Annotated in this window: 81 protein-coding genes and 1 pseudogene (1 of these 82 running past the window's edge); 49 read left to right on the forward strand and 33 right to left on the reverse strand. The window is 73.0% G+C overall.

The window, feature by feature from the left end:
- Positions 1 to 1,514, reverse strand: partial view of a BTAD domain-containing putative transcriptional regulator gene (locus tag ACFY1P_RS23770; RefSeq protein ID WP_390751809.1) — the 5' portion only. It extends 250 nt beyond the left edge of the window; the window shows 1,514 of its 1,764 coding nt (coding positions 1-1,514); the start codon lies at positions 1,512 to 1,514; its stop codon lies beyond the left edge, outside the window.
- A gap of 338 nt (positions 1,515 to 1,852) precedes the next feature.
- On the opposite strand from ACFY1P_RS23770, the gene ACFY1P_RS23775 reads away from it, so the two are divergent.
- Together ACFY1P_RS23775 and ACFY1P_RS23780 are read left to right on the forward strand one after the other, a co-directional pair.
- A complete protein-coding gene (locus tag ACFY1P_RS23775; RefSeq protein ID WP_390751810.1) occupies positions 1,853 to 2,692 on the forward strand; it encodes a helix-turn-helix transcriptional regulator in 840 nt (279 codons plus the stop codon).
- Between the two features lie 135 nt (positions 2,693 to 2,827).
- On the forward strand, positions 2,828 to 3,547 hold the full coding sequence (locus ACFY1P_RS23780; RefSeq protein WP_361524585.1) for an MBL fold metallo-hydrolase: 720 nt from the start codon (positions 2,828 to 2,830) through the stop codon (positions 3,545 to 3,547).
- Between the two features lie 18 nt (positions 3,548 to 3,565).
- Here ACFY1P_RS23780 and ACFY1P_RS23785 read toward each other — a convergent pair whose 3' ends face one another.
- Positions 3,566 to 4,825, reverse strand: coding sequence for a wax ester/triacylglycerol synthase domain-containing protein (locus ACFY1P_RS23785; protein ID WP_390751811.1), 1,260 nt, complete (start codon positions 4,823 to 4,825; stop codon positions 3,566 to 3,568).
- Positions 4,826 to 4,985: 160 nt separating this feature from the next.
- Between ACFY1P_RS23785 and ACFY1P_RS23790 the strand changes: the two genes are divergently transcribed.
- From ACFY1P_RS23790 to ACFY1P_RS23800, 3 genes are read left to right on the forward strand one after another with little or no spacing between them, the layout of a single operon-like run.
- Positions 4,986 to 5,492: a (2Fe-2S)-binding protein gene (locus tag ACFY1P_RS23790; protein WP_390751812.1), complete on the forward strand. Its 507-nt coding sequence runs from the start codon at positions 4,986 to 4,988 to the stop codon at positions 5,490 to 5,492.
- Positions 5,493 to 5,494: 2 nt separating this feature from the next.
- The gene (locus tag ACFY1P_RS23795) at positions 5,495 to 6,487 is read left to right on the forward strand and encodes an FAD binding domain-containing protein (protein WP_390751813.1); all 993 of its coding nucleotides are present in this window, start codon (positions 5,495 to 5,497) and stop codon (positions 6,485 to 6,487) included.
- The gene (locus ACFY1P_RS23800) at positions 6,484 to 8,652 is read left to right on the forward strand and encodes a xanthine dehydrogenase family protein molybdopterin-binding subunit (RefSeq protein ID WP_390751814.1); all 2,169 of its coding nucleotides are present in this window, start codon (positions 6,484 to 6,486) and stop codon (positions 8,650 to 8,652) included. Before ACFY1P_RS23795 ends, ACFY1P_RS23800 begins: the two co-directional genes overlap by 4 nt.
- 18 nt (positions 8,653 to 8,670) lie before the next feature.
- Here ACFY1P_RS23800 and ACFY1P_RS23805 read toward each other — a convergent pair whose 3' ends face one another.
- Positions 8,671 to 9,036, reverse strand: a complete 366-nt coding sequence (locus tag ACFY1P_RS23805) for a cupin domain-containing protein (RefSeq protein WP_390751815.1) — start codon at positions 9,034 to 9,036, stop codon at positions 8,671 to 8,673.
- Positions 9,037 to 9,124: 88 nt separating this feature from the next.
- On the opposite strand from ACFY1P_RS23805, the gene ACFY1P_RS23810 reads away from it, so the two are divergent.
- The 7 genes from ACFY1P_RS23810 to ACFY1P_RS23840 all read left to right on the forward strand — a co-directional run bounded on the left by ACFY1P_RS23810 (position 9,125) and on the right by ACFY1P_RS23840 (position 18,542).
- The gene (locus ACFY1P_RS23810) at positions 9,125 to 10,114 is read left to right on the forward strand and encodes a helix-turn-helix domain-containing protein (RefSeq protein ID WP_390751816.1); all 990 of its coding nucleotides are present in this window, start codon (positions 9,125 to 9,127) and stop codon (positions 10,112 to 10,114) included.
- 149 nt (positions 10,115 to 10,263) lie between these two features.
- Positions 10,264 to 10,632 carry a DUF6233 domain-containing protein gene (locus ACFY1P_RS23815; protein ID WP_361524605.1) on the forward strand — a complete coding sequence of 123 codons (369 nt, stop codon included), beginning with the start codon at positions 10,264 to 10,266 and terminating at the stop codon, positions 10,630 to 10,632.
- A 573-nt stretch (positions 10,633 to 11,205) separates the two neighbouring features.
- Entirely contained in the window at positions 11,206 to 12,474 is a 1,269-nt protein-coding gene (locus tag ACFY1P_RS23820) for a phenylacetate--CoA ligase family protein (RefSeq protein ID WP_361524607.1), read from the forward strand.
- Entirely contained in the window at positions 12,471 to 13,751 is a 1,281-nt protein-coding gene (locus ACFY1P_RS23825) for an MFS transporter (protein WP_390751817.1), read from the forward strand. The genes ACFY1P_RS23820 and ACFY1P_RS23825 overlap by 4 nt, the downstream gene beginning before the upstream one ends.
- Positions 13,748 to 14,890, forward strand: coding sequence for a GNAT family N-acetyltransferase (locus tag ACFY1P_RS23830; protein ID WP_390751818.1), 1,143 nt, complete (start codon positions 13,748 to 13,750; stop codon positions 14,888 to 14,890). The genes ACFY1P_RS23825 and ACFY1P_RS23830 overlap by 4 nt, the downstream gene beginning before the upstream one ends.
- Positions 14,887 to 16,044 carry an acyl-protein synthase gene (locus tag ACFY1P_RS23835; protein ID WP_390751819.1) on the forward strand — a complete coding sequence of 386 codons (1,158 nt, stop codon included), beginning with the start codon at positions 14,887 to 14,889 and terminating at the stop codon, positions 16,042 to 16,044. The genes ACFY1P_RS23830 and ACFY1P_RS23835 overlap by 4 nt, the downstream gene beginning before the upstream one ends.
- Positions 16,041 to 18,542, forward strand: coding sequence for an acyl-CoA reductase (locus ACFY1P_RS23840; RefSeq protein WP_390751820.1), 2,502 nt, complete (start codon positions 16,041 to 16,043; stop codon positions 18,540 to 18,542). The genes ACFY1P_RS23835 and ACFY1P_RS23840 overlap by 4 nt, the downstream gene beginning before the upstream one ends.
- Positions 18,543 to 18,607: 65 nt before the next feature.
- On the opposite strand, the gene ACFY1P_RS23845 is transcribed toward ACFY1P_RS23840, so the two are convergent.
- On the reverse strand, positions 18,608 to 19,501 hold the full coding sequence (locus ACFY1P_RS23845) for a phosphotriesterase (protein WP_361524622.1): 894 nt from the start codon (positions 19,499 to 19,501) through the stop codon (positions 18,608 to 18,610).
- Positions 19,502 to 19,629: 128 nt separating this feature from the next.
- Between ACFY1P_RS23845 and ACFY1P_RS23850 the strand changes: the two genes are divergently transcribed.
- On the forward strand, positions 19,630 to 20,211 hold the full coding sequence (locus ACFY1P_RS23850; RefSeq protein WP_390751821.1) for a CGNR zinc finger domain-containing protein: 582 nt from the start codon (positions 19,630 to 19,632) through the stop codon (positions 20,209 to 20,211).
- Positions 20,212 to 20,214: 3 nt separating this feature from the next.
- On the opposite strand, the gene ACFY1P_RS23855 is transcribed toward ACFY1P_RS23850, so the two are convergent.
- Positions 20,215 to 22,434, reverse strand: a complete 2,220-nt coding sequence (locus ACFY1P_RS23855; RefSeq protein ID WP_390751822.1) for a family 2 encapsulin nanocompartment cargo protein terpene cyclase — start codon at positions 22,432 to 22,434, stop codon at positions 20,215 to 20,217.
- A gap of 192 nt (positions 22,435 to 22,626) precedes the next feature.
- On the opposite strand from ACFY1P_RS23855, the gene ACFY1P_RS23860 reads away from it, so the two are divergent.
- From ACFY1P_RS23860 to ACFY1P_RS23870, 3 genes are all read left to right on the forward strand, one after another.
- Complete coding sequence (locus ACFY1P_RS23860) at positions 22,627 to 22,962, forward strand: DUF937 domain-containing protein (protein ID WP_361524629.1); 336 nt, start codon at positions 22,627 to 22,629, stop codon at positions 22,960 to 22,962.
- Positions 22,963 to 23,119: 157 nt separating this feature from the next.
- Positions 23,120 to 23,809 carry a hypothetical protein gene (locus ACFY1P_RS23865; protein WP_361524632.1) on the forward strand — a complete coding sequence of 230 codons (690 nt, stop codon included), beginning with the start codon at positions 23,120 to 23,122 and terminating at the stop codon, positions 23,807 to 23,809.
- A complete protein-coding gene (locus tag ACFY1P_RS23870; protein WP_390751823.1) occupies positions 23,806 to 25,104 on the forward strand; it encodes an ATP-binding protein in 1,299 nt (432 codons plus the stop codon). The genes ACFY1P_RS23865 and ACFY1P_RS23870 overlap by 4 nt, the downstream gene beginning before the upstream one ends.
- Positions 25,105 to 25,113: 9 nt before the next feature.
- Here ACFY1P_RS23870 and ACFY1P_RS23875 read toward each other — a convergent pair whose 3' ends face one another.
- A complete protein-coding gene (locus ACFY1P_RS23875; protein ID WP_390751824.1) occupies positions 25,114 to 26,682 on the reverse strand; it encodes an FAD-dependent monooxygenase in 1,569 nt (522 codons plus the stop codon).
- A gap of 48 nt (positions 26,683 to 26,730) precedes the next feature.
- Here ACFY1P_RS23875 and ACFY1P_RS23880 point away from each other — a divergent pair, with 48 nt between their 5' ends.
- The 3 genes from ACFY1P_RS23880 (at position 26,731) to ACFY1P_RS23890 (ending at position 29,771) form a co-directional block, all read left to right on the forward strand.
- Positions 26,731 to 27,387 carry a TetR family transcriptional regulator gene (locus ACFY1P_RS23880; RefSeq protein WP_361524640.1) on the forward strand — a complete coding sequence of 219 codons (657 nt, stop codon included), beginning with the start codon at positions 26,731 to 26,733 and terminating at the stop codon, positions 27,385 to 27,387.
- A 96-nt stretch (positions 27,388 to 27,483) separates the two neighbouring features.
- Positions 27,484 to 29,088: an alpha/beta hydrolase gene (locus ACFY1P_RS23885; protein WP_390751825.1), complete on the forward strand. Its 1,605-nt coding sequence runs from the start codon at positions 27,484 to 27,486 to the stop codon at positions 29,086 to 29,088.
- 167 nt (positions 29,089 to 29,255) lie between these two features.
- Positions 29,256 to 29,771, forward strand: coding sequence for a DUF4142 domain-containing protein (locus tag ACFY1P_RS23890; protein ID WP_390751826.1), 516 nt, complete (start codon positions 29,256 to 29,258; stop codon positions 29,769 to 29,771).
- A gap of 61 nt (positions 29,772 to 29,832) precedes the next feature.
- Here ACFY1P_RS23890 and ACFY1P_RS23895 read toward each other — a convergent pair whose 3' ends face one another.
- Positions 29,833 to 32,253 carry a SpoIIE family protein phosphatase gene (locus tag ACFY1P_RS23895; RefSeq protein WP_361524648.1) on the reverse strand — a complete coding sequence of 807 codons (2,421 nt, stop codon included), beginning with the start codon at positions 32,251 to 32,253 and terminating at the stop codon, positions 29,833 to 29,835.
- Between the two features lie 389 nt (positions 32,254 to 32,642).
- Between ACFY1P_RS23895 and ACFY1P_RS23900 the strand changes: the two genes are divergently transcribed.
- A complete protein-coding gene (locus tag ACFY1P_RS23900; RefSeq protein ID WP_361524651.1) occupies positions 32,643 to 33,512 on the forward strand; it encodes a hypothetical protein in 870 nt (289 codons plus the stop codon).
- Positions 33,509 to 34,345 (forward strand): alpha-L-glutamate ligase, encoded by an 837-nt coding sequence (locus tag ACFY1P_RS23905; RefSeq protein WP_361524654.1) that lies wholly within the window; start codon positions 33,509 to 33,511, stop codon positions 34,343 to 34,345. Before ACFY1P_RS23900 ends, ACFY1P_RS23905 begins: the two co-directional genes overlap by 4 nt.
- A gap of 422 nt (positions 34,346 to 34,767) precedes the next feature.
- On the opposite strand, the gene ACFY1P_RS23910 is transcribed toward ACFY1P_RS23905, so the two are convergent.
- Positions 34,768 to 36,189, reverse strand: a complete 1,422-nt coding sequence (locus ACFY1P_RS23910) for an amidase family protein (RefSeq protein WP_361534447.1) — start codon at positions 36,187 to 36,189, stop codon at positions 34,768 to 34,770.
- 447 nt (positions 36,190 to 36,636) lie between these two features.
- Between ACFY1P_RS23910 and ACFY1P_RS23915 the strand changes: the two genes are divergently transcribed.
- The 6 genes from ACFY1P_RS23915 (at position 36,637) to ACFY1P_RS23940 (ending at position 44,160) form a co-directional block, all read left to right on the forward strand.
- Positions 36,637 to 37,119, forward strand: a complete 483-nt coding sequence (locus ACFY1P_RS23915) for an oxidoreductase (RefSeq protein ID WP_361534450.1) — start codon at positions 36,637 to 36,639, stop codon at positions 37,117 to 37,119.
- A gap of 64 nt (positions 37,120 to 37,183) precedes the next feature.
- On the forward strand, positions 37,184 to 39,217 hold the full coding sequence (locus ACFY1P_RS23920) for a proton-conducting transporter membrane subunit (RefSeq protein WP_390751827.1): 2,034 nt from the start codon (positions 37,184 to 37,186) through the stop codon (positions 39,215 to 39,217).
- Between the two features lie 49 nt (positions 39,218 to 39,266).
- On the forward strand, positions 39,267 to 40,220 hold the full coding sequence (locus tag ACFY1P_RS23925; RefSeq protein ID WP_361534456.1) for an NADH-quinone oxidoreductase subunit H: 954 nt from the start codon (positions 39,267 to 39,269) through the stop codon (positions 40,218 to 40,220).
- Between the two features lie 11 nt (positions 40,221 to 40,231).
- Positions 40,232 to 40,927 carry a hypothetical protein gene (locus ACFY1P_RS23930; protein ID WP_390751828.1) on the forward strand — a complete coding sequence of 232 codons (696 nt, stop codon included), beginning with the start codon at positions 40,232 to 40,234 and terminating at the stop codon, positions 40,925 to 40,927.
- Positions 40,927 to 42,651 carry a proton-conducting transporter membrane subunit gene (locus ACFY1P_RS23935; protein ID WP_390751829.1) on the forward strand — a complete coding sequence of 575 codons (1,725 nt, stop codon included), beginning with the start codon at positions 40,927 to 40,929 and terminating at the stop codon, positions 42,649 to 42,651. Before ACFY1P_RS23930 ends, ACFY1P_RS23935 begins: the two co-directional genes overlap by 1 nt.
- Positions 42,652 to 42,654: 3 nt before the next feature.
- Positions 42,655 to 44,160: an NADH-quinone oxidoreductase subunit C gene (locus tag ACFY1P_RS23940; RefSeq protein ID WP_390751830.1), complete on the forward strand. Its 1,506-nt coding sequence runs from the start codon at positions 42,655 to 42,657 to the stop codon at positions 44,158 to 44,160.
- Here ACFY1P_RS23940 and ACFY1P_RS23945 read toward each other — a convergent pair.
- The 3 genes from ACFY1P_RS23945 to ACFY1P_RS23955 all read right to left on the reverse strand — a co-directional run bounded on the left by ACFY1P_RS23945 (position 44,155) and on the right by ACFY1P_RS23955 (position 45,604).
- Positions 44,155 to 44,334 carry a hypothetical protein gene (locus ACFY1P_RS23945; protein ID WP_390751831.1) on the reverse strand — a complete coding sequence of 60 codons (180 nt, stop codon included), beginning with the start codon at positions 44,332 to 44,334 and terminating at the stop codon, positions 44,155 to 44,157. The genes ACFY1P_RS23940 and ACFY1P_RS23945 overlap by 6 nt on opposite strands.
- 111 nt (positions 44,335 to 44,445) lie before the next feature.
- Positions 44,446 to 44,895, reverse strand: a complete 450-nt coding sequence (locus ACFY1P_RS23950; protein WP_361531051.1) for a helix-turn-helix domain-containing protein — start codon at positions 44,893 to 44,895, stop codon at positions 44,446 to 44,448.
- A gap of 73 nt (positions 44,896 to 44,968) precedes the next feature.
- Complete coding sequence (locus tag ACFY1P_RS23955; protein ID WP_361531054.1) at positions 44,969 to 45,604, reverse strand: TetR/AcrR family transcriptional regulator C-terminal domain-containing protein; 636 nt, start codon at positions 45,602 to 45,604, stop codon at positions 44,969 to 44,971.
- 71 nt (positions 45,605 to 45,675) lie between these two features.
- Here ACFY1P_RS23955 and ACFY1P_RS23960 point away from each other — a divergent pair, with 71 nt between their 5' ends.
- The 4 genes from ACFY1P_RS23960 (at position 45,676) to ACFY1P_RS23975 (ending at position 50,937) form a co-directional block, all read left to right on the forward strand.
- Entirely contained in the window at positions 45,676 to 46,626 is a 951-nt protein-coding gene (locus ACFY1P_RS23960) for a threonine/serine dehydratase (protein WP_390751832.1), read from the forward strand.
- Between the two features lie 201 nt (positions 46,627 to 46,827).
- Entirely contained in the window at positions 46,828 to 49,482 is a 2,655-nt protein-coding gene (lanL, locus tag ACFY1P_RS23965) for a class IV lanthionine synthetase LanL (RefSeq protein WP_390751833.1), read from the forward strand.
- Positions 49,483 to 49,532: 50 nt separating this feature from the next.
- Complete coding sequence (locus ACFY1P_RS23970; protein ID WP_361531063.1) at positions 49,533 to 49,664, forward strand: hypothetical protein; 132 nt, start codon at positions 49,533 to 49,535, stop codon at positions 49,662 to 49,664.
- Between the two features lie 61 nt (positions 49,665 to 49,725).
- Positions 49,726 to 50,937 carry a lanthionine synthetase C family protein gene (locus tag ACFY1P_RS23975; protein WP_390751834.1) on the forward strand — a complete coding sequence of 404 codons (1,212 nt, stop codon included), beginning with the start codon at positions 49,726 to 49,728 and terminating at the stop codon, positions 50,935 to 50,937.
- Positions 50,938 to 50,983: 46 nt separating this feature from the next.
- Here ACFY1P_RS23975 and ACFY1P_RS23980 read toward each other — a convergent pair whose 3' ends face one another.
- Positions 50,984 to 52,207 (reverse strand): cytochrome P450, encoded by a 1,224-nt coding sequence (locus ACFY1P_RS23980; protein ID WP_390751835.1) that lies wholly within the window; start codon positions 52,205 to 52,207, stop codon positions 50,984 to 50,986.
- Positions 52,208 to 52,491: 284 nt separating this feature from the next.
- On the opposite strand from ACFY1P_RS23980, the gene ACFY1P_RS23985 reads away from it, so the two are divergent.
- Positions 52,492 to 53,523 (forward strand): hypothetical protein, encoded by a 1,032-nt coding sequence (locus tag ACFY1P_RS23985; RefSeq protein WP_390751836.1) that lies wholly within the window; start codon positions 52,492 to 52,494, stop codon positions 53,521 to 53,523.
- 10 nt (positions 53,524 to 53,533) lie between these two features.
- Here the strand turns inward: ACFY1P_RS23985 and ACFY1P_RS23990 are convergent, their stop codons facing one another.
- Complete coding sequence (locus ACFY1P_RS23990; RefSeq protein WP_390751859.1) at positions 53,534 to 55,579, reverse strand: hypothetical protein; 2,046 nt, start codon at positions 55,577 to 55,579, stop codon at positions 53,534 to 53,536.
- Between the two features lie 296 nt (positions 55,580 to 55,875).
- On the opposite strand from ACFY1P_RS23990, the gene ACFY1P_RS23995 reads away from it, so the two are divergent.
- Both ACFY1P_RS23995 and ACFY1P_RS24000 read left to right on the forward strand, forming a co-directional pair.
- Positions 55,876 to 56,238, forward strand: coding sequence for a hypothetical protein (locus tag ACFY1P_RS23995; protein WP_361531078.1), 363 nt, complete (start codon positions 55,876 to 55,878; stop codon positions 56,236 to 56,238).
- 246 nt (positions 56,239 to 56,484) lie between these two features.
- The gene (locus ACFY1P_RS24000) at positions 56,485 to 57,117 is read left to right on the forward strand and encodes a 50S ribosomal protein L25/general stress protein Ctc (protein WP_361531081.1); all 633 of its coding nucleotides are present in this window, start codon (positions 56,485 to 56,487) and stop codon (positions 57,115 to 57,117) included.
- A gap of 53 nt (positions 57,118 to 57,170) precedes the next feature.
- Here ACFY1P_RS24000 and ACFY1P_RS24005 read toward each other — a convergent pair whose 3' ends face one another.
- Positions 57,171 to 57,950 carry a VOC family protein gene (locus ACFY1P_RS24005; protein ID WP_361533773.1) on the reverse strand — a complete coding sequence of 260 codons (780 nt, stop codon included), beginning with the start codon at positions 57,948 to 57,950 and terminating at the stop codon, positions 57,171 to 57,173.
- Between the two features lie 182 nt (positions 57,951 to 58,132).
- The gene (locus ACFY1P_RS24010; protein ID WP_390751837.1) at positions 58,133 to 59,185 is read right to left on the reverse strand and encodes an NAD(P)-dependent alcohol dehydrogenase; all 1,053 of its coding nucleotides are present in this window, start codon (positions 59,183 to 59,185) and stop codon (positions 58,133 to 58,135) included.
- 119 nt (positions 59,186 to 59,304) lie between these two features.
- Between ACFY1P_RS24010 and ACFY1P_RS24015 the strand changes: the two genes are divergently transcribed.
- The gene (locus ACFY1P_RS24015) at positions 59,305 to 60,177 is read left to right on the forward strand and encodes a helix-turn-helix transcriptional regulator (protein WP_361533767.1); all 873 of its coding nucleotides are present in this window, start codon (positions 59,305 to 59,307) and stop codon (positions 60,175 to 60,177) included.
- A 137-nt stretch (positions 60,178 to 60,314) separates the two neighbouring features.
- Positions 60,315 to 60,551 carry a hypothetical protein gene (locus ACFY1P_RS24020; protein ID WP_361533764.1) on the forward strand — a complete coding sequence of 79 codons (237 nt, stop codon included), beginning with the start codon at positions 60,315 to 60,317 and terminating at the stop codon, positions 60,549 to 60,551.
- Positions 60,552 to 60,693: 142 nt separating this feature from the next.
- On the opposite strand, the gene ACFY1P_RS24025 is transcribed toward ACFY1P_RS24020, so the two are convergent.
- The 3 genes from ACFY1P_RS24025 to ACFY1P_RS24035 form a co-directional block, all read right to left on the reverse strand.
- Positions 60,694 to 62,454, reverse strand: a complete 1,761-nt coding sequence (locus ACFY1P_RS24025) for a M4 family metallopeptidase (protein ID WP_361533776.1) — start codon at positions 62,452 to 62,454, stop codon at positions 60,694 to 60,696.
- A 388-nt stretch (positions 62,455 to 62,842) separates the two neighbouring features.
- Entirely contained in the window at positions 62,843 to 63,259 is a 417-nt protein-coding gene (locus ACFY1P_RS24030; RefSeq protein WP_390751838.1) for a gamma-glutamylcyclotransferase family protein, read from the reverse strand.
- A gap of 129 nt (positions 63,260 to 63,388) precedes the next feature.
- A complete protein-coding gene (locus tag ACFY1P_RS24035; RefSeq protein WP_390751839.1) occupies positions 63,389 to 64,660 on the reverse strand; it encodes a streptophobe family protein in 1,272 nt (423 codons plus the stop codon).
- A 476-nt stretch (positions 64,661 to 65,136) separates the two neighbouring features.
- Between ACFY1P_RS24035 and ACFY1P_RS24040 the strand changes: the two genes are divergently transcribed.
- From ACFY1P_RS24040 to ACFY1P_RS24060, 5 genes are all read left to right on the forward strand, one after another.
- Positions 65,137 to 66,003, forward strand: a complete 867-nt coding sequence (locus ACFY1P_RS24040; protein ID WP_390751840.1) for a DUF6777 domain-containing protein — start codon at positions 65,137 to 65,139, stop codon at positions 66,001 to 66,003.
- An 85-nt stretch (positions 66,004 to 66,088) separates the two neighbouring features.
- Positions 66,089 to 66,802, forward strand: a complete 714-nt coding sequence (locus tag ACFY1P_RS24045) for a DUF998 domain-containing protein (protein ID WP_390751841.1) — start codon at positions 66,089 to 66,091, stop codon at positions 66,800 to 66,802.
- A gap of 296 nt (positions 66,803 to 67,098) precedes the next feature.
- Positions 67,099 to 68,481, forward strand: coding sequence for a family 2B encapsulin nanocompartment shell protein (locus ACFY1P_RS24050; protein ID WP_390751842.1), 1,383 nt, complete (start codon positions 67,099 to 67,101; stop codon positions 68,479 to 68,481).
- A complete protein-coding gene (locus ACFY1P_RS24055; RefSeq protein WP_390751843.1) occupies positions 68,468 to 69,880 on the forward strand; it encodes a SufS family cysteine desulfurase in 1,413 nt (470 codons plus the stop codon). The genes ACFY1P_RS24050 and ACFY1P_RS24055 overlap by 14 nt, the downstream gene beginning before the upstream one ends.
- Before the next feature lie 213 nt (positions 69,881 to 70,093).
- Positions 70,094 to 71,167, forward strand: coding sequence for a hypothetical protein (locus tag ACFY1P_RS24060; protein ID WP_390751844.1), 1,074 nt, complete (start codon positions 70,094 to 70,096; stop codon positions 71,165 to 71,167).
- A 68-nt stretch (positions 71,168 to 71,235) separates the two neighbouring features.
- On the opposite strand, the gene ACFY1P_RS24065 is transcribed toward ACFY1P_RS24060, so the two are convergent.
- The 4 genes from ACFY1P_RS24065 to ACFY1P_RS24080 form a co-directional block, all read right to left on the reverse strand.
- Positions 71,236 to 72,171: an MBL fold metallo-hydrolase gene (locus tag ACFY1P_RS24065; protein WP_361534486.1), complete on the reverse strand. Its 936-nt coding sequence runs from the start codon at positions 72,169 to 72,171 to the stop codon at positions 71,236 to 71,238.
- A gap of 95 nt (positions 72,172 to 72,266) precedes the next feature.
- Positions 72,267 to 72,929, reverse strand: a complete 663-nt coding sequence (gene aroQ / locus ACFY1P_RS24070; protein ID WP_390751845.1) for a gamma subclass chorismate mutase AroQ — start codon at positions 72,927 to 72,929, stop codon at positions 72,267 to 72,269.
- Between the two features lie 5 nt (positions 72,930 to 72,934).
- A complete protein-coding gene (locus ACFY1P_RS24075) occupies positions 72,935 to 74,029 on the reverse strand; it encodes a PP2C family protein-serine/threonine phosphatase (RefSeq protein WP_361527993.1) in 1,095 nt (364 codons plus the stop codon).
- 37 nt (positions 74,030 to 74,066) lie between these two features.
- A complete protein-coding gene (locus tag ACFY1P_RS24080) occupies positions 74,067 to 75,026 on the reverse strand; it encodes a hypothetical protein (RefSeq protein ID WP_390751846.1) in 960 nt (319 codons plus the stop codon).
- A 284-nt stretch (positions 75,027 to 75,310) separates the two neighbouring features.
- On the opposite strand from ACFY1P_RS24080, the gene ACFY1P_RS24085 reads away from it, so the two are divergent.
- Positions 75,311 to 76,627 carry an alpha/beta hydrolase gene (locus ACFY1P_RS24085; protein WP_390751847.1) on the forward strand — a complete coding sequence of 439 codons (1,317 nt, stop codon included), beginning with the start codon at positions 75,311 to 75,313 and terminating at the stop codon, positions 76,625 to 76,627.
- On the forward strand, positions 76,624 to 79,149 hold the full coding sequence (locus ACFY1P_RS24090; protein WP_390751848.1) for a bifunctional lysylphosphatidylglycerol flippase/synthetase MprF: 2,526 nt from the start codon (positions 76,624 to 76,626) through the stop codon (positions 79,147 to 79,149). Before ACFY1P_RS24085 ends, ACFY1P_RS24090 begins: the two co-directional genes overlap by 4 nt.
- A 12-nt stretch (positions 79,150 to 79,161) precedes the next feature.
- Here ACFY1P_RS24090 and ACFY1P_RS24095 read toward each other — a convergent pair whose 3' ends face one another.
- Positions 79,162 to 79,542: a hypothetical protein gene (locus ACFY1P_RS24095; RefSeq protein ID WP_361528000.1), complete on the reverse strand. Its 381-nt coding sequence runs from the start codon at positions 79,540 to 79,542 to the stop codon at positions 79,162 to 79,164.
- A 498-nt stretch (positions 79,543 to 80,040) separates the two neighbouring features.
- On the opposite strand from ACFY1P_RS24095, the gene ACFY1P_RS24100 reads away from it, so the two are divergent.
- Positions 80,041 to 81,210 carry a DegT/DnrJ/EryC1/StrS family aminotransferase gene (locus ACFY1P_RS24100; protein WP_390751849.1) on the forward strand — a complete coding sequence of 390 codons (1,170 nt, stop codon included), beginning with the start codon at positions 80,041 to 80,043 and terminating at the stop codon, positions 81,208 to 81,210.
- A 95-nt stretch (positions 81,211 to 81,305) separates the two neighbouring features.
- On the opposite strand, the gene ACFY1P_RS24105 is transcribed toward ACFY1P_RS24100, so the two are convergent.
- Together ACFY1P_RS24105 and ACFY1P_RS24110 are read right to left on the reverse strand one after the other, a co-directional pair.
- Complete coding sequence (locus ACFY1P_RS24105; RefSeq protein ID WP_361528004.1) at positions 81,306 to 82,004, reverse strand: metal-dependent hydrolase; 699 nt, start codon at positions 82,002 to 82,004, stop codon at positions 81,306 to 81,308.
- A 115-nt stretch (positions 82,005 to 82,119) separates the two neighbouring features.
- Complete coding sequence (locus ACFY1P_RS24110; protein WP_361528006.1) at positions 82,120 to 83,292, reverse strand: PP2C family protein-serine/threonine phosphatase; 1,173 nt, start codon at positions 83,290 to 83,292, stop codon at positions 82,120 to 82,122.
- A 218-nt stretch (positions 83,293 to 83,510) separates the two neighbouring features.
- On the opposite strand from ACFY1P_RS24110, the gene ACFY1P_RS24115 reads away from it, so the two are divergent.
- Positions 83,511 to 84,248, forward strand: coding sequence for an SAM-dependent methyltransferase (locus ACFY1P_RS24115; protein WP_390751850.1), 738 nt, complete (start codon positions 83,511 to 83,513; stop codon positions 84,246 to 84,248).
- On the opposite strand, the gene ACFY1P_RS24120 is transcribed toward ACFY1P_RS24115, so the two are convergent.
- On the reverse strand, positions 84,194 to 84,511 hold the full coding sequence (locus ACFY1P_RS24120; RefSeq protein WP_390751851.1) for a hypothetical protein: 318 nt from the start codon (positions 84,509 to 84,511) through the stop codon (positions 84,194 to 84,196). The two genes, ACFY1P_RS24115 and ACFY1P_RS24120, sit on opposite strands and share 55 nt — an antisense overlap.
- A 47-nt stretch (positions 84,512 to 84,558) precedes the next feature.
- Between ACFY1P_RS24120 and ACFY1P_RS24125 the strand changes: the two genes are divergently transcribed.
- Positions 84,559 to 84,681, forward strand: coding sequence for a zinc-binding dehydrogenase (locus ACFY1P_RS24125; RefSeq protein WP_390751852.1), 123 nt, complete (start codon positions 84,559 to 84,561; stop codon positions 84,679 to 84,681).
- Positions 84,682 to 84,951: 270 nt separating this feature from the next.
- Positions 84,952 to 85,332, forward strand: coding sequence for a DUF6083 domain-containing protein (locus ACFY1P_RS24130; protein WP_390751853.1), 381 nt, complete (start codon positions 84,952 to 84,954; stop codon positions 85,330 to 85,332).
- A gap of 17 nt (positions 85,333 to 85,349) precedes the next feature.
- Here ACFY1P_RS24130 and bla read toward each other — a convergent pair whose 3' ends face one another.
- A complete protein-coding gene (gene bla / locus ACFY1P_RS24135) occupies positions 85,350 to 86,264 on the reverse strand; it encodes a class A beta-lactamase (RefSeq protein ID WP_390751854.1) in 915 nt (304 codons plus the stop codon).
- A 240-nt stretch (positions 86,265 to 86,504) separates the two neighbouring features.
- Here bla and ACFY1P_RS24140 point away from each other — a divergent pair, with 240 nt between their 5' ends.
- Complete coding sequence (locus ACFY1P_RS24140) at positions 86,505 to 87,725, forward strand: FAD-dependent oxidoreductase (protein WP_390751855.1); 1,221 nt, start codon at positions 86,505 to 86,507, stop codon at positions 87,723 to 87,725.
- A 44-nt stretch (positions 87,726 to 87,769) separates the two neighbouring features.
- Here ACFY1P_RS24140 and ACFY1P_RS24145 read toward each other — a convergent pair whose 3' ends face one another.
- Entirely contained in the window at positions 87,770 to 88,393 is a 624-nt protein-coding gene (locus ACFY1P_RS24145) for a TetR/AcrR family transcriptional regulator (RefSeq protein WP_390751860.1), read from the reverse strand.
- Between the two features lie 121 nt (positions 88,394 to 88,514).
- Positions 88,515 to 89,039, reverse strand: a complete 525-nt coding sequence (locus ACFY1P_RS24150) for a hypothetical protein (protein WP_361528018.1) — start codon at positions 89,037 to 89,039, stop codon at positions 88,515 to 88,517.
- 230 nt (positions 89,040 to 89,269) lie between these two features.
- Here ACFY1P_RS24150 and ACFY1P_RS24155 point away from each other — a divergent pair, with 230 nt between their 5' ends.
- The gene (locus ACFY1P_RS24155; protein ID WP_390751856.1) at positions 89,270 to 91,132 is read left to right on the forward strand and encodes a helix-turn-helix domain-containing protein; all 1,863 of its coding nucleotides are present in this window, start codon (positions 89,270 to 89,272) and stop codon (positions 91,130 to 91,132) included.
- Between the two features lie 482 nt (positions 91,133 to 91,614).
- On the opposite strand, the gene ACFY1P_RS24160 is transcribed toward ACFY1P_RS24155, so the two are convergent.
- From ACFY1P_RS24160 to ACFY1P_RS24175, 4 genes and pseudogenes are all read right to left on the reverse strand, one after another.
- Entirely contained in the window at positions 91,615 to 93,054 is a 1,440-nt protein-coding gene (locus ACFY1P_RS24160; RefSeq protein WP_390751861.1) for a hypothetical protein, read from the reverse strand.
- Positions 93,055 to 93,435: 381 nt separating this feature from the next.
- Positions 93,436 to 94,098, reverse strand: coding sequence for a hypothetical protein (locus ACFY1P_RS24165; RefSeq protein WP_390751857.1), 663 nt, complete (start codon positions 94,096 to 94,098; stop codon positions 93,436 to 93,438).
- Positions 94,099 to 94,266: 168 nt separating this feature from the next.
- A pseudogene (locus tag ACFY1P_RS24170) lies at positions 94,267 to 95,421 on the reverse strand (methyltransferase).
- 12 nt (positions 95,422 to 95,433) lie between these two features.
- Positions 95,434 to 96,978: an AMP-binding protein gene (locus ACFY1P_RS24175; protein ID WP_390751858.1), complete on the reverse strand. Its 1,545-nt coding sequence runs from the start codon at positions 96,976 to 96,978 to the stop codon at positions 95,434 to 95,436.
- Positions 96,979 to 97,423: the final 445 nt, after the last annotated feature.

Below are 97,423 nucleotides of genomic sequence, written 5' to 3' on the forward strand. Positions count from 1 at the left end.
TCCAGCCGTTCGAGCGCCTCGCCCAGCGCCTTCGGCACCGACATCCGCGGATCGTCGGGGAGGGCGAGCCGCGACAGCGGATCCTCGCGCAGGCGGGCCACGTAATCGGCGACCGTCAGACGCGGGCGGGTGAGGAGGCGCGCGCCCACGATCCGCAGCGCGAGCGGGAAACGGCCGCATTCCGCCGTCAGTTCGCGGACCGCTTCCGGTTCCGCCCCCGCCCTGGCGTCGCCCAGGACGGCCGTCAGCAGCGCGCACGCCTCGTCCTCGGTGAGCGTGTCCAGCCGGTGGACCCAGCCGCCGTGCGCCGCGACGAGCCCGGCCAGCCCGAGCCTGCCGGTCAGGATCGCGGCGCTGCCCGCGCCCGTGGGCAGCAGTGGCCGCACCTGCTCGGCGTCGGTCACGTCGTCGAGGATCAGCAATGCCCGCCAGCCCTCCCGGGGCCGGGGTGAGTCCGCTGTCATGCGGTCCAGTTCGGCGGCGACCTCTCCGGCCGGGCGCGGCCGCCCGTCCGCACGCGTCATCCGCACCGCGAACCGGCCGTCGGGGAAGTGCTGTTCGGCCAGCCGGGCCGTGTGCAGGGCGAGCGCGGTCTTGCCGATGCCCGGGGCGCCCGTGAGGACGACGATCGCCGGCCCCGAGCGGTCGGCGGTGAGCCGGTCCACGATCGCGGCGCTTTCGGAGGCCCGGCCGGTGAAGCACGAGACGGTGGCGACCGGCGAGTCCGGTACGGCAGCCGGCGGGGCGTCCTGCCGGCCGGTCGCCTCGGCCGGACCGAGGGGGTCGCCGCGCAGGATGCTCATCTCCAGCCGCCGCAGCCCGGCTCCGGGGTCCACCCCCAGCTCGTCCCGCAGATAGCGTTTGACCTCGCGGTACTCCGCCAGCGCGTCGGCCTGCCGGCCGGTGCGGTAGAGCGCCTCGATCAGCTGTTCCCGCAGCCGCTCGTGGCCCGGGTGCGCCCGCGCGGCCGTCCACAGCTCCACGAGCGCCTGCCCGCAGCGGCCCAGCGCGAGTTCGATGTCGCAGGCCCGCTCGACGACGGCCAGCCGCTCCTCGACCAGCCCCGGCAGCTCACCCCGGCGCAGGAAGTCCGAGGGCACGTTCGGCAGCAGCGGCCCCTGCCACAGCGCCAGCGCCTCCTTGAGCACACACAGCTCGGCCTCCGGATCCCGCTCGGCGCGCGCCCTGGCCCGCAGTTCCCGGAACCGGACCAGATCGAGGGAACCGGGCTCCACGACGATCCGGTAACCCCCCGGCACGGACTCGATCACCGCCCCGGATATCCCGAATTTCGTGAACGTCCTGCGCAGCCGCAGCACGCACGCGTGCAGGGCCGCCTTCGCCGAGGACGGTTCCTCGTCTCCCCAGATCGCGCGCCGCAGAAAGTCCGTCGACACCACAGCGTCCGGCCGCAGCAGCAACGCTGCGAGCAGAATCGTCGGCTTCGAGGGAGGCAGGACCGCGACTTCGGGACCGTCGCAGATCCGCAAAGGACCGAGAACCTTGAAGCGCATATTCTGACACCCCCAAAGAATCCTTATGGCTCACGAACCCTCATGGCCCGGGATATGGCACCCGGATATGGCCCGGCTCCGGACGCACGGCATCGGACGTCACGGGGTGTGAGTCACCGCGACGCCTTCTTCGCTCTCAGAGTCTGCAACAGGTAATCCATCACTCGCAGTGTCGTGAGTTTCAGTGGCGGTGCCGCCGAAGGCATCCGGAAGCCCTTTCCGTAGCCCGTGAACTCGCCCCGGATTCAACGGCCGTCGGGGCCCGGACTGGTCAGCGCCGTCATGATCCGGTAGAAACAGACATGGCAATGATCGATTAAAGACGGGGCCGTGAACTGATGGCGAAACAGGACCAAGGTCCCGAGTTTCCGGCGACGGTGGCGTGCCCTCACGGCGAATCCGTCAGCCGGCTGCTGCGGGCCTGGCGGGAGCGTGTGGACCGGCGGCGCATACCCGAGCTGCGCATCTGGGGGCACCGGGCCGGATCGCGCATGTCACAGGCGGACGTGGCCCGGCTGACCGGAGTGAGCGAGGGCTGGTACCGCGCGCTGGAGACCGGCGCGCCCCGCGAGTTCTCCGACGCCTTCCTGCTGCGCGTCGCCGAGGCGCTGCGGCTGAGCGAGACCGAGAAGCTCACCCTCTTCCTCGGTGTATCGGGCCGCCGCCCGCCCGTCCACGGCACCCACCACGGCCAGGCCACCGTCGACCCCGCGACCGTCGCCCTCCTCGAACACCAGGCACCGCACCCGGCCTACCTCTCCGACGCCGCCTGGAACATCGTCGCCGCCAACACCCCCATGACCCAGTGGTTCCCCTTCACCCGCGACCCGCAGGCCAACCTCATGCGCTGGGCCCTCACCTCGGCCGAGGCCCGCACCCAGGTGCTGGACTGGGAGGACACCTGCGCCCGCATCTACCTCCCCATGCTCCGCGTGGCCAGCCACCGGGACCCGCGCGACGCCCGCATCCGGTCGCTGATCGAGGACATCCTCGCCACCAACGGCACCTGCCGCCGCATCTGGGCCGAACAGCACGCCGTGGTCGAACACCCCGGAGGCCACCGCCTCCGCCTCCGGCTGCCCTGCCACGACGGCGCCGAGATCCAGGTGACCAGCCACGTCCTCGTCCCCGCCGAACACCCGGACCTGCGCTTCGTGGTCGTGACCACCGTCGCCTGACCGGGCCGCCCGCCTGGGCCGTCAGGTGGAACCGCGCCACCGGCCCCGGAGCGGCCCGCCGTGAAGTGCCTTCCCCGTCCGCCCGATGAGGGTAAAGAGGGGGAAAAGCAGCCGGAGCGCAGAGGACATCGCCTGATGGAGACCACGGTCACGGAGATCGCCCCCGACATCTACCGGCTCTCCACTTACATCAAGCAAGCCGATCTTCTCTTCAACCAGTTCCTCGTCGACGCCGAGGAACCCCTGCTGTTCCACTGCGGACTGCGCGCGCTGTTCCCCCTCGTCAGCGAAGCCGTCGCCAGGGTCACACCGGTGGCGGGCCTGCGCTGGATCACCTTCGGCCACGTCGAGGCGGACGAGTGCGGCTCCATGAACTCCTGGCTGGCCGCGGCGCCCCACGCCCAGGTCGCCCACGGCGCCATGGGCTGCGCCGTGTCCGTCAACGACCTGGCCGACCGGCCGCCGCGCCCCCTCGACCACGGCGAGGTCCTCGACCTCGGCGGCAAGCGCGTACGCCGCCTGGAGACCCCGCACGTCCCGCACGGCTGGGACGCCGGGCTGATGTACGAGGAGACGACCGGCACGCTCCTGTGCGGAGACCTCTTCACCAGGATCGGCGATGCCCCCGCCCTGACGGAGTCGGAGATCGTCGGGCCCGCCCTCGCGGCGGAGGACGTCTTCGGCGCCTCCTGCCTCACGGCCAACACCGCACCGACGATGCGCGAACTGGCCGCCCTGGAGCCGACCACCCTCGGCCTCATGCACGGCCCGTCCTACGCGGGCAACTGCGGCCAGGCCCTGCGCGACCTGGCCGCGGCGTACGAGGAGCGCTTCACGCGGTCCGCGGAGCGCTGACCCCCGCGGGCTCCGGGGTCACCCCTCCACGGCCCGCCGCCACCGCAGATGGAGCGTGTTCAGGCCGGGCAGCGCGCGGTCCGTCATGAAGCACGCCGTCGAGACCCCCCGATAGGTCAGCATCAGCGAGCCGAACGGGCTCGCCTCCGGGAGGCAGCCCACGGGCAGCACGCGCGTCACCGGGTCCCCGCCGAGCTGGAGTTCGTGCCGGGCCAGCAGCCCCGACACCCCCACCGTGGCACGGTCCGGGCGGCCCACGGTCCGCAGCAGCCGGGGCAGGAGCCACGCGGGGACGTACGAGAGGGACGCGGCGCGGCGCAGCGCCTCGCGGTGGCCCGGCGACCGCAGCGGGGCCGTGGCCCGGATCGCGCCGTCCAGCCGCTCCGCCAACGGGACGTCCCCGCCCGGCAGCGCGAGCCGGACCATCGCCACCTTGTTGCCGGGAGCGGCGGCCTCCCCGGGGCGGCGGAGGTTCGCCGGCATGATCAGCGGCAGTTCCGCGGAGCGGCGCGCGGGAGGCCAGTGACCGGCCGCCCAGTTCTGCACCGCGTGCGCCAGCGTGGCGAGATAGGCGTCGTTGACGGTGCCGCCCCGCGTGTGGCCCACCTCCCGTAACCGCTCGGCGGGCACCTGCGCCCAGCGGAAGGTCCGCCGGGCGGACAGCGGGTGCCGGGCGGAGGCCCAGATGCGGGACCGGCCGGCCGTGCGCGCCGTCGTGGCCAGGGCGCGCAAGCGGTCCCGGGGCGTCACCGGCGGGGCGGGGGAGAGACCGCGCACCACCGCTGACGACTCGCCCTCCGGGATGCCCCGCGCGGTGAACAGCGTCTCCAGGGTGTGCAGCATCCCCGCCCCGTCCTGCATGGTGTGATGGACGAGATAGAGCACCGCGTACCGCCCCGGCTCGTAGCCACGCAGCAGATGGACGCGCCAGTGCGGCGCGCCCTCGGGCAACGGGACGCGGATGAGCCGCTGGACCGCCCGCTCCAGGTGCTCGGGTCCGGGTGGCAGCGCGTGCTCCACGACGTGGACGGCGGGATCGACGCACCGCGCCCGCGTCCACCCGCTGTCCGCGTCGGCGAGGAAATGCGTCAGGGCGGGCAGGGCGGGCAGCCGCTCGGCGACGTGGTCACGCAGCCGTCCGACGGGCGGGGCGGTGCCGGTGAGATGGAGCAGGGCCCCGATGCGGAGCTGGGCGTCGGGGTGGTGCACGGGGAAGCTCTGCATCGCTCGGTCGATGAGGGCGGGCGGGTGCGTGTGGGCGTGCGTGCCGTCGGACATGGCCGGACTTCTTCCCCGTCCGGGCCCTTGCCGAACCGGGGATTCCACTCCGGCCGCCCCGCCCGGATCCGCCCCGCATGTACCTAGCCGCGACGCGCCGGCCATGAAAGTCTGATGCGCCCGAGACGACCCAACAAGCCCAGCCCACCCGGGAGATGACATGGACTCCACGGAGGACGCACGCCCCGCCACCCCTCCGCTCCGATTACGCGTCAACGGACAGTGGCACGAGCTGCCCGCCGACCCCCGTACGACCCTCCTCGACCTCCTGCGCGACCACCTGGACCTCACCGGCACCAAACCCGGCTGCAACCACGGCACATGCGGAGCCTGCACCGTCCACCTCGACGGGCGGCGCGTGCTGTCCTGCCTGATCCTGGCCGTCACCGTCGCCGGACGCGACGTCGTCACCATCGAAGGGCTGGCCGGCACGGGCGACGACGGCGAGCGCGCACTGCACCCCGTGCAGCGCGCCTTCATCGACCACGACGCCCTCCAGTGCGGCTACTGCACCCCCGGCCAGATCATGTCGGCCGACGCCTGCGTACGCGAAGGCCACGCGCGCTCCGCCGACGAGATACGCGAGTACATGAGCGGAAACCTGTGCCGCTGCGCCGCCTACCCCAATATCGTCGCCGCCGTCGCCGCGGCCGCCGAGGAGATGTAGCCGTGCGCCCCTTCGACTACCGCCGTGCCGGATCCCTCGACGAGGCGGTGCGGGCCGCCCGCGAACCGGGCACCGCCGTCCTCGCCGGTGGCACCACCCTCGTCGACCTGATGCGCCTCGACGTCATGCGTCCCCGCCACCTCGTCGACATCGGCGGCCTCACCGAGCTCCGCACCGTCGACACCCGCGGCCCCGTACTCCGCTTCGGCGCCCTCGCCAGGATGGCGGACGTGGCGGAGGACCCGGACCTGGCCCGCCACCACCCCCTGCTCACGGAGAGCCTGCGGCAGGCCGCGTCGCAGCAGTTGCGCAACGTCGCGACCGTCGGCGGGAACATCCTCCAGCGCACGCGCTGCGCCTATTTCCGCGACGGCGTCTCACCCTGCAACAAGCGCACACCGGGCTCGGGTTGCTCCGCCCTCACCGGCGTCAACCGCGAACACGCCGTGCTGGGCGCCTCGGACGCCTGCGTCGCCGTCTACCCCGGCGACTGGGGCACCGCACTCGCCGCGCTCGACACCGAGATCGAGCTGATCTCCCCCGACGGCCCTCGCACCCTGCCCTTCGAGCACCTGCACCGGCCCTACGGCGACCGCCCCGACCAGGAGACCGTGCTGCGCCCCGGCGAGATCGTCACCGCGATCACCGTGCGCGCCACCCCGGCGGGCCGCCGCTCCGCCTTCCTCAAGGTGCGGGACCGGGCGAGCTACGCCTTCGCGGTCGCCTCGGCCGCGGTCGCCCTGGAGCTCGACGGGGACACCGTGACCGGCGTACGGATCGCGGTCGGCGGCGTCGCCACCCGGCCCTGGCGCAGCCGGGAGGCGGAGGCCGAGCTGACCGGCCGCCCGCTGACCGCGGAAACCGCCCGCCGTGCCGGGCGGGCCGCCTTCGCCGGTGCGCGCGGCCTCGGCGGCAACACCGTCAAACTGCGCCTCGGCCCGCGCGTCGTGGCCGAAGCACTCATGATCGCGAGTCGGAAGGAGCAGCACCGGTGACGGACGTCGTGGGAGCTCCCGTGGTGCGCGCGGACGCGCTCGCCAAGGTCACCGGCAGCGCGCGGTACGCGGCCGACGTCCCCGGGCCGGACACGGCCCACGCCGCGCTGGTCACCAGCACCGTCGCCCGTGGCCGCCTCACCGCCCTCGACACGGCCGCCGCCGAGGCCGTGCCCGGCGTACGGCTGGTGCTCACCCACCGCAACCCCGAGGCCGAGCTGCCGCCAGGCCAATTCGTGGGCACGGGCGGGCTGTTCCAGTCGAGTGTCAATCCGCTGGCCTCCGACGAGATCCACTACACGGGCCAGATCATCGCCCTCGTGGTCGCCGACTCGCTCCAGGCGGCGGAGGAGGCCGCGCACCTCGTCGCGGTGGAGTACGAGACCTGGCCCGCCCACGCCACACTGGCGGAGGAGGCGGACGGCGCCCTGCTGTGCGAGGGCGCGTCGATCGAGGCCGGGGACGCCGGGGGAGCGCTGGCCGGCGCGCCGGTCGTCGTCGAGGCGGAGTACACCACGCCCGCGATGCACCACAACCCCATCGAGCTGTACGCCACCACCGCGGCCTGGCGGGACGGCGTGCTGACGGTGCACATGCCCACCCAGGCGGTCCAGGGCACCCGGGCCTCGCTGGCCGGGATGTTCGGCCTGCCGACCGGGAGCGTGCGGGTCCTCGGCGCGTACGTCGGCGGGGGCTTCGGGGGCAAGGCGACGGTGCTCTGGCACACGGTCCTCGTCGCGGCCGCGGCCCGGGCCCTGGGGCGGCCGGTGAAGCTCGTCGTGCCGCGGGAGCAGATGTTCACGGTCGGTTCGTTCCGCCCGCAGACCCGCCACCGGGTGCGGCTCGGCGCCGCGCCGGACGGGCGGCTGCTCGGCTACGAACACCACACCTGGGGGCAGAACTCCCGGGCCGACGTCCTGCCCCTGCCCGGCGCGGAGGTCACCACCCGGCTCTACGCCTGCCCCAGCATCAGCACTCGCGAGTACGTCGTGCCCACCGACGTCAACGCGCCCGGCTTCATGCGGGCGCCCGCGGAGTTCCCCGCCGCCTTCGCGCTGGAGAGCGCGATGGACGAACTCGCCGAAGCGCTGGGTGCCGACCCCCTCGAACTGCGGATGCGCAACGAGCCCGACCGCGACCCCGTCACCGGGCTGCCCTTCAGCAGCCGCTCCATGACGGCGTGCCGCAGGCGCGGCGCCGAGCTGTTCGGCTGGTCCCGGCGGGACCCCCGGCCCGGCTCGATGCGCGACCGCGACGGCCTGCTGATCGGCTGGGGCTGCGCGTCCTCCCTCTATCCGGTCTACCGCGCCCCCTCCCGCGCCCGCGTACGGCTCACCGCCGACGGCCGGGCCGAGGTCGAGGTCGCCACCCACGACCTCGGCACCGGCGCGTACACCGTGCTGGGCCAGATCGCCGCCCAGGAACTGGGCCTGCCCGCCGACGCGGTGACCGTCCGGCTGGGCGACAGCGACCTGCCCGCCGGGCCCCTGTCCGGGGGCTCGACGACCACCGCGTCGGCCGGCTCCGCCGTGCGCGCGGCGGCGCGGGCCGCCCGCGACCGGCTGCCGGCCGGGGGCGCGCTCGCGGACCTCCCCGGCGGGGTGCTGGAGGCCGACGCCTCGTGGGTACCGCCGGAGCTCGGCGCCGAGGGCGCGCGCCTCGGTCTGGCCGGCGGACTGGTACAGGCCCCCGCGATCAGTGCCACGCACGTGATGTTCAGTCACGGAGCCCAGTTCGTGGAGGTCCTCGTCGACCCGGCGACCCGCCGCGTACGGCTCGGGCGGATGGTCGGCGTCTTCGCCTGCGGCCGGATCATCAATCCCCGCACGGCCAGGAACCAGCTGGCGGGCGGCATGATCTGGGGAGCGGGCCACGCGCTGATGGAGGAGACCCAGGTGGACCGGGCCCTCGCCCGCTTCACCAACACCGACCTCGGCGGCTATCACATCGCCTGCAACGCCGACATCGGCGAGGTGACCGTCGAGACCGTCGACGAGACGGACCACGTGGTCAACCCCCTGGGCGCCAAGGGCCTCGGCGAGCTCGGCATCGTCGGCACGACGGCCGCGGTGGCCAACGCGGTACGGCACGCGACGGGAGTACGGGTGCGCGACCTCCCCGTACTCCTGGACGACGTCCTGCCGGCACCGGACGAACCGTCGTGACGCGCGCGGGCCGGCTGATCACGCGCGGCGGGCCGGCCCCTCCGGGGCGGTCGCCGAGCCCGTGTTCACCACGCCGGCCGGCTCCAGCAGCAGGATGGCCGTCTCCTCCTCGGCCTTGGGGCAGTGCTCGGTGCCCCGCGGCACCACGAAGAGCTCGCCCGGCTCCAGGACGACGTCCCCGTCCCTGAGCTGGATCGTGAGCCGGCCGCTCACGACCAGGAACAGCTCGTCCGTGTCGTCGTGGGTGTGCCAGACGAACTCGCCTTGCACCTTGGCGAGTTTGGCCTCGTAGTTATTGAGATCCGCTATCTTCCGCTGGGCCCAGTGGCCTTGGACGGCCGCGAGCTCCGCGGCGGGGTTCACGGCTCGGGTGGTCGTGGTCATGGTGGCTCCTCCTGGCACGCGGCCGGTGCTCCGGCCGCTGCCCCGAGTGTGCCGGGGCCGGCCACGGGCGGTCTTGTACGTTCCTTGCATGATCGGAGACCGCTCCCGCACGAAGGTCAGCGCCTGGCGGCCGGCCGTGCCCGGCATCGCCGAGGTGTTCCACGCCCGGTTCGTCGACCACGCCTATCCGGCCCACACCCACGACACCTGGGCGCTGATGATCGTCGACGCGGGTTCGGTCGAGTTCGCGCTCGACCGCCACCGCCACGGAGCCACCGGGACGGACGCCGTCGCCCTGCTGCCGCCCGGGGTGCCGCACGACGGGCGGACGGTCACGGCCGCCGGATTCCGCAAGCGTGTGCTCTATCTCGACACGACGGTCCTCCCCGAGCGGTTCACCGGCCGGGCCGCCGGGGTGCCCCTGCTCCTCGACGGCCTGCTGTGGCGGCGCGTTCACGGCCTGCACACGGCCCTCGCCCACGCCGGGGACGCCCTTGAGGCGGAGTCCCGGCTCGCCTTCATCCGCGAGCGGCTCCACGGACACCTCGACCGGCTCGCCGTCCCGCGCCCCACCGCGTCCGGCCGCGAAGCGGGGCGGCTGGCCGCGGAGTTGCGCGACCTGCTCGACTCTCGGATACGCGGGGGCCTCTCGCTCCAGGAGGCGTCGGGTGCCCTGCGGGCCCATCCCACCCACCTCGTCCGCTGCTTCAAGCAGACGTACGGACTGCCGCCGCACGCCTATCTGACGGGCAGGCGGATCGAGCGGGCGCGCTCGCTCGTGCTGTCCGGGCAGCGCCCGGCGGAGGTCGCCACCGCCGTCGGCTTCTACGACCAGTCCCACCTGAACCGCCACTTCACCCGGCACGTCGGGACGACGCCGTCCCGCTTCACGGCCGTCGGCGGCCCCGGCCGGCGGGACCTCCGCCCCCCTCCGACCGGCCCGCTGAGGAGTCCGGCGGCCCGGAAGGGTGAATCGGAAGCGGGCGCCGGGTCCCCGTTCGGGGGAACCGCCGCGCTTCCGGGAACCGGCCCTGAGCCCTCGGTGGGCGTGAACTCCCGTGCGTCCGCCGGGAAGTGACGTATTTCGGCCACCGTCCGGAAGTCGCTCACGTGGCCTTACGGCGACCGCTCGCCCCGGGGGACCGTTCCGCGCCGCAGGCCACCCGCATATGCCGCCTTCCGGCATCCCACCCGATCGGCGCTCCGCCACTGCTAGCGTCGCGCGGCATGGAGCAGCTCTTCAGCCACGACGAACTCGCCCTTATCACGGCGGCCGCAGACGAAGCGGGCATGCCCCCGCGGGAGTGGGTCCGCTGCGCGGTCCTCCAGCACCTGACCGAGGATCCGTACGAGGAGGTGCACGCCGCCGCCTCCCGTGCGCCCTACCGGCCGGACCTGGAGCACGCGGTCTGGCCGGTGACCTCCCACACCGGCTCCGGCCGGACCATGCACGAAGTGCACCACGCGGGCTGCTGGGTGCCCAAGGGCGGCGAGGAGACCCTCACCACCGCCGAGGCGCGGGCCGAGCTCCTCGCGAGCAAGGCCCGGCCGTGCGACGCCTGCCTGCCGGAACGGTTCCTTACGCCCGTGTCGTAGTCGCCGGGCGTGCCCGGACGCCGCCGGAGACGGATTTCCGTCAGAGGTCCGTCAAGACCGGCTGAATCGCCGTTCTGCCTCAGAGGCAATTCCGCACGCCCCGGCAGGGATTCACCGTGGGCGGGCAACGCCGCCCGGTGAATTGTTCATTGATATTCGATGCGGGCCGGCGCAACGCTATGCAAAGGCCGGTCGCCCCTCCAGTGACGGTTCACACAGCGCCGTGTGCGACGACAACTCGTGAGTCGGCGGCGAGATGAGGGGCGGACCGCCGCAATCCTCGGCATACCGGGCGTTTGTTCTGAGCGGGCAAATCGTGCCATCCTTCTGCGATTGCGGTCGTAGCGGGCACCGCCCGTTTCCGGCCAATCCCGACGTCCGGGGCGTCGCCGATTTTGCGGTACGTTCTGCCGTGTTCCATTATTGTGATCGTGCGTCAGTTGTGATGCGCAAGCGACGCGAGTGTGTGGGGGACATATCTCGTTCAGCTTTCAATTGGTGGCGGCGGTGCACTGCTTCCCGCCCCACTGAGGAACACTCCTCTTTTCTTTCTCGTCACTAGGCAAAGGCCGCATGCCCGTCCATCAGCTTCCGGACCTCATACGTCACGCCCGTGAACACTCCCCGTTCTACGCGAATCTCTACGCGTCCCTGCCGCCCGATGTGGATTGCCTCGCGGCCCTGCCCGTCGTGGACCAGGGGGAATTCTGGGCTGCCAACACACTCCACGACAATCGCGTGCTCACCGCACCGCTCACCGAGGCGTCCGTCTACAAGACGGGCGGCACCACCGGCGCGCCCAAGTTCTCCTGCTACACCCGGGAGGAATGGCGGGAGTTCGTCACCGCGTTCGGCGCGGGGCTCGTCGACGCCGGGCTGAAGCCCGGCCACCGCGTGGCGGACCTGTTCTACGCCGGTGAGCTGTACGCCAGTTTCCTCTTCATCCTCGACTCCCTCTCCCACGCGCCCGTGGAGAACGTGCGCCTGCCCATCGGCGGCGCCGCGCCGCTGGAGTCGACGGTCCCCACCCTCCGCGACTTCGCCGCGCAGGTCGTCGCGGGCACTCCCACCACGCTCTGCCGCCTCGCCGAGCACCTGGTCGCCCAGGGCGAGCAACTGCCCGACGTGGAGCTGCTGTTCTTCGGCGGCGAGGCGCTCTTCGACGACCAGCGGCGCCTGCTCGCCGCCGCCTTCCCCAACGCCGAGGCGCGCTCGCTCGGTTACGCCAGCGTCGACGCCGGCCTGCTCGGCTGCCCCGTACCCGGTCCCGACGCGCGCGTCCACCGCGCCTTCACCCCGCACTCCGTCGTCGAGATCCTCGACGAGACGACCGGGGAGCCGATCACCGAGCCGGGCCGCCCCGGACGCGTCGTCGTGACCAGCCTCTTCCGCACCCTCATGCCGATCATCCGCTACCCCGCCGGTGACCGCGCGGAGTGGACGGACACCGAGGGCCACTTCCGCATCCTCGGCCGCGCCGAGGAAGGCGTACGCGTCGGACCGGTGTCGCTGTACTCGCAGGACGCGCAGGACGCCGTCACCGAGGCGGACACCGAGGGCCGCATCGTCGGCATGCAGCTCGTGGTGCGCCGCTGGGACGGCCGCGACGGGCTCGTCCTGCGCCTGGCCACCGCCCCCGGCGACGAGGACCCGGCCGGGCTGGACGTCCTCGCCAAGGAGGTCGTCGAGGCGCTGTGCACGGCACGCCCGCTCTACCCCGACAGCATGCGCGCCGGTTTCGTCCACCCGATGGAGGTGGAGTGGGTCCGCAACCGCGACCTCGTGGTCAACTCCCGCTCCGGCAAGCTCATCCGCGTCATCGACGAGAGGCCGACCGCATGACCGCCCCGACAGTGGAGCGGCCCCGCAGACTCCCGCTCGTCCTGCGCAACCGCGCCTTCGGCGCCGTCTGGCTCGGCCAGGTGCTGACCCAGGCCGCCGTCCGGATGTTCCAGGTCGGCGTCTCCTGGTGGCTCGTCGCCTACGCCGTCAGCGGCGGCAACGGCCTCGCGTCCGGGCTGTTCATGGCGGTCAGCACCCTGCCGGCCGTGGCCCTGGCCCCCGTCGTCGCCCGCGCCATCGCGCGCGTCGCCCACCGCACCCTGCTGCGAACCGCCGCCGGTGCCGCGGGCGTTGTCGCGACGGCGCTGGCCGGCTGGGCGTACGCGAGCGACCTGCCGCTCGCGGCCGCGTACGCCGCGACCCTCGCCCTGGCCACCTGCCAGGCGTTCTTCGACCCGTGCCTGACCACCTCCGTGCCCGAACTCGTCGACGACGAGGACATCGAGGCGGCCACCGGCTTCGAGCTGTCCACCCAGTCGCTGGCGAGCCTCGGCGGGGCGCTGCTCGGCGCCCTGATCGTCGACCGCGCCGGAGTGGCCGGACTCGCCGTCGGCTGCGCGGCCGCCTATGTGACGGCCGCCGTGCTCATCGCGACCGTGCGCTTCCGCACCGCGGCCGCCGACGCCGGGGAGGGCGCGGGCGGCGAGGAGCGGCGGACGCTGCGTCAGGTCCTGTCCGGCCTGCCCTTCGTCCGCAAGATCCTCATCAGCTTCACCGCCGCCAACCTCTTCACCACCGCCGTCTTCGTGGTCATCCCGCTCTACACCAAGGGCGTGCTCCACGGCGGCGGCGGCACCGTCGCCCTGCTGGAGGCATCGCTCGGCACGGGCACGCTGATCGGCTCGTTCACCGGCGCCCGGGTGCCGGGCCGGCCCACCGTCGTCGGCTCGCTGTGCCTGGCCGCGATGGCCCTCGCCCTCGGCCTCCCCGGCATCGTCGGCGAACGGCCCGTCATCGCGGGCTGCCTGGCCGTGGCCGGCTGGTGCGTCGGCGTGATCGGCGTCCGCTTCGTGGCGCTCTTCCAGCGCCTCGTCCCCGCGAGCGACAAGCCCGCCTTCTTCGCTGTGATGCAGGCCGTGCTCGGCGCGACCTTCCCCGTCGCCTCCCTGCTCTTCGGCGCGCTCGGCGACCAGCTGTCCCCGCAGACGCTCTGTCTGATCCAGGCGGCCGGACTGGTGCCCGCCGCCTGCGCGCTGGCCCTGCTGCGCGAGAGCGCCCCGGTGGCGGAGAGCGCGCCCGCGGCGGCCGAGCCGGAAGCCGTGGGAGCGGCCCGGTGAGCGTCACCATCGAGCAGGCCACGCCCGCCGACATAGCCGAGCTCCGCCAGCTCTACTACGCCGTCTACGGGCCGCACTACCCCACGGCCCTGGGCACCGACCCGGCCGTGATGTCCCGGCTCATCGAGGACCCGTACACCCTCTGGCTGGTGGCCCGCACCACCATGGGAGGGATCGCCGGGTCGGCCGCCATCCACAGCGAGCCCGGCAGCCGCCTCGGCCGCCTCGAAGGGCTCGCCGTCCACCCCGACCAGCGCGGCTCGGGCCTCGCCGGGGCGCTCACCGAGGAACTGTGCGCCCGGATTCTCGGCACCGGCCGCCTCGACTCGGTCTACGCCACGGTCCGCACCGTCAGCGCCGGCCCCCAGCGCGTCGTCTCGCGCAACGGCTTCCGGCCGATGGGCATCCTGCCCAACGCGGTCGACCTGAACTGCCGGGAGAGCCTCGCGCTCTACGCGCGTCACTCTCCTGGCGTGCTGGACCGGCGGATCCCCGTCGACGAGGTGCCGGCACCCCTGCTGCCGCTCCTGCGCAACGTCGAGCACAGCCTCGGCATCAGCTACGCGGACACCCGGGCCACCGAACCCGTCCCCGCGCCGGTCACGACGTCGGACGTGCGGCTGGAGATGATCGAGGCCCCGGCCTTCGTGCGCCGCCGATTCCACGACCAGTTCCCCGACGCCGCCCAGTGGTTCTACCCCCTGCACACCCCGAACGTGCTGCTGGTGCCCGACGACGGCGACTTCGAGGTGTACGCCTACCTCAACCGCACCGGCAAATACTGCGCCCTGGTCGCGGGCCACCCGGACCCGGCGGCCGCCGCCGGACACCTCGAACCGATCACCCGGGCCCTCACCCGCGCGGGCGCGGGCTACGTCGAGGCCCTGGTGCCGCTCGCCCACCACGGCGCGCTGTCGGCCTTCCTGGCCCAGGGCTTCATCCCGAGCGCCCTCTATCCCGCGATGCGCCCCGAGGACGACGGCTTCCACGACTACGTCGTGCTGACCCGGACCACCGAACACATCGACTTCCGCGGCGTCGTGGTCGACGAACCCCTCCAGCCCTACCTGGACTCCTACGTCTCGGCCTGGGCGTCGACCTACCTGCCCGCCGTGACCGTAACCGAGGTTGCCTCATGAGCCCCGTGAACCCCCATCTCGCCCCGATCGACGTTCCCGACCCGCGGCTGCTGCCCCGGGTCCAGGAACTGTGCGACCTGACCGACCCCTATGCGACCGGCCCCGCCGAGGACGCGCTGTTCACCGCCGCCATGGCCGAGATCAACGCCTGGCACACCGACCGGTCGCCGTTCTTCCGGAAGCTGTACGAGGCCACCGCGCCCACCGAGCCGTACCGCGCGCCCCTGGTGCACGCCAACTTCTTCAAGCGCCACGAGATCCTGTCCATCCCCCGGGACGACGTGGACCTGCACCTCACCTCCTCCGGCACCACCGGCCAGAAGTCCCAGATGTTCTTCGACCGGTGGACGATCCGCTCCGCCCAGCGCATGGTCGCCCGCATCTTCGACCGCAACGGCTGGATCACCCCCGAGCAGGACGTCAACTACCTCCTCTACAGCTACGAACCCGCCCGCGACCTCAAGCTGGGCACCTCCTTCACCGACAACTACCTCTGCGACTTCGCGCCCGCACGCCAGGTCGAGTACGCCCTGCGCAACACCGGCAACGGCCACGAGTTCGACCCCTTCGGCTGCGTCGCCGCCCTGCGCCGCTTCGCGGAGGAGGACGCGCCCGTACGGATCCTCGGCTTCCCCGCGTTCCTCTGGTTCACCCTGGAGCGGATGCGCGCCATGGGCCTGCCGCCCCTGACCCTCCCCGAGGGCTCCCTCGTGGTCCTCGGCGGCGGCTGGAAGGGCCACGCGGACCAGCGGATCGGCAAGGACGAGCTCTACAGCCGCGTCACCGAGCAACTGGGCATCCCCTCCGAGCGGATCCGGGACACCTTCGGCTCCGTCGAGCACTGCATCCCCTACATCGAGTGCGACCACCACAACCTGCACGCGCCCGTGTGGTCCCGGATCTCCGCCCGGTCCACCCGCACGCTCGACGCGCTGCCCTACGGCGAGCCGGGCTATCTGCACCTCGTCTCGCCGTACATCACCTCCGTGCCGGCCCAGAGCGTCCTCATGGGCGACCTCGCCTCCGTCCGGCCCGGCGGCGAGTGCGGCTGCGAGCTCGCCACCGACTGGTTCACCGTCCACGGCCGGGCCGGGGTGAGCCGCAACCGCAGCTGTGCCGTCGCCGCCGCCGAACTGATGAAGGGAATGTCATGACCGACACCATGAACCACCACTACTGGCAGGGCGCCTTCATCGGTGACGACGAGGCCGAGCGCCGCCTGGCCGGCCTGCCCGCCGCCGTCGAGGCCGCGCTCGCCGCGCCGCTCGACACCGAGACGGTCCTCGCCGCCTGCGACCGGCTGGCCACGGCCCTGGCCGACCCCGCCCACCCCGTCTCCGTACGCCTCGCCGCGCACCTCCCCGACGGCGAGGACGCCGGCCTCCTCGCCGAACTCGCCGCCTTCCTCGGCCGCGACGCCCTCACCCGCAAGCTGCGCCGCGAACTCGGCTCCACCGCACCCCAGCGGCTCGGCCGCCCCGACGCGAAGGAGACCGTCTACGAAGCCTGGGCACCCGTCGGCCTCGTCGCCCACATCGCGCCCGGCAACGCCGCCAGCGTCGCCCCGCTCAGCCTCGTCGAGGGCCTCCTCGCCGGCAACGTCAACATCCTCAAGACCAGCAGCGGCGACACCCTCCTCGCCCAGCACCTGCTCGCCGAACTCGCCGCCCTCGACCCGACCGGCGCCCTCGCCGACCGCGTCATCGTGCTGCGCTTCTCCTCCTCCCGGCAGGACTGGCTGCGCCTGATGTGCGCGCCCGCCGACGCCGTCGCCGTCTGGGGCGGCGAGGCCGCGGTCGAGGGCGTGGCCGCCCATGTGCCGCCCGGCTGCCGCCTGGTGGAGTGGGGACACAAGATCTCCTTCGCTTACCTCACCCGCGACGCGTGGCAGGATCCGGCCACCCTCGCCGCGCTCGCCGCCGACGTCTGCCTCTTCGAACAGCAGGCGTGTTCCAGCCCCCAGGTCGTCTACCTCGACACCGAGGACGCCGACGAGGTCTTCGCCTTCGCCGACCGCTTCGCCCAGGCCCTGGCCGCGATGCCCGCCCCCGCCGGCGAGCCGCTCGACGCGGCCGAGGAGGCCGAGCTCACCACCACGGAGCTGATCGCCCGCCTTGAGGAACACCTCGGCCTGACCCGCGTCCTGACCGCACCCGACGGCACCTGGCGCGTCCTGGCCGACACCCGCCCCGTCCTCACCGCCTCCCCGCTGCACCGCAGCGTGTGGATCAAGCCGCTGCCCCGCAAGCGGATCATCCCCACCCTGCGCCCCATGCGCCGCTATCTCCAGACCGCGGGCATCGCGGGCAGCCGGACGGACATCGCGGAGCTGTCCGGCACGGTCCTGGCCGCGGGCGCCACCCGCGTCACGCCCATCGGCGCCATGACGGCGGGCTACTCCGGCGAACCCCACGACGGCGTCTACGCCCTCCAGCGCTACAGCCGCCGCGTCGCCGTCCAGGCCGACGAGCGCTTCGCCACCACCGCCTGCCTCGACGACCTCGCCCGGCCCGTCGTCCTCCCGCCGCCCTCCGGGCCGCTGCGCGACAAGGCCGACGTCCAGGAGCTCAACCAGCACGTCGACCCGCGCGACGCCGAGCTGTACTTCCGCAGCGGCGGCAGCTCCGGCACCCCCGCGCTGTCCCTCTTCAGCTACGACGACTACGACACCCAGATGCACGCCGCCGCCCGCGGCCTGCTCGCCGCGGGCTACGACCCGGCCCGCGACCGCACGGCCAACCTCTTCTACTGCGGCGGGATGTACGGCAGCTTCATCAGCTTCTTCTCCATCCTGGAGCGGCTGGGCGGCGTCCAACTGCCCATGGCCGCGGGCACCGACCACCGGGCGACCGCCGAGACGATCGTCGCCCACCGCGCGGACACCCTCTTCGGGATGCCCTCCTACCTGTGGCAGCTGCTCCACGAGGAAGCGGACCTGCTGCGCTCCTACGGCGGCATCCGCAAGATCTTCTACGGTGGCGAGCACTTCACCGCCGAACAGCGCCGCACCCTCACCGAGACGTTCGGCATCGAGGTCATCCACTCCATCACCTACGGCAGCACCGACCTGGGCCCGCTGGGCTACCAGTGCACCGAGAGCGGCGGCAGCGTCCACCACCTGCATGCCGACCTCCACACCCTGGAGGTCGTCGACGTCGACGCCGACCGCCCGGTGGAGCCGGGGGAGACCGGCCGGCTGGTCTTCACCACCCACGCCCGGCGCGGCCAGGACCTCGGCCGCTACGTCATAGGCGACCTCGGCCGCATGCTCCCCGGCCGCTGCCCCTGCGGCAGCCACGCCCCGAGGTTCGAGCTCCTCGGGCGGCTCGGTGACGTGATGCGCGTGGCGACGTACTTCCTCAACTACCGCCGCTTCGTGGCCATCGCGGAGGAGCGCCTGCACTACAGCGGTGAGCTCCAGATCGTGCTGGCCAACGGCGGTCCCCGGGAGGCGCTCACCGTCCGCATGGAGCGCGCGGGCGACGTGCCCGCGCAGGCGGCGCGCGACGCCTTCCTCGCCGACTACCCCGAGCTCCGCTCGGCCGTGGACGAGCGGCTGCTCGACCTCACGGTGGAGACGGTGGACGGCGCCGACCTCGACCGCACCCCGATGAGCGGCAAGCTCCGGGCGGTCGTGGACGCCCGGCAGTAGGCAGCACCGGCGAAGGGGGGGCGGGGCGAAAGCCTCGCCCCCCCTTTCGCTGTCCGCGTGCGCGTTCAGCCGAGCCACTCGGCGGCGAACGCGCGCGCCGGATTGTCGACGAAGACGCTGGTGACGAAGTCTTCGCCCAACTCCTCGGCCAGCGCGGGCCGCAGCGTGCGCAGGAGGTACGGCATGCCCGGCCCGCCCCGGGCGGCCGCGGTCGTGGTGTCCCCGCCGAGCAGGACCCGGTCCGCGTGCCCGGCCTCCGCGAGGGCGGCGAGCGCGTCGAAGAGCCGCCAGTCCGTGGCGTGGTGGGCGCGCGACGGCCCGTCGAACGCCAGGAACGCACCGGCCCGCGCGGCGCGGAGGTGCGTGCGCGTGTCGGGGCAGCGGCCCAGATGGCCGAGCACCACCTTCCCCGGCGGCACCTCGAACTCGCCGCAGAGCAGGTCGAGTACGTCCAGGGCGCCGGTGCCCAGCTCCAGGTGCACCGCGACGGTGGCGCCGGTGGCGTGATGGGCCTTCGCCGCGGCGGCCATGGTCAGCCGGGCATGGGCGTCGAGCCCGTGGAAGCCACCGGCCACCTTGATGAGCCCCGCCCGCACCGGCGCGGTCGTCAGGTCCGCGACGAACGCCTCCGCGAGCCCGGCACCGATCCGCTCCAGCACGCCCGGCTCGTAGTGCGCGGCCTGGTGCAGCCCCGTCGCGGCGACGATGCGCACCCCGGTCTCCCGGGCGAGGCCGGGCAGTTCGGCGCGCCGCCGCCCCATCCCGCGAGGCGTCCACTGCACGACCGTGCCTCCGCCGAGCTCCCGGAACGCCCGCAGCTCGGCGGCCGCCGCGTCCCGGTCGTCCAGCTCCTGACCGGGCAGCAGCGGGCTGCGGAGGAAGAGGTGGTCGTGGGCGTCGCACACCCCGAGCTCCCCGGCGGGGAGGTCGCCGAGCACGGTACGGACGGCGGCGGTCATGCGGCGCCCACCCGGCCGGATCGTGTTTCCCGCAGCTCCATGTCGTTTCCTCCCGCTCGCCGTTCCTCGCGTGTAACGCTTCACCCGTTACAAGATCACTGTAACGGGTGAAGCGTTACGATGCGACGGTGAAGGACGACGACCGGCAGGTCCTCCGCTTCGACTGCGGTGCCACCTGGCTCAATCTGCTCGCGACCCGCGGCCGCTGTTTCGGCGCGGACCCCGTCGAGCGCATCGCCACCCCCGAGCGGCTGGGGGAGTGGCTCGACCGCAGCGAACTGTCGCCGACGCGGCCGCCTTCGATGGCGGATGTGCGGCAGGCGCAGGCGCTGCGGGAGACGCTGCGGGCGCTCGCCCTCGCGGTGGTCGCCGAAGAGCCGCCACCGGCCGACGTGACCGATGAACTCACCCGCTTCCTCGACGCGACGCCCGACCACGTGCGCCTGGTGGCGGGGGAACGGCTCACGAGGCAGTCGCCGCCGACGGCGGTGGCGGCGCTGGGGCGGGTGGCGCGCCAGGCGGTGGACCACTTGACGGGCCCCGGCCGGCAGGCGCTGGCGATCTGCCCCGAGTCGGACTGTCGTGGCGTCTTCGCGAACCCCACCGGCCGCCGTCGCTGGTGTCCTTCACCCGCGTGCGCCAGCCGCGGCCGGGTCCGGGCGCACCGCGAACGCCGCCGGACGGGCGCGGACGGCCCGTCCGGCGGCTGAGAGTCACCCGACCCCCACCGGCGGGGCCAGCCGCGCCGCGGAGGTGCCCAGCCCGCTCGGTGCCATGAGCGGCGCGGGCGTCATCGGCTTCGAGTGATGGCGCAGCAGGTCCTTCTCCGCGTAGCGGAAACACCCCTGGTGCCAGTTGAGGATGCCCGACATCCAGTTCTTGAGCTCGTCCGCGTACGCGTTCAGCGCCGTGCGGGCCTCCTCGTCCAGGCCGAAGTCCTCGAAGAGAGAAGGCAGTTGGACGGCGACGACGTGCTGGAACTCGCGCATCCGGGACACCAGCAGATCGCCGACGATGCCGAGCGCCTCGGTGATCCCGCAGTCGAAGAAGTTCTGCACCACGAGGACGGCGTTGTGCACCTCGCCCTCGAACTCGATCTCCTTCTGGTAGGAGAAGATGTCGTTCATCAGGCAGGCGTAGTCGGCGGCCGCGGCCTCCAGGGCCCGCACGGGCCGGGTGTCGTAGATCTCCGGTGGCACCGAGTCGCCGTGGCCGATCCGGCAGAGACTCATCGTGAGGTCGGAGCCGAAGGTCTTGCGCCGCATCTCGATGTAGTCGACGGGCTCGGGGATGCGGTTCTGCTTCTGGTTGGCCAGCTCCCACAGCCAGCTCTCCAGCATGGTGGTGACGCCTGCCCGGAACGTCCGGCGGTCGTCGGGCCCCATCGGGCCCGCCGTGCGCTGCCACAGGTCGGCAAGACCCCGTTCCAGCGGGGTCAGCGGCGCGGGCATCGCGGTGAGGTCCAGCGGCATGAGCAGGAGGAGCCGTTCGTGGCATGCCTTCGCCGCGGTCATGTCCGGGGTGCGTCCGAACGCGGCCGGGTAGTAGTCGTCCGCGTACGTGCCCCAGGTGAGCCAGTCCGAGGCCAGGTCCAGCTCCTCGGGTGTCGCGTCCGGGTGGATGCCGGCCGCGCACAGGGGCAGGTCGATGTCCTTGAGCCGGGCCTCGTCCCAGATGTCGGAACCGGGCAGTCCGGGCACGGGTTCCAGGATCCCCGTGCTGCGGCTCCACTCGACGTTGTGCCGCCGGGCGCCGTCCAGATGGGGGCTCAGCCGGAGCTCGTACGGCATGGCGAAGTCCGGGTGCGGCAGCGGGCCGACCTTCTGGAACGGCACGTGCGTGAAGCTCCTGAGCCGGGCCGGCACCGACGCGACCAGCGACGGCACCAGCCGGGCCGCCGAGGTGCCGAGGCCCGAGGGCCCGGTCAACAGCCCGGCCCCCGCCGTCTTGTTCATGTAGCGGCTGGAGCGCATGTGCCACTCGTGCCCGCCGGACTGCCAGTCCTGGAGCCCCTTGACGTAAGCGAACACATCGGCCCAGGCCTTGGGCCCGAGGCCGTGCTCCAGGAGCAGGGGCCCGACCTCGGTGAGCGCGGTGTGCTCGAACTGCTGGAGCCGGGAGGTGAGCAGGTCGTTGACGGCGTCGGCGGCCTCCTGCGTGTCGCAGCCCAGGAACTTCTCCAGGACCAGGATCGCGTTGGCCAGTTCCCCCTCGTCCTGGGTCTCCCGCTGATACGAGAAGATGTCGTTGCGCAGGTGCACACCGTCGGCGAACGTGTCCTTCAGGACACGCATGGGCCGGGACGCCGCGACGACGGCCGGGACCTCGGCGCCCGCCGCGTGCTCCACGAGATGCGCCGACCAGGGCGCGCCGCCCACCTTGCGGCGCATCTCGATGTATTCGACGGGGTTGGACACCCGGCCCTCGTTGATGTTGGAGAGCTCCCACAGCGACTCCTCCAACAGGTGGCGGGTGCTCTCCTTGAAGCGCCGCCGCCAGTCCTCCGACATCACCGGGACCGTACGCGCCCAGAGGTCCGCGAGCCCCGCCTCGACCTGGTTGGTGGGGGTCTCGGTGGCGTCCCCCGGGTGGATGGGCATGAAGGCCGGCAGACGGTCGAGGTACGCCTTCGCGCCGGGCATGTCGTGGGTGCGCTTGAAGATGTCGAGGAAGTGGTCGTCGAAGAAGAACACCCAGACGTACCAGTCGGTGATCAGGTCGAGCTCCGGGCCGGAGGCGTCGGGGTGGGTGTAGGCACACAGCAGCGCGTAGTCGTGGGAGTCGAAGTCCGACTCGTCCCAGATTCCGGAGCCCTCGATCATCCGCATCCCGCGGGCCCACGCCTTGGAGTGGACGCGGGCACCCTCCAGATGAGGGTTGAGGCGGGCGGGGTACGGCATGTAGAAGGCGGGGAGTTCGAAGGGCTGTGACATGGTGAACCACGCTAGTTCGAGGGGCCGTGCCGGATAGATCGGGAAGTCGTACTTCCGCCCGATCTGGTGAATGCCCCCGGCGGCCCGCTTAAGGATCTTGTGTTTGGTGAGTTCCCCAGTGTCCGGCCTCCCGGGGTGACCGTTCCGCGATCTTGCGGACGGGGACCGGCGCCCGCCGTTAAGGTCGTGAGCATGGGCGATGACTCGTTGCAGAAGGACGTACTCAAGGAGCTCGGCGACGACCGGATCGAGGAGCTTGCCGGTGAGCTCGGCACGGACACCGACGCGGCCAGGAAGGTCGTGGAGGCCACGGTCGCCGAGCTGCCCGAGGAGCTGACCGCGGGGGCGCAGGGCCTGGCCGGGCTGGGTGGCGGCGGTCTGATGTCCGGCGTCCTCGCCAAGCTCAGCGGGCCGGTGGCGAACGCCGTGGCCAAGAAGACCGGGCTGCCGCCCGCGACGGTCGCCCGCGCGCTGGAACTGCTGCTTCCCGTGGTCCTGACGACGATCGCCAAACGCCGCAACCGCTGATCGTGGGCCGTGGGCCGGGCGGGCCGGGGCGGCCCGGCCTCCGGCCCGCCACGGCCGCCTCGCGCGGCACTCGCATAACATCGTGGTGACCGCAGACGCACGCCCCACGACGATGGACCCAGCAGTGACCGCAGCCGCCCGCCCCCGACGCACGCGCTTGAGGCGACCCCTGTGGGCGCTCGCGCTCATGGCCCTGGCGGCCGCGGGGACCGGGTGCCAGGTCGCGGGGGAGCCGCTCGCCGCCGGTACGACGGCACCCGTCGCCGCCCCCGCCCAGCTCTGGCCCGACCGGACCCCGGCCCCCACCCCGACGGGTGAGCAGCGCGACGACGTCACCGCCTCGCGCGTCCCGGGCATCCCTGCCGTACCCTCCGGGGACATCCGGAAGGTGGACCCCTACGCCGTGGTCAAGGCCGAGGTCGCCGCCCACCGGAACGACGTCACCGGCGCCGACGGCCTGGACGAGGAGACCGCCGCCAGGATCGGCTCCTGCTCCGGGGCGGAGCGGAACTGCCCCATCCGCACCCCCGTCCACCGGGACCTCACGGGCGACGGGCACGACGACCTGATCATCGGCATCGAGATGAGCGACCACCTCCTGGGGCTGCGCTGCTACACCCTCGACAAGGGCGAGCTGACCCGCGTCATGTCCACCGTCGTGCGGCCCTCGTCCATCGAGGTGGCCGGCCGGGACGTGATCGTCTGGGAGCCGTCCGACACCCCGCACTACGCCGTGCGCTCGGTCTACTCCTGGGACTCCCACCGGCATTACATGGAGCTCAAGAGCGACGAGATCCGCCGCGTCGAGGCCACCACCGCCCCGCGCCCGACGGAGACCCGGCGATGACGGCCGGCCTCCGCGCGCCACGGCTGCCCAGGATCTCCCGCTTCGGCTCGCTCTACGGGAAGTTCACGCTCTTCCTCGCCGTCATGTGCTGTGTCGTCGCCGCGGTCCTCGGCATCCTGGTGCACGTCATCGTCACCCGGCAGACCGTCCACCAGGCCCGCGTCGAGGCGCTCCAGCGGCTCGACTCCGCCGCCCGCGCCTATTCCGTCGGCGACCCCATGCATCACCAGGCGTCGCTCAACCCTGCGGAACTCCCGACGGGGCTACGGGAGTTGGCGCTGCGCGGCCGCCGGGGCACCGCCCTCGGCGACGACCACGGCGTCGCCACGATGTGGGCCGCCACCCCCGCCGCCGGCGGGGTCCTCGCCAGCCGGCTCGACTACCGCCACAGCGCCGCCACCATCGAGGGCCTCGACCGCGCCATCATCGGTTCCTCGACCCTGGCCATCGGCGGGACCCTGCTCGTCGGCGTCTTCGCCGTATCGCGGGTCACCCGCAGGCTGCACCGCACCGCCGACGTGGCGCGGCGCATCAGCGCGGGCGACCTCGACGCGCGGGTGGCCGACCCGCGCACCACCGACCCCTCCAAGCCGCAGGACGAGGTGGCCGCCGTATCGGCGGCGCTCGACGCGATGGCGGGCACCCTCCAGGGGCGGCTCCAGAGCGAACAGCGGTTCACCGCCGACGTGGCCCACGAGCTGCGCACCCCCCTCGCCGGCCTCCAGGCGTCCGCCGACCTGCTGCCGCCCGGCCGCCCCACCGAGCTCGTGCGCGACCGGGTGCAGGCGCTGCGCCGGCTCACCGAGGACCTGCTGGAGATCTCCCGGCTGGACTCCCTCACGGAACAGGCCGACTTCGACGAGCACCAGCTGGGCCGGCTGGCCGAGCGGACCGTACGGGCCTCCGGTCTCGACGCCGAGGTGCGTGTCGTGCGCGACGCCTGCGTGGTGACCGACCGCCGCCGCCTGGAGAGGGTCCTCGGCAATCTGCTCGCCAACGCGCACAGGCACGGGCGCCCGCCCGTCACCCTCACCGTGGACGGCCCCGTGATCACCGTTCGCGACCACGGCGAGGGCTACCCCTGCTATCTGCTCGAACACGGCCCGCAGCGGTTCCGCACGGAGCCGACGGGCTCCGGCGGCAAGGGGCACGGCCTGGGGCTGACCATCGCGGTCGGCCAGGCGAGGATCATCGAGGCGCGCCTGACGTTCGCGAACGCGGCGGACGGCGGCGCGGTGACGGTCCTGACGCTGCCCGAGTGCGAGCACGACCACGAGGCCGCCCCGGCACCGTGACCGGGCCCCTCAGCCGCCGGACGGGCCCGCGGCGGCCGGAGCGAGGCACGCCGCCGCGCCCGCGTGGGGGAGGAACCACCGCGCCAGCGCGGCATCGAGAGCGTCCGTCGCCTCCGCCCCGTCGTCCGCCGCCCACGCGACGATCCCGTCCGGCCGTACCAGCAGCCCGCCGAGCCCTGACGAGGAGCGCGCCGTGACGACGGGGACGAAGCCCTCGGCCCTGGCCCGCAGCGCCTGCGACCCCACCAGGTCCAGCAGGACGCCCCGACCGTCGTGCAGATGGTCCGCCAGGCGGCTGCCGTCCGCGAGTTCCAGGTCCGGCGCGCTGCGCCCGACCAGCGGGTGGTCGCCGGGGACGGCGTAGCGCTGCCACACCCCGGAGATCTTCTTGACGAAGTACGTGGTGGCGTCGGAGGTGCCGGTCAGCTCCGTGACCACGTCGCGCAGGGCGCTCGCGTGCGACTCCGGCCGCATCAGCGCGACCTGGGCCCGCGTCCACTGGAGCACCCAGGCCCCGATGGGGTGCCGCTCGGAGGTATAGGTGTCGAGCAGTCCCTCGGGCGCCCGCCCCCGGATCGTGGCGGCCAGCTTCCAGCCGAGGTTCACCGCGTCGCCGATCCCGAGGTTGAGCCCCTGGCCGCCGAACGGCGAGTGGACGTGCGCCGCGTCGCCCGCGAGCAGGACGCGGCCCTTGCGGTAGTCGCTCACCTGGCGGGCGTTGTCGGTGAAGCGGGTGGCGGAGTGCACACGGGTGACGGTGACGTCGTCCACCCCGGACACCGCCCGCAGGCTCGCCTGCAACTCCCCGGCGGTGACGGGGGCGTCGCGATCCGCCGGGGGGCCGTCGAACTCGACGGTGAGGATGCGGCCGGGGAACGGGCCGTGCGCGTAGGTCCCGTTGGGGGTCCAGTTCCAGCCGGCCCCCAGCCGCTCGGCGCCCTCCATCTCGACGATCGCCTGGTGGCCGGTGATCCCGGGGTCCGTGCCGGGGAAGTCGAAGCCGGCGAGCTTGCGGACCGTGCTGCGGCCGCCGTCGCAGCCCACGAGCCAGCCCGCGCGGACCGTCTCGCCGCCGAGCCGCACGGCCACGTGGTCGTCGGCCGCGTCGAGTCCGGTGAGCTCCGCGCCGCGGCGCACCTCGACGCCGAGCTCCGCGGCGTGCCGGCCGAGCAGCCGCTCCAGTGCTTCCTGGGGGACGAGGCCGACCTCGCCCGCCGGACCCGCGGCGGCGAGGTCGGGATCGGCCTCGTCCAGGAGGTCCGCGCTCAGCATGATGCCCGCGAAGTGCCCGGCGAACCGCGGCGCCCGCGCGGGCGGACCGTCCCCGGCGGCCACCCGCTGCCGGACGAAGGAGGTGACGCCGCTCAGGCTCTTCTCCTGGATCTCCCTCAGCGCGGGCAGCAGCCCGCGCCGGTAGAAGGCTTCCGCGGTCGGTGAGTTGATCGCCCCCGCCTTGATCGTCGTGTCCACCTCGGTGAGCCGCTCGACGACGAGCACGTCCACCCCCGCGAGCCGCAGCTCGCACGCCAGCATCAGCCCCACGGGGCCGGCTCCTGCCACCACCACGTCGTAGTCCATGGATAAAACTGTAGTCGCTAAAAGTTTTTGGTGGGTACTATTTTTTCCATGAGTGAGGACCCCACGGCCGAGGACGGCGAGAACCAGGCCCTCGGCCTGCGCGAACGCAAGAAGCGCCGGACGCGGCAGCGCATCTCCGACGTGGCCACCGCGCTGATCACCGAACGCGGCTTCGACAACGTGACCGTCGCCGAGGTCGCCAAGGCGGCCGAGGTCTCCACGATGACGGTCTTCAACTACTTCCCCCGCAAGGAGGACCTCTTCCTGGACCGCATCCCGGAAGCCGTCGAGCTCTTCACCCGGGCCGTCCGTGACCGCCGCCAGGACGAGACGCCCATCGGCGCCGTGCACCGGCTGCTGTGCGAACTCCTCGACCGGCGCCACCCGCTGGCCGCCGTCGGCGACCGCTACCCGGCGTTCTGGCGGATCGTCCTGGACTCTCCCGCCCTGCGCGCCCGCGCCCGCGAAGGCGTCGAGGAACTGGAGAACGCGCTCACCGAGGCCGTCGCCACGACGACCGGCGCCCCGCCCGGCGACCCCCGCCCCCGCCTCGTCGCCACCCTCACCGTCGCCGCCTACCGCGCGGCGTACGTCACCGCCGCCGCGCGCCTGCTCGCGGGCGAGCGCGCGGACGACATCATCGACAGTCAGCGGGAGTATCTGGACGGTGCGTTCACGGCCCTGGAACGGGCGCTCCACGGCTGACCCCCGCGTCTGGCCTCCGCGGCGGCACGCCGACGATGTCACTCGGACGCCCCTTCCAGAAAGCCGGTCGTCGGCCCGCGAAATACCGTCCCTGACATGACGTCCGTACGCCGGCCCCCGTGCTCGACCCGCCTCCCGCGCGCCGCCAGGATGGCGGCACCCCTCGCGGCCGCCGCCCTGCTCGCCCCCGGGCTGGCGGCCTGCACGGCCTCCTCCGGCAAGGCCTCCGGGGAGCCGGACCTCTCGGCCTACTACGAGCAGCGGATCACCTGGAAGGCATGCTCACGGGAGACGGACAAGGCGGTCAAGGAGGAGACCGAGAAGGCCGACGCCTCGGCCGAGTGCGGCCGGCTCAAGGTCCCGTACACCTACGCCGACCCCCACAAGGGCGAGATCAGCCTCGCGCTGATGCGCTTCCGCACCAAGAACCAGGACGAGCGCGGCGGCTCGCTCGTCCTGAACTTCGGCGGCCCGGGGGAATCGGGGCTCAGACAGCTCAAGGAATACGGCCCCGACGGCTTCAGCAAGGCCGGCACGCGCTACGACCTGGTCACCTTCGACCCCCGCGGCGTCGGCGCCAGCTCCCCCGTGCTGTGCGGCGGCGGGGGAGCCATGGCCGAAGCCGAGCCCCCGCCCGGCCCGGACCTCTCGGGCCCCGGCGGGATGGCCGACTTCATCGCCGCGCAGGAGAAGGCGCTCCAGCGGTGCAAACGGACGGCCGGCGACATCATCCCGTACGTCGGCACCGTCAACACCGCCCGGGACCTCGACGTGCTCCGCGCCGCACTCGGCGAGGAGAAGCTCAACTACCTCGGCTTCTCCTACGGCACCAAGCTCGGAGCCGTCTACGCCCACCGCTTCCCCTCGAAGGTCGGGCGCATGGTCATGGACGGCGTCGACGAGCCCGCTCCCAACCTCAAGGACTCCACCCTCGCCCAGACGGCCGCCTACCAGCGGGCGCTGCGCCACGCCGTCGAGACGTGCACCAGCCGGGGCGAGGAGGACTGCGCGCTCGGCTCCGACACCGACAAGGCCATGGCCAACGTCGCCCGCGCCTTCGACGACCTCGACGACCAGCCGATCGACTGGCCCGGCGGCCGGAAGCTCGACCGGGAAGGTGCCATCGAGGAGACCATGGGCCTGCTGCGCTCCCGGGAGAGCCTGCCCGAGACCCCCAACCTGCTGGCCGCCATCATCTACCACATCCACCCCGGCGAGGCGGCGGCACTGGGCCGGGCGGCGGCCGACGGGGCGGGCGGCAAGCGGGAGAACGGCCTCCACGGCAAGGTGGAGGAGGCCATGACCGCCATCAACTGCGCCGACACCTCCGGCCGTTACAGCGCCCGGCAGGTCGTCGCCGCCTACGACGAATTCGTCCGCGCCTCGCCCGTCTTCGGCCCCTTCATGGCCGCGGGCATGGCCGCCTGCACCGGCTGGCCCCAGGCCGGGGACGACACCTCGCACGACGTACGCGCCGACGGCGCCCCCAAGATCCTCATGCACACCACCGAATACGACCCCGCCACCCCCGTCCAGTGGCTGCCCAAGATGGCGGCCGCGGTCGGCTCCGCGGTGACCATGACCGACACCGGCGGCGGCCACAGCGTCTACGGCACCCAGGACGCCACCTGCGTCAACGAGCGCATCGACGCGTTCCTGCTGGACGGCAGGCTGCCGCCGGACCGCTCCACCTGCTCCTGACGGCCCGCTGCTCCATTGGGACGGACTGCGAAGGCCCCGCGGGTGGCGTGACCGCGGCCCGGGGCAGTCATCAACTCCGAAGGGGCGTCGGTCCGTACGCCCCGGCCAGAACCCGGCCCACGGTGCCGAGGGGCGCCGTGGGCACATGAGGAACGGAGCAGCTAACGATGCGTATGCGACACCGGGCCGGTACCGCGGTGGTGGCCCTCGCCCTGGCGGCGGCATCGGCGGGGACGGCCCTCGCCACGGAGTGCGAGCACGACGACGCCTTCCTGACGGCGGCTCACCAGGGCAACATGGCGGAGATCGCGGCCGGCAAGGACGCCGGGCGGCACGCCCTCATGCGGTGCGCCAAGGAGACCGGGAAGGTGCTCGTCAGCGACCACACCCGCATGGACGAGTCGCTCCGGGCGCTCGCGAAACGGCTGAAGGTCACGCTGCCGAAGGACGTCACGGCCGCACAGCAACAGGAGATGGCCGACCTCGCGAAACGGGCGGGCAGCCGTGACTACGACAAGATGTGGCTGAAGGCCCAGGAGACCGGCCACGTCGCGGTGCTGAAGCTCATCGACGGCGAGGTCAAGTCGGGGAAGGACGACGAGGTGCGGGACGCCGCCCGCGCGGCCCGGCCCTTCGTCGCCCACCACCTCGACCTGGTGCGCGACTGCATGCGCATGCGCTGACCCTCCGCACGCCGTCTCCCGGGTGCGGGCCCTGTCCCCGCCCGTACCCGGGAGGCGAGGCTCAGGCGGCGGCCAGCGGCTGCTCGGCCCAGATGGTCTTGCCGTCCGCGGTGAAGCGCGTGCCCCAGCGGTCGGTGAGCTGCGCGACCAGCAGCAGGCCCCGCCCGCCCTCGTCGAAGACCCGGGCCCGGCGCATGCGCGGTGAGGTGCTGCTGGCGTCGGAGACCTCGCAGATCAGCGACGACGCGTCACGGATCAGCCGCAGCCGGATGGGCGCGTGCGCGTGCCGGATGGCATTGGTCACCAGCTCGCTGACGACCAGTTCGGTCGTGAAGCCCAGCTCCTCCAGCCCCCACGCCGTCAGCTGCTCGGACGCGTGCTTGCGGGCGTCGGCCACGGTGGCCCGGTCCGCGGGCAGGCTCCAGCTGTGCACGTGGTCGGCGTCCAGCGCCCGGGTGCGGGCCAGCAGCAGCGCGACGTCGTCGGCGGGCCGCACCGTCCGGTCCGGCAGCAGCGCGTCCAGCACGTCGTCACAGGTCTGCTCCAGGGACGCCGGAGGAGCGGTCAGCACCTCGCGCAGCCTGACGGTCCCGGGGTCACTCACGTGGTCGCGGCCCTCGACGAGCCCGTCGGTGTAGAGCGCGAGGAGGCTGCCCTCCGGCAGCTCCGTCTCGAACGCCTCGAAGGGCAGCCCGCCCAGCCCGAGCGGCGGACCGCTGGGGACGTGCGCGGAGCTCGCCGTGCCGTCGGGCAGCACGATCACGGGCGCGGGATGCCCCGCCCGCGCCATGGCACAGCGCCGCGACACCGGGTCGTAGACCACGTAAAGACAGGTCGCGCCCGTCTCCCGCACGGTGGCCGCGGGCTTCGGCTCCTGCCCCTGCGCCAGTTGGATGACCAGGTCGTCGAGGTGGGTGAGGAGCTCGTCCGGCGGCAGGTCGAGGTCGGCGAGCGTACGGACCGCCGCGCGCAGCCGGCCCATCACAGCGGACGCCTGGAGGCCACGGCCGATGACGTCCCCGACCACCAGCGCCACCCGGGCCCCGGACAGCGGGATGACATCGAACCAGTCGCCCCCGATGCCCGCCTGGGCGTCGGCCGGCAGATACCGCGAGGTGACCTCCACCGCCCCCTGGTCCGGCAGCCGGCTCGGCAGCAGGCTGCGCTGGAGGGTGAGCGCGGCGGCGCGCTCCTGGGCGTACCGCCGCGCGTTGTCGACACACGCGCCGGCCCGTGCCGCGATCTCCGAGGCGAGCAGCATGTCGTCGCCGTCGTAGGCGCCCTGGCCGCGCACGAAGACGGCCACGCCCAGCGTGGTGCCGCGCGCGCTCAGCGGCACGGCGAGCACGGAGCCGACGCCGCGCTCGCGGACGGCGGCGGGCACGGCGGAGGTGTCCGACAGCCACGCCTGGATCCCCGGGTCGTCGCCGCTGTGCAGGGACGGCCTGCCGGAGGCCAGCGCGCGGGCCGGCGGGGAGTGCGGCGGGCTCGGGCGCGCTTCGGCCGGGCCCGGGTCCGCGCCCGGCCCTTCGCCGAGGACGCTACGGGCGGCGACGCGGCGCAGGGCCACGGAGCCGTCCACCCGCGCTGCCTCGCCCTCGCCGTGGAGCACCGCCTCGCACAGGTCGACGGCGACGAAGTCGGCGAACGGCCCCGCGGTGACCTCCGCCAGCTCCTGTGCCGTACGGGCCACGTCCAGGGTCGTCCCGATCCTCGCCCCCGCCTCGTTCACCAGGGCCAGCCGCTGCCGCGCCCGGTGCTCCTCCGTGCGGTCGAGGGCGGCGAGGGCGACCCCGCGCACCTGACCGGCGGGATCCCTCAGCGGGGTGAAGAACGACGCCCAGGCGCGCTCCCGCACCTCACCGGGCGCCCGGAAGACGGCGTCCGTGCGCACGGGCCTTCCCGTGCGCAGCACATCGGCCATCATTCTGCCGAATTCGTCGAAGGGCGGGCCCGGGTGGATATCCGCGAGGCGCAGTCCGAGCATCTCCGCTTCCGGGCGGCCTGCCACGCCGAGCATTTCGTCATTGACGCTCACGAGCCGCAGTTCGCCGTCGTAGACCGACGTGGCGATGGGGGACTGGAGATAGGCCCATTCCTTCAGTGGCGCCGGGCCGGCGGCCGGACCGGTCTCCGGCGCATTCGCGGGGCCGTCCCGGGCAGCCGTCAGCACGAGCCAGCCGACGCCGCCGTCACCGTCCGGACCGGGGCACGCACGGAGCGGAATCCGCACCGTGCTGCCGTCCCGGTGCCGTGCGGCAAGGCTGCCGCTCCACCGCGCGGCCCTGGTCAGCGCCGTGCGCGCCGAGGCGGGCAGGGGAGCGGCGAGCAGGCCGGAGGCCGGCCGTCCGACGATCTCGTCGGACGCATAACCGAGCAGGCGCTGGGCCAGGGGACTCCACAGGGTGACGGTGCCTCGTCCGTCGACGGCGGCGACAGGGACCGCCGTCGCATCGGGGAAAGTATCGGTGTGGTCGTCCATCGGCGTTCATCTCGTTCTCGATGTGCGATACAGCGAGATATTCGCGTCCCCTCTGATTCAGGGCATGGCTCGCTGCTGCCTCTTTTCCCTACAGCTTTCCCGAACGGGCCGCGGCTCAAGCCTCGTGGCACATTCCGTACGCGCTGTACCCGTCCGACGACATGCTGTGTCCGCCTTGCCGCGGTGATGCTCGCCGACGAGCTGTGCCCGGACTACCCGACATCCGCACCAGTCGGTCGGATCCGGAGAAATCCCCGCGCCGCGTCGGCCGGTTGCTACGGAATCGAGACAGCCCCTGGCGTTCTCACCTGCACACCCATGACATCCTGAGCCGTCACAGTTCTGCCGGACGGGATCGGCGGACGTCCGGGGATTACGAGGATGCACCAATGAGACTCTGCTTCCTGGTGGAGGAGCAGTACCGGCGCGACGGCATGCCGGTGGACGTGATCCGCCAACTGACCGCCTGGGGGCACCAGGTGGACGTGCTGCGGCCGGGCGGTTCCCTCCTCAAGCTCTCCGAGGCGGTGCGCGCGGGCGCGCACGACGCGTGGGTGCTCAAGACCGTCTCCGGCGGACCGGGCCTGACGCTGCTGGAGGCCGCCGCGACCGTCGGCCTCACCACGGTCAACGACGCCCGCGCCATACGCGGCGTGCGCGACAAGGCGCTGGCGGCGGTGACGGCCGAACACCACGGCCTGCCCGTCCCGGTGACCTACGCCGCCGCCCGGCCCGAGGAGTTCGCCGAGATCCCCGCGGCCGCGTACCCCCTCGTGGTCAAGCCCGCCGACGGCAGCTCCGGCCGCGCCGTGCGCCTCGTGCCCTCCCCGGACCGGCTGCCCGCCCCCGGCACCGAACCCGCCGGCATGCTGATAGCCCAGCCGTACGTGCCCAATTCGGGCATCGACCTCAAGGTGTACTGCGTGGACGGCGAGTTGTACGCGACCGAACGCCGCTCGCCGCTCCACCCCGACCAGCCCACCCGCGAGCGCCGGGTGCCGCTCACCGCCGAAGTGGCGGACATCGTCACCGAGGTCGGTGCCGTCTACGGCCTCGACCTCTACGGGGTGGACGTGGTGCTCGGCCCCGACGGGCCGGTGATCGTCGACGTCAACGACTTCCCGAGCTTCCGTCAGGTGCCGGACGCCGTGGCCCGGGTGGCGTGGGCCGTCCTGCGGCTCGCCGACGCCGGAACCTCCCGGTACGCCACGGCCGCCGCGCAACTGCCCGCCCCCGCACCGGTGGGCGGTGCCGCGTGAGGATCTGCCTGCTGACACCCGCGCCCGACCACCCGTTGCTGGCCGCCACCACCGCGCTCCTGGCACCCCGCCACCAGGTGGAGGCGCTCGACCCCCGGCACGCCGTGCTGCCGTCACCGGCGCGCGTTCCCCAGGCGCTGGCCGACGTCTATCTGCTGAAGAGCCGCACGCCCTGCGCCCTGGCCTTCGCCCGCTACCTCGAACAGCACGGTGCCCCCGTGCTGAACTCCGCCGACGCGACCGAACGGTGCCAGGACCGCACCGCCATGGCCGAGGTCGCGCTCGCCGCCGGGCTGCCGTTCGCCGCCACCACGCCGGCGACCACCCTGCCGCGCCTGGCCGCACGGGACGGCCTGACGTACCCCCTGGTCGTCAAGAGCCGCCACAGCAGGCGGCACGACCTCGTGGCGCGGGCGGACGACGCGGAACAACTGCGGACCCTGGCCGCACAGTGGCCGGACGAACCCGTGGTGACCCAGACCTTCACCCCGAACAGCGGCTGGGACCACAAGCTGTGGGTCGTCGGCGACGAGATCTTCGCCGCCGTCCGCCGCTCGGAACTGGCCTCACCGGCGCCCCGCCGGCCCGAGCCGGTCGCCGTCGCCGAACTGCCCACCGCCTGGCTCGATGTGGTGCGGCGTGCCGGTGAGGTCTTCGCTCTCGACGTCTACGGCGTCGACCTTCTCGATGTGCCGGAGGGTCCGTTGATCGTCGACGTCAACGCTTTTCCGGGTATCCGGGGGCAGCGGGGGGCGCCGGAGGCGCTGGCATCTCTGGCACTGCGGGCGGGGGCCGGGAGTTATCGGGCGCGGGGGTTGGTCTTGAACGCTTAAGGGGGCGGCGGCCGTTTCCGCCTGCGGCGGGCTTTGTTCCCCTACCCCGCCCCTTCCCGCAGCATCTGATGCGCGGCTCCGCCGCGGCCGGGGCTCCGCCCCGGACCCGTGCCCGGGTGTGGCTTGAGTGGGCCTGCGGCGGGCTTTTCCCCTACCCGCCCCTTCCCGAAACTGGGGGCTACGCCCCAGACCCCCGCAACACGGCTTCGCCGCGTTGTCCTCAAACGCCGGACGGGCTGAATGGGCACCCACATCAGCCAAAATCAGCCCGTCCGGCGTTTGAGGACGCGGCCGCAGGCCGCTCCCGCCGCAGGCGCAACGGACCCGCAGCCGGGGGTCTGGGGCACGCGCCCCAGTTTCGGGAAGGGGCGGGGCTGGGGAACAAAGCGCCGCAGGCACAAGCACCCCGCACCCCACCGCCCTCACCCCACCCCGCAGAAGGACAGCGGCCGTCGCTCCTCCCACGGCGCCGCCTGTTCCAGCTGCGCCGCCACCCCCAGCAGCAGATCCTCACGCCCGTGCGCGGCCACCAGCTGTACCCCCACCGGCAACCCCTCCCGGCTCTGCCCGAGCGGCAAGCTCATCGCCGGGTGGCCCGAGACGTTGAACACCGCCGTGAACGGGCCGTACGCGAGGATGCGGCGCAGCCAGGAGCGGGCCGTGTGGCCGGGGGCGTCGTAGTCGAGGGTGCCGTGCGGTGCCGGGAGTTGCCCGAGTGTCGGGGTCACCAGCAGGTCGTACCGGGTGAAGAAGTCGGCGACCGGGCGCGTGACCCGGTGCTGGGCGTCGACCGCCGCCATCACGTCGAGCGCGCCCGCCGCCTCCGTCTCGCCGAGCACCACCCGCGACACCGCCTCCAGCAGCGACGGATCGGGCCTGCGCGGTGCCCTGAGCATCGCGGCACCCGTCGCGTACACGCTGAGCATCAACGCCTCGACGACCGCGTCCGGATCGACGGCCGGGCTCGCGGGGGAGACCATGTGCCCGATCCACTCCAGGAGCTGGCCCGCGGTCTCCGCCGCGGCGGCCACCTGCGGGTCCACCGCCACGCCCGACCACGCTCGCGTGGTGACCGCGACCCGCAGCCGGCCCGGGCCGGCGCGCAGTTCCTCGGCGTACGGACGTACGGGCGGCGGAGCCGCGTACTTGTCGCCGACGGGCGGCGCGCCGGCCACGGCGTCGAGCAGGTGGGCCGTGTCGCGCACGGTCCGGGTGAGCCCGAACTCCACGGTCTGCCCGAACGCAGCCTCCCCGGCGAGCGGTCCGCTGGGCGTACGGCCGCGGCTCGGCTTGAGGCCGACGAGCCCGCAGCACGCGGCGGGCACCCGCAGGGAACCCGCGCCGTCGTTGCCGTGGGCGAACGGCACCGCGCCCGCCGCGACGAGCGCGGCCGCCCCGCCGCTGGACCCGCCGACGCCCCGGTCCGGTGCCCAGGGGTTGCGCGTCGGTCCGTAGCGCACCGGCTCGGTGGAGAAGCTGAGCCCCAGCTCGGGGGCGGTGGTCTGACCGAGCGCCACCAGTCCGGCGGTGCGGAAGCGGGCCATCAGGTCGTGGTCGGCCTGCGCGACCGCACCGCGGATGCTGCGGCTGCCGAGGGTGAACGGCACGCCCCGCGCGAACGGTCCGCTGTCCTTGATCACGAACGGCACGCCGCCGAACGGCCCGTCCGGCTCGTGGTCGAGGGCAGGCTCGAACAACGGCAGCGTCAGCGCGCCGAGGTCGGTGCCGGCCGCGGCGAGGGCGCGCCGGGCCACCGACTCGACCTCGGCCGCGCTCACTTCACGCGCCCGGATCAGCGCGCGCAGGCCGACGGCGTCGAGGCTCGCGTATTCGTACAGCTCCACCGGTCTCCCATTCCTCGGCTGGTGGCCGGAATCAGACTGACGTACGGAGCGGCCGCGCCGCCACCGAGTTTCGCCGCCGTGCCCCGAGGGCCCGGTGACCTCGTAGATTCTGCCGTGTGCGGCAAGTGGTTTCGAACCACGAGTCTCAGCTGTCCGTGGTGTCACAGTGGCCGGAACTCCCCGTAACCCACCCGCCCCGCACCCCGTTTCCCGGAGCAGATCAGTCCTCATGCAACGGGGCTGCCGGAGGCCGCACCCGCCGGACCATCCCGCCCGGGGCACCGGCGATCCGGGCCGGGCCCGTCGCGGAACCCGCGAGGCTCCGGCGCCGCCCTTCCCGGCCCCTCCGACCGGCGGCCGTCTCCCGGCGCGTGATCGCGCTGTGACGGCGGGAGACGGCCGCCGCACCTTCGTGAGGCACATCGACGCCGAGCCGAGGGAGCCCTTATGAGCCTGCTGCGCAAGATCCGCGAAACCGGACGGGTGGCGGAGGACGCGCCGCCCCGGCCCGCCCCGGCCGAGTCCGCCGCGGCCCGCCGCCTGGGCGGCTCCGTCCAGGTGCGCTGCGTGGACGCCGGGTCGTGCAACGGCTGCGAGATCGAGATCGCGGCGGCCTTCGGGCCGGTCTACGACGCCGAGCGCTACGGAGCCCGCCTCGTGGCCTCGCCCCGGCACGCGGACGTCGCGCTCGTCACCGGGCCGGTCACCCGCAACATGGCCGAACCCCTGCGCCGCACCGTCGCCGCGATGCCCCGCCCCCGGCTCGTCGTGGCGGTCGGCGACTGCGCCCTGAACTGCGGCGAGTTCGCCGGTGGCCACGGTGTCGAGGGGGCGGTGGCCGACGTGGTCCCCGTCGACCTGAAGGTCGAGGGCTGCCCACCGCGACCCGACCGGATCGTGGCGGCGCTCCGCGCCGTGACCGGCCGGTGAGCGCGGCCGCGCCCAGCGGGGGCGCGACGGGGCCGACGGTCGCCGCGCGAGTGAGGGACCGCGCATGAGGGATGCCGAAACCGCGGCGGTTCTCGCGGTCGGGCTCGCCGGCGCCGGAGCGCTGTCCGGCGCGTTGCTGCCCAGACGGGCACGCGTCATAGCCGTCGGGCTGTGCACGGCGGGCCTCGGCGGTGCCGGGCTCGCGGCCGGACTGATGGCGTCCGGCGGCGGCCGGTGGTCCGTCCACCTCCCCGGCCTGCTGCCGATGGCCGGTGTCTATCTGGCCGTCGACGCCCTGTCGGGGCTCTTCATGGCGGTGGCCGGGGCCGTGGTCCTCGCGGTCGCCGTCTACGGCATCGGCTACGCCGGGGGCGACCGCGCGCGCGGTGTCGCCTCGCGCGGGGTCCAGGCCGCGCTGCCGCTGTTCGCCCTCACCCTCGTCCTCGTCCCCGCGGCCGCCTCCGTCTCGACGTTCCTCCTCCTGTGGGAGGTCATGGCCCTCACCTCGCTGCTGCTCGTCCTGGCCGACCAGCGCGACCGCGCCTCCGTCCGCGAGGCCGGGGTCTGGTACGCCGTCATGACCCACCTCGGACTCGTCCTGCTGCTGGCCGGCATGGCCCTCTTCGCCGCCTGCGCCGGAGGCGAGACCTTCACCGCGCTGCGCGCGGGCGCGAGCGGGATGTCACCCGCCGCCCGTGGCACGGTCTTCGTGCTGGTCGCGGCGGCCTTCGCGTCCAAGGCCGGCATGGTGCCCCTGCACCCCTGGCTGCCCAGGGCCCACCCCGAGGCCCCCAGCAACGTCTCCGCGCTGATGAGCGCCGCCATGGTCAACCTCGGCGCCTACGGCATCGTGCGCGTGGCCTTCGACCTGCTGGGCGGCGCCCCGCGCTGGGGCTGGCTGCTCGTGCTGGCGGCGGGCGCCCTCTCCGCCGTCTACGGCATTCTCCAGGCGGCCATGGCATCCGACCTCAAACGGCTGCTCGCCTACTCCACGTCCGAGAACCTGGGACTCGTCCTCATCGGCGTCGGCGCGGCCGGGCTCTTCGCCTCCTCCGGCTATCCGGTGCCCGCCGCGCTCGCCCTCGCGGCCGCCCTCCTGCACGTCGCCAACCACGCCGTCTTCAAGGCCCTGCTGTTCTGCGCCGCGGGCTCCGTCGTCCGCGCCACCGGCGTGCGCGACCTCGACCGCATGGGCGGGCTGCGCGCCCGGATGCCCGCCACCGCCGGCTTCTTCACGGTCGCCGCCCTCGGCGCGATCGCCCTCCCGCCCGGCAACGGCTTCCTCAGCGAATGGCTGCTGCTCCAGTCCCTCATCAACGGCCTGACCGTGCCCGGCATCTCCACCGCCATCGTGCTGCCGCTCGCCGTCGCGGTCATCGCGCTGTCCGCCGGACTGGCCGCCGCCGTCTTCGTCAAGGCGCTCGGCGTGGGCTTCTTCGCCCGCCCCCGCAGCGCCGAGGCCACGGCCGCCACCGAGAGCCCGCCCGGCATGCTCATCGGCATGGGCCTGCTCGCCGTCGGCTGCACCGGGCTCGCGCTCGTACCCGGCATGCTGGGCGACGGGCTGTCACGAGCCGTGGCCGTCGCCGGGCTCAAGGGCGGGCCCACGCTCTCCGGCGACGGCTTCGAACTGCGCCTGGACCGGCTCGCCGCCTCCATGTCACCCCTGTGGGTCGCGGCGGCGCTGGCGGCCGGAGTGCTCGCGGCCGCCGCCCTCATCCGGATCACGGCCCGCCGCGGCCGCCGCGCCAACGTCAGGCTGTGGGACTGCGGCGGCGGCGCCCCGACCGCCCGGATGTCCTACACCGCGACCTCGTTCGCCGAACCCCTCCAGCGGGTCTTCGACGACGTCCTCGCCCCCGAGCAGGACGTCAACGTCACCCCGCTGCGTGAATCCGCCTATCTGGTGGAGCGGGTGCGTTTCCAGAGCCGGATCCCCGACCGGATCGAGCACCGTGTCTACCGCCCCGTCCTCGCCGCCGTCACCGGCCTCGGTCAGGGCGCGCGCCGCCTGGCCACCGGCAGCGTGCATCTCTACCTCGGCTACGGCTTCTTCGGCCTCGTCGCCGTGCTGCTCGCCCTGGCGGTGGGCTGGTGATCGGCGGCGCGCGGCCGGGCACGCCGGGGGACACGCAGGAGGAGACACCGTGAAAGCCATCGGCACGGCGGCCGTGACCGCCCAGGTCGTCCTCGTCGTCGCCGGAGCGCCCCTGCTCGCCGGCACGATGCGGCAGGTGCGGGCCCGGCTGGAGGGCCGGGCCGGGCCCGGTGTCCTCCAGCCCTGGCGGGACCTGCGCAAGCTGCTCCGCAAGGAGGCCATCACCCCCGTCGGCACCGGACCCGCCTTCCGCCTCGCCCCGCTCCTGCTCGTCGCGACCACCGCCGTCGTCGCCGCACTCGTCCCCCTGGCCTCGACCGTCACTCCCGTCAGCAGCCGCGCCGACCTGATCCTCGTGGTGGCGCTGCTCGCCCTCGGCACGGTCGCCCTCGCCCTCGCCGGCCTGGACACCGGCACCGCCTTCGGCGGCATGGGCGCCTCCCGCGAGATGACCGTGGCCGCCCTCGTCGAACCGACCATCCTCCTCGCCGTGTTCGCCCTGTCGATACCGACCGGTTCCACCAACCTGTCCGCGATCGTCTCCGGCGGCATCCACGACCCGGTGCGGCTGGCCTCCCCGGCGGGGCTCCTGGCCACCGCGGCGCTGGCCGTCGCCGTCCTCGCCGAGACCGGCCGGCTGCCCGTGGACAACCCCTCCACCCACCTGGAACTGACGATGGTCCACGAAGCGATGGTGCTGGAGTACGCGGGCCCCGACCTCGCCCTGGTCGAACTCGGTGCCCAGATGCGGCTCGCCGTCCTGCTCGGACTGCTCGCCTCCCTGTCCGCCCCCTGGGGCATCGCGACCACCGCCGCACCGGCCGCCCTCGCCCTCGCCCTCGTCCTGCTCACCGCCAAGGTCGCCCTGCTCGGCTCCGCCCTCGCGGCCGCCGAGGTCTTCTGGGCCAAACTGCGGCTGTTCCGCGTCCCCGAGCTGCTCGCCGGATCCTTCCTGCTGGCCCTGCTCGCGGTCACCGCCTCGTACTTCCTCACAGGAGAGTGAGTGAGGGACACATGAACGACAGCGTCTTCACCCAGCTGCTCGACCTGGCGTGCGGCGCCTTCCTGCTCGCGGCCGTCGTGGTCCTGTGGCTGCGCCAACTGTCCTCGATCGTCCGGGCCTTCGCCCTCCAGGGCGTCGCCCTGGCCGCCGTCGCCGCCCTGCTGGGCGTGCACGAGGGCCGCTGGAACCTCCTCGCCATCGCCGCGGGCATCGGCCTGCTGCGCGCCGGAGCCCTGCCCCACCTCATCCGGCGCGCCCTCACCGCCGGCATCCCGCCCCCCACCCGCCACTACGAGGAGGACGTCAGCGAGGCCCGCGAGACCCAGCCCCTGGTCAACGTCGCCGCGTCCCTGCTGAGCGCCGCCCTCCTCACCCTCCTCGCCTACGCCGTCGCCCGCCCCCTCGTCGAACTCGACCCCACCCCCGCGACGAGCGCCCTGCCGGTCGGCCTCGCCGTCGTCCTGATCGGCTTCTTCACCCTGGTCACCCGGCGCCGCGCCCTGGCGCAGGTGGTCGGCTTCCTGCTCCTGGACAACGGCATCACCGCCACGGCCTTCCTGGCCGCCTCCGGGGTGCCGCTGATCGTCGAACTCGGCGTCTCCTTCGACGTCCTGCTCGCCGTTCTCGTCCTGCAGATCCTCACCACCCGGATGCGGGCCGCCTTCGGCGGCACCGGCATCGACGACCTGCGGGAGCTACGCGACTGATGACGCACGCCACCACCGCACTGCTGCTGACCGCCCCCATCGCGGTGCCCCTCGCCGCCTCGGCCGCCCACGCGGCCACCGGGCTGCGCGGTGTACGCCCGTACCGCCGGACCCACGCCCCCCGGCACTCCGCCGCCCTCGCGCACAAGCCACCGCCCCCGCGCACACCGGCCGAACCCGCGCGGACCACCGGCTCCGGCACGGCCGCCGGGGGACCGGTCACGCTCACCGGCGGACCTCCCGGCGCACCTCCCGGGCCACCGCCGTTCGCCGGCGACGGCCCGGCCCCGGCGCCGCTCTTCGCCACCGGCCACGACGCCCCGGCCCGGCCGGCCGGTACCTGGCTCGGCCTCGTCTCCCCGGCCACGATCCTCTTCTGCGGGGCGGCCCTCGCCGCCACCGTCCCGGACCGCGGACCGGTGACGGCGTACGGGCGGCTGCTGCGCGCGGACGCCCTGACCGTGTGGCTGCTCCTCGCCGTCGGCGCGGTCGCCGCCCTGGCCTGCGCCGCGGGCCCCGCCCACCTGGCCCACGAGCGGGCCGACGCCGGTGCCGCCCGCCGCTACAACCTGCTCGTCCAGGCGTTCCTCGCCGCCATGAGCGCCGCCGTCCTGGCCGCGAACCTCGGCGTGCTGTGGATCGCCATCGAGGCCACCACCATCGTCACCGCCTTCCTCGTCGGCCACCGCCGCACCAAGGCCTCCGTCGAGGCCGCCTGGAAGTACGTGGTGATCTGCTCCGCCGGGATCGCCCTCGCCTTCCTCGGCACCGTCCTGCTCTACTACGCCGCCCGGCAGGCGGGCATCTCCGAGGCGTCCGCCCTGGACTGGCCGACGCTCGCCGCGCACGCCGACCGGCTCGACCCGGCCGTCACCCGGCTCGCCATGAGCCTCATCGTCCTCGGCTTCGGCGCCAAGGCCGGGCTCGCGCCCCTGCACGCCTGGCTGCCCGACGCCCACAGCCAGGCCCCCGCGCCGGTGTCCGCGCTGATGTCCGGCGTCCTGCTCTCCGTCGCCTTCGCCGGGCTGCTGCGCTACAAGGTCATCGCGGACGCGGCCCTCGGCGCCGGCTGGACCCGCACCCTGCTCGCCGGAGCCGCCCTGCTCACCCTGGCGCTGGCCGCCGTCCTGCTGCTCGCCCAGCGCGACTACAAGCGGATGCTGGCCTATTCGAGCATGGAGCACATGAGCCTGATCGCCCTCGGCACCGCCATCGGCACGCCGCTGGCCGTCTCCGCCTCCCTGCTGCACATCGCGGGCCACGGGCTGGCGAAGACCGTCGCGTTCTGCGCGTCCGGCCACATCCTGCGGATCCGCCGCTCCACCCGCATCGGCCGGGTGCGCGGACTGCTCGCCGAGGCCCCGGCGCTGGGCACCACCTTCGGGCTGTCCGTGGTCGCCCTGCTCGGCCTGCCGCCGTTCAGCCTCTTCGCCTCCGAACTCGGCCTAGCCCGAGCCGGGTTCACCGCCGGGCACGGCAAGGTCGTCGCCGTCGCCCTGATCCTCACCCTCGCCTCCTTCGCCGCACTGGTCACCCGCACCGCCCGCATGGTCCTCGGCCCCCCGCCCGAACCGGAGGCCGTCGCCGACGGCCCCGTCCGGCTCGGGCCGGCCGCGGCGGCGCCCCTGGTCACCGGCCTCGTCGCGGCCGCGGCCCTGGGCGTGGCCACCGGGCCCCTCACCCGGCTGCTGTCCGCCGCCGGCGAGATCATCGGGAGGCACTGACCAATGCCCGCGACCGTGACCGACATCGGCCCCGGCGAACTGCCCGGACGCGCCGCGGACCTGCTCGTCGACGGCCACCGCCTCGCGCTGGTCGCGGCCCACCACGACGGCCCCGCCGCCCCGGGCGGACCGGCCGTCCGCGTGGTCTACCTCTTCGTCTCCGGCCCGCCCGACACCCGTACCGAACTGCACGTACGCCTCGACCCCAAGGCACCCCGGCTGCCCACCCTGGCCCATCTGTCCTTCCCCGCCGGGCGGTTCGAGCGGGAGATGCGCGACCTGCACGGCATCGTGCCCCTCGACCACCCCCTGCCCCACCGCCTCGTCCGCCACTTCCACTGGCCCCGCGGCTGGTACCCCATGCACCCCGAAGCCGGCCCCCCGCCGCCCTTCGCCGAGCCGGAGGGGCCGTACCCCTTCCTGGAGGTCGAGGGCGAGGGGGTCTACGAGATCCCCGTCGGACCGGTGCACGCCGGACTCATCGAACCCGGCCACTTCCGCTTCTCCGTCGTCGGCGAGACCATCATCAAGCTCAAGGCCCGCCTGTGGTTCGTCCACAAGGGCATCGAGAAGCTCATGGAGGGCCGCACCCCCGAGCGCGGCCTGCCGCTGGCGGAGCGCGTCAGCGGCGACACCGCCGTCGGACACGCCCTCGCCTACTGCCTGGCCGTCGAGGAGGCAACCGGCACCCGCGTCCCCGAGGACGCCCGGCGCGCCCGCGCGCTCCTCCTGGAACTGGAACGCCTCCACAACCACGTCGCCGACCTCGGCGCCCTGTGCAACGACGTCGGCCACGGCATCCTCAACGCCCGCGCCCAGCACGTCCGCGAACAGCTGCTGCGCCTGAACCAGGAGGTCACCGGGCACCGGCTGCTGCGCGGTGCCGTCGTCCCGGGCGGCGCGGCGCTCCGCTCGATCCCCGGGACGGCGCGGATGCGGGTGCTCGGCCGGGAGATCGGCGACATCGTCACCCTCGCCCTCGGACACACCACCGTCCGCGACCGCTTCACCGGCACCGCCCGGCTCGACCTGGCCGCCGCCCGTGACCTCGGCTGCCTCGGCTATGTCGCGCGGGCCAGCGGGCTGGCCGCCGACGCCCGGATCCGCCACCCCTTCCACGACTACGGGCCCGCGCTCACCGTGCCCGTGCACACCGCGGGGGACGTGCTGGCCCGCTTCCTCGTACGGGCCGAGGAGATCGACACCTCGCTGGCGCTCGTCGAGGAACTGACGGAACGGCTCATGACCGGCCGCTGGGTGGTGGACCTCCCGCCGGGCCGGCCCGGAGCGGCGGCCGCCGGCACCGGCATCGTCGAGGGCTGGCGCGGCACCGTCACCACGCGCGTCGAGCTGCGCGGGCGTGACCACACGCTGACCCGGGTGAAGACGGCGGACCCGTCCTTCTTCAACTGGCCGGCGCTGCCGGTCGCGCTGGCCGACACGATCGTCCCGGACTTCCCGCTGACCAACAAGAGCTTCAATCTGTCCTACGCGGGCAACGACCTATGACGGCTCCGGCTCCTCGCCGGCCTCGACACCGTGCTCACGGGCGAGCCGCACGGCGTCCTCCAGCTCCTCCTCCGCCACACAGGCCCCGTAGTCATCGCCCTCCCTCCGCGCCGCCGCCAGCGCGGCCCGTGCGTGGCGGATCCGCTGCCGCATCGCTTCGGCGAACACGCTCACGACAACCCCCAGGGGGAATCACCGGTGGTGGGAAGGATTCCTCAAGTCTAGGGGAGCCGAGGGCAACGAGCTGCTGCCCGTAGCCCGCCCGTACGGGGCGGTCGTCCGCGCTCAGGCCGCGCCTTCGGCCGTCCAGCCCGGGACCTGGAAGCGGGGCGTGAGTTCCGCGCTGGTGACCTCCTCGCCGCAGCAGCGGCAGACGACGACGGAATCCAGGTCGGAACCGCAGGTGTGCTCCAGCACGGTCGGCGGCACATCGGCCAGGTGCTTGTCACCCCACCGCATCAGCATCAGGAGCACCGGGCGCAGGTCCTGCCCGGCGGGGGTGGCGCAGTATTCGAAGCGCGCGGGGCGGTCGTGGTACGGAACCTTCTCCAGGACCCCCGCTTCCACCAGGCGCCGCAGCCGTGCGGCGAGGATGTCACGAGGGGCTCCGGTGTTACGGGCGATCGCGTCGAAGCGCCGGACGCCGAAGAAGACCTCACGCAGCACCAACAGGGAGTATTTCTCGCCGACCACGCCGAGTGCGTCGGCGATCGAACAGGGGCGCGCTGTCGTCATGCCTTCATCGTAAAGCAGCCGGATTTGCTTCCCCAACCCTGCCTGGACCGAGGGGAATCCGGCCGCCGGACCCTCAGGGCCGGGCCGCGGCGATGAGTTGGCGCAGGGCGCCGTGGTAGACCTCGTGGTCGGTCATGGCCGGCAGGATGACGTCCATGTGCCCGGTCAGCACCGGGAACCGCTCCGGGTCGAGCGAGGCCAGGGCGGTGCGCGTGGTGGTGACGGTGGCCCCGGGGTCCCGGTGGTCGACGAAGGTCGCGCTGCCGAGCGTGAGCAGATACATCCGCCGGTACGTGTGGAAGGCGTGCTCGGGGGTCATCCCGGCGGCGATGCTGTCGGCGAGGGCGGGCTCGACCAGCCGGGCGAGCAGTTGCGGTCCGAGCCAGGGGCGGGAGCCGCGCAGGGCGACCAGGCCGGGGTGGGCGGTCAGCAGTGTGTAGAGCGCGGTGAAGCGGGCCTCGGTGGCCTCGGCCCACGGCGTGCCCGGCGGGATGTCCGGCAGCTCGGCGGCGAGGTGGTCGGTGCACAGGTCGAGCAGCCCGCCCAGGTCCGTGCAGCGGCGGTGGATGGTCGCGTGCGAGACGCCCAGCCGGTCGGCGAGCGAGCGGAAGCTCAGGGCCGAGGGGCCCTCCTCGTCGATGATCGCCAGGGCGGTGCGGGCGATGAGACCGGGGGTGGCCCGGCTCAGGGAGGGGGATCGTCGCGGCATGTGAAACACCGTAACGTACGCTGTAACGGAAACGGCCCGACGGCCACCGCACGGTTCAAGGGGGACCTCCAGTGCACCGCCTCACCTACGGCGACATCCAGCAGGCGACCGAGCGGACGGCCGGGCACGTCCGGCCCGTCGCCCTCGCCCCGGCCGGCCCCGGGCCGTACGAGCTGTCGCTGGCGCTGGAGTTCATGCAGCACACCGGCTCCTTCAAGGCGCGCGGCGCGTACAACTTCCTAGCCGCCCACCGCGACGCCGGCACGCTGCCCGCCGCGGGCGTCACCATCGCCTCCGGCGGCAACGCCGGACTGGCCTGCGCCTGGGCCGCCCGGCAGCAGGGCCTGCCGGCGACCGTCTTCCTCCCCGAGACCGCCCCGCACGTCAAGGTGGCGCGGCTCCGCGGCTACGGCGCGGACGTCCGGCTCGTCGGCAAGGAATACGCCGAAGCCCTGGCGGCCTGCGAGGAGTTCGCCGCCGGCACGGGAGCCCTCGCCAGCCACGCCTACGACCATCCGCTGATCGCCGCCGGGGCTGGCACCCTGCTGGAGGAGATCCGCGCGCGGGTGCCCGGCCTCGACACCGTCGTCGTCGCGGTGGGCGGCGGCGGGCTGTTCGCCGGGATCGCCACGGCCGCCCGGCACCACGGCGTGCGGACCGTCGCCGTCGAGCCCGAGAACTGCCGCGCCCTGCACGCCGCCCTGGAGGCCGGGCGGGTCACCGAGGTGGCGGTCGACTCCGTCGCCGCGGACGCCCTCGGCGCCCGGCGCGTCTCCGAGACGGCACTCGCCGCCGCGCAGGACGACGGCGTCACCTCGGTCCTGGTGCCGGACACCGCGATCACCGCCGCCCGCCAGGCCCTGTGGGACGACCGGCGCGTCGCGGTCGAGCACGCCGCGGCGACGGCACTCGCGGCGGTGTCGGGGCCCGCGCCCGCCTATGTGCCGGCCGAAGGGGAGAAGGTCGCGGTGGTGCTCTGCGGGGCGAACACCGATCCCGCCGATCTGGTGGGCCGCCACTGAGCGGGCTCGGTGAAGTCCGGCGGGGTCCCGACGGAGTCGTGGCCGTCGACCTGGCGCGCCGGTGTCGGTCGACGCACCCCCCGCCAGGTATGACGGCCCGTCAGTCAACGGCGTTCCCGGCCGTACGGGGAACGCATCTGCCTGCCGACCGGCCGGGACGGACCCTCGCCAACGGCCCCCGCCGGTGCCATCATCGATGTCGTGGCACTGAGCTATCAGTCGATCACTCTGCGGGCTCTGCGGGACAAGGGCCCCGACTGGACCCTCCGGGACGGCGCGACCTGGTGCATGGTCACCCCACCGCGCCACATCCGCCGCACGCAGGGGTGGAAGCTGCACGTGTCGGCGACCCCCGCCTCCGCGCCCGACGTCCTGGAACGCGCCGTCCCCGTCCTCGTGGCGCACGCGTGCGCCTTCAAGTTCGCCGTCTCGCCCCGGGTGACCGCCGAACTCACCTCCGTCCGCGCCTCCCGGACGCAATCGGGCAAGTTCCTCACCGCCTACCCCGATGACGACGACCAACTGCGCGTGCTCGCCGAGGAACTCCACCACGCCACCCTCGGCCTGGCCGGGCCCGCGATCCTGTCGGACCGGCGCTACCGCCCGGGCAGCCTCGTCCACTACCGCTTCGGCTGCTTCGCCCGGCCCCACGAGCTCAACGACGAGGGCTTCTACGAAGGGCGGCTGCTGGCCCCCGACGGCACCTTCGTCACCGATGTGCGCAACCCCTGGTTCTCGCCGCCCCCTTGGGCGCCACCGCCCTTCGACCCGCCCCCGTCCACCACGGCGGACCGCCCGCGCGGCGGCCCCGTCCTGCTCGCCGGCCGCTATCTCGTCAGCGAGGCGGTCCGGCACTCCAACCGCGGCGGCGTCTACCGCGCCCATGACCGGCGGACCGGCGACGACGTCCTGCTCAAGGAGGCCCGCCCGCACATCGGCGGCGGCCCCGGCGAGGAGGACGCGCGGGACTGGCTGCGGCACGAGGCCACCGTCCTGGCCCGGCTCGCCCCGCACCGCGTCACCCCGGCCGTGCGCGAGGTCTTCGAGGCCGCCGGGCACGTCTTCCTCGTCGAGGAACTGATCGACGGCAAGAGCCTCCAGCAGTGGGCCGCCGAGCGCGCGTGGCGCGACAGCGGCCGCATACCGGTGGCCGTGGCCTGGGAGCTCGCGCGCGAACTCACCCGCGTGACGGGCGAGGTGCACACGGCCGGCTTCGTACTCCGCGACCTCAAACCGGGCAACGTCGTCATCAGGCCCGACGGCACCCCCGTCCTCGTCGACCTGGAATGCGCGGTCCACGCGGACAGAGCCTCCTACATCGCGGGCACCCTCGGCTTCACCGCCCCCGAATACCTCGACGGGCCCGGCCGCGACAGCGCCACCCCACCGCCCGCCCCCGGACCCGAAGCCGACTGCTTCAGCCTGGGCGCCACCCTGCTGCACGCCACCACCGGCATCAGCCCCGTCCTCGCTCCCGATTCACCGCCGGGCCGCGCCACCGGTGACCGCCTCGCGGCCCTCGTCGACGCCGCGGCCCCCGCCTTCCCCGCGCTCCGCGCACTCGCCCCGCTCGTCCTCGGCCTCACCGCGGACGGCCCCTCCCGCTGGCCTCTGGAGAAGGCCGCCGCCTTCCTGCGCGCCGACCCCGTCGTACGGCCCGCGACCGCCGGACCCGTACTGTCCGACCACCGGATCGAGCACCTCATCGGCGACGGGCTGGCCCACCTGGCGGCCACCGCGGATCCCGCCGGCGAGTACCTCTGGCCAGGACCGCGCGCCCTGCCGCGCGCCGACCCCTGCAACGTCCAACTGGGCGCGGCCGGCGTGCTGGCCGTGCTCGACCGGGCCGTCCGCGCCGGCTGGACGTCCGCCGGACCGCTGCTGCGCACCACGGCGCAGTGGCTCGACGAACGGCTCACCCTGCCCAGCCGCATCCTGCCCGGCCTCTACTTCGGCCGCTCCGGTTCCGTATGGGCGCTCCACGACGCCGCGCGCACCCTGGCCGACCCGGCGCTGGCCGAGCGCGCACAGGAGTACGCCCTGCGGATCCCTCTCGACTGGCACAACCCGGACATCTGCCACGGCCTCGCGGGCGCGGGCATGGCCCAGCTCCACCTGTGGCACGCCACCGGCGACCAGCGGTTCGCGGAACGGGCCTCGGAGTGCGCCGACGGCCTGCTCCGCCTGACCGCGCGCGCGGACGGCGGAGTGGACTGGGCGGCCGGCCCGGAGCACCGTGCCGACCTCGCCGGTGCCACGTTCTACGGCTTCGGGCACGGCGTCGCCGGTATCGCCGCCTTCCTGCTCGCCGCCGGACGGGACCTGGACCGCCCCGGGCTCGTCGACATCGCCGTCGGCGGCGGCCACGCCCTGTGCGCGGTCGCCGAGCGGCACGGCGACGCGGAGCACTGGCCCAAGGGTCCGGGCCGCACCGAGCGCACCGGCCTGAACTTCTGGTGCAACGGGACCTCCGGCGTGGGGACCTTCCTGGTCCGGCTGTGGCAGGCGACCGGCGACGCGGTCTTCCGCACGCACGCCGAACGGGCCGCCGCCGCGGTCCACCGCGACCGCTGGCGGGTCGGCACCGGCACCTGCCACGGCGTCGCGGGCAACGCCGAGCTGCTGCTCGACCTCGCCGAGGCGACGGGGGAGGAGCGCTACCGCACCTGGGCGGCCCAGGCCGCGACCTGCCTCCACCTGCGGGCCGTCGAACGCGACGGGCACCTCGTCGTCCCGGACGACAGCCTGCGCGAGGTCTGCGCGAGCTACAACGTCGGCATGTCCGGCCCCCTCGACTTCCTCCTCCGCCTCAAGCATGGCGGCCCCCGCTCCTGGCTGGTCGACAGCCGCCGTTGACGGGCAGGCCCGCCGCGATCACCAAGACCCCCGACAGGAGGTGAGAAGCCATGGAGAACGACGTACTCCAGCTGCAGGAACTGCCGGAGACGGACGAGCAGGAGCTGGAACCGGTGATGTGCTGCGACACCGACCACACCAGCGGCAGCTGCACCGATCCGCCGCGCTGCCCGCCGTCCTGACGGAACCCCAGACTCCGGGTGGCTGCCCCGGCGGCCACCCGGACACGGCGTAGGAGGTCCCTTGGGCGAAGCGCCCTGGGCGCCGGTGCTGCGCGGAGCCACGGCGGACGCGGCCCTCGGCCTCGTCACCGCCCTCGCCGGAAAGCCGCGCTCCACACCCCGCCGAGTGCGCCCGGACCTCGCCACCGGCGGCCCCGGACTGGCCCTGGCATACGGCCAGTTGGACCGGTGCCTGCCCGGACGGGGCTGGGGAGCCATGGCCGACGGCTACCTCAAGGCCGCGGCCGCGGGGGCCCGGCACCCCGGGCCCGCGTCACCGGGCCTCTTCGGCGGGCTCGGCGGCCTCGCCTTCGCGGCCTGGTCGCTCGCGCCCGGCACGGACCCGCTGCCCGAAGTCCACGACGAAGTCCTGAGATCGGCCGCGGCGCGGAGCCTCGGTGCCGCGCCCCACGGCGTGCCCGTCCGCGCCTTCGACACCGTCTCCGGGACGACCGGCACCGGGGCGTACCTCCTGTGCCGCCCTCACGAACCGGCCTCCCGCGCCGCGCTGCACACCGTGCTCGCCGGGCTGGTGACGCTGAGCGGCGAACGGGACGGCACGCCGCACTGGTACACCCCCGCCGAGCACATCGACGACCCCGCGACGCGCTCCCTCTTCCCGTCAGGTGTGCTCAACTGCGGGATGGCACACGGCATTTCCGGGCCGCTCGCCCTGCTGGCATCGGCCGGTGCCGCCGACGCCGGCGTGCCCGGCAAGCGGGAGGCCGTAGAACGACTGGCCGCGTGGCTGACCGCCCGTCAGGCCGGAGACCGTCACGGCCCGGACTGGCCGAGCCGGGTGGCCCCGGAGGGCCGCCCCGTCACCACGGCCCGGGCACCGGCGACCTGGTGCTACGGGACCCCCGGCATCGCCCGCGCGCTGTGGCTGGCGGGAGCCGCCCTCGACGACACGTCGCTGTGCGACCTCGCCGTACGGACCCTGAGGGCCGCGCACCGGCGCCTCGCGGAGCGGCCGGACGCCGAGGGCGCGGTGGGGCTCTGCCACGGCGCGGCCGGGTTGCTGCACGTCACGGTCCGCTTCGTGCGGGACACGGGGGACGCGGAGCTGAGCCGCGCGGCGGTCCGGGTCGCCGAGCGGCTGATCGCTTGCCGGTCGGCGGTGGCGGCCGCCGGGCCCGGCTTCCTCGACGGTGCGGCGGGGGTGGTGCTCGCGCTGCTCGCGGCCGCGACGGACGTGGCGCCGCTGTGGGACCGGGCCCTGCTGCTGTCGTAGGACCGGCCCCGTCCGTCGGGGAAGAAACGGGACCGGAGCTTCGGAGTCAGCGCAGGAGAACAGGCAGGTCCTGGAGCCAGTTCATCGTCATGCTCGGCCGCCTGCGGATCTCCGGCCCCGGCACGGCGAGCCGCAGCCGGGGGAAACGGTCCAGCAGCTTGTCGAAGAGGATCTCCATCTCCGCGTACGCGAGCAGCGCCCCGACACAGCGGTGCGCCCCGTGCCCCATGGCCAGGTGCTGGTGATCGGTGCGGGTGATGTCGAAGCGGTGCGGGTCGGGGAAGCGGCGCGGATCGCGGTTGGCCGCCGAGACGGCGATCAGCAGGAACTCCCCGGCGGGGATGGACACGCCCTCCCCCAGATCCACGCGCTCGGCGGTGTAGCGCGGGCCGACCGCGCGGAACGGCCCGTCGTGCCGCAGGCACTCCTCGATCGCACCGGTCAGCAGTGAGCGGTCCGCGCGCAGCGCCGCGTACTGCTCGGGGTGGCTCAGCAGCGCGAACATCCCGTTGGCGATGGCGTTGGCCGTCTCGATGCCCGCGATCAGCAGCAGGAACGCGGTCGAGGCGAGCTCGGTGCGGCTCAGCGGCCGCCGCTTGTCCGGCTTCGAGCCCAGGGTGGACAGCAGCCCCCGGGCGGGGTGCACGCGCCTGCGCTGGTCGAGCCGCGCGCTGAAGTCGGCGAGGAGAGAGCTCTGCCCGACGCTCTCCGTGCCGCGCCGGCACATGAGGGTGTCGAACCAGGCCGGGAAGCCGGGCTGTTCGTCCTCGCGCAGGCCGAGGAGCTCGGAGACCACGGCGACGGTGAAGGGGTAGGCGACCCGCGCGCGGAAGTCGACCGGGCCGGCGCCCTCGGCGGCGAGCGCGCCGAGCGTCTCGTCCGCGAAGAGGTCGATGCTCGGCCGCAGGGTCTCGATCCGGCTCCGGTTGAGCGCCTGCTGGGTGCCCTGGCGCAGCCGCTGGTGCTCCGGTGGATCGGTGTTGATCATATTGGCCCGGATCCGGGTGCTCATCTCCCGCCGCCGCTCGGAGCGGGCGAGGTGCTGCTCCCTCAGGTCGGGGCGCTTCCAGTCGTCCCTGCGGACCGCGGGGGAGGTGAGCAGCCGGCGGGCCTCCTCGTAGCGGGGAATCAGCCACAGGCGGGTCCCGCTCACCCCGGTCACCAGCGTGGCGGGGGCCCGGGAGCGCAGGGTGTCGAAGACGGGGTGCGCGTCCTGGAAGAAGGCCGGGGTGAAGATCCCGGGCGGTGCGGCGGTCCGGTCGGTGGTCACAGCGAGCCTCCTCGGACGGGGGATGGACAGGGCCGCCGGCAGACTCTCGGCGCCGAGGGGCGTGGCTCTTTCCTTGCGCGGGTTCCTTGCGCTTGACGACCCTGGGTGGGAGGGGAGTTGAGGGGCGGCGGGATGGCGCGACGCCCGGGAGCCTACCCAGGGTGTCCGGGTGATTACACATGGCGACGGAGGCGGTGAAGGTGCGGCGGGGCCGTACGTTCGTGCATCCACAGGAACACCGATTCGCCCCCCGCCGGCCCAGCCGGCGCACTAGGGTCGGTGCGGTGCGCAGTCGCCTGGCATTCATCGCGTTCCTGGCCGCTCTCGTGCTCACCGCGTGCGGTTCCGGCGGGGATTCGCCGCACCCGCCCGCCCCGTCGGACAGCCGTACGGCCCGCGGTGACGGGGCCCAGCTGCTCTACCGCGGGCAGGGACGGGCCAGCGCCCAGAATCCCGCGTTCTCGCCCGACGGCAAGTCCGTCCTCTTCACCCTCTTCCGCGACGGCTACAACGAGGGAGCCGCCGCCCTGCGGGTGCTCCCGCTGAAGGACGGCGCTCCGGCCCGCCCCGGCACGCTGCTCGACGAGAGCGACCGGGCGGCCGTCAACCTCCCGGGTTCCAGCTGGCACCCCTCCGCCGGGGTCGCGTTCGCCTCCGACCGGGCGGGGCGGGACGAGGTGTGGGTGCTGCCCCCGGGCGGCCACCGGCCCACCCGGGTGACCGAACACGGCGGCGACACCGGCTATTTGGAGCCCAGCTTCTCGCCCGACGGCGCCTGGATCGTCTTCCAGGAGAGCGTGGAGAAGGAGAACGACGGCAAGGAGGGCGACGACGACCCCTCCGCGCTCGGCTCCCTCTGGAAGGTCCGGCGCGACGGCAGCGACCCCACCCGCCTCCTGGACGGCCCCGCCACGCACACGGACAACCGTCAGCCCAACTGGTCGCCGAAGGGCGACCGGCTGGTCTTCCAGCGCCGCGCCGCGGACAGCGACGACTGGGCGCTGTACGTGATGAACGCCGACGGCACCGGACTGCGCCGGCTCACCGACGGGCCCGGCGAACACACCGACCCCAGCTGGTCGCCCGACGGCCGGTCCGTGGTCTTCTCCTCCACCGCGGGCGGGCTCGACACTCCGCAGATCTTCGTGATCTCCGCCGACGGTGGCCGGCCCACCCGGGTGACCAGGAGCGGCGACGGTTACGACGGCGCGCCCAGCTGGTCGCCGGACGGGCGCTGGATCGCCTTCGAGGCCCGCCAGGGGGACGAGGACCGGCCCACCTCGCTGTGGCGGATCCCCGCCCCCCGGCGGCCATGACCGCCGGGCGTCAGCCGGTGGTGAGCGTCAGCAGCGAATACTGACTCACCGTCAGCGTCACGTTCGCCGTGTTCCCGACGAGCCGCCAGTCGACCGGCTTGGGCGCGGGCGAGGGACCGTCCGGCGAGCTCACCGTGGCGGCCAGCACCCGCTGCCCCGCGGGGAGGGCGAGCGAGACCGTGCAGGTGGTCGGCGCCGTCCTGAACGCCGCGGGGCTGTCGCCGAAGCCGGTGAAGTTCACCAGCTGCACCACGGTGTCGGCGCCGAGCCGGCGCACCTCCAGATGGATGCGGCGGTCACCGGAGAGTGTCACCTCCGGCGGCGCCGCGGCCGTCACCGGACCGAGGAGCTGATCGGCGCTCGCCTGGTCGGTCGAGGCCAGATAGCTCTTGCCCACCAGCTTCTGCACATACCAGCAGGTGCCCGAGCCGAAACGGTTCTGCTTGGTGGGGGGCAGCGGATCCGCCTTGCGGAAGCCGAGCACGTCGGCGAGGGCGAATTCGCTCCGCGCCGTGCCCAGTTCATCGAGGGCGGTGGGGGCCGGTCCGGTGATCACCACGGCGCCGCCACCCGCCACGAAGTCCCGCAGCACCCCCGCCTCGGCGTCCGAGACGGCCTGCAGGTTCGGCAGCATCAGCACGCGCAGGCGCGCCAGGTCGGCGGCCGTGAGGCCCGGACTGGGCACGGTGTCGAAGGGGATGTGCGCGAACACCAGCGCCTTCACCGTGCCGCGGAACTCGCCCAGCCACTGCTGACTGGCGCAGCTCTCCTCCGCGCTGCCGGAGGCCCACCACTCCTTGACCCCGGCCGGCTTGCGGGTGTTCACATACATCCCCGTGCCGGCGGCGGGGCTGACGAAGTCCCGCGAGGCGGAGGAGTGGTAGACGCCGACGACGGCCGCGGAGGCGGAGTTGTAGAGCTTCTCCTGGTTGGCGGCCACGAAGGCGTACATCCTGGTGCGCATCGCCTTGTCGGTGGTGTCGTTCTTGAACGGGCTCTTCACCTCGTACGGATTGCAGCCCGCTGCCAGCAGCTCGGCCATCACCAGCGACGCGTCGTCCGCCTGCCAGCCGTAGGAGAACGCCCAGGCCGGCTTGGTTCCGCTGGCGGCGCGGGCGTATTTGTACATCGAGATCAGACACGTCCAGTCGGCGGCGGTCGCGTGGCGCATCCCGTCGTAGTTGCCGAGGATGTCCACCTCCCACACATGGCTGACGCCCTCCGCCTTGCGCAGATAGGCCCCGTCGAGGCCGACCATCGTGCCGTACTGGTAGTCCATGCTCACCGTCTCGACGAACGTCACCAGATCCGGGTTGACGGACCGTCCGGCGGCGGCGATGTCGAGCTGCCACTGCAAGAGATTGCGGTGCCGCCACTCGACGTAGCGACGGAAGGGGAGGCTGTTGAAGTCGGCCTTGGCGGGCAGCGCGAGCCCGGTGTCGGCGCGGAAGGCGTCCGCCGCCCAGGCCGAGGCGTCGCACCAGCTCATCGCGCCGTCGAAGTAGATCGGGACGTCCGGCCACACCGCGTCGAGGCCCGTCCCCGCGAGCGCCTTGATCCGCCCCAGATAGAAGTCCCGCCAGGGGGAGTTGGGGCTGACCCAGCAGCTCTCGTCGCCCGGGTCGACCCAGACCACCAGGCTGCCGTAGAAGACGTTCGGTTTGCCGTCGAGGCTGCGCTGCACCCAGGACTTGCCGTCACCGTCCTTGTAGAACGAGCGGCCGTTCTCCCCGCCGACGCTGATGACCTCCAGCGAGGGGTAGTACATGACCACCCGTATCCCGGACGCGTGCGCCAGCTCGACGAAGCTCTTGACCTTCCCGAGGTGCTGGGTGAAGTCCGCCTCGGTGATCCAGTTCGACAAGATGGTGTCGAGCTCGATGGCGTTGACGTTCTGCGCCTTCAGCGCCGCGATCACGGGCTTCATGTCACGGGTGGGATCGGCGTCCTCGTCGAAGGTGCCGTCCGCCAGCCGCGCGAAGCGGCTCCACTCCGGGAAGACCCCGGAGGCTCCCTGCCGGGCCGCCGACGCCGCCCAGGCCGGATTCTCGTACACGTCCAACGGGCCGGGGAGCCGGGGTGTCAGCTGTGCCGCCAGCGCCGTGGCACCGGCCCCCAGGCCCGCTCGTAAGACGCCTCTGCGGCTGAATCTTCGCATTCCGCTCATGGACTTCCCCTCGTCTGCGCGACGGTGTCTGCACGGTGCCCGCAAAGTCTGCCCGATCCGCCCCGTCCCGGCGGGCGAATCCGTATACGAGCGGCCCGGAGGATGTCGCCGCGCCGCACTCGCACCGCACCCTGGAGGGACCCGAACCCCGAACTCAGGAGCGAGTTGTGGTGAAGCTGTGGACCGTGACCATTGTTTCCGACCGGTATCCGGCACCGGGGCCCATGGAGCTGAACTGCTCGCAACGGGGCTGCCGGCCGGACGCGGTCCCGCTCCCCTCCGCGTCCGCCGCGCGCACCGCGGCGGCCGGGCACCTCGCCGCGCACGGCCATGAGACGGACCCGGGGGCGGCCTGCGGCTGCGGTGGCGCTCCGGCCCACCACGTCATCACGCATACGCGCTGTGGCCGGACCTGGCATCTCCTCGAACTCTGCGCCGCCTGCACCGGGTCCATCCCGGACGCGCGCGTGCTCCGGCCGCTGAACGCCCCCTCGCACCGGCGCGCCCCGAACGCGACCCGCGCGAAATCGGCCCCGCCCCGCGGCTGAGCGGACGGCAGGCCGTCACGTCCGCGCCGGAGAACCGCACGATCGGGGTCATCGGTGGGCCGTACGGAGTAGCGCGGCCGGTCGCGGGCACACGAGGTGGATAAGCTCCCGGAGTTGCTCGGCGAGGGAGGCCGTACTCATGGGGTGCGGCGATCCGTCATCGGCGCACCCCTCGTACGAGGTCTGTCGTGGCCCGGGTGACGGCCACTCGACCGGTACCGAAAGTCTCACACGAGGAGTGCAGCCATGGCCGAGGTAAAGCTGACCGCCGAGCCCCGCACCGAGTTCGGCAAGGGCTATGCCCGCCGCGTCCGCCGCGACAACAAGGTCCCGGCCGTCATCTACGGACATGGTGCCGACCCCAAGCACGTGGCGATCGAGGGCCACGCCCTGATGATGGCGCTCAAGACCCCGAACGTCCTGATCAGGCTGGACATCGGGGGCAAGAGCGAGCTGGTCATCCCCAAGGCTGTGCAGCGCGAGGCCATCCGCGGCTTCCTCGTCCACGTCGACCTCCTCACGGTGAAGAAGGGCGAGAAGGTCACCGTCGAGGTGCCGGTGCACACCGAGGGCGAGCTCGCCCCCGGCGGCAACCTCCTCGAGCACATCCTCAACGCCCTGCCGGTGGAGGCCGAGGCGACCCACATCCCCGAGGCGTTCACCGTCTCCATCGAGGGCATGGAGGCCGGGCACACCATCCGCGCCAAGGACATCCCGCTGCCGCGCGGCACCTCGCTGGCCATCGACGGGGAGGACGCCGTCCTCCAAGTGGTCGCGGCACAGGCCGAGGAGCCGACCGAGGAGGAGGAAGAGGAGGCGGAGGAAGGCGCCGCCGCACCGCCGGAGGCCGAGGCCCAGAGCGCGGCCGAGGAGGGCTGACGCCGCGCGGTGTGTGGTCCCCGGCCGGGGACCACACACCGCGCAGCCGGCCGTCAGGCCGCGGGCGGGTTGGGCTTGATGACGGCGAACGGCGCCCCGAAGGGGTCGGCGAGCCAGGCGATGCGGCCGACGTCCGGCACGTCCGCGGCGGGCATCAGGACGGAGCCACCGCTCTCCTGGGCCCGGTGCGCGATCGCGTCGACGTCATCCGCGGCGAAATACGGGATCCAACGCGTCTCGTCGTCCTCGCCGGCGGTCACGAGCCCCCCGAAGGACGCGTCCTCCTGACCGCCCTCCGCGGTGGAGAGCACCGTGTATGTCATCCCCGGGACCGACATCTCCTGGCTCCGCCAGCCGAACAGCGAGCTGTAGAAGGAGAAGGCGGCCGTGGGGTCGGCGGAGTGCAGCTCGACCCAGCACAGGGCGTGACTCTCCGAGGCGGCCTCCAGGCCCTTGACCGCGGCGGGCTGCCACAGGGAGAACTCGGCGCCGGACGGGTCGGTGAGACACGCCATCCGCCCCGCGTCCATCACGTCGAACGGCGCGACGCGCACCCGGCCGCCACCCTGCTCCACGGCCTTGGCGGTGGCATCCGCGTCGGGAGTACGGAAATACACGGTCCAGGCCGAGGACGCGCCCTCCTCGGTGAGCGGCCCGAGGCCCGCGACCGTCTTGCCGTCCTTCTGGAAGAAGCCGTAACCCCCGGCCTCCGGCCCCGCGGACTGGAAGTCCCAGCCGAACACGGAGCCGTAGAACCCGGCGGCGGCAGCGGTGTCCGGGCTGCCGAGGTCGAGCCAGCTGGGTGAGCCGGTCACGAAGTCAGTGGTGAGCATGGTGATGTGCTCCTTCGACGGATCGTCGCCGGGGCCCGGTCGCCGCGGACGCGGAGAACGCTCGTCCCCCGGCCGCTTTTCAGTCTGGCACCGGCCACTGACAATCGCGCGGTGCCCAGCCGCCCCGCGCCCCCGGCGCGTGGAGTCGCGCGAGGGCGGCCGGACACCGCCGCGGAAGCGCGTCAGATCGTCGCGGCGTCGATCACGAAGCGGTACCGCACGTCGCTGGCGAGCACCCGCTCGTACGCCTCGTTGATCCGGTCGGCGCCGATCACCTCGACGTCGGCACCCAGCTGGTGCTCACCGCAGAAGTCCAGCATCTCCTGGGTCTCCGGGATGCCGCCGATCATCGAACCGGCGAGGGACCGGCGGCCGGTGATCAGGGCGAAGGCGGCCACCGGCAGCGGCTTCTCCGGGGCACCCACCTGCACGAGCGTGCCGTCGGTCTTCAGCAGGCCGAGGTAGGCGCCGAGGTCGAGCTCGGCGGAGACGGTGTTGACGATCAGGTCGAAGGTGCCCGCGAGCGTCTCGAAGGTGGCGGGGTCGGACGTGGCGTGGAAGTGGTCGGCGCCCAGCCGCTCGCCGTCGTCCTTCTTGCGCAGGGACTGGCTGAGCACGGTGACCTCCGCGCCCATCGCGTGCGCGATCTTCACGCCCATGTGCCCGAGGCCACCGAGCCCTACGATCGCGACCTTCTTGCCGGGCCCGGCCTGCCAGTGGGCGAGCGGCGAGTAGAGGGTGATGCCGGCGCACAGCAGCGGAGCCGCGGTGTCCAGCGGGATGCCGTCGGGGATGCGCAGCACGTAGTTCTCGTCGACGACGATCTGCGTGGAGTAGCCGCCGTACGTGATCTCACCGTCACGGCCCGTCGCGCCGTAGGTGCCCACCATGCCGGACGCGCCGGTGCAGTACTGCTGGAGACCAGCCTTGCAATTGTCGCACTCGCGGCAGGAGTCGACGAAACAGCCGACGCCCACGCGGTCGCCGACCGCGTACTTCGTGACACCCGGACCGACCGCGGCCACCACACCGGCGATCTCGTGGCCGGGAACGAGCGGGAAGGTGCCCTCGCCCCACTCGGCGCGCGCCGTGTGGATGTCGGAGTGGCAGATGCCCGCGTACTTGATCTCGATGAGGACGTCGTGCTCGCCCGGCTCGCGGCGCGCGATCGTGGTGCGCTCCAGCGGGGCCTTCGGTGCGGGCGCGGCGTATGCGGGGACAGTGGTGTGGTTCATGGTCACGAGCATGCGACCGCGCGGAGCCGCTAGCCAGGCCCCCGCTCAGCGTACGTCTGCCGTGCCTACCACTGGCAGTACCACCCTGGCCTGCGCGGATGCCCCGCATACTGGGATCCATGGACCAGCGCACCGAACTGAGCGAGTTCCTCCGTTCCCGCCGAGCCCGGCTCAGCCCCGAGGACGTGGGCCTGACGCCGCACGGCGGCCGGCGGCGCGTGCCCGGGCTGCGCCGCGAGGAGCTCGCCCAGCTCGCCGGTGTGAGCGTCGCGTACTACACACGCCTCGAACAGGGCCGTGGGCAGAACGTGTCCAGCTCGGTGCTCGACGCGATAGCGGACGCGCTGAGCCTGAGCCAGGCCGAGCGGGACCACCTCACCCACCTGGTCAGGCCCCGCCGGATGCGCAAACCCCAGGTCCGCACGCAGCGCGTCCGCCCGGCGGTGCAGCAGCTGATCGACAGCATGGACAACGTCCCCGCCTACGTCGTCGGCCGGCGCCTGGACGTCATCGCCTGGAACCGGATGGCCTGCGCGCTCCTCGGTGACTACGCCGCGGCCCCCGCCCACCAGCGCAACCTGGCCTGGCAGATCTTCCTCGACCCGGCCTCCCGCGAGCTCTATGTGGAGTGGGAGCGCAAGGCCGCCGACATCGTCGCCTTCCTCCGGCTCGACGCCGGCTGCTACCCCGACGACCCGCAGCTGGCCGCGCTCGTCGGCGAACTCTCGGTCAAGAGCCAGGAGTTCCGGGAGCTGTGGGCCACGCACGACGTGCAGGACAAGGGCTTCGGGGTCAAGCGGCTGCACCACCCCGTCGTGGGCCCGCTGACCCTCGCGTACGAGACGCTGGTGCTGCCGGCCGACGCGGGCCAGCAACTGATCACCTATCACGCCGAGCCGGGCTCGGCCTCCGCGGAGTCGCTGCGCCTGCTGGCGAGTTGGTCGCTGGGCACGGCCGAGTCCCGTACGGACATGCCCCGTCCCACGGCGTGATGTGCGGGAAATGGGCCGGGAATTCCTTCCCGGCGTGCTCCTGTCCCGACTCCCGTTCCGAATAGATCGGATGGGCTGATGAATTCCGGCCGCCGCGGGAACAGTGACCTGCCGCGGGAATGTCCGTTTACCAGGACATGAAGCGCACTTCCGTGGTTCTCGTACTCGCCGCCTCGGTGCTGGCCGCCGCACCCGCCGCCCACGCCGACGACCCCGTGTCCCGGCTGGCCAAGCTGGGCAGCGCGTCGAAGAAGCTGCCCGTCGACAACGGCATTCACAAGATCAAGGGCGTGGGCGAAGCCCTCGCGAGCCATATCGAAGAGGGAAGGTTGGTGCCTGACAGCGAAGCGTCGCTGCGCCTGGGCCGTCACTGAGGGCCGAATCCGCAAGACCCCTCGCCGGGCCTTTCCCGCGAAGGGAAAAGCCCGGCGAGGGGAAAAGCAGCCGGATGTGCCTGTGCCTCCGGGGCGCCGCCGATGAGGCGTCCCGGAGGCACGGTGATGCACCGGCTGCGCGTCAGCGCCTGGCGGCCGGCTTCTCCTTCGGCGTGTTGGCCTCGGTGACGTTCACCGCGGACCACGCCTTGTCGACCGTCTTGTACTCGGTGCTGCCGGCGCCGTAGAGGTCCGCGGCGGCCTGGAGCGTGGCGGTGCGGGCCTCGTGGAAGTCCGTGGTGGAGACCATGTACCGGGTCAGCGCGCGGTAGAAGATCTGCTCCGCCTTGTCCCGGCCGATGCCGGTCACGGTCGAGCCGTCGTGGGTGGCGGAGTCGTACTCCACACCACCGATGGTCTTCTTGCCGCTTCCCTCGGACAGCAGGTAGAAGGCGTGCGAGGAGACGCCCGAGCCCGCGTGGACCTCACGGTCGTAGGAGCCGGAGTCCCAGTAGTCGACGGTGCCCTCGAGCTTGTCCTGGGAGGGCTGGTCGAGGCGGCGCAGGAACTTCTGCTCCAGGCCGAGCTTCTCGCCGATCAGGTAGTTCGGGGGGTTGGCTGGGTTGTTGGTCTTGAACTCGACGGCCGTGCCGAAGATGTCGGCGAACGACTCGTTGAGCGAGCCCGCCTCGCCGAACTGGTTCTGCCGCTCGTCCACCCGCGTCGGCTGGAAGTCGGCCGTCGCCTCGACCACGCCGTGGGTGAGCTCGTGACCGGTGACGTCCAGGGCGACCAGCGGCTGCTTGAACGTTTCTCCATCGCCGTCGCCGTAGAGCATGCACGAGCAGTCGGGGGACCAGAAGGCGTTGCCCACCTTGTCACCGAAGTGCACGACCGCGTTCGGGCCGTTGCCGTCGTCCTTGATGCCGTTGCGGCCGAAGGTGCTCTTGTAGAAGTCGAGCGTGCTGGTGATGCCGTACTGCGCGTCCACCGCGGCGGTGGTCGGGTCCGAGGAGGTGCCGTTGCCCCAGCTGTTGCCGGTGTGGGAGAAGGGCTTGCCGTCCTTGAACGCCTCGATCTCCTTGCCGCCCGCGTCCCGGGTCTCGGCGCCGCCGCGGCTGGGGTCCTTGAGCGTGAAGGTGTTGTCCGCGGTCTGCGTGGTCGTCAGCGGCACCTTGCCGACGAACAGGGAGGAACCGCTGCCGGTCGCCGGTGCCGGGAAGCCGCCCTGGGCCTTGCCGCCCTTCGCGGGCGCGACGGCCTTCGAGCCGGTCCGCGGGGTGGCCGTGGCGCCCGTGCTGCGCAGCTTGGACTTCAGCTGCGGGGATATGAAGCCGTCGGTGAGCGGGGTGCTGCTGAGCACCTTGCCCGAGGCGGCGTCGACGACGACCGAGTGGATCCCGCCGGTCTCGGGGGTGTGGCTGTCGGTGACGGTGACGCGGTAGGCGAGGACCGGCGTCCCGGCCGTCGCGTCGACGACCAGCTCGGCCTTGCCCGCCTTGCCCGCGGCCGACGACGCGGCCTTCGCGGCGGCCTGGGAGGCCGTCAGCTTGGGGGTGACGGTGGGCAGGGATATCTCGTGGTGTATCGCCCGGGTCGTGCTCAGGTAGGTGTTCTTGGCGTCGAGGTGGACGACGAGGTCGCCGCCGACCACGGGAACGCCGCGGTAGACCCGGTTGAAGCGGACGTGCCGCTTGCCCTCGGGGTCGATGAGGGTGTCCTTGACGGTCAGGGTCTCCGCCTTGCCGACACCGGTCGCGGAGGCGTGGGCGGCAGCGGCGGCACGGGCCGCCTTGACGACCTCGGCCTTGACGGTGGCCGTGGCCGCCGTGGCGGCGGAGGCGCGGGCGGCGTCACGGGTCCGGTCCGGGCCGCTGGGCGTCGCGGTGGCGGTGCCCGCCATGGTGGCCGCGGCCACGACCGCGACGGCGGTGGCGGTGAGCACTCGTCTGTGGGATGTGGGGGATGTACGCACTGATCAGCGCCCTTTGCGGTGAGGGCGGTTCGGGACGTGCCCGGCCGCCTGCATACGCGCGGTGCTGTCACTGGCGCACCGCGGGAACCTGTGGTCCCGCGGAGGACTCTGCCTGCATTGGCATGCCCATGAAAAGAGGAAAAGTCGTGATGTCCGGTGAGTTGATCAAGTCTTAACAAAGCGTCAACGCAAGGTGAGCGTGCGGCGACTTGGTGTCTACTCGCGGGTAAAGACGGTGGGGCGCGGGCGGGGGTTGTCACGCCGGACCAAATGCTCACTATGTGAGACGGCGGGGGCCGCTCGGCGAAGAGACGCCTCACCCCGGCCAGTTGCCGCCCTCGACGGGTCGCCCCTCGCGGCGCAGCCGGGCGGCCAGCGCCTCCTCCGCCAGATACGTCCAGGCCCGGACCGAATCGCCGTCCAGCAGGCGGACCAGGCGGACCACTCGCACGTAATGATTGGCCGAGCCGCCCGGTTCGTAGCCCTCCAGGGCGTCGAGAGACGTCAGCACCGCGGCGTGGTGGTCGGCCGGCAGCCACAGGACCTCACCGGCGATCTCGCCTTCCGGGTCCGCCACCGCGTACGGATAACCCGGCCCCTCGTAGAGGGTCGCGCCGCGCATCCGCGCCGGTTCCTCCGCCACCGTGCGGCCGAGCAGGAACGCCGTGTGGTTCCTCCGGCCCGGACGCAGCGTTCCGTACACGAAGACGGGCAGCAGCTCACGGTCCACCACTTCGGGCTCCCTCCGTCCGCGGTCGCCGCCGGGAGGCAGGCGCCGGGCCCGCCGTAAAATACCCCTTCGGGAGAACGGCCGGTGGTGACCCGCGGTGCGGGCGTGACCCGGCGCCGACGGGCCGTCGGCTCAGAGCTCGCCGCGGCGGTGCACCCGCCACGCGAGGACGCCGCCCAGCGTGCCCGCGATCGCCCCCCACAGCAGCCCGAGTCCCAGCAGCGTCCACAGCCTCGGCCGCAGCAGGACCTCGCCGCCGAAACCGCCCAGGTCACCGACGCCGAGCAGGGACAGCCCGAACCGCGCCGAGATCCGGGTCAGCGCCCCGACGACGAGCAGCGTCACGGCCAGCGCCACCGCCAGCCGGACACCGTGCCGCCAGGGCGGGGTCCCGGCCGGGGACCGTACGGCCGCGACGAACCCGGCGGCGAGCAGGGCGACCACGGCCAGGGCCACCAGCAGCCAGGCGCGCCCGTCCTGTTCGGCTAGCGAGGAGACGTTCACGGCGGCGGTGCCGTGCTTCACGCGCAGCACCGCGGCCAGCGCCTCGGGGAAGGGCAGCCCGATGGCGTCCGGGACCCGCCCGTCCCAGGTGCCGCCGAGACCCACGCCGAAGGCGAGCCAGGCGAGATCGGGCAGCCCCAGGAGCAGCACGGCGAAGGTCTCGGCGGTGTGGCCCCGGGTGCACAGCACGACCACGCCGACGACCAGCCCCACCACCACGTACGCCAGCAGGACCACCAGCATCGCGAACGCGGCGGGCCGCACCGCGTCCTGGAAGCGCAGCAGCCGCGACGGCAGCGGTGTCTTGCGGGACACCGCGACGGCCAGGGCGAGCAGCACCAGCAGCCACAGCAGCCCGAGGCCGAGCGTGGGCCCCATCGCCGCGCGGAAGCCGACGACCGGCGTCGCGCCCAGGGCCGCGCCGATGTCGCCGATCAGCGAATCGCCCAGGTCGATGCGGAAGGTGTGCCGGGCGGCGAGCGTGATCAGCACCAGGGCGACCAGCCACAGCAGGGCCGTACGGGCGATCCGGCCCAGCAGCTCGCCGCCGCTCGCCACGGCCCGGTGACGCAACGGCAGCAGGAAGACCACGGCGACGGCCAGGGCGCCGGCCAGGGTCACCGAGAGGGGTACGACGTCCAGGCTCGCGCCCGTACGGGCGAAGAAGCCCGCACCTCCCGACAGTTCCACCGAGCCCCCGACGGCGGTGACCAAGGTGGCCGCCAGGACGGAGGGGAAGGCGCCGCCGGGCAGCCCCTCGGCCCCGGCGGCCCACAGACCGAGCGCCGCGACGACGGCCATCGCGGCCACTCCCGCGGCCACGGCCGCGAAGGCGTCCCACCAGGCACGCAAGGGGTGGTGCGCGTCGCCCGGGGCGGCGGCTCTCGGTGGCTGGCTCACGCTGCCTCCGGCAAACGTCGTCGACGGTGGTCGGTGTGCGGACCGGCCGGGCGGCCCGCAGTTCAACCTAAGCCAGCGGGTGCCGCGCCACCTGTCGGACGCGTGCTCCGGGCGTGGCCTTCCGTTTGCGGGGTGCTCCGGTTTGCGTCACACAATGAACAGCGGCGAAAGCGAGCAGAACAGACAACCGGACATCGCCTCCACCGTAGGAGAAGGGCCCCGTGTCGTCCGAACCACCGTCAGAGAACCGTCCCACCGGTCCACCGTCCGGCCCCCTCGCGGGGCAGGGGTCCGGGTCCGGGGCGTCCGCACCTCCGGAGCCGGCCCGTCCCGACCCGCCGTCGGTGAACCCGGCCGCGCCCGCGGGCCCGTCAGGACCGGCGTGTCCGCCCGCCCCGCCGACCGGTGGCCACGGCGGCCCGGGCGAAGGGCCCGGCGGGGGAGGGGCGGGCCCCTGGTGGCGGTCCGTCCCCAAGGTGGCGCTGCTCGGGGGTGCGCTCGTCGCGGTCGCGGCGCTGGCCGTCTTCTTCCTCCGTTCGGACAACAGCGGCTCCGGGGACGTCTTCCTCCAGTCGGCCTCGGCCGAGGGCGCCGACCCCTTCACCGCGTCCACGGTGAAGGACAACGGCGGCCGGGTGACCGCCGCGCCCACCACCGCTGCCGTCACGGGAGCCTCCGGATCCCGTACCGTCCAGGGCTCGGCACCCGGCCTCTACGGCGGCACCCAGAATGCGGCGAGCTGCGACGTCGACCGTCAGACCGGCTATCTGACCGAGGACCAGACGAAGGCCCGCGCCTTCGCGAGCGCCGCCGGGATCGAGCCGGGCGACCTCCCCGAATATCTGCGCGGCCTCACCCCCTTGCAGCTGCGCGCCGACATCCGCGTCACCAGCCACGGCTACAGGAGCGGCGCGGCCACGGCCTACCAGGCCGTCCTCCAGGCGGGCACGGCCGTGCTCGTCGACGACCGGGGCATGCCGCGCGTGCGCTGCGCCAGTGGCAACCCGCTCGGCCCGCCCGTCGCCACCAAGGGCACCCCTGAGTCCAAGGGCAAGGCGTGGCGCGCCTACCGCCCCGGCGAGGCGCTCGCCGTCGTCCCGGCCGGCAGGGCCATGGACGGCATGGTCGTCCACGACCCGAGGACCGGCCAGTGGTTCGAACGCCCGGTGGGCACCAGGGGCGACAGCGACAGCCCCACCTCGCGCCCCGGCACCCGTACGTCACCGTCCGGCACGGCGGCGGGCAGCCCCGCGCCGTCCACCTCGCCCCCGGCAACGGCGATGTCCCCGCAGACACCCGGTCCGGCCTACGGGCCCGCCGCCCGGCCAGGGGCGCGCCCGTGACGGAACGGCGGACGTCGCGGGGGTCCGGGCGTACGGGGCCGCGCCGTCCGTATGCGTCCGGGCGGGCGAATCGCGGCCCGGGCCGATGAGCCGACCGCCCGCGCCGCCCGCGCCGCTCGGGCCCGCCGCCGTCGCCCGCCCGTACGCGGGAGCGCCGTCGGCGGGAGGGGCGGCCCCCGCGGTGCGGGCCGGGTGGCCGCTGTTCGTGGCCGCGGTCCTCTACAACGCCTGGGTGCTGGAGTTCGTTCTGCCCACCGGGCTGGACGCCCGGCACTCCTACGTCAGCGAGCTCTTCGCCGCCGACCAGCGGTTCCACCTGCTCTTCGGCGGGATCGAGATCGTCACGGCCCTGCTCGTCGCGGCGGGCGCGGCCCCGCGCGTACCGGCGGCCCGCGGCCCGGTCCCGGCGGACCGCTGGGCCACCGGCGGCCGCTGGGCACTCGTCGCCTTCGCCGCCTCGTCCGTGGCCGACGTGCTCCTGCCGATGAGCTGCGCGCCGTCCGTCAACCATGTCTGCGAGGCGGTGAATCCGTGGCACACGGGCACGAGCGCGCTCGCGCATGCCGCGCTGTTCGCCTCCATGACGCTGTTCATCGTCGCGTCACGGACGGAGGGGGGCCGGTGGCCGCGCATCCGCCGGTGGGCCCCGTGGGTGCTCGGCACCGCGCTGGTGACGGCACTGGCCACGGTGGGCCCGCTGTTCGGGAGGCCGGGCTGGCACGGGGTGCCGCAGCGGGCGCACCTGGTGCTGGTGGGGGTGTGGCTGATGCTGCTGGCGATGGCGCCGCGCCGCCGGTGACGATCACCTCCGGGTGACTGCCTTCCCGGAAGTTATTCGGTCGAATGTGCGGGCTCGTCGGTCGGGCGTACGGCAGGCGGGCGTTGGGGGCGTGGCGGGGGTCCGTGCCTGGTCAGGTGACCGGCTGCGCGGAACGACTCGCTCCAGCACGGGCGCGCGGCGCCGACGGGGCGAATACTTCAGGCCCGTTGCAAAAATATGGCGTCTTGTGAACGGAAGATGTCCAACAACATGATCACCCTCGTTTGCGCGTGGACCGGATCGCACCGGATCCCGCTCACTTCGAGGAGGTCCCCATGAACGACCGGCTCAGCCTCAGCCCTGGCGCCGCACGGCAGTTGGCGACGACCACCAAGACCACGCCGCAGATGCGCGGCATCACACCCCGCTACCTGCTGCGCGCCCTGCCCTGGGTCGACGTCGACTCGGGCGTCTACCGCGTCAACCGCCGCCGGACGTTCATCATGGGCGACGACCGGATCAGCAGCTACACCGACAACGGCACCTGCCGCGTCGTCCCCGAGGACCTGCGCGAGGTGCCCTGTCTCCGGGAGGCCGACGAGGAACTCCTGCGCGAACTCGCCGCCGCCTTCACCGAGGTCAGCTTCGAAACCGGCCAGGCGCTCGTCCAGGAGGGCGCCCCCGCGGACAAGCTGTGGGTCCTCGTGCGGGGCCGCGCCGAGAAGCGTGCCACCGGCCGCTACGACGAGGACGCCCTCGTCGAGGTGATCGGCGACGGCCAGTTCTTCGACCTCGACGCCTGGACCCGCTGCGAGCCGCTGCCCCACCGGGTCGTGGCCCTCACCCCCGGCACCGCGCTCTGCCTCGACCGCTCCGCGCTCGCCGCGGCCGCCGGGCGCGACGAGTCGCTGCGGGCCGCGCTGGAGAGCTGCACAAGTGGCAGCCGTGAGATACCCGGTGGCGAGGTGCCGGTCGACCTCGCCGCGGGCCACGCGGGCGAACCGGAACTCCCCGGCACCTACGTGGACTACGAGGACACCCCTCGCGAGTACCACATGAGCCTGGCCCAGACCGTCCTGCGCGTCCACTCCCGCGTCGCGGACCTTTACAACGAGCCCATCGACCAGACCCGCGCCCAGGCCAACCTCACCGTCCAGGCGCTCCGCGAGCGCCAGGAGCGGGCGATGCTCAACGACCCGGACTTCGGGCTCTTCAACAACGTCGCCCCCGGCCAGCGCGTCCAGGCACGCACGGGCTCGCCGACCCCCGACGACCTCGACGAGCTGCTGGCCAAGGTCTGGAAGCAGCCGGGCTTCTTCGTCGCCCACCCCAAGGCCATCGCGGCGTTCGGCCGGGAATGTACGCGCCGGGGCGTGCCCCCGGTGATGGACACCCGGTTCGGCAGCCCGCTGCTGAGCTGGCGCGGCGTCCCGCTCCTGCCGTCCGACAAGGTGCGGATGACCGGGCCCAACGGCGCGGGGACCACGGAGATCCTGCTGATGCGGGTCGGCGAGGCCGAGCAGGGCGTGGTGGGCCTGCGCCCCTCCAAGGTGCCGGACGAGGCCGAGCCGGGCCTGTCCATGCGCAACATGGGCGTGGACCAGAAGGGCATCACCTCGTACCTCATGACCGCCTACTTCAGCGCCGCCGTGCTGGTCGAGGACGCCGTCGCCGTGCTCCAGAACGTCGGGGTGTCGAAGTACCATGACTACTCCTGACCTGACGTGGGGCCGGCCCGCCCCCGCGATGCCCCCGCTCCCCGCCGCGCCGCCCGCGACGGGCGCGGCCCCGCAGCCGCCGGGCGCGTTCACCGGAGTCTTTCCCGCCGCCTCGCCGCAGCCGCCCGCCGCTCCGACCGGTGCGCGGCTTGCGGACGGCGGCGCGGCCACCCGGAGCGGGCAGTTCACGCCCGAGGCCGCCCGCCAGGACATGCCCATCCTCCAACGGCCCGTCAACGGCCGCCCCCTGATCTGGCTGGACAACGGCGCCACCACGCAGAAGCCCCGTCAGGTCATCGAGACCCTGGCCTCCTTCTACGCCACCGCCAACTCCAACATCCACCGCGGCGCACACACCCTCGCCCGCGAGGCCACCGACCTCTACGAGGGCAGCCGCGCGGCCGTCGCCGGCTTCCTCGGCGCACCGTCCCCGGACACCGTCGTCATCACCCGCGGCACCACCGAGGCGGTCAACCTCGTCGCCCAGACCTGGGGACGCGCCAACCTCGGCCCGGGCGACGAGATCCTCGTCTCCACCCTGGAGCACCACTCGAACATCGTCCCCTGGCAGATGATCGCCAAGGAACGCCGTGCCCGCGTGGTGCCGATCCCCCTGCTGCCCGACGGCAGCATCGACCAGAACGCCTACGCCGACCTGCTCTCCTGCCGCACCCAGCTCGTCGCGATCAGCCATGCGTCGAACGTGCTCGGCACCGTCCCGCCCGTGCGGGAGATGACCGCGCTCGCCCACCGCTACGGCGCCAAGGTGCTCGTCGACGGAGCCCAGGCGGTCGCCCACTTCCCGGTGGACGTCCAGGACCTGGACGCCGACTTCTACGCCTTCTCCGGCCATAAGCTCTACGGCCCCACCGGCATCGGCGCCCTCTTCGCCAAACCGGAGATCCTGGCGGCCATGCCACCCTGGCAGGGCGGCGGCAACATGATCGAGTCGGTCGGCTTCGACGAGGTCACCTACGCCCCCGTACCGCACCGCTTCGAAGCGGGCACCGGGCACATCTCCGGTGTCGTCGGGCTCAAGACCGCCATCGACTGGCTGACCTCCTTCGACCGGAGCGCGGTCGCCGCCTACGAGACCGTGCTCCTCGGCTACGCCCAGCAGGCCCTGGCCACCGTCCCCGGGCTGGAGATCCTGGGCGCCGCGCCGGAGAAGATCGCCGTACTCACCTTCACCCTCGCCGGCCACGACCCGATGGCCGTCGCCCGCCACCTCGACCAGGCCGGCATCGCCGTCCGCGCCGGCCACCACTGCGCCCAGCCCTCGCTGCGCCACTACGGCCTGGAGGCCGCGGCCCGCGCCTCGCTCGCGCTGTACAACACGGCCGAGGAGGTGGACGAACTGGTCGCGTCCCTGCATCAGTTGCAGGCGCAGGGCGGCTGACCGGATCCCGCCCCGGCGCGCCACCGGGCGCGCGCCGGGGCGGGCGCCGTGCCTCTGGCGGCCGCCCCCAGTGCGCCCCCGGGGCAACACGCCGTGCGTCCGCAGGAATTCGCGGTATTTCGCGCGGCAGAGGGAACCATCAGCTACGGAACGCAATCTCTGAAGCCAGAGACGTACGAGTGTGCGTACAAACCCGGACGCAGGGGGCGGTACATGACGCAGAGAGTCGCACGGCGGCGGTGGCGGGGCGCGAGGAGCGCCGCCGTGGGGTCGGCGCTGGCGCTGACGGCGGGGCTGGCCCTCGTCGCCGGGACAGCGGGAACGGCCGCGGCCATACCGGCCGTCGGCACGAAGGCGACGGAGGGCTGCGGAGACACCCAGGTGTCCGCCGCGCAGGCCGCCAAGGCCGCCGCGGACACCGTCCTGCCCACACGGGCCGCGATCGGCTCCAGCGCGGAGAAGATCGCCTACAGCCTCCCGGGCCAGGCGCCCATCGGGCTGTGGACCCACTCCGGCGTCACCCTGCGCACGCCGGTCACCAAGGGCACCGTGCGCCTCGACGTCGACAGCCGCGGCTTCGACACCGACTCCCTCGCCGTCCAGCGCTATGTGCCGGAGACGCACCGCTGGGTCGACCTCGACACCCGCCCGAGCGCCCCGGGCACCCCGCAGCACGGCGTCTTCACCTTCCCGGTCACCGCCGCGGCGAGCGCCGCCCACCCCGACACCGTGGCCCTGCGCCTCCAGGACCTCGACCGGCCCGGCACCTTCACCGTCACCGCCTCCGTGCAGGACGGCAAGGGCCACACCTACCGCAGCCCCGCCCGTACCGCCAGGGCCACCCGCCCCGCCGTCTCCGTCAGCGGCTGGCAGCAGCACACCGCTCTGACCCGCGGCGGCCCCGCGGGCGACGTCACCGTCACCGTCAAGAACACCACCGACCGGGCCTACCCCGCGCTCGGCGCCTCCTACTTCGCCTACGGCGGAGGCGTCGGCCACGCCCTCACCCCGAAGGACCTCGTCCTCCAGCAGTACCGTTCCGGGCACGGCTGGGAGCGCGTCGACCTCGTCGCCGGCGGCTGCGACCCGGGGATGAGCGCCGCGCTGCGCTCCACCTCCAAGAAGCCGCTCGCCCCCGGTGAGAGCGCCGTCTACCGCCTGCGGGTGGCCGTCGCCTCCTCCGCACCCCGCGATGTGACCAGCGCGGAAGCCGGGGTGGCCGTGGCCAACGGCGACCAGACGTTCTTCTCGCAGCAACTCCCCTTCGCCATCAAGGGCAAGAAGTAAGCCCGGGCAAGCAGTAGCAGGGCAGGGCGGCCGGCAGGCGGACACGCGTCCGCCTGCCGGCCGCTGTCCTACGCGAACTCCGGCCCCGAGCTGGCGAAGGCCGCCCACCGCTCGACGGCGAACTTGCCGCCCTCCCTGCGGACTTCCGCCGCCCCGTGCCCCGCCAGATGCCCCGGGAAGACCAGCGCGCGTGTGTCCGCGGCCTCCTCCAGGATCCGCCGCCGCGACCGCGTGGCCTCCCGCTGATCCTCACTCAGGCATGTGTCGCAGTCGGGCTCCGCGATCTGCAGCGGACTGTGCACCAGGTCACCGATGAACAGCGCCCGGTCCGTCCCCGACGTCAGGCGCAACACCGCCGAGCCCGGTGTGTGCCCGGCAGCGGGCTCCAGGCTCAGCCCGGAGTCGATGCGGTAGCCGTCCTCCCAGAGCACCATCTGACCCGCCCGGTGCACCGGCAGGATGCTGTCCTCGAACATGTCCCCGCCCACCGCGAAGACGCTGACGTCGCCGAACATGCCGCGCCGGGGGCGGTCCTCGGCCGGGTTCCAGTAGTCGAAGTCGGCCTTCGCGATGAGATAGGTGGCGCGGGGGAAGGTGGGCACCCACTCGCCGTCCACCAGCCGGGTGTTCCAGCCGACGTGATCGGAGTGGAGGTGGGTGTTGACGACGACGTCCACGTCCTCCGGCCGGACCCCGACGGCGGCGAGCCGGTCTAGATAGTCGGTCCGCAGGTGTGACCAGCCCGGCATGTGCGGCCGGTTCTTGTCGTTGCCGAGCCCGGTGTCGACGACGACGGTCCGGCCCTCGCTGCGCAGCACCCACGTCTGCACATTGACCAACAGCTCGTCGTTCCGCGGCTGCCAGAAGTCCGGTGTCAGCCAGGACTCGTTCTCTTTCCACATCCGCGGGCCGGCGGCAGGGAAGACGGCGGTGCTCGGGGAGATCGGTGCGTGCCATTCCACGACGCGGGAGATCTCCACCCCGCCCAAGGTGATCGTCTGCATGGCATCGACGCTAGACAACGACGCGGTCCGGGCCAAGAGTCAGGTACGAGCGGGCTGTTGAGGGTGAGCAAGAGACAGTACGGGCAGGGGCCCGCTCACGAGGAGGCGCAGGTGTGGGCCAGCGCCCGGTCGAGCCCGTCACCGTGCACCGCGTCCAGGCCCGCCGCACGGGCCGTCAGCGCCTTGTCCCGGTCCAGCACCGTCTCGCACCGCGGGCCCGCCAGCAGCGGCTCGGCTCCCCGGATCGCCTCCAGCAACTGCCCGCCCAGCCGGTCGAGCACGGGGTCGACCTGCTTGGCGAGGTCGGGGCGGAGCGCGGGCAGCAGCTCGGAATCCTCCTCCCACCGTTCGTGCAGCGCCCGTTGTACGGCCTTGCCCGCCTCGATCTGGTCCTCGAACACCCGGCGTACGACCTCCCGGTCCACACCCAGCCGCGCGGCCCGCGTGTCCATCGCGTCCAGGACGGCCTTCTCCGCCACGGGGTCGTCGACCGGCTGCTCGGTGCCCCACTTCGCCGCCGCCACCGAGTCCGCCGTCGCGATGCGCTCGGCGGCGAGCCGGACCAGGGCGCGTGCGGCCTGTTCCGCCGTCGGCGAGGCGCCCGCGGCGGTGCTCGGCCGGGCGGACCCGGCGTCGTCGTGATGACCGGACGCGCACGCCATGAGGGAGCCGACGCCCCAGCACAGCAGGGCGAGGGCGGCCGCGGCGCGCCGCAGGGCGCCCGCGCGCCGGCCTCGCCCGCCGGAGGGAACCGGCACGCCGCTCACCCCTCCCGGCGCACGGCCAGCAGCGCGGCGTCGTCGGACAGCGCGCCGCCCACGTACGCCAGCAGATCGGCCACCACACGGTCCAGCAGGTCGTCCGGTGCCGCCTCCGGCATCCGGGCCAGGCGCTCGGCGAGCGGATAGAAGCGGCCGGAGCCGTCCCGGGCCTCCGTCACCCCGTCGGTGTACAACAGCAACAGGTCGCCTGGCTCGAAGGCGAAGCCACGGCGGTGGTACACGCCGCCGGCCAGCTCCAGCAGCGCCAGCGGCGGCTCCGGCACCGGCGACTCGATCTCCGTCACCCGGCCCTCGCGCCGCAGCAGCGGCGGCAGATGGCCGCAGTTGACCACCTCGGCCGCACCACCGGACTCCGCCACCCCCACCAGCACGGCCGTCACGAACTCCTCACCGGCCCCACGCCGCCGCGCCATCGCCGCGTCCAGCCGGCCCGCCACCGCGGCCAGGTCCGCCTCGACCTGCGCGGCCTCCCGGAACGTCCCCAGCACGTCGGCGGCCGTCTCGATCGCCCCCAGCCCCTTGCCCCGTACGTCACCGAGCAGGAACCGGGTCCCGTACGGCGTCACCAGCGCCTCGTACAGATCACCGCCGACCCGGGCCTCCGCCGCGGCGGCCAGATACCGCACCGCCGTCCGCATGCCCCCGATCCGCTCCGGCACCGGGCGCAGCAGGGTGCGCTGGGCGGCCTCGGCCACCGAGCGCGACTGGACCAGCTCACGCTCCCGCGTCGCCACCAGGACGACGTTCGCCGTGCTCATGGACGTGATGGCCAGGATCGTGACGCCGATGGTCAGGTGGTCGGAGAGCGGCACCCCGGGGTCGGCCAGGGCCAGCACGGGCACGAGCACCAGCGCGGTCACCCCGACCGCCAGGGGCACGCGGGCGCGCCGGGTGCCGATGCCCGCCAGCACGGGCGCGGTGGCCAGCACCGGGGACAGCGTCCACTGGGGATCCGTCGTCACGTCCAGCGCGACGGCGCCGGCGAGCAGCACGTACGCGGCCACGACGAGCGTGCGAGCGCGGTGGGGGAGACGTGGCGCCTGGAGGGACACGTCCCGGCCTGGGTGGTGCGTCATGATTGCTGCCCACGATAGGCACGACCGGGGCGGCCTGCTACCGGATGTCGTCCCAGGTGATGACCGGGCACCCGGCCCGCAGGCTGAAATCGACCGCCGGGTTCCGCACCGGCCATTTGAGGCGCAGCCAGCTGGGCACGGTCGCGGGAATTCCGTCGTCCCCCGCCAGGTGCCAGAACGTATTGGAGTCCTGCCGGGCGAAATAGGGGCAGAACAGCGAGATCACCAGGGTGGCCCGCCGTCCGTCGGTCACCGGGGTGACCGCGTGGAAGATCCGGCTCCCGTGGAGGAACAGCGTGGCCCCGCGTTCCCCGCACGGCGCCTCGTGAATCCGGGGGTCCCCGGGCTCCGCTCCGGGGAATTCATCCGTACGCCCCCGGAAATAGGTGAAGCGGCCGCCCTCGTAGTCCTCGTAGCCGCTGAGCTGAATGGTGAACACGTAATCCATGCCGTCGCGGTGCCACCGGACGATCTCCGGCCGCCCCCGGCCGTCGCTGTAATTGATCTGCGCCGTGGGGATCCGCAGCGGGTGCGGGATCAGGGGCACGCCGACCAGCCGGGAGCAGGTGAGCAGGAACGCGCGGTCGCGGATCATGTTGTTCAGGAAGGGGGACACGAGATCGGCGCCGCGCAGCCGTCGTGTGGCGATGAACCTGCTGGTGCGCGCGGCCCGTTCGAGGGCCCAGCACACCTCGGTGAGGTGCTCCAGCCCGTCCTCCGTGAGGATCTGCCACGGCCCGACGAGGGCGGTGTCGTCGGTGTGCCCCCGCCAGTGGCCGAGTTCGTGGGGCGCGTAGCCGAACGCGCCGAGCGTCAGCCGTGGCGGCCTCGCCTCCCGCGCGACGAATTCACTGCGCCAGGGCGGCTCCGCGGGCAGGCACGGACCGCGCCGTGGAGTACGGGCCCGCAACGCGTGGACCACCTGGGACACCCCCGTCGGTGTCCTCGGCAGATCCAGTGCGCTCGCTCTTCCGCTCCTCATCGGGGCCGTGGGCATGAGGGCAGCTCCTTCGACGGAGAACTCCGCGGCTGAAGCGAAGGCCGCGTCCCGAGTATCCAACGCCCCGGCCCCGCTTCCACAAGAGCCGCGATCCCGCCACCCGGCGCCCGGCCCACCGGAGGGAGACCGCGGTACGAGTTGCCGGAGAAAATGCGATATGTAGCATTCTGGATGAACGGCAGCCGGTGCGCCCGAGGCCGCCCGGCCACCCGCCGGGGCGCCGAGACGCGAGGCGGAGCGGCCCGTTCACCCACACTCCCCACACGGACGTGGTGCGACGCATGCGGATCGCGGCAGGCCCGCTGGACTGGTCCCTGGTGAGCGGATGGATCCCGCTCACCCTGCTGGCCGTGGGACTGTGCGCGCTGGCGGTGCTGCTCCTCTCCCGCAGGCGCGCCTGGTGGACCCGCCTGCTCCCGGCCGCCGTCCTGCTGGCCGCCCTCCTGGCCTGGCTGCTCCGCACGGCCGTCGACGACTGGTTGCAGCCCTTCCCCGACCCGCTCCCCACCGACGTGGTGATCTGGACCGGCGTCGCCGTCCTGGGTGTGTGCCTCGCGGTCTTCCGCATGCCCACCCTCCGCTGGAAGGGCCGCCTCGGCGCCGTCCTGGCCGGCCTGACCGTCGTCCTGCTCGGCGCCTCCGAGATCAACAAGCACTTCGACCAGTACCCCACCGCGCGTACCGCCCTCAACTCCTGGCTGACGAAGACCACTCGCCTCACCGACGCCACAGGACCCACGGAACCCGCCCTCAAGGTGCCCGCGGGGAAGACCGTCTCCGATGTCTGGAAGCCGCCGCCGGACCTTCCCGAGGACGGCACCCTCTCCCGCACCGCCATCCCCGGCACGGTCTCCCACTTCCACGCCCGCAGCGGATACGTCTACCTCCCGCCCGCCTACCGCGCCACGCCCCGGCCCCTGCTCCCCGTCCTCGTCCTCATGGCCGGGCAGCCCGGCTCACCCGACGACTGGATCAACTCCGGGCGGCTCGTGGACATGATGAACGCCTTCGCCGCCGGCCACCGCGGCCTCGCCCCCGTGGTCGTCGTCGTGGACCCGCTCGGCTCGCAGTTCGCCAACACCCTCTGCGTCGACTCCAAGCTCGGCAACGTCCAGACCTACCTCGCCACCGACGTCCCCGACTGGATCCGCGGCCACCTCCAGGTCGCCACCGCCCGCACCTCCTGGATCGTCTCCGGCATCTCCTTCGGCGGCACCTGCTCCATCCAGCTCGGCGTCAACGCCCCCCAGGTCTACGGCGTCGTCAACGACATCTCCGGCCAGGAGGCCCCCACCCTCGGCAGCCGCAAGAAGACCCTCGACACCGCCTTCGGCGGCGACGCCGCGGCCTTCGCCCAGGTCAACCCCCTCGACGTGCTCGCCCGGCAGCGATTCCCCGACACCGCGGCGGCGTTCGTCGCCGGCAGCGGCGACAGCACCTACGGGCCCCAGCAGCGGAAGATGTACGAAGCGGCCGTCAAGGCCGGGATGCGCGCCGAATGGGTCCAGCTCCCCGGCGGCCACAGCTGGCAGGTCTGGCGCCCCGGCCTGGAGCGCCAACTGCCCTGGCTGGCCCGGCGGACGGGGCTGATCCCATGACGGACACCACCGCACCGCCCCCCGAGGCCCCCGTCACCGGCGACGCCCGGCACCGCTGGCGCATCACCCTCGACAGACTCCTCGCCCCCGTCCGCCACGCCCCCTTCACCCTCGGCTTCCTCGCCGTCCTGTGGACCGTCGGAGCCGTCACCCACAGCCTCGGCTCCGGCCCCGGCAGACACCGGACGGAAACCGTCGCCGTCGGCGTCCCGGCACTGGCCGAAGGCCGCTGGTGGACCCCCGCCAGCTCCCTGCTCTGGTGCCCCGGCCTCGGCGGCTACATCGGCTCCACCCTGATCGTCCTGCTCCTGGTCACCCCCTCCGAACGGCGCCTCGGCGTCGCCCGCACGGCCGCCACCCTGCTCGGCGGCCAGATCCTCGGCACCCTCCTCGGCGTCGGCGTCGTGAAGCTCGGCGACCTCGCCGGGGAGTGGTGGCTGGCGGAACTCGCCGGAGACCTCGCCGTGTCACCCAGCGTCGGCGCGCTCGCCGTCGGCGGCGTCCTCAGCTACCGCCTCAGCGCTCTCTGGCGCCGCCGCACCCGCCTCGCCATCGTCGCCTTCGCCCTGGTCATGGCCCTCTACATCGGCCATCTCCAAGGCGTCCTGCGGCTCGGCGGCGCGGTCGTCGGGCTCCTCGCCGGAGCCGCCCTCTTCCACCGCCAGGGGCCCTGGCGGCTGCGCCACTCCTCCCACACCGAGGCCCGCGTCCTCGTCGCGCTCGTCGTGGCCGCCGCCGCCATCGGACCGATGGCCGCCATCCTCTACCGCGACGCGTACGGCCCCTTCAACTCCTTCCAGCTCTACGTCTCCGTCCAGCCCACCGACCAGGAGGTCGCCGATGCCTGCGCCTCCTCCGCGGCGGACTGCCACTACGCGCACGCGCTGCGGGGCTTCTACGACTCGCCCGCCACCGTCATGGCCGTGCTCGTGCCCGCCCTGCTGCTCGTCCTCGCCGAAGGACTGCGCCGGGGCCTGCGGCTCGCCTGGTGGCTCGCCGTGCTCGTCCACCTCGCCTGGATGGCGCTCTTCTCCTACTGGCTGCACGACTTCCTCAGCCACCCCGCGAGCTGGGCCGCGCCCGCCGAACGGTCCACCTACGCCCAGGCGTTCGCGGAACAGATGCTGCTGCCCGCCCTCGTCCTGCTGCTCCTCGTCGTCACCCGAGCCCGCTTCGACCTGCGCCTGCCCCGCTCGACGACGCACCGGCTCGCGGGCGTCGTCGGCGGTGCGCTGCTGCTGGCCTGCGCCGCGTACATCGGCATCGGCTACGCGGTGCGCGACCAGTACGACCCCGAGGCCACCCCCGTGGGGCTCCTCCAGGGACTCGCCTCGGAATTCCTGCCGCCCACCCTCATCGACGTCTTCACCGCCTGGCCGGTCCCGGTCGGCGGCACCGCCCAGGCCCTCTTCCACTACTGCGGCCTGTTCTTCTGGCTCATCACCCTGATCGCGCTGCTCGTCACCTTCCGCCGCCCCCGCCTGCACACCGACGCCGACGCCGCCGTACGGGCCCGCGAACTCCTCGGCACCCACGGCGGCTCCACGCTCTCCTACATCACCACCTGGGACGGGAACTACTACTGGTTCGACGACAGCGGCCGGGCCGCCGTCGCCTACCGCGTGATCGCCACCATCGCCCTGACCACCGGCGAACCGTTCGGCGCGCCCGACGCCCGCACGGCCGCGGTCGCCGGCTTCGCCCGCCACTGCGACGAACGCGGCTGGACCCCCTGCTTCTACAGCGTCGGCGCCGGGACCCGCGAGGCCGCCGAGCGGCTGGGCTGGCGCTCGGTGCAGGTCGCCGAGGACACCGTCGTACCCCTGCCCGGCCTCGCCTTCACCGGAAAGAAGTGGCAGGACGTGCGCACCGCCCTCAACAAGGCGAAGAAGGAAGGCATCACGGCCGAGTGGTGGTCCTACCCCGACGCCCCCGTCGCCCTCACCGACCAGGTGCGCTCGATCTCCGAGGAGTGGGTCGCCGACAAGGGCCTCCCCGAAATGGGCTTCACCCTCGGCGGCCTGGACGAACTCGACGACCCCGCGGTGCGGTGCCTCCTCGCCGTCGACGCCGACCGCACGGTCCACGGCATCACCAGCTGGATGCCGGTCTTCGAGAACGGCCGGCCCGTCGGCTGGACGCTGGACTTCATGCGGCGCAGGGCCGGCGGATTCCGCGGCTCGATGGAATTCCTCATCGCCTCGGCGGCCCTGGGCTTCCAGGAAGAAGGCGCCCACTTCCTCAGCCTTTCCGGCGCCCCCCTGGCCCGCAAGGCCACCGCGGAACCCCCCGCGGCCCTCCAACGCATGCTCGACTACGCGGGAAAGGTGCTGGAACCGGTCTACGGATTCCGCTCCCTGCTCAACTTCAAGGCCAAATTCCAGCCTCAGTACCACCCGCTGTACATGTCCTATCCGGACCCGGCGGCGCTCCCCGCCATCACCCGGGCCATCGGCAAGGCGTACCTCCCCCATATGACACCGACGCAGGGCATGCGGCTGATGAGGCAGTTCTCGGGGTGAGAGGGTACTTCCTCAGCACGCGCCCAGCCCGGGAGCCGGGTCCTGGCCGGTGTTCACATCGACGGCCGGCACGTTGCCCCACACTCCGTTGTCGAGCAGCGTCCAGTACCAGATGTCGTTCCCGCCAGGGTGCGGGTCGCCATGCCCCCAGCACTGGAACCAGCTGAACGTCCCGTCGAGTGTTCCACGTACCACCGAACGGTACGAGCGGTCCGCATACCCCCTCGCCCCAGCCCTGTTACCGCAGTACAACCTGCCGTCCGAACGGACCCCGCATTCGGCGACGCGCTCGACGCCCTTGGCCGGCGCGACCGCTACGGCCGACGTGCCGACCGTGCCCACAACGGTCGTCAGGGCGAGGACGGAGGCGGCGACGGCAGTACGGATACGCATATGCACTCCTCGGGACGACGACGGGCAGCCGGATGAGCGCCACCACGCACAAGGGAAGGCAGGCCTCCGGCTCGCCCCTGCACAAACAATCGCAGGTCAGGATCCCGCCGACCGGCGACAGCCGTTTCCTGCCGAATCAAGGCCTGCTGAGCCGAGCGACGAATCCGCCGGACGAACCCTAGCCCCGCGAAGACCGTGCCCACAGGGGACCTTTGCGCCAGCGAGAGACCTCCCGAATCGGACGGCCAGGGCCTCCGGAGTCGTCCTGGGTCTTCGGGGCCGCCCTTCTCGGAGTGGCCAGAAGCGTACGCCTGGGGCTGCCGTGAATCCCTTACGTGATGCAGCCTGGGGGAAAGGCATGTTCAGGTTGCTTCGTGTGGCTCCTGGGTACCGGTTTTCCCTCGCCGCACGGTGGTTTTCCGGACGTCCCGGAGTTCCCGCAGCGCTCCGCCTCCGGTGACACGACCGTCCCGTCGACCTGAAGACGATAGGGAACCCATGGCAGAGAACACGGCGAAGGGCGGAGACATGATTGATTTTTCCCGGCCCGTGCTGGGTGACCCGGAACTGAACGCTGTCGCTGAGGTCTTCAGCAGCGGGACGGTCGGCTACCGAGATCAGTCCCGCCGCTTCGAGGAACAGTTCGCACGCCACCTCGGAGTCCCGCACGAGCACGTCATCTTCCTGAACTCGGCCACATCCGGTACGTTCCTGGCCCTCGAGTTGCTGGGGGCGGCCGAGGGCGACGAGATCGTGATGCCGTCCTTGAGCTTTGTTGCCGGGCCCAACGCCACGCTGTCGCGCGGCGCCCGGCCGGTCTTCTGCGAGGTCGATCCTCATTCCCTCAACCCCACCGTGCGCGACGTCGAGCGGGTCGTCACCTCCCGCACCAAAGCGGTGCTGGTCCTTCATTACGGTGGCTACCCGGGCGACATCGCGGACCTCGCGGATTTCTGCGCGAGGCGGGGCATCGCACTCGTTGAGGACGCGGCGTGCGCGGTGGCGTCCACGGTGGGAGGACAGGCCGTCGGCACCTTCGGCGGCATGGGTGTCTGGAGCTTCGACACCATGAAGATCATGGTGACCGGTGACGGCGGCATGCTGTACGTGCGCGACCCCGAACTCGCCCGCCGGGCACGCCGTCTCGTCTACCACGGTCTGGCACAGGCCTGCGACGGCTTCCGTGCGCCGGCGTGGCAGAACTGGACATTCGAGCAGTGGGAGATCGGCTACCGGCTCGTCGGCAACGACCTGACCGCCGCGATCGGGTCGGTCCAGTTGGACCGCCTGCCCGGCCTCGTCTCCCGGAGGGCGGAGCTCGTACGCCTCTATGACAGCGAACTGTCCGGGGCCGACGGCGTTCGGCTGCCGCCTCCGCTTCCCGAGGGGCACCGCTCCTCGTACTACCTCTACTGGGTCCAAGTCGACCGCGCCATCAGGGACGAGGTGGCCCGCGCCCTGTACACCGCGGGCATCCAGACGAACTTCCGCTACGGCCCCCTGCACACAGTCCCGGCCTACGGACCCGTGCCCCGCCTGCCCGTCTCCGAGCGGGCCGCGGAGGAAACGCTGTGCCTGCCACTGCACCCCGGGCTCACCGATGACGATGTGCGCACGGTCGCGGGCCGGCTGCGGAAGACAGTCCTGTCGCTCCTGCCGTCCCTATGAGCGGGACGGACGGCCACCGGCCGGGATCGCGGGGAGTTCCGTGAGAACCGCCACCGTCTCGCCCTCCCCGCAAGCGGCCCCGCCGTAACGGCTGTTCAGCTGCTCGCGTGCGGCGAGAGTGCCGTGAACCAGAGCAGGGCCACGGTCGCCACACCCATGATCGGCGTGAGTATCTCCGTCTCCAGCTTGTTGCCGCTGTGCTTGATGACGACGATCTCGTAGCGGGTCTTGATGGGCCACAGCCAGGGCGCGCCCCGCTTCGTGATGGAGTCCCCCAGCAGGTGGGCGACGCAGCCCAGGCCGATGGAGTAGGGGAGCCAGCCCGGGGCCGAGGGGATGAACTTGGCTATCACGGCGGTGCCGATGCCCGCCATCGCCACGATCGTGCCCCACGCGTGGAAGCCGTGTCCGGGCGGGCAGATGTTCAGCGCCCGGACCGCCAGGGCCAGCAGGAAGAACGTCATGCCCAGGGTGAAGGGCCGCCCCAGATATGCCACCCCCGCCCAGCTGCCGAGCGTCATGAGGGCGACGAACAGCAGGGAGTGTGTGGCATGGCGGTGTCCGCCGGAGGCCCACGAGACGAAGCGGCACAGCGTCTTGGACACCGGCCCGAGGAAGTTGGCTATGGTGCCGTCGTGGTGGTCCAGATCGGGCAGCAGCGCGGCCCCGGCGCAGAGCACCGTGCCCATCAGGATCTCCTGCGGCGCCAGATGAGTGTTCATCACCAACGGCGGCAGGTAGGCGGCGGTGCCCGCGAAGAGCAGCGCTCCGCTCACGGCGTGCGAGTGGCCCATCATCGCGTGTGTATTCTCCCGTGCCGGCGCCACGGTGGTGACGCGTGAACAAACCCGGAAGACGCTACCAGCAAGATCCAGAAGTACATGACAAGCCGGCGCCCGGCCCCCTCGGCTACCGCGAGGGGGTGCCGTACGGAGCGAAGACGAGGATCGCGACGTCGTCGTGGAGTGAAGAGGCGTGGCGGGGCAGGTCCGTGTCGAGGAAGTCGACGACCTCCGCGGGATCCGGCGCGGGCCGGCCGGCGAAGCGCTGGCGCAGGCGGTCGAGAAGGGGATAGAAGGCCCCGCTCGGATCGCGGGCCTCGATCAGCCCGTCGGTGCACAGCAGGAGGACGTCACCGTCACCGAAGCGGTGGGTGTAGGCGACAGGGCGCTCGGCGTCCAGAGCACCCAGGCCGAGGGGGAGGGCGGGCGGCCCGGTGACGGCCTGGACCTCGCCGCGGGAGATGACGACGGGCTCGATGTGGCCGTGGTTGATGATCGTCACCTGCTGGGCCGAGGGGTCGTACTCGATCAGGGCGGCCGTGACGAACAGCTCGTCGTCGCGGATCGATTCGGCCTCGTGGGCCATGCGGCGCTCCATGCTGGCGGCGACCTGCCGCAAACCGCCCGGGTCGTAGACGGCCTGGCGGAAGCTGCCGAGGACGTCGACGACGGTACGCACGGCCTGGAGGCCCTTGCCGCGGACATCGCCGATGATGGCGCGCGTCCCCGCCTGGGTGGCGCGGATGTCGAAGAGGTCGCCGCCGACCATGGTGCGCGCCTCGGCGGGGCGGTAGAGGCTGGCCGCCAGCACGTTGCCCACCTTGTGCGGGACCGGCGGCAGCAGGGTGTGCATCAGCGCCTCGGCGACCGAGTTGGCGCGGACCAGCTGTGCCTCCTGGCGCTTCCGGTGCGCGGCCAGCGCCGTACCGAGGACGCCGACCATCGCGGTGGAGATGTACGCGGCCACGTGATGGCGCTCCCACAGGTTGTTCGTGGCACGGCCGGCACAGCACGGGGTGCCCGCCAGGACGCCCTCGAAGGCGATGGCGAAGACCGTGACGGCGGCGACCCCGAACGGCCCGAGGGAGTACGCGGCGACCACGGGCAGCGCGATGAGCAGGAAGCTCACGGGCCACTGCACGGGAGTCACGGGTTCGAGCAGCAGGACGCCCGCCACATAGGCGGCCGGCAGCCAGCGCATCCAGGCGGGCGGAGCCGCCATCTCCAGGCCGGTATTGCTCAGCCTCGCCGCATGGCGGCCCGAGGCGCTGCCGCCGTCGCCGCGGTGTTGCTGGTTCACCTGTCACTCCCAGCGGGTTGCAGCGGGCTCCTGAGAACATGGCCGACGCACGCAGCGTTGCGCGGCCGAACGGCCCCGCCTCGGCATTAAGCCATCAGCGGCATGTCACAAGTGCCCCTCCGGCACCACGCAGGCGCCCGGCCACGCGCCCCATGGACGACCCCGAGGCACCGGGAAAAGCGCGTGCGCACGACACCCGGGCGTGGCACGCTGCGCCGGTGAACCGTGAACAGATCTCCGCGATCGCCCATGCCGGACACCCCATCAAGGCCCCCCTCGACGACGATTCGGTCCGCCTGCTGCTCGAACGGGGCATCTCCCGCGACGACGCCCGCGTGCTGGACCTCGGCTGCGGCGGAGGCGAATGGCTCCTCCGGGCCCTGACCACCCACCCCCTCCTCCGGGCCGAGGGCGTCGATATCTCCGACATCGCGCTGGAGGAGGCCCGCGCGGCCGCGGGAGAGCGCGGCGTCCAGGAGCGGCTGACGCTCCATCACCGGCCGGCCGTCGATTTCGTCTCCCCGCACCCCTTCGACCTGGTGCTCAGCGTCGGGGCAAGCCACGCCTTCGGCGGTCTGCTCCCCACTCTCGAGGCGGCACGCGAGCACCTGGCTCCCGGCGGGCGCGTCCTGGTGGGTGACGGCCTGTGGGAGAGCGAACCCACCCCGGAAGCCGTCGAGATGCTCGGGGACTTCGCCGACCTGGCGACCACCGTGGAGCGCGTCACCGCCGCCGGCTGGACCCCGGTCCACGGCCACGTCAGCACGCGCCGGGAACTCGACGACTACGAATGGGCCTGCTGGGGTTCGCTCGCCTCGTGGGCGCTGGACAACCCCGCCCACCCCGACAGCGCCGAAGCACTCGCCACGGCGGCGATACGCCGTACGGAATGGCTGCGCACCTACCGGTCGTGCTGGGGCTTCGTCTCGCTCGTCCTGCGCCGCACCTCCGACTGACCCCCTCCTCGGTCCCCGACGAGAGCCCCGGCCGCCGCCGCGCGGGCATCGAAGACGGCGCGGGCGGCGAGCACTTCTCCGGCGTGGTTCTCCGGCCACTCCTTGAGCGTGGTGAGCAGGGCCACGACCTCTTCGCCGAGCGGCGTCGTCCCACCCTCCGCGAGGGCGGGACGCTCATCGCCGTCCACCCCGCCGAGGAGACGCGCCTGCGTGCCGAGCGGCTCGGGGTGCGGGCGGTGGTGGTGTGCACCGAGCCCGACCACCCCGGCCTGGAGGCGCTGGCCGCGCCGGCCACGGGGGCCGGCTCCGGGTGGAGATCGCGTGGACCTTTCCCCTCGCCTCGGCGCGGCAGGCTCACCGGGTGCTGGAGACCGGGCGCACCACCGGCAAGATCGTCCTCACGGTCGGGACGCGTACGGCGGACGCGGCCTGACACACGGCACGTCCTGGTGGAGGAACCGCCCCGCGCAAGTGCGCCCGCCCGGCCAACCCCGCTGTACGTCAACGCGCCGGATGACAACCCCCGCGACGCCTCCCGTCGCATCCGCAGCCCCGGCCCCGGCGCGGACGACCGATATCACCGCTGGTCGTAGGGGCGAGATGCCACCACGCTCCGGATATGGGGGAATTCGGCGAACCGCGGACATGCCCTGGCTGCCCCGAGCCCGGAGGCGATGTCCAGGACCGGGGAAGGCCTTGGGGCGTGCTCTGCGATACGTGCTTCGCCGATACGGAGACCGCCGTCGACGACGCGCAGGCGAGGAGCGAGGGCGCCACCGCGCCGGGGCCGCGGGAGCCCGCCGCCTGTCCTCGGTGCGGGCACGAGCAGGACCGCCGCCTCACCGGCTACGGGCGGCGCATCCTCCTCGATCGGGTCCCGCTGCTGTCGAGCGAAGTGCCGGAAGGGCTGCGCTGGTTCATCGCCGACGACGGCCGGGCCGTCAAGGGCCCCGGACGGGGTACGCAATGCCGGATCGCTCACGAGCACGTGTGCGGAAGCGGCCCCGAGCCCACGGACCTGCCTTCGGCCTTGAGGAAGGTGTGGCTGGGCAACCGCATCAAAGGGCCCGCGGAAGGCCGGTGACAGCGACCGCGTGCGGCTCAGCCGAGAGCCCCGGCCACGAGCCGGGCGGTCTCGGCGACGAGCGGGTTGTCCGCCGGTGCCTCGCGGTCGTGCTTCGTGGTCAGGACGGCCAGCACGATCGGTGACCGGCCGGGCGGCCAGGTGATGCCCACGTCGTTGCGGGTCCCGTACTTCCCGGCTCCGGTCTTGTCGGCGAGGGTCCAGGCGGCGGGGAGGCCCGCGCGGAAGCATTCGCCGCTGGTCGTGTTGGCCAGCAGCCAGCCGGTCAGCCGCTTCCGGTCCCCGGCGTCGAGCGCGTTCCCGAGGGTCAGGCGCGCGTAGGTCGAGCCGATGGCGCGCGGGCTGGTGGTGTCGGTCCGGCGTTCCGGTTCCGCCGAGTTGAGTTTGGGCTCCCACCGGTCGAGGCGGGTCGTGCGGTCCCCGATCGAGCGGCAGAAGCGGGTGACGGCGGCCGGGCCGCCCAGCTCGTGGAGCAGGAGGTTGGCGGCGGCGTTGTCGCTGAAGCTGATGGCGGCGGAGCAGAGCTCGGTGACGGTCATGCCGGCGGCGAGGTTCTCGGCCTTCTCCGTGACCGGGGCGTATTCCGACGCGTCGGTGTCCTTCTTGGTGTAGTGGATCCGCTTGGCGAGGAACTCGCCGTGGTGGTCGAGGTCCCGCAGGACGGCCGCGACGGCGATCGTCTTGAAGGTCGAGCACATCGGGAAGCGCTCGTCCGCGCGGTACAGCACCGTCCTGCCCGTGGCCGTGTCGCGGGCGTAGACCCCCAGGCGGGCGGAATGCGCGCGTTCGAGTTCCTTGAGCCGCCTGGTCAGCGCGTCCTCGCCGGGCGTCGAGGCGTACGCCGTCCCGCCCGTGGACACGGCGGCCAGTGCGGTCCCGGCGCCGAGGGTCAGTATCGCGCGGCGGGTCGGGCGTGCTCCTGCGGTCTCCACGTTCGCATCCTCCTGCTCTCTTGCTGCTGCTCTCTTGCGGCCAATACGTCATCCATGACGCCGCGACAGCCCCAGCTGGTTTCACTTCACCATCACTCGTCTCATTTGTCTCTCCAGTCCCGGGAGTTCAACAGCGGCTCCTGATCAACCCCCTTGAACGCGACCCTGACCGATCGGTTAGATTACTGACCGATCGGTCAGAGATTCAGTCAGAGATTCGCGCTGAGGAGAGGCGGAAGCATGGAGCGCACGACGTGCTGCATCGTGGGAGGCGGACCGGCGGGCATGATGCTCGGCCTGCTGCTGGCCAGGGGCGGCATCCAGGTGACCGTGCTGGAGAAGCACGGGGACTTCCTGCGGGACTTCCGGGGGGACACCGTCCACCCCTCGACCCTGCACCTGCTCGACGAGCTGGGCCTCGGCGAGGAGTTCGCGAAACTGCCGTTCCCCAAGATGGAGGAGATGCGGATGCAGTTCGGCACCGCCTCCGTCGTCGCGGCCGACCTCCGCCGCATTCCCGGCAGGCACAAATACATCGCGATGGTCCCGCAGTGGGACTTCCTCGATCTCATCGCGAGCGCCGCCGCCGCAGAGCCCTCCTTCACCCTGCGGATGCGCACCAAGGTCACGGGCCTGCGCAGGGAAGGCGGGCGGATCACCGGCGTCCACTATGTCGACGAGAACGGCACCCCCGGGGAGCTCGCGGCCGACCTGACGGTCGCCTGCGACGGCCGCGACTCCCTCGTCCGCCACGAGGCCGGGCTCCGGCCCGAAGAGCTCGAAGCGCCCATGGACGTATGGCAGGTGAGGGTCGACGGGCCCCGCGGCGGCCTCAAGGACGGCCGCGTCCTCGCCCGCTTCGGCCACGGCCAGGCGGCCGTCACCATGGACCGCGGCGACTACTACCAGACCTCCTACCTGATCAGGAAGGGCAGCGACAAGGAACTGCGGGCCAACGACATCCAGTGGTTCCGCGACCGCCTCGGCGCCCTGTGCGGCTGGGACGCGGCGGTGACCGGCGGCATCGGCTCGTGGGACGACGTCAAACTGCTGGAGGTCACCATGGGCCGCCTGCGCCGCTGGTACCGCAACGGCCTGCTCTGCATCGGGGACGCGGCCCACACCATGTCCCCGGTCGGCGGCGTCGGCGTCAACCTCGCGATACAGGACGCCGTCGCGGCCGCCCGCATCCTCGCCGGACCGCTGCGCGACGGCTCGGTCTGCGTCCACGACCTGGCCCGCGTGCAGAAGCGCCGCTGGCTGCCGATGGCCATGGTCCAGAAGTCCCAGGCGGGCGAGCACGCGATACTCCGCGCCGTCCTGGAAGGCACCCTCGCCCCCGACACCGTGCCCCCGGCCCTGCGCCTCCTGACGAAGGTGCCGCCGCTGCGCGGGGTGACGGCGTACCTCGGCGGCATCGGGATCCGCCCGGAGCACGCGCCGGATTTCGCGCGGGCGTAGACAGGCACAGGAGTCCGGACGGCCGAGGCCGTCCGGACCCCGGCCTAGTCGAAGCGGCGGATCGCCGCCAGTGTGAAGGCCTCCAACTCGTCCGCCGCCGCGTCGAGATCGAACTCCGGATGCGCGAGCCAGTGCGAGATCACGCCGTCGATCGCGCCGCCCACCGCCAGGGCCACGGCATCCGGATCGAAGCGGCGCAGCTGGCCGGACTCCTGGCCCGCGGCGAGGAGGGCGGCCAGCGCCTGGCGGCGGCCGTGGGTGTCGTGCGAGCCCGGGGCCTTCAGCCGGGTGCCGCCCGCGTCGTCGAGCAGCATCTCGGTGATCACCCGCACATGGCGGCGGTTGGCCTGCTGGTACGACACCATCGCGCGCACGTACGCGACGACCGCGGTCAGCGGGTCCGACTCCCGCTCCACCCGCTCGGTGACGTACGCGGTGAAGCGCTCCAGCACCTGCGTCAGTGCCGTACGGGTCAGGTTGTCCTTCGACGAGAAGTGGTAGAGGACGGCCGCCTTGGAGATCCCGGCCTCCTCGGCGATCGCCGACAGCGAGGTCGCGGGAAAGCCGCGTGTGGAGATGAGGTCGATGGTGCACTCGACGATCTGCTGCCGGCGGGCGAGCTCCCGGAAGGTCGGCCCGTCGTCGGCGGCGCTCCGGCGAGGAGTCATCGTCAAGCTCTTTCCTTTTCGCACATGGAACCGGCACCCGACCGTACACCGGCCGACGGTCGGTGTACGGCGTGGGGCGCCGGTTCGGGTGGGGCGGGGCCGGGGAGAGCCCCGCCCCACGTCAGAGCGCGATCCGCAACTGGCCCTGGCCGGTCGCCTGCGTCACGCCGTTCGCCCCCAGGCACCCCGCCGGATCGGCCGGAATCAGCCCCACATCGCGCGTCACCCTGGCCCCGGTCCCGGGGCCCTCCACGATCCACCCCGTCAGCTGCACCACGTTGACACCGCCGATCCGCGCCGCCGTGCCCTGGTCGTAGGCGACCACCGAGGTCCGGCCGTCGGGCAGGCGCAACCGCTCCCGCCCGGTCGGCGAGTTGAACGCCAGGCAGGACGCCGACGGCGACTGCGCCTCTGTCTCCCCGGCGACCGGGACCGTCCTGCCGAGCGGGCCCGAGCAGGAGTACGCGCTCCTCGCGTGGATCTTCGTCGGCCGCGGGGTGGGCGAAAGACCGGGGCTGTACGTGGTGTCCTCCTCGCCCGCGCAGACGATCAGCCCCTCGGCCTGCGTCGCCGGAGCGCAGACCAGTGACGAACCGGTCAACACCATCGCGCACAACGCCACTACAGCACCGCGTACACCGACCATGGACACCCCTCCGAGAAGTCCCACGCACGCCACCTGTGGCGCGCGGTCCCTCCCTACCCGCACCGCACCACTGATCCGCACCGCGGTGCCCACCACACGAAGCGCGCCGGCCCGGTCGTGCCGACGCGCGCGCACCCCCGCGCACGGCCGAAAACACACTCCTCCGTGGCGCGATCCGCGCCGGTTCGTGCTCAAGTAGCCTTGCGGGGGCTGGTCGAGGGGAGAAACCGGTGGTCACGGTGGGTTTGCTCGCGGGGATTCCGGAGCTGACGCTGAGGTTCGGGCCGGGATCGCGGGAGCGCGGAGCACGGCGGACGGTCACCGGCACCGTGACGCTCGCGGAAGGGACCGCGGTGGCGGGCGGCCTCGCCGGGCAGCTCGTACGGGTGCCCGTCGACGGTGACTGGGCGCACGACCGGCACCGGGCGGAGAGGCAACTGGCCCGGCCGGCCGCCGAGGGCGCCGCGGCCCTGGTCGTACCGGCCTCGTCCGGGCCGCCCGAGGCACTGGTCGAGGCCACGGCCCGGCTGGGCATCCCGCTCCTGACGATGTCCGAGGACGTGCCCTGGCACCGCGTCCAACGCGCCGTCGACGACGAACGGCTGCGCCAGGCGACCGGCCGCTCGGCGCGGCTGACCGAACTGCTGGAGCTCGCCCGGACGGGCACGCACGACACCGACACGGCCGTACGCCGCCTGACCGCCTGGCTTGGCGACGCCGTCGGCGGCACCGTGACGCTCACCGGCCGGTGCGGCACAGCGCCCGGAGCCGCCGACCCGCACCTGATCGCGGAGGTGGCCGAGGGGCGGCTGCACGCGGCGGCCGTCCAGGAGGACCACACGCACCTGCGGCTGGTCGCCGTGGGGCGGCAACGCCCGCACCCGGTCCTCGCCGTCGCCCGTGACCGCCCCTTCGACGAGCAGAGCACCGCGCTGGTCAACCACGCCGCCGACGTGCTCGCCCTGCTGATCCGGGCCCGCGACGCCGAGGAACTCCGCCGCCGCTCGGAGGAGGCCGTCTCCTCCCTGCGGCTCGCGGTGCTCCAGCTCCTCATGGGCGGTGACGTGGCCCTGGCCCAGCGCACCGCCGCCCCGCTGCACCCCGGGCTGCTCGACGCCGAGTCCGCCGACGTCCACATCCTGGAGGCCCCGGAAGGACGCCGCGACTGTCTGGCGCGCGAGTGCGAGGCGGCCGTCGACGGCCGAGCCCTGCTCGTCCGCTGCCCGGCCTATGAGCAGCACCTGATCGTCGTCGTGCCCCTGCCGGAGGACGCGGCGGCGCGCGACGAGCGGACGGACGGCGTCGGACCCGCGCTGCGCCGGATCGTCGCCGCCCGGGACGGCGTGTTCCTGGGCGGCAGCGGCCGCCACCCGCTGGCCCGTACGGCAGAGGCGTACGGCGAGGCGTCCCGCGCGCTCGCGGTGGCCCGGCTCCGTCCCGACCGGATGGCCGCGCATACGGCGCAGACCCGGCTGACCGAGATCCTCGACCTCGCCGCGACCGCCCGCTGGGCGGCCGAAGCGCTGCGGCCGCTGGACTCACTGCCCTATCCCAGCAAGGGCCCGCTGCTCGCGACCGTCGGCCTGGGCCTGGAGTTCACGGCCGTCAACGCGGCCAGGATCCTGGGGGTGAGCCGCAACACCGTACGCGCGCGCATGGACCGCGTCGGCGGGCTGCTGGACCTCGACCTCAGCGACGTACGCGCGCGGGCCGTGCTGCACCTCGCCCTGCACGCGCACGGTCACGGGCCCGCACTGCCGGGCGGTGTCGTGTCCTTGGCCGGGCTGCTGGACACCGAGGGCGTCCGCGGCTGGGCGGCGGAGCTCCTGGGCAGGCTGGACGCCGACGACCGCGGACTGCGCCGCACCCTCCGGGTCTGGATCGCGGAGAACACCGGTGTCGAGCGGGCGGCCGGCCGGCTGGGTCTGCACCCCCAGACCGTGCGCGAGCACGTCCGCAGCGCCGAACAGCTGCTGAGGCGCCAGCTGTTCACCGGTGGCGGCGATCTCTACGAGGTGGTCCTCGCGCTGGCCGCCGTGGACGGGAGTGAACTCCCGGCACTGACCGGCTGTGCCACGGCAATGCCCCTCTGACGTTTCCTTCCGCCCGTGGCCGACGGATATCCGCGCAGGTCATCCGGGTGGACCGTGCACCGATGACAGTGCGTGGCATCTGAACGTGCACCCGTGAGGTATTGCCGTCCCGGCCCGCGGGCATAGCGTTTCCCCACCGCCGCCGACGAGGCCGCGGCAACGGGGGAACAACGGGGGACCGGCACCGCTGGTCCGGAATCCGGTGAACGACTCCGGCATCGCGTACGCACAGTGCGCGGCGCCGGAGTCACTGGGGAAATACCGGCCCGGCGCGAGCACTTGGGGGTGCGATGCGCCCGGGAACACGAAGGTCCGTACGGAGCGGGTCGCAGCGACGACACCACTACCGTACGGGCCTTTCCCGCGTGCGCGCGCCGGAATTCCCTGCGCGCCTCGCGCACCTGAGTCCGGCAACGGCACGGGGTGACCGGCGGAGCGGAATCCCGCCCCACCGGCCACCCCGGTCCGTTCCGTCTCAGGTGTCAGCCGCGCCGCTTGCCCGGCGTGGAGACGGCACCCGAGCCCTCCGCGATCTTCCACTCCCGGTGCAGGGCACCGAGCGGAATGGGTTTCTCGAAGATCGGCGTGTCGAAGATCTTCAGCTGGAGCTGGAGGGCTCCCGTCAGATCCAGCCCGCCGTAGGCCTTCCACTGGCCAGACGCGGACGCGCTGCCGTCCATGGCCGCGCCGGCCTGCCCCTCCGCCTCGGCCCGCAGGTACGGAGCGATGTCGGCGCTCACGCCGACGGCCCCGTACAGGCCCACGCTCGCCTCCGCGCCGAGTGCCGCCTTCACCTTGCCCGCGGCGGTGACCGTCGCGCGCGGTGAAGTGGCCTTCATCTCGGACGAGTTGACGGGCGTCCAGCCCTTGCCGTGGGTGTAGGTGCCGCCGACGCGGAAGTCGCCCTTGAGGTCCTGCTTGACGTCGACGTTGATCTTGCCGTCGGCGTCGACCTGGAGGTAGCAGGTCAGACCGAGGTTGACGACGACCGGTACCGGGCCGACCTGGATGACGGGCGCGGCGTGCAGCTTGGCGAACGGCACCCGCAGCGGCTTGCCGCCCGGAGTCGTGCCGGCCGCCTGGCCCTTGAGCTCCCACTGGGACGACCAGTCGCCCGACAGCGACAGCGAGGCGCCGCCCGGGACACCGGCGGGGCCGGAGCCACCGTCGTACGAGAAGTCGACCTCGGGAGCCAGCTGGACGAAGCCCGCGGCCGACGCGGCGGCGGACGCCGGGGCGCCCTCGGCCGTCGCGATCGACGTGCCGACATCGATCCGCAGACTGCCCATCGGCAACTGCGCGCCCTTCGGGCCGAAGTGGGCGTCGCCGGTCTTCGCCCAGGAGACCTTGGTGCCCTTGACGAGCGGCTCCACCGACATGGTGGAGGGGTCGACGGGCACCTTGCCGTCGGCCTTGGAGTCACCGAGCAGCGCGCCGAGGGTGGCCGGGGCCGTGTTGACCTCGGTGCCCTTCTCGGTCTTGCCCAGCACCTTGGTGACCTTGGCCAGCACCCCGTCGGGAGCGCCGGGCGCGGGCGCGCTGGCGATGATGTCGCCGACGGCCACAGGGGAGTTCCGCTCCGTCCCGGCCGAGCCGGAAGGGGCGGGGGACGCGGGGTGAGCGGCGGCCGGGGGCTTCTTCGCCGGCGTTTTCGGTGTGTCGGACAGGACGGCACGTCCGCTCTCGCGGTCGAAGGAGGCGACCTTCAGAGAGGACTTCTCCGCCTGGCGTCCGCCGCCGGTCGGATGGGCCACGGCACTCGGCGCGGCCGCCCCGTCGGGAGCGGCCTTGACCGCGAGCTGCCGGTCCCCGGCCGACGCCGCGTCAGCGGCGGCAGCGGCGAGCTCGGCGGCGGCGCGGTCCGAGGCGGGCGACGGCCCGGAGGCCGAGCACCCGGCGACGAGCAGGGACGCGGCGGTCATGGCCGGTAAAGCGATGGCCTTGGCAGTGGTTCTGCGCACGTAGGATCCTCGGGAGCGTGAGGTGGGGGCGGACCGAGGAGCCTCGGGGACGAGCGCCTTCGGACCGCATCACACGGCACCGTGCGAGTGGTGTTACTCGCAGGTAAATGATCTGCATGATCATGCCACGCACTCGAGCGGCGCCGGGACCGGTTCCCCGGCACCGAAACCATGAGCTTGATCACAATCGGACCCCGCTCGCCCCGGCCCCGGCACAGCGGCGCCGCCGGGTCGGTGACGCCGCTGAAACACCTGACCGCCCACGGTGCAGCCCGGACAGGACGGGCCGCACGGTGGGCGGTAGCCAGGGGCGCGCGCTCGCGCCAGCGCGAGCGCGCGGGGTCAGGACACCGGAGCGTCCGTGAGATCGGTGACGAACTTCCGCAGCCGGCCGCGCACCACCGGTGTCACGCCGTGGATGAGCTGCGCGCCGTACGCGATGGCGACACCGCGGCCCGCACGGGCGGTCCAGCGGGTCCTGGTCGTGGCCGCGAGCCACTCGGCCTCGGCCGCGTGCGGGTCCGCCGCGGTCTCGTGCGGCAGGCTGCGGGCCAGAGGCGTGCCGGAGACAAAGCCGTCCGCGACACCGAGCAGCGTCGTGGTCCAGGGTGAGGGGTCGGCCGTCGTCTCGGTGTAGAACTCCCCGCCCTCCTCCGCCTCGGCGATCACCACACTGATCCGGCCGATCCGGCGCGGAGCCGTGCGCGGGCTCCTGATGCCGTCGAGGTGCGAGGGCACGCACTGACCGGTCGTCAGCTCGGTGTACCCCCACGGAGTGGCGGCCGCGATCGAGGGCATGGCGCGGCGGATGGCGGGCAAGGAGCGGACGGTGGCCAGGGCGAGGATCTCCTGCGCGAGCGCGGGCGCGGGCAGCACCTCGGCCTGGGTGCGGGGGCGCCAGCCGGCCGCCTCGCTGTCCATGATCTTGACCAGCCGGGCCGACTCCTCCGCGCTGAGGAAGCTCTCGACGGTCTGGACAGCCAGGGTTTCACTGATGTGAATCACGACGCCCCCTTGCGCTCACTGGTCCGGTGCGCGGCGATGACCCTCCCCACCATCCCGGCCCGCGCCAGCCATGACCCCGGCGCACGCGGGGGCGCGCGGGTGCGCATCAGCAGCGCACGCGCCCCCCTGTGGCGCCACCGGGTCGCACGGGCCGCGCGGCCCGTGCCGTCAGCGCTTGACGGCCCGCAGGATGACGAACTTCGGGTCGCTCGCCACGACCTCGCAGTTGCCGAAGAGCTTCCGTAGCCGCACGTGGTAGCCGAGGTGCCGATTGCCGACGACCCACAGCTCGCCTCCGGTGCGCAGCGCGTCGCGCGCCCCGGAGAACATGCGTCACGCGGTGACATCGGTCGTCGCCTGGTGGGTGTGGAACGGCGGGTTGTTGAGCACCAGGTCGACCGACCCGGCCGGTACGCCCGACAGCCCGTCACCCACCCGGAACGACGCGGAGGCTCCGGCCCCGGCGTTCGCCCGGAACGTCGCCTCCGCGGACGCCACCGCCTGGAAGGACTCGTCGACGAACGTCACCTCGGCCGCCGGGTCGGCCAGCGCGGCCGCCGTGCCCACCACGCCGTTGCCGCAGCCGAGGTCCACGATGTGCCCGGGACCCCGGCGCCGCGGCAAGTGCCCCAGGAAGAACCTGGTGCCGATGTCCAGACGCTCCGCGCAGAAGATACCGGCGTGGTTGACGACGGTGCGTCCGGACATCACCCCGACGTCGTCGGGCAGGGCGTAGCTGTGCGGCCAGGGGTTGGTGCCGCGCTCCAGCCCCGGGTCCGGTGAGCAGAAGATGAGCCGCGACTTCTTCACCGCGAGCGACGTCCGCGTCGGACCCAGGAGCTGTTCGAACAGTTTGAGCGTCGAGGTGTGGATCTCCGTCACCCGCCCCGTGCCGACCACGACCGTGCCCGCGTGCACATGCGGCGCGAGGCGGTGCAGCTGGTCCTCCAGCAGCGCCAGACTCTTGGGCACCCGGATCAGCAGGACGTCGATCCGCTCCGGCGGAGTGTCCCGTGTCGAGCGCAGCCGCACTGCGTCCCGGGCGAGCCCGTTGCGCTCCAGATTCGCCCGGGTCGCTTCCTGGGCGAGGAAGGAATCGGTGATCTGCACGGGACGGTGCGCCGCCAGCGAGACGGCCAGCGCACCCCACCGGTCGCCCACGACGACCACGTTGCCCGACAGGTCGACGGGCTCGCCGTCCACGCCCTTGAGATGGCTGAGCAGATACTCGTCGGCAGCGTCCCAGGCACGGAGCCTGTCGCGGGGGTCCTCGGGGAAGCGGGTGAGTTCGTACTCGCCCCATGACGTCATCAAACGGTTCATTGTGGCCTCAGGCTAGCCGAGCGGCGCACCCACCGTACCCGCCGCCTGGCTGCGCAGCAGCTTCTTGTCGGGCTTCCCGGCGTCGGTCAGCGGCAGCGCGTCGACGAAGACGATGCGCGCCGGCTCGTACATCGCGCCGCGCTCCTCGCGCACCATGGCGCGCAGCTCCTCCTCGTCCACTTCGCTGCCGGGCTTGCGGACGACGGCCGCGTGCACCTGCTCCATGAGGTTGGCGTCCGGCACGCCGAAGACCGCGCTCTGCAGCACCTGCGGGTGGGAGTTGAGGACGTCCTCCAGCTCGACGGTGTACACATGGCCGCCGACGACCACGATCATGTCCTTCAGGCGGTCGACGATCGTCAGGTACCCCGCGTCGTCGAGGTAGCCCACGTCGCCCGTGTGCAGCCAGCCGTCCCGCAGCACCTCGGCTGTGAGCTCGGGCTGCTTCCAGTACCCCTGCATCACGTGCGAGGAGCGCACGCAGATCTCGCCGTGCTCGCCGTGGGGCAGGTCCCGGCCCTGCTCGTCGCGGATGGCGACCTCGACCCCGTCCATGATCTTCCCCGCGGACCGCAGCAGCTCCGGGCGCGCCGGGTCGTGGTCCTCGGGCTCGAGCATGCTGATCCCGCCGGCCTCGTTCTGGCCGTAGAACTGGTTGAGCACGGGGCCGAAGTACCGCACGGCGGAGGCGAGTCGCGCCGGGGACGACGGGCAGCCGCCGTAGGTGAGCCGGCGCAGGCTGGAGGTGTCGGCGCGGGTGGCGTCCGGGTGGTCCATCAGCTGGTAGAGGAGCGGCGGCAGCAGGAAGAGGTGGGATATGCGCTCACGCTCGATGGTGGACAGCACGGCGCCCGCGTCGAAGTCGTCGAGCAGGACGACGGTGCCGCCGACGCCCAGGGCGCGGTCGGCCACCAGGCCCGCGGCGTGCGCGAGCGTGGTGCACACCAGCGCGCGGATCCCGTCCTCGTCGTTCCAGTCCGCGTTGATCCCCCGTCCCTGCTCGAAGGAGGAGCAGATGGCCTTGGGGTGGCCGGTGGTGCCGCCGGTGTGGCGGATGGTGCAGGTGTCCTCGGGCTCCGCGAGGCCGGGGAAGGGCTCGGCGGACTCCTCCCCGGCGAGCGCGAGCAGGTCGAGCCCGACGGTCGTCGGCCCGAGCACGAGCACGTGCGGCACCGGCGCCCGCGAGGTCAGCTCGGCGGCGCGGTCGGTGTAGGCGGGGTCGACGATCAGGGCGTGGGTCTCGACGTCCCGGACGATGTTGGCCTGCACATCGGCCGACAGCTTGTTGTAGAGGTGGTTGACGGGGCAGCCGAGCAAATTGGCCGCATAACGCGCGGCGATCGTCTCCGGGATGTTCCCGCAGAGGAGGGTGACGGTCTGTCCGCGGCGCACACCCTGGGCCCGCAGCGCCCGGGCCATGCGGTAGATGAGGTCGCGCAGTTCGCCCGCGGCCATGCGTCGGCCGTGGTGCACCACGGCCTCCTTGTCCGGTTCCTGTCCCAGCGCGTCGAGGTTCTCCTCCACATAGCTGCGGAAGCGCTCGGTGGCGACGGTCATGGGTGTTTCCCCTCCTGGTGGCTGTGATCCCCCGTATAGGTTGACTAAGGCAACCAAACCGATGGTAATCGCTGATGATCGACAGCTCCAAGCCGGGCGCTGATATCCGGTCAAAGGGTGGGAGGGCAGCGGGGTGTCTCGCGAAGATCGCGGCGCCATGACGCCATGTGGGTGATTTGTATGAGTGTGTTGGGTGTGATGGTCCTATGAGTGCTGTGGTGCGTTGCTACGTTTTTCGGGTTGATTGAGGTCTTTGGTCGACAGTGGGTTCGGTGGGGGGAGTGGGTGGTGGTTGTGGTGGGTGGTGTGTGGGTGCCGGGGCCGTCGGGTGTGGTGTCGGGGGGTGGTGGTGGGGGTGGGGGTGGTGGGGGTGGTTATGACTATGGGGGTTTCAGTGAGTTGGCGGGGGTGGCGGTGGAGCCGCCGGTGGGGGTGTATCGGGTGG

The sequence above is a fragment of the Streptomyces sp. NPDC001407 genome (genome assembly GCF_042895325.1).
Lineage (GTDB): Bacteria > Actinomycetota > Actinomycetes > Streptomycetales > Streptomycetaceae > Streptomyces.

Bases quoted from the DNA above. Each gene is read 5' to 3' on its own strand.
- ACFY1P_RS24075 (WP_361527993.1), bottom strand. From the start codon at position 74,029: ATGACGCACCACCCAGGCCGGGACGTGTCCCTCCAGGCGCCACGTCTC.
- ACFY1P_RS24105 (WP_361528004.1), bottom strand. From the start codon at position 82,004: ATGGGCCACTCGCACGCCGTGAGCGGAGCGCTGCTCTTCGCGGGCACC.
- ACFY1P_RS23780 (WP_361524585.1), top strand. From the start codon at position 2,828: ATGGAGACCACGGTCACGGAGATCGCCCCCGACATCTACCGGCTCTCC.
- ACFY1P_RS23875 (WP_390751824.1), bottom strand. From the start codon at position 26,682: ATGGACTACGACGTGGTGGTGGCAGGAGCCGGCCCCGTGGGGCTGATG.
- ACFY1P_RS24160 (WP_390751861.1), bottom strand. From the start codon at position 93,054: ATGACCGCCGCGTCCCTGCTCGTCGCCGGGTGCTCGGCCTCCGGGCCG.
- ACFY1P_RS24065 (WP_361534486.1), bottom strand. From the start codon at position 72,171: ATGCAGACGATCACCTTGGGCGGGGTGGAGATCTCCCGCGTCGTGGAA.
- ACFY1P_RS24055 (WP_390751843.1), top strand. From the start codon at position 68,468: ATGACTACTCCTGACCTGACGTGGGGCCGGCCCGCCCCCGCGATGCCC.
- ACFY1P_RS24145 (WP_390751860.1), bottom strand. From the start codon at position 88,393: ATGACTCCTCGCCGGAGCGCCGCCGACGACGGGCCGACCTTCCGGGAG.
- ACFY1P_RS23820 (WP_361524607.1), top strand. From the start codon at position 11,206: ATGCCCGTCCATCAGCTTCCGGACCTCATACGTCACGCCCGTGAACAC.
- ACFY1P_RS23915 (WP_361534450.1), top strand. From the start codon at position 36,637: ATGAGCCTGCTGCGCAAGATCCGCGAAACCGGACGGGTGGCGGAGGAC.
- ACFY1P_RS23970 (WP_361531063.1), top strand. From the start codon at position 49,533: ATGGAGAACGACGTACTCCAGCTGCAGGAACTGCCGGAGACGGACGAG.
- ACFY1P_RS24060 (WP_390751844.1), top strand. From the start codon at position 70,094: ATGACGCAGAGAGTCGCACGGCGGCGGTGGCGGGGCGCGAGGAGCGCC.
- ACFY1P_RS24175 (WP_390751858.1), bottom strand. From the start codon at position 96,978: ATGACCGTCGCCACCGAGCGCTTCCGCAGCTATGTGGAGGAGAACCTC.
- ACFY1P_RS24080 (WP_390751846.1), bottom strand. From the start codon at position 75,026: ATGCCCACGGCCCCGATGAGGAGCGGAAGAGCGAGCGCACTGGATCTG.
- ACFY1P_RS24015 (WP_361533767.1), top strand. From the start codon at position 59,305: ATGGACCAGCGCACCGAACTGAGCGAGTTCCTCCGTTCCCGCCGAGCC.
- ACFY1P_RS23920 (WP_390751827.1), top strand. From the start codon at position 37,184: ATGAGGGATGCCGAAACCGCGGCGGTTCTCGCGGTCGGGCTCGCCGGC.
- ACFY1P_RS24025 (WP_361533776.1), bottom strand. From the start codon at position 62,454: ATGGCGGGCACCGCCACCGCGACGCCCAGCGGCCCGGACCGGACCCGT.
- ACFY1P_RS23955 (WP_361531054.1), bottom strand. From the start codon at position 45,604: ATGCCGCGACGATCCCCCTCCCTGAGCCGGGCCACCCCCGGTCTCATC.
- ACFY1P_RS23860 (WP_361524629.1), top strand. From the start codon at position 22,627: ATGGGCGATGACTCGTTGCAGAAGGACGTACTCAAGGAGCTCGGCGAC.
- ACFY1P_RS24095 (WP_361528000.1), bottom strand. From the start codon at position 79,542: ATGCGTATCCGTACTGCCGTCGCCGCCTCCGTCCTCGCCCTGACGACC.
- ACFY1P_RS24045 (WP_390751841.1), top strand. From the start codon at position 66,089: ATGAGCCGACCGCCCGCGCCGCCCGCGCCGCTCGGGCCCGCCGCCGTC.
- ACFY1P_RS23785 (WP_390751811.1), bottom strand. From the start codon at position 4,825: ATGTCCGACGGCACGCACGCCCACACGCACCCGCCCGCCCTCATCGAC.
- ACFY1P_RS23950 (WP_361531051.1), bottom strand. From the start codon at position 44,895: ATGACGACAGCGCGCCCCTGTTCGATCGCCGACGCACTCGGCGTGGTC.
- ACFY1P_RS23805 (WP_390751815.1), bottom strand. From the start codon at position 9,036: ATGACCACGACCACCCGAGCCGTGAACCCCGCCGCGGAGCTCGCGGCC.
- ACFY1P_RS23835 (WP_390751819.1), top strand. From the start codon at position 14,887: ATGAGCCCCGTGAACCCCCATCTCGCCCCGATCGACGTTCCCGACCCG.
- ACFY1P_RS23890 (WP_390751826.1), top strand. From the start codon at position 29,256: ATGCGTATGCGACACCGGGCCGGTACCGCGGTGGTGGCCCTCGCCCTG.
- ACFY1P_RS23845 (WP_361524622.1), bottom strand. From the start codon at position 19,501: ATGACCGCCGCCGTCCGTACCGTGCTCGGCGACCTCCCCGCCGGGGAG.
- ACFY1P_RS23825 (WP_390751817.1), top strand. From the start codon at position 12,471: ATGACCGCCCCGACAGTGGAGCGGCCCCGCAGACTCCCGCTCGTCCTG.
- ACFY1P_RS24050 (WP_390751842.1), top strand. From the start codon at position 67,099: ATGAACGACCGGCTCAGCCTCAGCCCTGGCGCCGCACGGCAGTTGGCG.
- ACFY1P_RS23935 (WP_390751829.1), top strand. From the start codon at position 40,927: ATGACGCACGCCACCACCGCACTGCTGCTGACCGCCCCCATCGCGGTG.
- ACFY1P_RS24150 (WP_361528018.1), bottom strand. From the start codon at position 89,039: ATGGTCGGTGTACGCGGTGCTGTAGTGGCGTTGTGCGCGATGGTGTTG.
- ACFY1P_RS23930 (WP_390751828.1), top strand. From the start codon at position 40,232: ATGAACGACAGCGTCTTCACCCAGCTGCTCGACCTGGCGTGCGGCGCC.
- ACFY1P_RS24090 (WP_390751848.1), top strand. From the start codon at position 76,624: ATGACGGACACCACCGCACCGCCCCCCGAGGCCCCCGTCACCGGCGAC.
- ACFY1P_RS23775 (WP_390751810.1), top strand. From the start codon at position 1,853: ATGGCGAAACAGGACCAAGGTCCCGAGTTTCCGGCGACGGTGGCGTGC.
- ACFY1P_RS23870 (WP_390751823.1), top strand. From the start codon at position 23,806: ATGACGGCCGGCCTCCGCGCGCCACGGCTGCCCAGGATCTCCCGCTTC.
- ACFY1P_RS23810 (WP_390751816.1), top strand. From the start codon at position 9,125: ATGATCGGAGACCGCTCCCGCACGAAGGTCAGCGCCTGGCGGCCGGCC.
- ACFY1P_RS24005 (WP_361533773.1), bottom strand. From the start codon at position 57,950: ATGCTCACCACTGACTTCGTGACCGGCTCACCCAGCTGGCTCGACCTC.
- ACFY1P_RS24010 (WP_390751837.1), bottom strand. From the start codon at position 59,185: ATGAACCACACCACTGTCCCCGCATACGCCGCGCCCGCACCGAAGGCC.
- ACFY1P_RS23855 (WP_390751822.1), bottom strand. From the start codon at position 22,434: ATGTCACAGCCCTTCGAACTCCCCGCCTTCTACATGCCGTACCCCGCC.
- ACFY1P_RS24020 (WP_361533764.1), top strand. From the start codon at position 60,315: ATGAAGCGCACTTCCGTGGTTCTCGTACTCGCCGCCTCGGTGCTGGCC.
- ACFY1P_RS23885 (WP_390751825.1), top strand. From the start codon at position 27,484: ATGACGTCCGTACGCCGGCCCCCGTGCTCGACCCGCCTCCCGCGCGCC.
- ACFY1P_RS23940 (WP_390751830.1), top strand. From the start codon at position 42,655: ATGCCCGCGACCGTGACCGACATCGGCCCCGGCGAACTGCCCGGACGC.
- ACFY1P_RS24000 (WP_361531081.1), top strand. From the start codon at position 56,485: ATGGCCGAGGTAAAGCTGACCGCCGAGCCCCGCACCGAGTTCGGCAAG.
- ACFY1P_RS24140 (WP_390751855.1), top strand. From the start codon at position 86,505: ATGGAGCGCACGACGTGCTGCATCGTGGGAGGCGGACCGGCGGGCATG.
- ACFY1P_RS23840 (WP_390751820.1), top strand. From the start codon at position 16,041: ATGACCGACACCATGAACCACCACTACTGGCAGGGCGCCTTCATCGGT.
- ACFY1P_RS23880 (WP_361524640.1), top strand. From the start codon at position 26,731: ATGAGTGAGGACCCCACGGCCGAGGACGGCGAGAACCAGGCCCTCGGC.
- ACFY1P_RS23815 (WP_361524605.1), top strand. From the start codon at position 10,264: ATGGAGCAGCTCTTCAGCCACGACGAACTCGCCCTTATCACGGCGGCC.
- ACFY1P_RS24085 (WP_390751847.1), top strand. From the start codon at position 75,311: ATGCGGATCGCGGCAGGCCCGCTGGACTGGTCCCTGGTGAGCGGATGG.
- ACFY1P_RS23900 (WP_361524651.1), top strand. From the start codon at position 32,643: ATGAGACTCTGCTTCCTGGTGGAGGAGCAGTACCGGCGCGACGGCATG.
- ACFY1P_RS24100 (WP_390751849.1), top strand. From the start codon at position 80,041: ATGGCAGAGAACACGGCGAAGGGCGGAGACATGATTGATTTTTCCCGG.
- ACFY1P_RS23895 (WP_361524648.1), bottom strand. From the start codon at position 32,253: ATGGACGACCACACCGATACTTTCCCCGATGCGACGGCGGTCCCTGTC.
- ACFY1P_RS23790 (WP_390751812.1), top strand. From the start codon at position 4,986: ATGGACTCCACGGAGGACGCACGCCCCGCCACCCCTCCGCTCCGATTA.